Annotated in this window: 75 protein-coding genes and 2 tRNA genes (1 of these 77 running past the window's edge); 55 read left to right on the top strand and 22 right to left on the bottom strand. The window is 56.9% G+C overall.

Annotated features, from left to right (window positions below):
* Positions 1-119 precede the first annotated feature (119 nt).
* Positions 120-192: transfer RNA gene (locus IT444_05110), tRNA-Asn, on the bottom strand.
* 41 nt (positions 193-233) lie between these two features.
* On the opposite strand from IT444_05110, the gene IT444_05105 reads away from it, so the two are divergent.
* A complete protein-coding gene (locus IT444_05105; protein MCC7192144.1) occupies positions 234-488 on the top strand; it encodes a hypothetical protein in 255 nt (84 codons plus the stop codon).
* Here the strand turns inward: IT444_05105 and IT444_05100 are convergent.
* The gene (locus IT444_05100) at positions 477-1,241 is read right to left on the bottom strand and encodes a uracil-DNA glycosylase (GenBank protein ID MCC7192143.1); all 765 of its coding nucleotides are present in this window, start codon (positions 1,239-1,241) and stop codon (positions 477-479) included. The two genes, IT444_05105 and IT444_05100, sit on opposite strands and share 12 nt — an antisense overlap.
* A gap of 250 nt (positions 1,242-1,491) precedes the next feature.
* Between IT444_05100 and IT444_05095 the strand changes: the two genes are divergently transcribed.
* Positions 1,492-2,097: a hypothetical protein gene (locus IT444_05095; protein ID MCC7192142.1), complete on the top strand. Its 606-nt coding sequence runs from the start codon at positions 1,492-1,494 to the stop codon at positions 2,095-2,097.
* 29 nt (positions 2,098-2,126) lie between these two features.
* On the opposite strand, the gene IT444_05090 is transcribed toward IT444_05095, so the two are convergent.
* Positions 2,127-2,528, bottom strand: coding sequence for a hypothetical protein (locus IT444_05090; protein MCC7192141.1), 402 nt, complete (start codon positions 2,526-2,528; stop codon positions 2,127-2,129).
* Positions 2,529-2,647: 119 nt separating this feature from the next.
* Positions 2,648-3,340, bottom strand: coding sequence for a hypothetical protein (locus IT444_05085; protein ID MCC7192140.1), 693 nt, complete (start codon positions 3,338-3,340; stop codon positions 2,648-2,650).
* Between the two features lie 132 nt (positions 3,341-3,472).
* Here IT444_05085 and IT444_05080 point away from each other — a divergent pair, with 132 nt between their 5' ends.
* A complete protein-coding gene (locus tag IT444_05080) occupies positions 3,473-4,549 on the top strand; it encodes a Gfo/Idh/MocA family oxidoreductase (protein ID MCC7192139.1) in 1,077 nt (358 codons plus the stop codon).
* A gap of 47 nt (positions 4,550-4,596) precedes the next feature.
* Here the strand turns inward: IT444_05080 and IT444_05075 are convergent, their stop codons facing one another.
* Complete coding sequence (locus tag IT444_05075) at positions 4,597-5,178, bottom strand: phospholipase D family protein (GenBank protein MCC7192138.1); 582 nt, start codon at positions 5,176-5,178, stop codon at positions 4,597-4,599.
* 92 nt (positions 5,179-5,270) lie between these two features.
* Positions 5,271-6,398: a Gfo/Idh/MocA family oxidoreductase gene (locus IT444_05070; GenBank protein ID MCC7192137.1), complete on the bottom strand. Its 1,128-nt coding sequence runs from the start codon at positions 6,396-6,398 to the stop codon at positions 5,271-5,273.
* Positions 6,399-6,699: 301 nt separating this feature from the next.
* Here IT444_05070 and IT444_05065 point away from each other — a divergent pair, with 301 nt between their 5' ends.
* The 14 genes from IT444_05065 (at position 6,700) to fliE (ending at position 21,316) form a co-directional block, all read left to right on the top strand.
* Positions 6,700-7,659 carry a PEP-CTERM sorting domain-containing protein gene (locus tag IT444_05065; protein ID MCC7192136.1) on the top strand — a complete coding sequence of 320 codons (960 nt, stop codon included), beginning with the start codon at positions 6,700-6,702 and terminating at the stop codon, positions 7,657-7,659.
* Positions 7,660-7,682: 23 nt separating this feature from the next.
* Positions 7,683-8,519 carry a methyltransferase domain-containing protein gene (locus IT444_05060; GenBank protein MCC7192135.1) on the top strand — a complete coding sequence of 279 codons (837 nt, stop codon included), beginning with the start codon at positions 7,683-7,685 and terminating at the stop codon, positions 8,517-8,519.
* A 64-nt stretch (positions 8,520-8,583) separates the two neighbouring features.
* Entirely contained in the window at positions 8,584-9,399 is an 816-nt protein-coding gene (locus IT444_05055) for a prepilin-type N-terminal cleavage/methylation domain-containing protein (protein ID MCC7192134.1), read from the top strand.
* Between the two features lie 6 nt (positions 9,400-9,405).
* The gene (locus tag IT444_05050; protein MCC7192133.1) at positions 9,406-9,819 is read left to right on the top strand and encodes a hypothetical protein; all 414 of its coding nucleotides are present in this window, start codon (positions 9,406-9,408) and stop codon (positions 9,817-9,819) included.
* Positions 9,820-9,977: 158 nt separating this feature from the next.
* Entirely contained in the window at positions 9,978-11,168 is a 1,191-nt protein-coding gene (locus tag IT444_05045; GenBank protein ID MCC7192132.1) for an aspartate/tyrosine/aromatic aminotransferase, read from the top strand.
* Positions 11,169-11,367: 199 nt separating this feature from the next.
* Entirely contained in the window at positions 11,368-12,378 is a 1,011-nt protein-coding gene (gene prfB / locus IT444_05040) for a peptide chain release factor 2 (GenBank protein MCC7192131.1), read from the top strand.
* A gap of 274 nt (positions 12,379-12,652) precedes the next feature.
* On the top strand, positions 12,653-13,618 hold the full coding sequence (locus IT444_05035) for an alkaline phosphatase family protein (protein ID MCC7192130.1): 966 nt from the start codon (positions 12,653-12,655) through the stop codon (positions 13,616-13,618).
* Between the two features lie 359 nt (positions 13,619-13,977).
* A complete protein-coding gene (locus tag IT444_05030; protein ID MCC7192129.1) occupies positions 13,978-16,575 on the top strand; it encodes a tetratricopeptide repeat protein in 2,598 nt (865 codons plus the stop codon).
* Positions 16,576-16,746: 171 nt separating this feature from the next.
* On the top strand, positions 16,747-17,262 hold the full coding sequence (locus tag IT444_05025; protein ID MCC7192128.1) for a hypothetical protein: 516 nt from the start codon (positions 16,747-16,749) through the stop codon (positions 17,260-17,262).
* 90 nt (positions 17,263-17,352) lie between these two features.
* Positions 17,353-18,408, top strand: a complete 1,056-nt coding sequence (locus tag IT444_05020) for a hypothetical protein (protein MCC7192127.1) — start codon at positions 17,353-17,355, stop codon at positions 18,406-18,408.
* Positions 18,405-19,838, top strand: a complete 1,434-nt coding sequence (locus IT444_05015; protein ID MCC7192126.1) for a sigma-54-dependent Fis family transcriptional regulator — start codon at positions 18,405-18,407, stop codon at positions 19,836-19,838. Before IT444_05020 ends, IT444_05015 begins: the two co-directional genes overlap by 4 nt.
* A 294-nt stretch (positions 19,839-20,132) precedes the next feature.
* Positions 20,133-20,552, top strand: coding sequence for a flagellar basal body rod protein FlgB (flgB, locus tag IT444_05010; GenBank protein ID MCC7192125.1), 420 nt, complete (start codon positions 20,133-20,135; stop codon positions 20,550-20,552).
* A 21-nt stretch (positions 20,553-20,573) separates the two neighbouring features.
* On the top strand, positions 20,574-20,978 hold the full coding sequence (gene flgC, locus IT444_05005) for a flagellar basal body rod protein FlgC (protein MCC7192124.1): 405 nt from the start codon (positions 20,574-20,576) through the stop codon (positions 20,976-20,978).
* 14 nt (positions 20,979-20,992) lie between these two features.
* Complete coding sequence (gene fliE / locus IT444_05000) at positions 20,993-21,316, top strand: flagellar hook-basal body complex protein FliE (GenBank protein MCC7192123.1); 324 nt, start codon at positions 20,993-20,995, stop codon at positions 21,314-21,316.
* A gap of 30 nt (positions 21,317-21,346) precedes the next feature.
* Here the strand turns inward: fliE and IT444_04995 are convergent, their stop codons facing one another.
* The gene (locus IT444_04995; protein ID MCC7192122.1) at positions 21,347-21,550 is read right to left on the bottom strand and encodes a hypothetical protein; all 204 of its coding nucleotides are present in this window, start codon (positions 21,548-21,550) and stop codon (positions 21,347-21,349) included.
* Here IT444_04995 and IT444_04990 point away from each other — a divergent pair.
* From IT444_04990 to argS, 24 genes are all read left to right on the top strand, one after another.
* Positions 21,534-23,192, top strand: a complete 1,659-nt coding sequence (locus IT444_04990; GenBank protein MCC7192121.1) for a hypothetical protein — start codon at positions 21,534-21,536, stop codon at positions 23,190-23,192. The genes IT444_04995 and IT444_04990 overlap by 17 nt on opposite strands.
* 100 nt (positions 23,193-23,292) lie before the next feature.
* On the top strand, positions 23,293-24,330 hold the full coding sequence (gene fliG / locus IT444_04985) for a flagellar motor switch protein FliG (protein MCC7192120.1): 1,038 nt from the start codon (positions 23,293-23,295) through the stop codon (positions 24,328-24,330).
* A gap of 60 nt (positions 24,331-24,390) precedes the next feature.
* On the top strand, positions 24,391-25,104 hold the full coding sequence (locus tag IT444_04980) for a hypothetical protein (GenBank protein ID MCC7192119.1): 714 nt from the start codon (positions 24,391-24,393) through the stop codon (positions 25,102-25,104).
* 30 nt (positions 25,105-25,134) lie between these two features.
* Positions 25,135-26,517 carry a FliI/YscN family ATPase gene (locus IT444_04975; GenBank protein ID MCC7192118.1) on the top strand — a complete coding sequence of 461 codons (1,383 nt, stop codon included), beginning with the start codon at positions 25,135-25,137 and terminating at the stop codon, positions 26,515-26,517.
* Positions 26,518-26,561: 44 nt separating this feature from the next.
* Positions 26,562-27,014 carry a flagellar export protein FliJ gene (gene fliJ / locus IT444_04970; GenBank protein MCC7192117.1) on the top strand — a complete coding sequence of 151 codons (453 nt, stop codon included), beginning with the start codon at positions 26,562-26,564 and terminating at the stop codon, positions 27,012-27,014.
* A gap of 59 nt (positions 27,015-27,073) precedes the next feature.
* On the top strand, positions 27,074-27,793 hold the full coding sequence (locus IT444_04965; protein MCC7192116.1) for a hypothetical protein: 720 nt from the start codon (positions 27,074-27,076) through the stop codon (positions 27,791-27,793).
* Complete coding sequence (locus IT444_04960; GenBank protein ID MCC7192115.1) at positions 27,790-29,232, top strand: flagellar hook-length control protein FliK; 1,443 nt, start codon at positions 27,790-27,792, stop codon at positions 29,230-29,232. The genes IT444_04965 and IT444_04960 overlap by 4 nt, the downstream gene beginning before the upstream one ends.
* Positions 29,233-29,254: 22 nt before the next feature.
* Positions 29,255-29,704 (top strand): hypothetical protein, encoded by a 450-nt coding sequence (locus IT444_04955; GenBank protein ID MCC7192114.1) that lies wholly within the window; start codon positions 29,255-29,257, stop codon positions 29,702-29,704.
* A gap of 12 nt (positions 29,705-29,716) precedes the next feature.
* Positions 29,717-30,001, top strand: coding sequence for a hypothetical protein (locus tag IT444_04950; protein MCC7192113.1), 285 nt, complete (start codon positions 29,717-29,719; stop codon positions 29,999-30,001).
* A gap of 55 nt (positions 30,002-30,056) precedes the next feature.
* Positions 30,057-31,775: a flagellar hook-basal body complex protein gene (locus IT444_04945; GenBank protein ID MCC7192112.1), complete on the top strand. Its 1,719-nt coding sequence runs from the start codon at positions 30,057-30,059 to the stop codon at positions 31,773-31,775.
* A gap of 168 nt (positions 31,776-31,943) precedes the next feature.
* On the top strand, positions 31,944-32,483 hold the full coding sequence (locus IT444_04940) for a hypothetical protein (GenBank protein ID MCC7192111.1): 540 nt from the start codon (positions 31,944-31,946) through the stop codon (positions 32,481-32,483).
* 69 nt (positions 32,484-32,552) lie between these two features.
* Positions 32,553-33,047 carry a flagellar motor switch protein FliN gene (gene fliN / locus IT444_04935; GenBank protein ID MCC7192110.1) on the top strand — a complete coding sequence of 165 codons (495 nt, stop codon included), beginning with the start codon at positions 32,553-32,555 and terminating at the stop codon, positions 33,045-33,047.
* Positions 33,048-33,180: 133 nt separating this feature from the next.
* Positions 33,181-34,023 carry a FliO/MopB family protein gene (locus IT444_04930; GenBank protein ID MCC7192109.1) on the top strand — a complete coding sequence of 281 codons (843 nt, stop codon included), beginning with the start codon at positions 33,181-33,183 and terminating at the stop codon, positions 34,021-34,023.
* Positions 34,024-34,052: 29 nt separating this feature from the next.
* On the top strand, positions 34,053-34,898 hold the full coding sequence (fliP, locus tag IT444_04925; protein ID MCC7192108.1) for a flagellar type III secretion system pore protein FliP: 846 nt from the start codon (positions 34,053-34,055) through the stop codon (positions 34,896-34,898).
* Positions 34,899-34,923: 25 nt separating this feature from the next.
* A complete protein-coding gene (gene fliQ, locus IT444_04920; protein MCC7192107.1) occupies positions 34,924-35,178 on the top strand; it encodes a flagellar biosynthesis protein FliQ in 255 nt (84 codons plus the stop codon).
* A gap of 9 nt (positions 35,179-35,187) precedes the next feature.
* Positions 35,188-36,111, top strand: a complete 924-nt coding sequence (locus IT444_04915) for a flagellar biosynthetic protein FliR (GenBank protein ID MCC7192106.1) — start codon at positions 35,188-35,190, stop codon at positions 36,109-36,111.
* Between the two features lie 53 nt (positions 36,112-36,164).
* Positions 36,165-37,232, top strand: coding sequence for a flagellar biosynthesis protein FlhB (gene flhB / locus IT444_04910; GenBank protein MCC7192105.1), 1,068 nt, complete (start codon positions 36,165-36,167; stop codon positions 37,230-37,232).
* 117 nt (positions 37,233-37,349) lie between these two features.
* The gene (gene flhA / locus IT444_04905; GenBank protein ID MCC7192104.1) at positions 37,350-39,539 is read left to right on the top strand and encodes a flagellar biosynthesis protein FlhA; all 2,190 of its coding nucleotides are present in this window, start codon (positions 37,350-37,352) and stop codon (positions 39,537-39,539) included.
* Positions 39,536-40,843, top strand: coding sequence for a flagellar biosynthesis protein FlhF (gene flhF / locus IT444_04900; protein ID MCC7192103.1), 1,308 nt, complete (start codon positions 39,536-39,538; stop codon positions 40,841-40,843). Before flhA ends, flhF begins: the two co-directional genes overlap by 4 nt.
* A gap of 3 nt (positions 40,844-40,846) precedes the next feature.
* The gene (locus IT444_04895; GenBank protein MCC7192102.1) at positions 40,847-41,698 is read left to right on the top strand and encodes a MinD/ParA family protein; all 852 of its coding nucleotides are present in this window, start codon (positions 40,847-40,849) and stop codon (positions 41,696-41,698) included.
* A gap of 338 nt (positions 41,699-42,036) precedes the next feature.
* Entirely contained in the window at positions 42,037-42,300 is a 264-nt protein-coding gene (locus IT444_04890) for a hypothetical protein (GenBank protein MCC7192101.1), read from the top strand.
* A gap of 113 nt (positions 42,301-42,413) precedes the next feature.
* Positions 42,414-43,235 (top strand): FliA/WhiG family RNA polymerase sigma factor, encoded by an 822-nt coding sequence (locus IT444_04885; protein MCC7192100.1) that lies wholly within the window; start codon positions 42,414-42,416, stop codon positions 43,233-43,235.
* Between the two features lie 158 nt (positions 43,236-43,393).
* Complete coding sequence (locus IT444_04880; protein MCC7192099.1) at positions 43,394-44,203, top strand: FliA/WhiG family RNA polymerase sigma factor; 810 nt, start codon at positions 43,394-43,396, stop codon at positions 44,201-44,203.
* Positions 44,204-44,315: 112 nt separating this feature from the next.
* A complete protein-coding gene (gene argS, locus IT444_04875; protein ID MCC7192098.1) occupies positions 44,316-46,109 on the top strand; it encodes an arginine--tRNA ligase in 1,794 nt (597 codons plus the stop codon).
* Here the strand turns inward: argS and IT444_04870 are convergent, their stop codons facing one another.
* On the bottom strand, positions 46,110-47,714 hold the full coding sequence (locus IT444_04870) for a glycosyltransferase (GenBank protein ID MCC7192097.1): 1,605 nt from the start codon (positions 47,712-47,714) through the stop codon (positions 46,110-46,112).
* Between the two features lie 357 nt (positions 47,715-48,071).
* Here IT444_04870 and IT444_04865 point away from each other — a divergent pair, with 357 nt between their 5' ends.
* From IT444_04865 to IT444_04835, 7 genes are all read left to right on the top strand, one after another.
* On the top strand, positions 48,072-49,463 hold the full coding sequence (locus tag IT444_04865) for a TolB family protein (GenBank protein ID MCC7192096.1): 1,392 nt from the start codon (positions 48,072-48,074) through the stop codon (positions 49,461-49,463).
* Positions 49,464-49,543: 80 nt separating this feature from the next.
* Positions 49,544-50,302, top strand: a complete 759-nt coding sequence (locus IT444_04860) for a hypothetical protein (GenBank protein ID MCC7192095.1) — start codon at positions 49,544-49,546, stop codon at positions 50,300-50,302.
* A 55-nt stretch (positions 50,303-50,357) separates the two neighbouring features.
* Positions 50,358-50,633 (top strand): hypothetical protein, encoded by a 276-nt coding sequence (locus IT444_04855; protein ID MCC7192094.1) that lies wholly within the window; start codon positions 50,358-50,360, stop codon positions 50,631-50,633.
* Positions 50,634-50,689: 56 nt separating this feature from the next.
* A complete protein-coding gene (locus tag IT444_04850; GenBank protein ID MCC7192093.1) occupies positions 50,690-51,709 on the top strand; it encodes a tyrosine recombinase XerC in 1,020 nt (339 codons plus the stop codon).
* A 212-nt stretch (positions 51,710-51,921) separates the two neighbouring features.
* Positions 51,922-53,691: an apolipoprotein N-acyltransferase gene (gene lnt / locus IT444_04845; protein ID MCC7192092.1), complete on the top strand. Its 1,770-nt coding sequence runs from the start codon at positions 51,922-51,924 to the stop codon at positions 53,689-53,691.
* A gap of 81 nt (positions 53,692-53,772) precedes the next feature.
* The gene (locus IT444_04840) at positions 53,773-54,765 is read left to right on the top strand and encodes a HEAT repeat domain-containing protein (GenBank protein ID MCC7192091.1); all 993 of its coding nucleotides are present in this window, start codon (positions 53,773-53,775) and stop codon (positions 54,763-54,765) included.
* 75 nt (positions 54,766-54,840) lie between these two features.
* Positions 54,841-55,653 carry a hypothetical protein gene (locus tag IT444_04835; protein MCC7192090.1) on the top strand — a complete coding sequence of 271 codons (813 nt, stop codon included), beginning with the start codon at positions 54,841-54,843 and terminating at the stop codon, positions 55,651-55,653.
* Between the two features lie 51 nt (positions 55,654-55,704).
* Here IT444_04835 and IT444_04830 read toward each other — a convergent pair whose 3' ends face one another.
* From IT444_04830 to IT444_04805, 6 genes are all read right to left on the bottom strand, one after another.
* The gene (locus tag IT444_04830; GenBank protein MCC7192089.1) at positions 55,705-56,400 is read right to left on the bottom strand and encodes an LON peptidase substrate-binding domain-containing protein; all 696 of its coding nucleotides are present in this window, start codon (positions 56,398-56,400) and stop codon (positions 55,705-55,707) included.
* Positions 56,401-56,530: 130 nt separating this feature from the next.
* Positions 56,531-57,526, bottom strand: a complete 996-nt coding sequence (locus IT444_04825) for a hypothetical protein (protein MCC7192088.1) — start codon at positions 57,524-57,526, stop codon at positions 56,531-56,533.
* 413 nt (positions 57,527-57,939) lie between these two features.
* Positions 57,940-58,779: a sugar phosphate isomerase/epimerase gene (locus tag IT444_04820; protein MCC7192087.1), complete on the bottom strand. Its 840-nt coding sequence runs from the start codon at positions 58,777-58,779 to the stop codon at positions 57,940-57,942.
* A 70-nt stretch (positions 58,780-58,849) separates the two neighbouring features.
* Positions 58,850-60,751: a glucosamine-6-phosphate deaminase gene (nagB, locus tag IT444_04815; protein ID MCC7192086.1), complete on the bottom strand. Its 1,902-nt coding sequence runs from the start codon at positions 60,749-60,751 to the stop codon at positions 58,850-58,852.
* A gap of 247 nt (positions 60,752-60,998) precedes the next feature.
* Entirely contained in the window at positions 60,999-62,078 is a 1,080-nt protein-coding gene (gene rfaD / locus IT444_04810) for an ADP-glyceromanno-heptose 6-epimerase (GenBank protein MCC7192085.1), read from the bottom strand.
* 182 nt (positions 62,079-62,260) lie between these two features.
* Positions 62,261-63,154: a LysM peptidoglycan-binding domain-containing protein gene (locus IT444_04805; protein MCC7192084.1), complete on the bottom strand. Its 894-nt coding sequence runs from the start codon at positions 63,152-63,154 to the stop codon at positions 62,261-62,263.
* Between the two features lie 215 nt (positions 63,155-63,369).
* Here IT444_04805 and IT444_04800 point away from each other — a divergent pair, with 215 nt between their 5' ends.
* Positions 63,370-64,248: a uracil-DNA glycosylase gene (locus IT444_04800; protein ID MCC7192083.1), complete on the top strand. Its 879-nt coding sequence runs from the start codon at positions 63,370-63,372 to the stop codon at positions 64,246-64,248.
* A 39-nt stretch (positions 64,249-64,287) separates the two neighbouring features.
* Here IT444_04800 and IT444_04795 read toward each other — a convergent pair whose 3' ends face one another.
* The gene (locus IT444_04795; GenBank protein ID MCC7192082.1) at positions 64,288-65,034 is read right to left on the bottom strand and encodes a hypothetical protein; all 747 of its coding nucleotides are present in this window, start codon (positions 65,032-65,034) and stop codon (positions 64,288-64,290) included.
* Between the two features lie 512 nt (positions 65,035-65,546).
* Here IT444_04795 and fliD point away from each other — a divergent pair.
* The 3 genes from fliD (at position 65,547) to trpS (ending at position 70,079) form a co-directional block, all read left to right on the top strand.
* The gene (gene fliD / locus IT444_04790) at positions 65,547-68,291 is read left to right on the top strand and encodes a flagellar filament capping protein FliD (GenBank protein ID MCC7192081.1); all 2,745 of its coding nucleotides are present in this window, start codon (positions 65,547-65,549) and stop codon (positions 68,289-68,291) included.
* A gap of 151 nt (positions 68,292-68,442) precedes the next feature.
* The gene (fliS, locus tag IT444_04785) at positions 68,443-68,898 is read left to right on the top strand and encodes a flagellar export chaperone FliS (protein MCC7192080.1); all 456 of its coding nucleotides are present in this window, start codon (positions 68,443-68,445) and stop codon (positions 68,896-68,898) included.
* A gap of 116 nt (positions 68,899-69,014) precedes the next feature.
* Positions 69,015-70,079, top strand: a complete 1,065-nt coding sequence (gene trpS, locus IT444_04780) for a tryptophan--tRNA ligase (protein ID MCC7192079.1) — start codon at positions 69,015-69,017, stop codon at positions 70,077-70,079.
* Positions 70,080-70,132: 53 nt separating this feature from the next.
* Here the strand turns inward: trpS and IT444_04775 are convergent, their stop codons facing one another.
* From IT444_04775 to IT444_04765, 3 genes are all read right to left on the bottom strand, one after another.
* Positions 70,133-70,786: a phosphoribosylanthranilate isomerase gene (locus IT444_04775; protein MCC7192078.1), complete on the bottom strand. Its 654-nt coding sequence runs from the start codon at positions 70,784-70,786 to the stop codon at positions 70,133-70,135.
* 68 nt (positions 70,787-70,854) lie between these two features.
* Positions 70,855-73,161, bottom strand: a complete 2,307-nt coding sequence (locus IT444_04770; protein MCC7192077.1) for a UvrD-helicase domain-containing protein — start codon at positions 73,159-73,161, stop codon at positions 70,855-70,857.
* A gap of 57 nt (positions 73,162-73,218) precedes the next feature.
* The gene (locus IT444_04765) at positions 73,219-74,625 is read right to left on the bottom strand and encodes an amidohydrolase family protein (GenBank protein MCC7192076.1); all 1,407 of its coding nucleotides are present in this window, start codon (positions 74,623-74,625) and stop codon (positions 73,219-73,221) included.
* A 296-nt stretch (positions 74,626-74,921) separates the two neighbouring features.
* Between IT444_04765 and IT444_04760 the strand changes: the two genes are divergently transcribed.
* Positions 74,922-77,105, top strand: a complete 2,184-nt coding sequence (locus tag IT444_04760) for a glycoside hydrolase family 127 protein (GenBank protein MCC7192075.1) — start codon at positions 74,922-74,924, stop codon at positions 77,103-77,105.
* Between the two features lie 7 nt (positions 77,106-77,112).
* Here IT444_04760 and IT444_04755 read toward each other — a convergent pair whose 3' ends face one another.
* The gene (locus IT444_04755) at positions 77,113-77,979 is read right to left on the bottom strand and encodes a class I SAM-dependent methyltransferase (GenBank protein ID MCC7192074.1); all 867 of its coding nucleotides are present in this window, start codon (positions 77,977-77,979) and stop codon (positions 77,113-77,115) included.
* Between the two features lie 214 nt (positions 77,980-78,193).
* On the opposite strand from IT444_04755, the gene IT444_04750 reads away from it, so the two are divergent.
* Complete coding sequence (locus IT444_04750; GenBank protein MCC7192073.1) at positions 78,194-79,162, top strand: fatty acid desaturase; 969 nt, start codon at positions 78,194-78,196, stop codon at positions 79,160-79,162.
* A gap of 72 nt (positions 79,163-79,234) precedes the next feature.
* On the opposite strand, the gene IT444_04745 is transcribed toward IT444_04750, so the two are convergent.
* Positions 79,235-79,309, bottom strand: a tRNA-Pro gene (locus tag IT444_04745).
* 200 nt (positions 79,310-79,509) lie between these two features.
* Here IT444_04745 and IT444_04740 point away from each other — a divergent pair.
* Complete coding sequence (locus IT444_04740; protein ID MCC7192072.1) at positions 79,510-81,645, top strand: hypothetical protein; 2,136 nt, start codon at positions 79,510-79,512, stop codon at positions 81,643-81,645.
* Positions 81,646-81,783: 138 nt separating this feature from the next.
* Here IT444_04740 and IT444_04735 read toward each other — a convergent pair whose 3' ends face one another.
* Both IT444_04735 and IT444_04730 read right to left on the bottom strand, forming a co-directional pair.
* Entirely contained in the window at positions 81,784-83,457 is a 1,674-nt protein-coding gene (locus IT444_04735) for a DUF11 domain-containing protein (GenBank protein MCC7192071.1), read from the bottom strand.
* A 299-nt stretch (positions 83,458-83,756) separates the two neighbouring features.
* Positions 83,757-84,916 carry the 3' portion of a hypothetical protein gene (locus IT444_04730; protein MCC7192070.1) on the bottom strand. The gene runs 31 nt beyond the window's last position, so only the last 1,160 of its 1,191 coding nucleotides appear in the window; the start codon falls outside the window, past its right edge; its stop codon occupies positions 83,757-83,759.

Here is an 84,916-nt window from a genome sequence, read left to right as displayed (position 1 = left end):
TCGCAAACCGGCCCGGTCGTATCTTCCACCCACCGCGAAGCCCGGGGTTAACAGCAAACCCGCTGCGATGGTGACGCGAAAAACCGTAAGCCGTTCATTGCAACGAAATACGGCCTGAACTCCCCGAGTTGGACTTGAACCAACAACCTGCCGGTTAACAGCCGGCCGCTCTACCGATTGAGCTATCGGGGATCGCGAGTCATTAAGAATAACCATCTTCTCGCTACGATCAAGTGTCACTCCATGTTCATATCGTCCATCAGGCCTACACGCTCAATTCGCCACGCGACCGCTGGCAATTCCGCACGAATGGTCATCACGAATTGACAATCCGCAACAGTCGTGTTGGAAACATGTCCGTGCCGCTTATTCGCATTCATACAGTCACATTCATAGTCGTCACTATTCCTTCACAGCCGCGAGTCGGTCCGAGGTTTCTCGAAATGTCCACGATCACACGACGCCTCATCAACGCATCACGGGTCTGACTGGTTCGCTGCTGTGTCGGCTTGTGTCACCTCATTACGGTCGATGATGCTTCGTGCGGTTTCAAACACCGCTTTGAGCATGGCCGGGGTGAGCCTTCCGGTGAAGGTGTTTTGCTGGCTGGGGTGGTAGCTGCACAAAATCACGGGCGGCTTGATGATGCCATCATTCGTGCGGACAGCGTTGAACTCGTGCAGCACTCCGTGGCCGAAGCGATAGGCGGACTTCCTCGTGATCCAGCCACGGCGGAAGTAGTAGGCTAGCACCGCATCGAATCCGATCTTGCCCAGACACAGCACCACGCGAACATTCGAGAGCAGCGTGAAAGTCTGATCGAGAAAAGTTGCACAGTTGGCGATCTCGCGCGGCGTGGGTCGGTTCGCAGGCGGAGCGCAGTGAGCGGTCGCGGTGATCAGCGCATCGGTGAGCCGGAGGTTGTCGCCGACATGACGCGAGGTGGGTTGGTTGGCGAAACCTGTCTGGAACATCGCCCGATAGAGGAAGTCGCCGGAGCGATCACCGGTGAACATGCGGCCGGTGCGGTTGGCTCCGTGGGCCGCCGGCGCCAAACCGATGATGAGCAGTCGGGCGGCCGGGTCGCCGAAGTTGGGCACGGGCTTACCGAAATAGGTCTGGTCGCGGAATGCGGCACGTTTAACCGTAGCCATCTTGCGGCAATGTTTGATAAGCCGCGGGCACCGCTCGCAGGAGACGATTTTTTCGTTGAGCAAATCAAATTTGGACTTTTTCGCCACTGAATCAAATCCTTGCACTCATTTTCTCGTGTGAGCAAATGCCTTGAAATCAAGGCCTGCGCGGGCATCGGGCCGCTCGATCGTGCTCCGTCCGATAGTCGCTTTCGCCCTCACAGGCGGCAAACTTGCGCCAGTCTCCCGCGCGGTTCCGGTAAAAACCTCAATGCGTGGATTTCGCCTTGTTCGCTGTTGCGATTCGGCCGATGTCACCTTGACGGCCATTCCGCGCGAATAGCCCAGGGATCATTTTATGCGCCTGCTGATCGACAGCCTCATCGCCCTGATTCTGGTGGCGATCCTCGGCGCGGTGCTCGTTCACTACCGTGACGAGCAGGCGAAGATTCTGCGTCGGCAACTGGTTCATCAGGCACTCTCGGAAATGCAGGAGCAGGCAATCGTTCAGGGCGCGCTGGGTGAAGTGGAGACAAACGAAGCGAAGTTTCCGCTGGATGTGCTGGAGCAATGGTTCGACAACGGCGTGCCGCGAAATGTCTTCACGCTGCCGGGCTGTCCCTGGCTCGACATCGCGCCGCCTGAAGACCACAGCGACCAGCCGCCTGATCCGGTGATCCATCAGCCGACACAGGCTGGGTTCTGGTACAACCCGAATCGCGGGATTTTTCGTGCGCGGGTGGCGGCGCAGTTCACCGAGCAGGCGACGCTCGATCTTTACAATCAGCTCAACAGCACTTCGCTTCGCGTGATGCCCCGGCCGAGTGAGCCGTACCCGACGACCCACCTGGCGGGCATGAGTCTGCGCAAAGCCGCAGAAGATCAGGCCGCCGCCGCCAAAGCGCAGGCAGACGCCCAGCCGCGACAGACGTTGCTCGATCACGACCCTGTTCCATTGCCGTGATCGAAACGCGAACGGTGAACGTGAACGGATTACGGATTGGTTTCTCCGAGCCTCACGCCGACACCGAATGCTTCATCAAAGCTGTAGCAGTCGGTGAAATCGCGGATGGAATCGTCTTGCGTCTTGTTCATCAGGCCGGCATCAATCATGGCGAAAACGATGTTGCCGAAGTCTTCGCATCGGGTGATGCGCCATCGGCGGAGAACGGTCAGGGCCAGCATGCCGTACTGCTCGATCGCGTAATCACGGATGCCCGCGCACAGAGCCTGTCCGGTGACATGACGATTGGCTTCAGGGTTACCGGGGTCGATATCGCCATGCACCCGTTTGACGGTGTATTCGAGGGCACGCTGGACGAAATAAAAGGCGTCAGCGGGATACTTCGTGGTGCGAACGACATCGAGCAGGGCGTTCGTGCAACTATCGCTCATGGGTTCAGCAGACTCCACACTCAGGACTGCACACCATTATAGATCGGCGATTTTCCCATAAACGGCTGAGCGGCTGCGGCTTTTCGCGTCGCACCCCATCGACGATCCAGCTGGTGCGATCAGAACCCGCCGTGACGCATGGATTCCAGCGATGAGGGGAAAGGATAGCGTGCATAGACGGAGGTCGGCGCTGCCTCCCACATTGACGGGGCGGGATACACATCGCCTTGATATCCCGCGTCGTGCATGGTTCGCAGCACGGTTTCGAGGCTCGGTTCCTTGCCGTCGGGACCGCGCAGTGCATTGGAGCGGGCACCGAGGAAACTGACCGACGCGGACGGCTGGCGTTCGACCTTGGTGCTGATCATCTGTGTGACGATTTCGATGGCGGAGGAAAGCGAATCGAGCGTTAGATATTCCTGCCCGGCCGGTCGCAGGACCGCCAGCACTTCGACCGTGTCCATGTCATATTTGAGGACGCGGGCCTTGCTGCCCTGGCTGAACACTTTCGCGTGCGCGGTGATCGACTTTTCATCCCACTGACTGGTCGGCAGCAGGGTGGCGAGCTGCGTGATGATGCCACGCTTGTTGTCGCTGTCATTGACCGCGCAGACGAGCGTGCGGTAACGGCCGGCGAGGAGGTCTTCGAGCAGATGCTGACCCCACATGAGTCGAATACGCGGTGAGCGGTCGGGTGTTTTCGACGGGCGGGCATCAGGCAGGAGGATGATGCGCTCGTTGAAGTTGAGATCCTCCATGAGCTTGTCGCCCTCACCGTCGTAGATGGCTGGCCGTTTATGATTAGGTGGCATGATCAAACCCTTCGCAGATGCGGGAGCAAGTATATACTGCCGCCGCTCGGTATAGGGTGCGGTTTGACGCACCGTGATGGTTTTTTCGATCCAAGAAGCGAGTGTGCCGCAGCACACCTGAGAGTCTCCATTATGCAACATCGTATTGCGATCATCGGAGTCGGTGCGATTGCCGGCATGCACGCCCGTGCCATCGCGGACATTCCCAACGCCAAACTTGTCGCCGGCTCATGCCGCAGTCAGGAGAAAGGGCAAAAGTTCGCCCAGCAGTACGGCTGCGCCTGGTACGGTTCATTCGAACAGATGCTCGACCGGGAAAAACCGAGCGTGGTGACGATCTGCACGCCGTCCGGTGCGCATCTGGAGCCGACGTTGGCGGCGGCGTCGCGCGGGATTCATGTGCTTTCGGAAAAACCGCTGGAAATCAACAAGGCGCGAGTCGATGAGATGATCGCCGGCGCGCAGAAGCACGGCGTCCTGCTGGGAGGCATTTTCCCGCAGCGATATAACCCGGTGGTCAAAGCTGTTCAGGAAGCCGCCGTGGCGAAAAGGTTCGGTCAACTCGCCGTCGTCAACACCTATGTCCCGTGGTGGCGTGATGATGCCTATTACGCGCCGTCCCGATGGCAGGGCAAACTCGCACTCGATGGCGGCGGGGCATTGATGAATCAGTCCATCCACGGCATCGACGCGATTCAGTGGATCGCCGGCTCGACCATGCCGGACCTCGGCACGGCCAATCCCGTGGAGCAGGTTTTCGCCTTCACCGCCAAGCGCGGCCACGACCCGAATTTGATCGAAGTGGAAGACACGGCTGTGGTGGTGATGAAGTTCCGCAACGGAGCCTTGGGCCAGGTTCTCGGCGCAACCTCGATGTATCCCGGCTCGCTCAAGCGTCTCCAGATCGCCGGCCGGGACGGCACCGCGGAGATTCTTGAAGACGAGTTGATCACGTTCAAGTTTCGTCAGGAGCAAACGGAAGACGCGGCGATACGCGAAAAATTCGCCGCCAAGACAAAATCCGGCGGCGGGGCGTCTGATCCGATGGCTATCGACTACTCCGGCCACACCCGGAACATCCGCGATTTTCTCGAAGCGGTGGAAAAATCACGCACTCCGAGTATTGATGGCCGCGAGGGGCGCAAGGCAGTGGCGATCATCGAGGCGATTTACGAGTCGGCACGGACCGGCAAAACGATCCAAGTCTGAACGCGCCCGTGCTCCACGATGTGCGGTGGACCGTTACGCAGCGGGGATTACAACTTTGGCTCTTCGAGCGGTACGGGGCAGATGTTGCGTCGCTGACATTTCGTGCAGCGTCGGCCTTCCCAGAGCGCGTTGAACTGAGCCATCACCGCGTCGATCAGCTCGCCGGATCGCGTCCAGACGCCGATCTCGAAATTGCGTCGGTTTTCACTCTTGGCACCCAGTCCGGCCCCGGTGAGATTGGCACTACCCAGATACATGCGCTGACAGTCCACGATGACCGTCTTGGCGTGGAGTCGCGGGCAGCGGCGGATGGTCAGGCCGCTGGGCAGTTGGGCGCGCAGCTCGCGCAATGCCGGACCGCTGGGCACGCCGCTGTGCAGGAGACGAATTTCCACGCCGCGCTGCGTGAGTTGGCGCAATACCTCAACGATCGAGATAGCTCTGCGCCCATCGGTGGGGACGAGCATGGCTTTGAAGTCGGCGGTGGCGATGTCGAGGCTGACACGCGCTTCGAGAATGCCTTCCCGCACGACGCGTGTGAAGTGATGAGCGTCCGTCACAAGCTCCACCTCTCCATGAGGAGCGGCGGCGGGCAGCGAAACAGCGGTTGTTCGGCGGCGAGAGCGCACGGAGATTTATCGACCAGCACCTTCCGACAGGTGCAGCTTGTTTCGTCTCGGTGATCACTCTTTCCGAGATCGCTCAACCGCTCCATGCACAATCACAAGCCCGGCGGCAGTGTGTTGCATTTCCGGCTCGTCTTGACGAGGTCGCGCAGCAGACGGTCAAACGCAGCATGATCCAGCGGCAGGTCCACCGGCTGGTGCGTCAGTCCGGAGAGGATGATGGCGTTGCTCAGCTCCACGGATGCCAACCCCTCATCACCTCTTGCGATCAGCGGCTTGCCGTCGAGGATCGACTCCACGAAGTTTTTCCAGATCGTCAGATGCTGGCCGCCGGCGGGAGGTTCGATCGTGATCTTGCTGCATGACGGTGCGCCCCACGCTCCGGGTGAGGATCGCGAATACTCCGCGATGGAATCGTCGGTAAGCGTCAGCTCGATGGTCTTGTCGTTGACACAGTTCAATCGTCCGCGATCGCCGGTAATCTCGAAGAAATTGGTCCCCGGAAATTCGCCGGTGGAAGTGATGAACGCGCCGGTCGCGCCGCTCTCATATTCAAACGCTGCCTGCACGTCGTCTTCGACTTCGATGTTGTGATATTTCCCCAGCCAGACGCGGGCGGTCACTCGTTTGGGCAGGCCGGCGATCCAGCAGAGCAGGTCGAGGTTGTGCGGACATTGGTTGGTGAGCACGCCGCCGCCTTCGCCGGCCCAGGTAGCGCGCCAGGAGTTCGAGTCGTAATACGCCTGCTTGCGGAACCAGTTGGTAATGGTCCAGTGGATGCGATGAAGTTTGCCGAGCTGACCGGTATGGACGATCTGGTGGACTTTCTGCCAGAGCGGGACGCTCCGCATCTGGAACATCGCACCGTAGCGCAGGTGCGTCCGTTGTGCGCTGATGGCGTTGACACGCGCCGCAGCACTGGCGTTGACCGCCACCGGCTTTTCCGTCAGCACGTGCAGATCGCGCTCCAGCGCTGCAGCGGCGTAGTACGGATGAAAATAGTGGGGCGTGCCGATGAAGATCGCATCACACACGCTGGCCTTGATGAGGTCCATGCCATCGGTGAAGCCCTGCACGCTGAACTTGTCCACGACTTTTTTGAGGTTGGCGGGGAAACTGTCGCTGGCGGCAACGAAGCGGAGTCGGGGAATCTCCTTGAACCCTTCCATGTGCGCCTGTGCCATAACCCCGCAACCGATGACTCCGACCCTGACTTCCTGCATGTCTAAAGGCTCCTTTGCGAGGCGACAGTGTAACCGCGCAACAGCGACGGTCATGACGCCCTCCGTTTGACGGCACATCCGCCCGTCAATCTATGACAATTCAGGAAAACATGGACACTTATTCGCAGAAGGGGTGTTACCTCGTGGCGTTTGACAGCTAGAATACGCTTTGTATACTCATAGTTGAAATTGAGTCTCAGGCGCATAATTTTCGGACGTTCCGGTAATTTTGCGTGTAAAAACAAGATATTTTGGTCGGGATATCTTGTTTTAAGCCTTCGACCACAAGGAACGGGGAAATATGCGACGTCACCCTCTCGCCGTTGGATTAGTGCTGGCCTTGGGTCTTAATGCCTTGCCCGCATCTGCGGCGGTTTTAGATTTTCAGTTGCTCAGTTGGGGAGATGCTGCCGCCACTGTCGAGTTACCTTCCGCAGCAGGTCGTAAACCTGTGGCACCCGCACCGACAACTGGCGACTGGCTGGTTTTCACTGATGACGATCAAACACTTCCCGCGGCCAACAACCCCGCTGGCGCGCTGAGCCACAACCTGGCCGACCTCTCCGGCATGGCTGGGGCGGCGGGATTCAACATGGCGCCGTCACTGACTGGCTCGCTCACGCTGCAACTCGATCCTGATGGCGGCGATGCGTGGCAGGTCGCGGTGACGAACCTGACTTACCAGGGAACCGCCAACGCTTCGATCAGTATGAATCAGTATCTGGTCACCGCAGGAGATCCCGCCACTCAATCTCCCGGCTACAACGTGGACGGCGTGGGCAATGACGGCACATGGAGCGGCAGCGATGCGGATCACTGGGCGATTCAATACGACCTGGATTTTTATTTCGACGCCAGCATTTCTCCGAGCGCCATCGACGTGACTTTCAACGACAAGACTCAGGCTGGTTACCTCATTCCTGCATCAGAGTTGACAGCTCAGGGTCTGGCTGGAATTCCCTCGCTGGGGTTTGCCGGCGACCTCGGTCAATACCTGCTCGATCAAGTCGTGCCGCGTCTTCCGGCTGGAACCACATACCTGCTGGTCACCCAGATGACCAAAGTGCATCCCGACTACGCCGCAATGGGCATGCCCATTAACACAGGCGGGTTGGTCGGCAATCTGACGGTGGCCTACTCGATGCAGGCGATCCCGGAACCGGCCACGGTTGCGATTCTCTCCTCTGGCTTGTTGGTTCTGAGCAGGCGGCGCCGCGCTAACCGGAACCGGATCGTCAAAGGCGACCGCTGTACCGCTTAACTCCATACGAAGGTAGGAATGACATGGAACAGGCAACAGAGTCATTGAACGTCATGCCGGGCCAGGGTATCGACCCCGCCAAGATGCCCGGACACTGGCTGCTGGCAAATCTGGGCAAGCGGGTGTTGCGTCCGGGTGGTCTGAAGCTGACGCGGCGGCTGCTGAACGAGCTGCGCATCTCGGCGGGGGACCGGGTCGTGGAGTTTGCTCCGGGGATGGGCGCGACCGCTCGCATGGCACTTCGACAGAACCCCGACAGTTACACCGCTGTTGAGCGCGATCAGGCTGCGGCTGAACGGATTCGTCACTGGCTGGGCGATCACCCGACCCGTCGAGTGATCACAGGTCTGGCGCAGGAGACCGGTCTGCCCGCAGCCGAGGCGACGGTGGTTTACGGCGAGGCCATGCTCACCATGCAGACCGACACGCGCAAGCAGGCGGTGATTCGGGAAGCCTACCGGTTGCTGCAACCCGGCGGGAGGTACGGCATCCACGAGCTTTGTCTGGTTCCGGATGATCTTTCCGACGCACTGGCTCAGGAAATCTGCCGCGCGATGACGCAGACGATCCACCACCACGCCCAGCCTCTGACGATCAAGCGGTGGCGTGAGCTGTTTGAGGCGGAGGGTTTCAAGGTGCTGCATTGCTCGACAGTGCCGATGTCTTTGCTCGAACCGGTTCGTGTCTTCCGGGACGAGGGCGTCTGCGGCGCGATGCGATTCCTCGGTCGTCTCTGCAGTCAGCCGCAGGCGCGGCAACGGGTCTGCGAAATGCGCCGGGTGTTTCGCCAGTACCGCCGTCATCTAGCGGGAATCTGCATCGTCGCTCACAAGGCGGTTGATGCGCCTCCGCGGTCCTGAATGTTTCCGCGTGACGGTTAACGAGTGCAGCACGTTGCGGGTCTCAGTCATGAGAGGATGTTCAATGACCGGCAGAGCGGTCACATCTACCAGAGGATTCACGCTGATCGAACTGCTCGTGGTGGTTTCGATCATGGCGATCCTCATGGGCGTACTCCTGCCCTCGATGGGTCAGGCGCGTGGTGTGGCGCGTCGGGTTTACGACCAGAACAATCTGCGGCAGATCACCACCGGCGTCTTTGCTTACGCGGCTGATGCCGCCAACGCGGTGCCGCTGGCCGCACCACAGGAGTTGGGCGGGCCGCAAGGTCGCGTGTCTGAGTCCGATCCCTGGCTGCCGGCGCGGATGTTCGGCGGGAGCCTGCCCGCCGATGAGCGTCCTTTGAATGCCTACCTGAGCACGCACGAAACTTTCCGCTCGCCCTGTGATCGCGGTGAACCGTTGTGGTGGTTCGACACAGCCGATTACCAGGCGACCGCCACCGCCTACGAGCTATACGGCAGCAGTTATTTTTACGCATCGGGCTACAACCGCATGGGAGGTGTGGTCGCGCCTATGGGGATAGCCAAGCTGGTGGGGTTGGAAGTTTCGTTCGGCGACTTCGCCGCTGACCCGCTTGAACTGGGGCGGGTTCTGACGCTGAACTATTACCGTCTGACCTCGAAGAAAGTAGTCATCGGGTCCATCCCCATCCATCGCACGATGAGCGGCGTGGTGGCGCCCAGTCCACGGGCGCAGTGGTACAAACCTGATCCGCTGCACCTCTGGGCGAACACAGCATTCCTCGACGGGCATGTGTCATTCGTCGAGGTCTTTCCGTACAACCCCGATTACGCCAGCGTCAACACGACTCCTGACGAGGCGAACCCCTACTACTGACCCACCATGAAATCGTGTCGCTCCATCATCGGTTCGTGGCTCGCAGGCATTGTCATCCTCGTAGCTGTGGGAGTCTGGTGTTATCGCATCTTCGGCGGGCCGTCATTCGATGCCGCTGCGCTAAAGGACACGCGGGGAATTGAGGCGGTTGCCCTCGACTGCCAGCGAGTATCGCGTGGCTATCGCGTCTGGTGCCGTGTCTCCAATGACCGGGACCAGCCGGTAGCTTCGGTGGTGCTCAAGGCCAGTGTGTTCGACGACCGGGGGCAGGTCCGTGCTGCCAACCCGCTGGTGAACGTGCAGAACCTCGGCCCAGGTCAGCAGCGTGAACTGATGGTGCTCGTCCCGACGCCGACCATCGTCACCGGAGCCAACGCGCAAATCGAGGTCTCGCTGGTCAGCGGACTGAGTGGGTCATGACACGCCGCTGCCGAATCTGATCGGCGGTGCGATGAAGGACTCGATCATTACCGTGAGCTGATGCCGTCCGGGCACGAGACGATTTACGGTCTGACCGGCCAGCATTGGAAGAGCCGATCTGTTAACTTACACGGCTCGCCGCTTTTGGAATACCAGCCATGTTTGAATCCATTGACATCGCTCCGCCTGACTCGATCCTCGGCATCACCGATGCCTTCAACAAGGACACCAATCCTCGCAAGATCAATCTGAGCGTGGGCATCTACAAAGACGCGCAGGGCAAGACGCCGATCCTGGAATCCGTCAAGGAAGCGGAGCGGCGAATCCTCGCCAATGAAACCAACAAGAACTACAAACCCATCGAGGGTGATCCGACCTACGACGCGCTGGTGCAGGAACTGCTGTTCGGCCGCGACCACGAATTGATCCGCGCTAAACGGGTGGCGACCGCCCACACGCCCGGCGGCACGGGTGGTCTGCGCGTGGCGGGCGATTACCTGAAAAAGAAACACGCCGGCGCGACCGTCTGGGTCAGCGACCCGACGTGGGCGAATCACGAGGCGATTTTCCGGGCAGCCGGCCTGAATGTGAAGACGTATCCGTACTTCGATGCTGCAAGCAACGGGCTGGCGTTGGACAAGATGCTCGCCGCCCTGCGTGCCGCACCGGCGGGAGATGTCGTTCTGCTCCACGGCTGCTGTCATAACCCGACCGGCGTCGATCCTGCACCGGCTCAGTGGGCGCAGATTGCGGGCGTCCTGCGCGAGGCGAAGCTGCTGCCGCTGGTGGACTTCGCCTATCAGGGCTTCGGCACGGGATTGCGTGAAGACGCAGCTGGACTGCTGGAGCTTATCGGGAAGAATTCCGAGTTGCTCATCTGTTCGAGTTTTTCGAAAAACTTCGGCCTCTACAACGAGCGAGTCGGCGCGCTGACCGTCGTGGCAGGCAGTCAGTCCGCTGCCGAAGCGGTGCTCAGTCACGTCAAGACCTGCATCCGCGCGAATTACTCCAACCCGCCGGCGCACGGCTCGTCGATCGTCGCAACCGTGCTGAGCGATCCGAAACTGCGGCAGCAGTGGGAGGCCGAGCTGGCTGCGATGCGCGACCGGATCAACGGCATGCGCAGGTTTTATGTCGAGACGCTGACGAAAAAAGGTTTTCGTGGCGACGTGAGCTTCATCACGCGACAGAAGGGCATGTTCAGCTTTTCCGGCTTGAACAAAGAGCAGGTCGAACGCCTCAAAAAAGAGCACGCCATCTACATCGTCGGATCCGGTCGGATCAATGTCGCAGGCATGACCGAGGCGAACATGGACCCGCTCTGCACAGCGATCCTGGCGGTCTCCTGAGGAGCGGGCAAGCCTGCCGTGAGTGATTCATCCTCACCGCGCGCCACGGCGGGGCCGCGAGCCGCTATGATCTGACCCATGGAAACCCGTTCTCTCCAACACGAAAACATTCCCGGCATCCTCGGGGAACTTGAGGCGCGGATCGTAAACATCCGCGACTCTCTTTAACTACGACACAAAGCTTGCCCGCCTCAAAGAGCTGGAAACCCAGATGGGGTCAGCCGACTTCTGGAACAACCAGGAGAAGGCCAACAAGGTCGTCAGCGAGCTGAAGACCTTGCGCAACTTGCTCACGCCGGTGACGAAGGTGAGCGGCCAGATCGAGGATGCGCGTCTGCTCTGGCAGATGGCCGAAGACGCCGACGACCAGTCCAGCCGTGTCGAGGTCGATGGACAGCTTGGCAATCTTCAGTCTGAACTTGACCGGCTGGAAACGGCCTCTCTGCTTTCGGGCAAGTACGACGACCGCAATTGCTATCTCTCCATCTACGCGCGTGAAGGCGGGACGGAAGCAATGGACTGGTGCCAGATGCTTTTCCGCATGTACGTCAACTACTGCGAAAGCATGGGCTGGGATGTGAGCGAGGTGGATAAGACCGTCGGTGAAGAGGCGGGCCTCAAGGACGTGACGCTTTACATCAAAGCACCAATGGCTTTCGGGTTTCTCTCGGCGGAGCGCGGCACGCACCGGCTGGCGCGGGTCAGCCCGTTCAACGCCCAGGGAAAGCGGCAGACCAGCTTTGCGACGGTGGATGTCGTCCCTGAATTTGAAGACAGCGGCGATTATGAGATACCGGAAAACGAACTGGAGATCACACCCTTCGTCCGCGCCAGCGGGCCGGGCGGCCAGAACGTCAACAAAGTCGCCACCGCCATCCGCGTCATCCATAAGCCCACGGGCCTGACCGTGGTCTGCTCGGTCGAGCGAAAGCAGGAGCAGAACAAAAAGCGAGCGCTGGGCATTTTGCGCGGGCGTCTGGAACTGATGGCCGAGGAGAAGAAGCAGCAGGAGATCAAAGCCGCCGCCGGCGGTTCGCTGGAGATGGGCTGGGGATCGCAGATTCGCAGCTACGTTTTTTACGACAACCGCGTGAAGGATCACCGTACGAATTACGAAGAGCCTAACCCGCAGAACGTGATGAACGGCCGCCTGCAGGGTTTCATCGACGCCGAGCTGCGCCGCCGCGCCAAGGAACGCGGAATAAAATAAATAATTATTTGACTTTTCATCTGTCCGTGCCTAAAATGGTCATAAGACCCGCGTGGATTCGGCTGCGCCGCAGGGGCCGCCGCAACCGCACGGGTGGTGTCAATCCGCGGCAAAGCCGCCGCGGCGCAGTTGCCGCAGATTCCGTGGTCGCGGTGTGTTGCGGTTGCCGCTTTTCCCGTTGGCTGGCCGTAAGGCACCCAAGGGCCTGCATCAGCCGTAAGTCGTCCGCTCCGAGACCTCTGTTGGGATCTATTTCGTTTACCGGAGAAGCATCGTGAGCCGAAACCTCATCACCTCCGTTGTTCTGTTCGTATGGTTAGCTGTTTTTCCAGTGGTTTACGGGGAAACACCCGCCACCCAGCCGGCAGTAGAGATTTCCGAAAGGCGTGTTCTGATCTTCAGCGTTGACGGGTTGCGGCCCGATGTTATGCTCCGCGCCAAGGCACCCTCGCTGCGCAGCCTGATGGCTGACGGTGTATTTTCCTGCTGGGCGCAGACCACCGATGTCGCCATCACGCTCCCCTCGCACGCGAGCATGCTCACCGGCATGTCGCCGGCCAAACACGGCATCAGTTGGAACGATGCACAGCCCACACCCGCCTATCCCAAGGTTAACACGTTATTCGACATCGCCCACGAACGCGGCCTGTCCACCGGTATGGCGGCAGGTAAAACCAAGTTTGAAACATTCGCCTGTCCCGGCTCGATTGACTTCGCAGCTTATGCGCCTCGTGAGACACACAACGGCCAGATGTCGAGCACCATCTGGACCGATCAAACGGTTGCCGACCGCGCGATCGAGATCATCCGTGCCCACCAACCGCGGGTCATGTTCATCCACTTGCCCGACGTGGATACCGCTGGTCACACCAAAGGCTGGGGTTCGATCGCCCAGCTTGAAGCCATCGAAACTGCGGACAGCCAGATCGGACGAGTGCTTGCGACGCTCGACGAGCTTAAGCTCTCCGCGCAGACGCTGGTGATCGTCAGTGCGGACCACGGCGGATCGAGCACTTCACACGGCAGGGACGATCTCCGCTCGCACTTCATCCCCTGGATCGCACGCGGGCCGGGGGTGATCAAAAATCACGATCTCACGCTCGACCACGATCTGCGTGTGCATACGGAGGACACCTTCGCCGTCGCCTGTGATTTTCTGGGATTGGATCTGCCCGCTGATATCGACGGCAAACCGATCCCGCAGATTTACGGTCGGCAGCCGACGACAGCGCCTAAGTAGCGGCGTTGATCCGCTCGCCGCAGGTACGCCTTCTACGGGTTTCGAGGACACGACTTTGTTATTCATCTCTGATTTTGTTGAGGCAGATACTTTTGCTGAATCGTCCGGGACTGGTAAATGGAGCCTTTATCTAAACCTCTCTCCGCTACTTTCCCGATAACAACTCAGTTATCGGCCCCGCGATGCTTGTGCGCGCCGGGCGAAGCGGATGCGTGATTTCGCCGACTTTGTAGATACGAAATCGTCGTGTTCATCATCAGCTTGTCCCGAACGATTCAGGGGCTGTCGCTGGCTTGGCTGGCGGTTGATCACGACAGGTGATCGGGAGTTGGAAAGTTCTGACTGATCGCAGGGAATACATGGCAGAAGCCTCAACCAATACCGCGACCGTGGAAGCCGAAGCACCTGCCTCTGCTCCGCTGCCATCGCGTCAGCCGGGCTGGTCACAGCTCTGGCAGATGCCTGCATTGGTACTGGGCCTGCTCGTGTTCGGGGTCTGGCTTTACCTGACGGTTAATGCGCCTAAGCCGAAAAATGATTTCACCGGCGGTCTGGACTCGATCTCGCAATATCTCAAGGCCAACAATTTCGATGCGGCGCGGGAGTCGATCAACCGCGTCCTGCCCCACATCGATCAGGCCACCGTGCTGGAGCAGGCCCGGCTCAAGCAGCTCTGGGGTGACATGATTTTCCTGGAGCAGCGTTACACCGGCACAAGCGCGCCGGAAAATCATCGGAAGATCGTCGAGCTTTACACCGAGGCACGCGAGGGGCATCAGCCGTTTGATACGACGCATCTCCAGTGGTGGGCTGACACGCTGGTTTCGCTGGGGCAGGATGAGAAAGCGCTGAAGATGCTGGAAGAGCTCAAGGATGAGCCGCCGGAGACGCGCTACAAAGTCGTCCGTGACATGATCGAGCGCAAGAGTCGCCAGCCAGGCATGACGCCTCAGACACTGGCGCCGTTGATCGCGCGGTTTCAGGACGAGGTACGCAAGGCGGATAAGACGCAACGCCGGGCACAGGACATCTGGCTCACCGGGCTTCAGGCCCGCATGGCGCTCGATGGTGATGAACCCGAAAAAGCGGTCGATGGTCTGCTCCGTCGCGTGGCGCAGCTCACCGAAGGCGGCGACAAGGATTTAGGACCGCTTTACGTGCTGTTGGCTAAGGGATATCAACGCACGGATGTGTCCAAGGCCCGGCCCTGGTACACCAAGGCAAGGGAAAAAGTCGATCCCTCCGATCCTCTGGGCGCGGAGATTCTCGTGGGACTCGGCCAGCTTGATCTGGCGGAGACCAACGACGTGCGGACCGCGCTGGACAATTTCAATAACGCCCTGGCGGAAAGCACCAGCAACAGCAGCGTGTTTTTTGATGCGACACTCGGCCGAGGGGACTGTGAAGCGAGATTGGGGCAGACCGGCGACTCGATTGATTCATTCAAGAAAGCGGTCAAGTTTGTCCTCAACCAGCCCGCGCTGGAAGTCAACAGGCAAAAACAGCTCGATGACACGCTGCACACACACTATGACGCAGCGATGGAGCGCGGGGATTACGATCAGGCTTTGGATTTTCTGAACACCCTCTCGCCGCTCTATCAACGTCAGCGTGAGCTGCCTTCCAAGCTGCTGCTGGAGATGGCGACCACCTACGACAAGCTCTCGGATCAGGATCGTATCGCCTGGGGCGGCCCTGAGCCGACGCCCGCGATTCCTCCCATGACGCAGCCCGCACCGTCGATCAAAGATCAGGCGAATCTCGCACTCAGCGGCGAGGAAGACGAGGCTGATGCGGAACCGGAATCCGAACCATCCGCTGCAGTGACCAACGGGCCGAAAGTCTCCCCTCGAAAGCTGGCGGCGCAGCAGATGGTGCTGCACTTATCCAAAGCAGCGGAGTATTACATTCGTCACGCCCACATGGTGTCAGTCTCGGATGAAGCGGCTTATAGCTCGAGTCTGTGGCGGGCGGCGGAGTGCTACGACCGGGCACAGATGTGGAAAAACGCGATCGACGTTTACGCGGAGTTTGTGAAAAACCGTGTCGGCGATCCGAAGCAACTGGCTGCGCTGTTGCAACTGGGGTTGGCATACGAAGCTGACGGGCAATATCAGCCCGCCATCGAGTGTTTCAAACAGGTCATTGATACCCAACCGCAGAGTCCTGAGGCGTACGCCTCATTGGTGCCGCTGGCGCGGTGCTATGTCTCGATGGATGATTTCAGCAGTGCCAAGCGTGTGCTGAACTTCGTCGTACAGGGCCATCCGACCATCACACCTGAGAGCGTCGTTTACCGCGACGCATTGATCGAGCTGGGCAAGCTGCACTACCGGCTGGGCGAGTACCGCGAGGCGATCGAGCGGCTGGCGCTGGCGGCGGATCGTTACAAGGATGCGCCGAGCATCGGCCTGATCCGGTTCCGACTGGCCGACGCCTATCGTCGATCAATCGAGGATATCGACAAAGATCTGCGCGAGCCGATGCCGCAGTCGAAAAAGCTGGAGCTTCAGCGCGAGCGGACGCGCCGGCTGGAGGAGGCGCAGAAGCTGTTCACGCAGGTGGTGGCTGAGTTTGAATTGCGTGACGAATCGACGCTGTCACCTGTGGAGGCATTGAGTTTTCGTAACGCCTATTTTTACCGTGCGGACTGTGCGTACGACCTGCGGCAGTTCAAGCAGGCGATCGACCTGTACGAAGTCGCAGCCAAGCGATGGGAGGCTCATCCCGCCTCGCTGGTGGCTCTGGTGCAGATTGTCAATTCATACTGTGAGATGAACATGGTGCAGGAGGCGAAGGTCGCCAACCTGCGTGCCCGCGCGATGTTGAAGCGCATCCCGGAGGAAGCCTTCAACGATCCGAGCCTGCCCATGAGTCGCCAGCACTGGGCGGACTGGCTTGAGTGGACCAGCAAGCTGGATCTCTTCAATAACAAAACCGCCAGTGCCGGCCCGTGAGACCGTCTCCACAGTGTGTCAACTGGGAACACGGTTCATCTCCAACATCATTCCAAACTATTGAACTTATCGGCCTTTAGCCGATAGCTACCGATGCCCGTGGCGGCGCAAGGATGTGCGCCGACGGGGCACGCTTGGATGTTGAGCGGCCACGCATCGAAAGGGTCATGGATGACCAATGCAACTTCGACAAACTCAGAAGCGGTCGGCGATATTCCATCACTCATCGCACTGCTCGAACAACAGCGAAAGCTTTATCAGCAGCTCCGCACGCTCAGCGACCAGCAGGGGCCGCTCGTGGCCGAGGCTCAGGCTGAACCGCTGCTTGGCCTGTTGGCGCAACGACAGAGATTGATTGACGATCTGAGCGGGGTTAACTCGCTGCTTGAGCCCTTCCGGCAAAGATGGGATGCGCTTTGGAGCACGCTCGCCGACGCCCAGCGGTCACGGATCGGAGCACTGGTCAAAGAGGTTCAGTCGCTGCTGGCGGGAATCATCCAGCAGGATGAGCGCGATCGTCAGGCGTTGTTAACCGCCCGTAACCGGGTGGCAACGGAATTGCAGAACACCACCCGTGTGGATCGCGCGGTGAACGCATACCGTGCTGCCCCCAAAGCCGGCGCAGCTGCGGCGGGTACGCCGGGCATCGCGACGGGAAATAACCGCTTTACGAATCAGAACGGATGAAACAGGAGCGAGTCAGCAAAAAGACGGAGTTCAAAGGTACGGGCTTTGGAGTTTGCGGGTGGCTTCACCCGGCGGATCAGTGATACACGAATGGCAACGCAGGCAAATCAACTCGATGCGACTCTCACCGGCGATCAGCGTCTGAACGATCTGGCGCAGATGATCGCAGCATATAACGAGGTGACGGAAAACCTGCAGCGCAGCCACGAGGCTCTGCGTGCCCAGGTGGTCCGGTTGCAGGCTCAGCTCGCCAGTGCCGACGCACAACTCCAGCGATCCAAACGGTTGGCGGCCCTGGGTGAAATGGCAGCGGGCATCGCGCATGAAGTGCGTAATCCGCTCGGAGCCATCGGCCTGTACGCAGCGATGATCCTTCAGGACATCGCTCCCCTGGCACAGATCGCGACGCCTCTGACCGATGCGACGGATCATGCGAGGAAAATCGCCGACGCAGTGCGCGGCCTTGATGCGATTGTGAATGACGTGTTGAGCTTTGCCCGCGATATTTCCCCGCGTCGGGTCACGCTGCCTGCCGAGGTTACTTTCGACCGTGCGGTGCTGGCACATCGGGCGGCCATCGACGCGCAGCGAGTCAAGGTTGTCACCCTTGGCGGTGAGCTGGAAATCGAAGTCGATGCGGACTTGATCCAACAGGCACTGCTGAACCTGATCCGTAATGCGGTGGACGCGATGGCGGACAAGGCCCGGACAGGCCAGCCGCGTGTGCTCACACTCGAAGCGCGGCAGGATATCCGCACCGGCCGCTCGATCCTGAGCGTCCGTGACACCGGGCCAGGCATCTCCGCGGATCACATCGACCGGATTTTCAATCCGTTCTTCACCACCCGCAGCACGGGCACCGGGCTGGGATTGGCGATTGTTCATCGCATCATCGACGCGCACGGCGGATCGATTGCGGTGAGCAACGATGACGGCGCGGTGTTTGAGATTTCCCTGCCGTCCTCTTGTAAAAGCCTGATGACAACAGGCGATCAACCCTGTGAGCAGAACAAGCGGAAGGCCAGCCGCCCGGAGGTTCCCCGGAAGGATGTGGCATCGCAATTACTGATATCCACACCTGAAGACGTCGGCATGCGAGGCAAACGTGCCGTCAGAAGGAGTGGCAAGACCGGAGTGTCCGCATGACGAAAGTATTGGTCGTCGATGATAAGCAGATGATGCGCGACAGCGTCGGCGCGACGCTGCAGCGAGCCGGTTACACCGTGGTCGCAGCCAGTGACGGCTCCGCAGCTTTGTCGATGGTTGCACGGCACAGGCCGTCGGCGGTCATCACCGATCTCAAGATGCCCGAAATGGATGGCCTCGAACTGCTGGCGCGGCTGCGCCAGGCTGACGACCACTTGCCCGTCGTGCTCATGACCGCTTACGGATCAGTGGATTCTGCGGTCAAGGCGATGAAAGAAGGCGCGTTCGACTTCATCCAGAAACCTTTCGAGGGCGATCAACTCGTCGTCGTCATTCGTCGCGCGGTCGAACATCGACGGCTGCTGGCGGAAAACGCAGCTCTCAAGACAAATGCGAAGGTTTACGACAATTCTCCCGTTCTCGTCGGCCGCTCTCCCGCGATGCGCATGGTGGCGCAGCAGATTCAGCAGATCGCCCAGTCGCACGGCACGGTCCTCATCAGTGGTGAATCAGGCACGGGCAAGGAAGTGGTCGCCCGCACGATCCACGCGCACAGTCCTCGCCGCGAGCGGATCATGATGTGTCTCAACTGTGCTGCTTTGTCGAGCAGTTTGCTGGAAAGCGAACTGTTCGGCCACGAAAAAGGCGCGTTCACCGGCGCCGATCAGCTCCGCAAGGGCCGCTTCGAGCTTGCCGATGCGGGCACGCTGCTGCTGGATGAAATCAGCGAGATCAGCCCGCAATTACAGGCGAAACTGCTGCGTGTGCTCCAGGAGAGGCAGTTCGAGCGCGTCGGATCGAGCCTGACCATGCAGGTGGATGTGCGGGTGATCGCGACGACCAACCGTGATCTGACACAAAGTGTGCGTGACGGGGAGTTTCGACAGGATCTTTATTACAGATTGAATGTGCTGCCTATCTCGCTGCCGCCGCTGCGTGAGCGCATCGAGGATATCCCGCTGTTGGGCGAGCATTTTTTGACGCAGGTCTCGGTGCGTGAAGGGCGCGAGCCTAAGCGGTTTGACGCTGAGGCGATTGAGTTGATGAAAAAGTACCCTTGGCCGGGCAATGTGCGTGAGTTGCAGAATATCTGCGAGCGTGCTGCGGTACTGACGCGGGGGCAGATCATCACTGCCGGGACAATGCAGCCGTGGCTGATCGCACCTGCTCCGGTGATTCATGTCGCCCCGATCGGCGTCGGGTCGCTTCCGGTGCCGAGAAATGGAGCTTCCGCTGCGGGCAGCAGCGCATCAACGCTCGCCGGCAGCAAACGGCTCGATGACATCGAACGTGAACAGATCATTCGGACACTCGGACAATTCAACGGCAACCGCCAGCGCACAGCCGAGACGCTGGGCATCGGTGTACGGACGCTTGGCCTGAAGCTCAAAAAATGGAAGGAGATGAACCTTGTCGCGCAGACGATTTGAATGCGCCGGCCACGGATCTCCGCTCTCCATGCGCAGATATCCGCGGGCTTTGATGGTCGCCGAACTTGAAAGTGTGGCGTTAGGTGGGAAGCGCAATTCTCGCGCTGCCAGGGTCATGGCGGCGCAAAATTTGCGCGGTTGGAACCTTCCGCTGTCCGATGAACCTTTCGACGGTCAGACGCTGGCTGCGCAGGGTGGCGTGGCATCGTCCTTGTTTATGGTTGGATCGTCAGGCGGTGCCCGTCGCGCCGTCGTTGCGGTTGAACTTGTGGAGTGTTCGCGATGATTTCCGGCATGTTTAACAGTGGATCGCTGCCGGTCCTGGAAAGGCTCGTGCAATTCACGGGTCAGCGCCAGCGTCTGCTGGCCGACAACATTGCCAACCTCTCGACGCCGTATTTCAAGCCGCGAGATATCGACCCTCGGCAGTTTCAGGCGGCACTTCGCAGGGCCGTCGAAAGCCGTCGCGCCTCGTCGGCAGCGGATGGCCGGCTGGATTTCCATGACACGGACGAGGTGAAGTTCCGCCCCGACACGCTGGAACTTCGCCCCCGACCCGTCAACGCGGGCATCCTCTATCACGATCAAAACAACCGCGACCTCGAACGCACGATGCAGGCTCTCGCGGAGAATACTCTCACGCATAACGCGGGCATCGAGTTGATGCGCAGCGAATTTGAAACGATGAAAATCGCAATCAGGGAAAGAGTGTAAATAGACACACAGGGTTGATGAATGTTTGGGCTACTTGATATTTCGACCTCCGGCCTGGTGGCGCAGCGGACGCGGATGGAATCCATCGCCGCCAACATCGCCAACAAAAGCTCGCTGTATGACGCGCAGGGCAACTACGCGCCGTACCGTCGTCGCGTGCCCATTCTGGCGGCGGGTGATCCGGCGACCGGGTCGAAAGAGGGCGTGCACATTGCGAAGATCGACTTTGACCAGTCGGCTTTCAATCGCAAATACGAACCCGGCCATCCCAACGCGGATCGAGACGGCTACGTGATGTATCCGAATGTGAGTCCTGAGATTGAGATGATTAACGCGCTGGAGGCCAGCCGGGCTTATGAAGCCAACATCATGGCGGCCGAGGCGACCAAGAACATGATGCAGACGAGCCTGCGACTGCTCGCCTGAGACAGAGTTGAACCATGAGTGATCCATTGGGACTAATCGGCAGCGCGGGTACCACCGGAATACGTCCGGCGATCGCGCCTAGAACGGGCGGTGCAGGCGGTGCCGATGCCGCGGATGGAGCGAGTTTCAAGGACGTGCTCATGAAAAACATTGAGCAGGTCAACAAGCTTCAACAGGATGCGGAGAAAGCCATCGAAGACCTCGCCACCGGCCAGCGCAACGATCTCGACGGAGTTCTGATCGCCAAGCAGAAGGCCGACATGGCGTTTCAACTGCTCGTGCAGGTGAGAAACAAGATGGTGGATGCGTTCGAGGAAATTAAGCAGATGCGGGTTTGAGCGGCGGAGCCGCTCGATAGACAGCCTCGGTCAGGTCTGCAGCGTCGCGGAGAAGTCGTGGTTCACGGCATTTCCCGTCGCAAAAAGATCGCGACTGCGGCGTAAAGAAAGGCGGGTCGGCGGGATGAGCTTGATGGCTGGCGGGATTTTCTGATTCCCACCGGCTGCGGGCTTGTGACTGCCGACGACTTTCTTCAAGGCACGGAGGCCGACGACGATGGAGTTTTTCCGCAAGGCCTGGGCAACGATTCAGTTGCAGCTCAACAAGCTGCCGGCCACTTCCAAGTGGCTGGTGGGCGCGCTGCTGATCATTCTCCTGATGGCCGGCTTTCTAATCCTGCAATATGCCGCAACGAGCGAAACGGTGCCGATCATGCCCGCAACCAGCGATCGTGCGCCGGCAGTGCTCGCCCGGCTCAAGACGGCGGGAATCAACGCCCAGAGCAAAGCCGGTCAGATTTACGTAAGCGAGGATAAGCGCGACGAGGCCTATGCCGTACTCGCCGAGGGCGATCTCCTCTCGGACAACCTTTCCGGTGTCTTCGATGACCTGATAAAAAACCAGACGCCCTGGACCACCAACGCCCAGAATCAGCAGGCGTTTCTTCTGGCCAAGCGGGCGTGGCTCAGCAAGGTCATCAGCAAAATCGCCGGCGTTCGCTCCGCGGATGTCATCATCGACATCCCCCGAAACGACGGCTTTGGCGCGTCCCATGTTCGACCCAGCGCATCAGTCAACGTCGTCATGCGTGGCAACAATACCGTCTCCCGACGATTGACCGAATCAATCGCCGGCCTCGTCAGCGGGGCCGTCTCGGAGATGAAGCCGGAAGACGTCGTCGTCATTGACGCCAATCAAGGCAGACAATACACGGTCAAGAAAGGTTCGAGCGGACTGTCCGAGGACATCATCGAGCAGTATCAGGCCCTGGAGCAGTACCACCGCGAGAAGATCGCCGAGGTGTTGCGCTACATCCCCGGTGTGATCGTGGCGGTCAACGTGCGCACCGACACCGTGGTGGATCGCATCGTTTCGGAAACCAAATATTCTCCCGAACCGCTCCGCAAAACGGTCGAGGAGGAAATCAGGTCGCGTGATTCGTCAAGCGGCGGTGAGGCGGGGGTCAAACCCAATGGCGGCATGTCCATTGACGGCGGCGGCGCGAGCGGTAACAGCAGCGAAACCACACGCACGGAAACGGAATACGCCGACACGAAAGTCACCAAGCAGGAAAATACGAAATACGCCGGACAGGGAACCAAGCAGATCAGCGTAACCGTCAACGTGCCGGAGTCGTATTTTGTCGGCCTGGCGAAACAGGCCCGCGATCCAGCCCAGAAGGAAGCGGAAATCACTCGCGCGGAGATTGAGAAAAAACGTGACGAATATCTCCCGCAGATCGAAGCACAGGTCAAGCCGCTGATCGCCGCCGAGTCGGAAGGCGTCGTGGCGGTGTCGATGATTCCCGACTTGCGGATGGTGATAGGGCCTGGCGGTACGAGTTCGCCTGATGGCGGCACGGGTGCGGTGGGCATCTTCTCGTCGCTGAGTGACTATGGCAGCGTGATCAAGCCCGTCGGACTGACGCTGCTGGCGGTGGCGAGTCTTGGCTTGATGTTCGGCATGGTCAAGAAGGCGACGCAGCAGACGCCGATGCCTTCGATTCAGGAACTCGCCGGCATTCCGCCTTCGTTGTCGGTGGAAGAGGATCTTGTGGGTGAAGCCGACGCAACCGACGCGACGATGGCCGGCGTCGAGCTTAATGAAGAAGAAATCCGCACCCGCCGCATCGCCGAGCAGATCGGTGAAATGGTCAAGAGCAATCCAACCGAAGCGGCAGGCTTGTTCAACCGCTGGATACGAAAGGAAGGATGACCGTGAATCGTCCCGGAGAAATCGTGCTTTGAGGATCGCAGCCCCGATGGGTGCCCATCGCGGCCAATCACCAGTGGGTAAACGGTAATTTTCAACTGCCATGGCTGAAACCAACGTCAATCTCGAAGCAGCCACGACCGACCTTTCGACGATCCGCAAAGCGGCTGTTCTATTGCTGGCGATCGATCAGGAGGCGGCCTCGCTGATTCTCAAGCAGCTTGAGCCGAAGGCCATCGAAGAAGTCACTCGCGAGCTGGCGGGACTGGGTGATGTGTCGCAGGCGACGCGAGACAAGGTGATCGTCGAGTTTTATGAGCTGGCCCTGGCGCAGACGTGGGCCAGCGAAGGCGGACTGGAATACGCCAAGAATCTGCTCAGCCAGAGCCTCGATCCCAAAGAGGCTGACCGCATACTCCAGCAAATCAGCCAGCAGGTGCGCAAGACGCCGTTTGCGTTTTTGCAGAAGGCGGAAGCGCAGAACCTGTTGACGTTCATTCAGGATGAGCACCCGCAGACGATCGCACTGATCGTATCGCATCTGCCTTTCCATAAGGCGTCTGAAATCCTCGGCGGTCTGCCCGGTCCCAAACAGATCGAAGTCATCAAGCGCGTGGCGAACATGGAGCAGACCAACCCCGAAGTCATCGCGGAGGTGGAGCGCGGACTCGAAGCACGGCTTTCCAACATGCTCACGCAGAGCTACGAAAAAATCGGCGGCGTGGACACGGTCGCGGAAATGCTCAACCTCGTGGACCGCACGACGGAGAAGGGCATCATGGAGGGCCTCGAAGCAGAGGATCCCGATCTGGTCGAGCAGATTCGTCGCCTGATGTTCGTCTTCGAGGACATCCTTCTGGTCAATGACAAGGGCATCCAGGCGGTGCTCAAGGAAGTGGACAACAACGAGCTGGCGATGGCGCTCAAGACCGCCAGCAACGAGTTGAAGGACAAGATTTTCAAGAACATGTCGGAGCGTGCAGCGCAGCTCATCAAGGAGGACATGGAGTTCATGGGGCCGGTGCGTGTTTCGGATGTCGAGGCGGCTCAGCAGCGCGTGGTGGACGTGGTACGCCGTCTGGAGGATGCAGGCGAAATCATCATCAGCGGTCGCGGCGGTGCCGGCGAAATGGTGGTGTGATTTTTTTTGGAGATTCTGAACGTCCCGCCGGTCACCGTAGCGGGAACTGACCTTTGACGCATGGCACTGATTAAATCACATAACACGACCGCGCTGCTCAAGGAGGCCATCGTGCTCGACCTTGGCGATCTGGGGCAGCAGGCGGCGAAGCTCCAGGCTGCGGCGGAAGCCAAGGCGCGGCAGGTGATCGCCCAGGCGCAGGCCGAAGCCACGCGGATGATCGAGGACGCCAAGAACAAAGGTTTTGAGGAGGGCAGGACGCACGGGTTGGAAGCCGGTCGGCAGGAGGGGCAGAAGCAGGGCCACGCCGAAGCAGTCAAGGCGACGGCCGCCCGGTTGACGCATCTGGAGCAGACTCTGGCTTCAGTGATCCAACAGTGGGAAACACACCGCGCGGAACTGGAGCGTGACGGTCCGCAGCGCGTACTCGATTTCGCTCTCAAGCTGACGGAAAAGATCGTCCATCGTGTGATCGAGGTGGACCGCACCGTGGTCGTTGATCAGGTCGCCAGCGCGTTGTCACACGTGCTGCAGCAATCGGAGGTGACGGTCAGGATCGCGCCTGATGACCGAACCGCGATCACGGAAGCGATGCCGCAACTGGTGGGAGAGTTTGGCCATCTCAAACACATCAAAGTGGCGGATGACCAGAGCATTTCTTCCGGCGGCTGCGTGGTGACTTATGGGCAGGGTCAGATCGACGCGACGATCACGACGCAACTTCGCCGCATTTCGGAACTGATGCTGCCCAGCGAAACCAAAGCAGCTGAATGAGGGTGTGAGCCGAAACGGTTCGAGTGAAACATGACGCTGTTGAGCGAACAGATTTCGATGATCGAATCCATGGCCCCTGCGGAGCTTCGCGGCACCGTGGTTGAGGTGCGCGGTCTGGCACTGCGCATTGCCGACCTGCCCGTACCCATCGGCGCGATGGTACGTGTGGAGACGGCTCGCGGGCTGGGCAAGCCGATTTTCGGAGAGGTGCTGGGTTTCGATCAGAATCAGACCATCGTGATGCCGTTTGGTACGACCGGCGGTGTGCGCCGTGGTGATCGCGCGATCGCCCAGCAGTACCACCAGCTTGTTCGTGTCGGCCGATCACTGCTGGGTCGTGTGCTTGACGGGCTTGGACGGCCCATCGACGGCAAGGGGCCGTTGGTTGACACCGTGCAGCGGCCGTTGCATCCGGCACCGGTCGATCCGCTGGATCGTCCGTGCATTGATGCTCCGCTGGCGACCGGCGTACGCGCGATTGACGCAGCGTTGAGCGTCGGGCTGGGGCAACGATTAGGCGTGTTCGCCGCTCCGGGTGTCGGAAAAAGTACGCTGCTGGGCACGATGGCGAGGCACACGTCGGCGGATGTCAGCGTGGTCGCGTTGATCGGCGAACGCGGCCGTGAGGTCCGGGACTTCATCGAACATCAGCTTGGTGAGGAAGGCTTAGCGCGGAGCGTCGTCGTTTGTGCGACCAGCGACGAGCCGGCTCTGGTGCGCATCCGTGCGGCACAGGCAGCCAACTCAATCGCGGAATACTTCCGCGATCAGGGGCTGAACGTGCTGATGATCATGGACTCGATCACACGTTTTTGTCAGGCACAGCGGCAGGTGGGGTTGGCCGCAGGAGAGCCGCCGGCGACGAAGGGATACCCGCCCAGTGTTTTTTCGACTTTGCCGATCCTGCTGGAGCGATCCGGTCGGACGACCAGAGGTTCGATCACCGGTTTCTACGCGGTGCTGGTGGATGGCGACGACATGAACGATCCGGTTGCCGACGCGGCACGCGGCATCCTCGACGGCCACGTCGTGCTCAGCCGTGCGTTGGCGGCCAAGGGACACTGGCCGGCAATCGACATTCTTGAATCCATCAGCCGGGTGGTGGATGAAGTAACCGACGCCGAACAGCAGGCGGCAAGGCGTGAGATGATCAAACTCATCGCAGCCTACCGGCAGGTCGAGGATCTGGTGAACATCGGTGCTTACGCTGCGGGGAGCAATCCCGATTTTGATCTGGCGATCGCCTGCAAGCCGGCCATCGACCAGCTCCTGCAACAAGGCCGCAAGGAAGTGATCGGGCAGGCGGATTTCGCCCGTACCCGTGGTCAGCTTCTGGCCCTGATGCAGCAGGTTCAGGTTGCTAAACGTCAACTGTTGAAGAACGCGCCGGGCCGGACGCCCGTGCGCAAGTGACCCGTGTCCTTGGTGTTCACGGATGAACTCGAAAGGACTCAATCATGGCCCGATTCCGTTTCAAACTTGAGCCGGTGCTTCGCTATCGACGCTTGCTGGAGGATGAAGCGCAGCGTGAACTGGCCAAGACGATGCGTCGCCGCATGATTCTCCAAGACCAGTTAAAGCAGATGCAGGAGACGATCACTTCGTCGAAGCAGCAGTTGGGTCAGGGGCTTATCGGACGGGTCGATCTCGACAGCATCGCGCAATTTGCGCGCTATTCCAGTCAGACCACGCAGCGGGCCCGCCAGATCATCAATTCGCTCGTTACCGCAGAAAAACAGATCGAAATCGCCCGTGAGAAGCTTCTCAAGGCCACACGGGACCGCAAGGCACTGGAATTGCTGGAGGAACGGCATCGTCAGACGTGGCGTGCAGTGATGGAGCGCAAAGACGCAGCCGCGACCGACGAAATGGCTGTGCAGGCGTATGCACGGCAGGTGATGTTCGGCTGAGCCCGGGTGAAGTTTCCCGCCAAGGCAGCGGTGCGTCACACGGCAGGCCCGGAGTTTGAATGAAAACGCTCTGGAAAGCCTTCGTCGTCTTACTTTTGATGCACGCCCTGGCATTGGGTGGTGTGGTGATCTGGCTCAAGTCCAGCGGCAGGCTGGACCGCCATCGAATCACCCAGGTACGCAACATCTTCAGTAAGCCGATCGCGCAGGAACAGGCTGAGCTGGCCGCTGAACAGATCGAGGAGCAGGAAAGCCAGCGGAAGGCCCGTGAAGCGGCGCGGTTGGCGTCGATAGCGGACAACGGCGCGGTGACGATTGCTCAACGGCTTGAGTCCGGCCGCGAGGCGGATGAAATCGCCATGCAGCGTGTCGATCGGCTTCATCGTGATATCGCCAGCCTGCAACAACAGCTCGTCCTGGCCAAGGATTTACTTGCGAAGCAGAAATCGCAGCTTGAAGCGGAGCGCAAGGCGTTTGATGAAAGTCGTGCCCGGCTGATGAAGCTCCAGGATGACGCTGACTTTCAGCAGGCGGTCCAGATGTATGAACAACTCCCCGCCAAGCAGGCGAAGGAAATGTTCCAGCAGTTGATCAAAGAGGGGAAAAAGAATCAGGTCATTGACTACCTGGCTTCGATGAACCTGCGCAAGGCGTCGGCTGTGCTCAAGGCGTTCAAGACGGATGAGGAGACCGTCGTGGCGACCGATCTGGTGCAGTCGTTACGCGAACGCGGCATCGAACCGCCTGTCGAGATCAACACCCCGCAGAGCTCCACATGAAGTTAGCGGAAATATCACTGCCGGCAGGCCCGCCTGTGCCGCCTGCCGCGAATCGCGCCGCGCTGAAGGTGAGCTTCGAGGATCACCTCGACGCTGCCGAGGCGATGGATGCTACCCGGCCAGTCTCGAACATCAGCGACACGAAGCCGCCGATTAAAAATCCACGCTCGGAAACTCTGGATAAAAAGCCTCAAGCAGCAGTATGCAGACAACAGCCTGACGAAAAATCTCTCGACGCAGAAGCGGAATCACAGGTTGAGGAGGTCTCGGACAAAACCGTGGAGAAAGCGGTAGTAGCGGACTCTGCGGACTCGGAAGATCAGACAGAGGATGGCCCGGAGGTCAAAGCTGAGAGCGATGACGCGACTGATGAGCAGACGAAAACGGATGATCCGTTGAAAACGGTCGCCATCGAAGCCGCCGCTGCCGCAGCCAGCCGACTGGTGTCGAATGTTGAGCCGGTAGCCGCTGCCGCGAATGCTCAAGCGGAAGTAAAAAACACATCGAGCGTGACCGATGCCGCCGTTCAAGCTAACGCGGCAGCAGATGTTGCATCGGAGCGGGCTTCCGCTGCAGCAGATAAATCAACTGAAAGCAGCAAAGTTTCCGCTGTGAGCGTTTCGAGTCCGACTGCAATCAAACCGCAGGTCAGCAAGGTCTCGCATCAGGAGCCGGCAAATCATCAAGCGAAGGGTGACGCCATCGTTCCTGCAACCGTTGCCGAGGGCGAGGCGAGCGGTAGTGATGGCAGTTCCAAAGAGGCGGCTGCGAAGGATGAAAATGCGGCAGAGACGAAAGCTCTTCCGAAGGTGACGGAGCCGAAGTCGGAGGTCGCAGCGAATAAACCAGTTGAGATCGAAGCCCAGACGACTGTGAAGTCATCAGAACCGCTGCCGTTACCCAGCGCAGGAACTGCCGCTCGTTCGGCGGGTCATGCGCATGAAGCGTCGCGGATGGTGGAGTTATCGCCCCTGCCGACCCCTGAAAGCGAGCCGGATGGGAATGTGGCGCGGGTGGCACGTGGGTTGCAGAGTGCTATTGCCCAGCGGGGCGGTTCGGTGACGCTGCGTCTCCAGCCGCCGGAGCTGGGTCTGGTGCGGGTAGAGCTGGCGGTCACCAACGGTACCGCGAGCGTTCGCTTCCAGGCCGACGCCGAATCCGTGCGGACGCTGCTGTCTCACCAGATGGCAAGTCTGCGTCACGCCTTGGAACGGCATGGTCTGTCCGTGGAACGGATGGATGTGCAGCAGATGCCCGTTGCGGCATCGGCGGGCCGAATGGACGACGGCACGCAGGGTAACGGAGCTGATAACGGCCGGAGCCGCGGTCAGTTTTTCACGCAGCAGCAATCGTCGGGCGGAGGATCCGCTCGGTCCCAACAACACGCCAGCGAGCAGCCGGAGAGCTTCGCGCAGGCCCTGGTCAACACCGTCGCCTGATTGAAGGCGAAAGGAGGCCGCGATGGCAACCAGCGCGATTGGCTCCACGAGCAGCTCCACGCCCAACGTGGGAGCATTTGGAAATCTCAAGACCGACGACTTTCTCAAGGTCATGATGAGCGAGTTGAGCCATCAGGATCCCTTCCAGCCGCAGGATTCGTCGAAGTTACTCGAGCAGATGTCGAGCCTGCGCAACATCGAAAGCCAGCTCTCGCTCCAGAAGAGCATCGAGAGTCTGGTGCTGAATAATCAAATCTCGTCAGCGGGCACGATGATCGGCAAAGTGGTATCCGGTCTCAACGACCAGAACCAGACGGTCTCAGGACTGGTGACTTCGGTTCGCGTGGCCAGCGGCAAGGTTGTGCTGGAACTCGACAGCGGCGACCGCCTGCTGATGGATCGTGTTACGCAGCTAGCCAAGATGGAACCCAATAGTGCCAGCGCGCCGCTGGCGGCAAACACCGCTGCGTAAAGGATGACGCACGTGGGTACCAGCGTGGATTTATTGAGGATGCTTGAGCCGACCGTTCGGCCGACCGGCCAAGCGCCGTCACGAACAGCCGAAACTCTCCCGCTGGAAGCGCGGAGCTTCGAGTCACTGCTGGAGGAAGCACGGTCCGCAGCGGAACCGGAGCCGACCTCGGAAGTACAGGCGACAGATCAAACCAAAGCAACCAAATCCAACCCGCTGGCTGCCCTGGGTGGGTTGGATCGGATCGAAAACGAATCATTGCTGCGAATGGTTGACGGAATCACAAAAGGGAACTGACCGGCTCGCTCGACGCGGGCATCCAACGAAAGTCAGCTAAAGAAAGGAAGTTTGTATGGGTCTTACAACTGCTCTCTACACCGGCCTGAGCGGAGTGAACGCTAACTCACACCTCATCAATATCACCGGTAATAACATCGCCAACGTCAATACGACGGCGTACAAGGCAAGCCGGGCGGACTTTCAGACGGAAATCTCCAATACCCTCACTCGTGGATCGGGGCCGTCGGCGACACAAGGCGGCACCAACTCGATTCAGATCGGCCTCGGCTCACGACCCAGCTCGATCACTCGTAATTACACCGGCGGCTCGATCCAGCCCACTGGCGTCGCCACCGAGCTGGCGATCGAGGGTGACGGCTTTTTCGAGGTGAAGAACAACGGTGAGATTCGTTTCACGCGATCAGGAGCATTCAAGCTCGATCGTGACTTCAACCTCGTCAACGGTCAGGGTGCCAGAGTGCAGGGCTACGGCATCGACACTGATTACAACATCATCTCCGGTACGCGCGGCGACATGCGCATTCCCCTGGGTAACCTCAGCCTCACTCAGATGACATCGTGGGTGAACTTCTCAGGAAACCTTAATTCGTCAGGTCCTGTTGCCGCCAATGGCAGCGTGATTACCAGCAATGTTTTTTATTCCGACGCAGCCGGCACGATTCCTGCGGTGGCGACCGATTCGCTGACGAGTCTTTACAAGGCTGGCAGCGGTACGCCGGTGTTTGCGGCAGGCGACGTGATTACGGTTTCCGGTGCGATCAAAGGCACCGCCACACTGCCTCCCAAGACCTTTGAAGTCGGCGCAACCAACACCACCAACAGTGACGCCAACGGCACGGATCTTCAGTCCTTCATGGATTTCATCGGGGGTTCGCTGGGCATTGACACATCGGTGCCTCTGACGACGGCTGGTGTGACAGCGGTGGGTGGGGCGATTCGCGTAGAAGGAAATACTGGCGAGGTGAATGACCTTAAGTTGGATGGAGTCAACATCATCGTTAATGCAGCTTCAACGCCATCGTTACCCGTTTCGTTCACCAAGAGTCAGGATGCCGATGGTGAGTCGGTGCGAACAACGTTCGTTGCGTATGACAGCCTTGGCACCCCGATGACGCTGGACCTGAGTGTTGTGCTAGAGTCGCGAAGCAACGCCGGCACGGTCTGGCGTTTTTATGCACAGAGTGCTAATGACTCCGACGTTTCCAGAGCAGTCGGAACGGGAACCATGTCATTCAACAACACCGGCGTCATTACCGGATCGTCGGGAAATGTGATTTCCATCGATCGTGACAACACCGGTGCGGTTACGCCGCAGCAGATCACACTCAACCTTGAAAATTCAACGGGTAACATCTCCGCGCAGACCGACGCCAACAGCAATATCGCCGCCATCAGTCAAGATGGAACCGCCCGTGGAGTGTTGACCGATTTTTCGGTCGCATCCGATGGAACTGTCATCGGCATCTTTTCCAACAGCCAGACACGGCATCTGGGCCAGGTGGTACTGGCGAACTTTTCCAACCCGACCGGTCTGATGGAAGTCGGCAGCAACCTCTATGCGAGTACTGCCGCCAGTGGTAATGCCCAGGTGGGTATGGCAGGTGAAAACGGCACTGGGTCGCTCATCGGCGGGGCCCTCGAAGGCTCCAACGTGGACCTTTCACAGGAATTCATCAACCTGATCACAGCCACCACCGGTTTTAGTGCCAACTCCCGCGTGCTTACGACCAGCGATCGACTCATCCAGGAACTGCTGTCAACGATCCGATAAGCTCCTCGATTTGGCTCAGGGATCGTATTGACGGTTCAAGGAGCTGGTTTACCAACTTCATCAAAGTCTCAAGCCGTTCAGACCGATAAAGAGACGGAAGGGCCATTCCCTGCCCGGTGCGAGTCGCACTCTGGGGGGTGAACCTGTCCTGGGAGTTGTTGGTACGCCATGGCCGAGCAAGCCCCTGCCCCCGCATCCGCTGCCGAACCCGCGCCTAAGAAGGGCGGGCTTCCCATGAAGACGATCATGGTCGTCGGCGTTGCGCTGGTGATCGAGGCGGTGGCGATCTGTGGTGCGTTCATGTTCGCAGGGAAGCCGGCCGCGGTGAAGGCGAACGACCTGGCGCACGACGAAGCGGCCAAGGGCGAGGAGCCGGTAGAAAAGCAGATCATCGAAGAAAAGTTTCAGAACAACCGCAGCGGCAAGACATACCTTTACGACACCGACATCTGGATCGTTATCAAGGCCAAGGACGAAGCGAAGGTGGATGAGATGCTCGAAAAGATGTCGGCACAGATCGCCGCCGACACCGCGACTATCTTCCGCCGCGCTGAGCCGGCCCAACTCCTTGAACCGACGCTGGCGACTCTCCAGCGGCAGATCAAGGCGGCACTGGACGAGCGGATCGGCATGGACCCTGAGGGTAAGTCGATGGTTCAGCAGGTGCTGATGAAAAAATACACGCAGTACCGTGCGGATGCGTATTGAGTGACACCCCGGAATCGGGGACGAATCTGAGCCGTGATGGATCGCGGCGGATCGGCAGCAAGGACGGATATGGCCGAAACCGAAAAACCAAAACCCGCCGCATCTTCTCAGGACGCCGTCGCACCGACGGAGACCGAGCGTCTGGTGCGGGACGCTCTATCCTCCGCTCAGGCTGCGGTGGATGAAGCTCAGAAGGAAATTAACTCCGCATCGCCTCTGGAGATGCCGGATTTTTCTCCCATAGCAGCGGGCGGGTCACACGGCATCGAACTGCTCAGCGATGTCGATCTTCACGTGACCATCGAACTGGGGCGGACTCAGATGCTCGTCGAGGATGTGCTTAAACTTGGCGAAGGCAGCGTGGTCGAGCTTGATAAGCTCGCAGGCGATCCGGTGGATATTTATGTGAACAAGCGACTGGTGGCGCGGGGCGAAGTGCTCGTGCTCAATGATAATTTCTGCATCCGTGTCAGTGAGATCGTCGCAAATCTGGAGGAGCAGGCTCATGAGGCTGCTCAACAGGAAGCGCAAGAGGATGCAGACGCATCGGGGGCGAAGAAGTAGCGAAGCGTGGCCGGCTGAGCCGGTCGAGTAGAGATGGGTGAAGGGAAACCTTTGCCGTACTGTTCTCCGGAGGATCGGAGAACCGGAAAGAAGTCGCGGCGGAGCCGCGGCGGGATCGAGCCAGGGAAGGCGTATGTTCAGGCGGCTTTTGCTCGCGCTGTTTTTGGCGACGTTACCGGTCCTGCCCGTCGGGGCGGAAACGGTGGTCGTGCAGCCTAACCGTCCCGTCGAAGTACCCTCCGATTCCACACCTCCTGCGGCAGGGACGAACGGTCCCATCCAATCCGCTGCGACATCTAAAGCGGTCACGGACGATGGCCGGCTCGAAAAGCTTGCTCGTGAGCTTTCCAGCAAGCCCGCTCCATCCGCCATGGAATCGACGGTCGCCCAGCCGAAAACCGCACCTGCGGAAGCAGCAATCCCCGCCAATGAAAAAAAAGCTCTTGGTGCTGCTCGTGATGATGCAACATCGGGAACGGTCACTCGTGACGACGGCGGCTCATCGTGGGTGATGACCACGCTGACCGCGCTTGGCGTCGTCGTCGGCCTCATCCTCGTCCTTCGCGGAATAGTCGCCAAGGTCACAGGTCGCGCGCCCGCTTCAGCGCACAGCCCCGTGATCGAGGTGTTATCTCGCACAAGTGTCGCTCCGAAAAATCACGTGCTACTGCTGCGTCTGGGGCAGCGGATTCTTGTCGTCGGCGACTCTGCTGCCGGTCTGGCGACGCTGGCGGATATCAGTGATCCCGAAGAAGTCGCGAGTCTGCTCCAGACGATCAGTGCCTCAAAGTCAGGCAGTGCGAGCCAGGGGTTTGCCGACACGCTTGATGACTTCGATGGCCGTTACGACGAACAGGATCAGCCCATTCGAGAAGGCCGCGATTCCGGCGAACACCGGATGGACCGTGCGCGTGACGGGCTGTCGAGTCTCACCGCTCGTATCCGTGCGATGGCGTCGGGAAGGGAGGGAACGTGAACCTCTCCCTGACCACATGGTGTGCGGTACTGGTCGTAGCCGGATTATTAGCCGCACCCGTATGGGCGCAGTCGTCGGTTGAACCCGCGCCGAACCATTTCGATCCAACGAATCCGATTTCCATTCTGGATCATGCCGGCCGTGCTCTGCCTCTCGACGGCATCGCCACTCCGACAGGAGCGGTCCCCGATGGAAACAAGCCAGCGAACGGCGGACTGTCTGCGTCACTCTCGATCCTCATTCTGCTTACCGTGCTCTCGATCGCACCGGCCTTGCTGGTCATGTGTACGAGTTTCACACGGATTGTCGTCGTACTCTCACTGCTCAGGCAGGCGATCGGCACGCAATCACTCCCGCCGGGACAGGTCATCATCGGTCTGTCCGTTTTTATGACGTTGCTGGTGATGGCGCCGACGTTCGAGCGTGTCAACCGCGAGGCCATCATTCCGCTCCAGGCCAACCGGATCGACCAGCTCACCGCGTGGAGCAACGCCAAACAACCGCTGCGTGATTTCATGTTTGACCAGATTGAACATTCGGGGAACTGGTCGGACCTCTACATGATCTTGAATTACCGCAAGATCGACACTTCCGACCCGTCGAAGCTCACGCGAGCGGATGTGGACATGCTTTCATTGATTCCTGCGTTCATCCTAAGCGAGCTGAAGGTTGCGTTCCTCATTGGTTTTCGACTCTACCTGCCGTTTCTGATTATCGACATGGTGGTGTCGAGTGTGCTCATCAGCATGGGCATGCTCATGCTGCCTCCGGTGCTGGTGAGCCTGCCATTCAAGCTGCTGATGTTTGTGCTGGTGGACGGCTGGGCGCTCGTTGCGGGGAACCTGCTGAACAGCTTTGTGACCGGCGGAAGCTAGCAAGCAGAAATCAAGGACCAGAAAAATGAATTTCGATCAAGCCACCGACATCGTTCGTGAATCTCTGACTCTGATGCTGCTGCTTTCGGCTCCGATTCTTGCGGCTGCGCTGGTAATCGGGCTGGCGATCAGTGTGATGCAGGCGGTGACGCAGATCCAGGAGCAGACGCTCAGCTTCGTACCCAAGATCATCGGCATGGGGATTGTCGCGATCCTCATCACGCCATGGGTCGCCAGCTCGCTCATGGAGTTTTCTCGAAGGATGTTCGGAGGACACTGATTTGGCTCAATGGACGAAGACCACTGGCTGCACGATGGCGAAACGTCGCGAGACTGGTCGCGGCGCGATCGACTGCCGCCGGGGATCGAGAGTCGGCTGCAGAATGTCCTGTGCGGGAGCGATCCGGTGCCCATAGACCTCAAAAGCCTCCTGCCGCATCTTCCCGTCTGGGCACTGGTGTTATTCCGGTTGTCGGGGGTTTTCTTTTTTTCACCGATGATCGGCAGCCGGATGATTCCGGCGAAGGTCAAGATTCTGCTGGCACTGGGTCTGAGTTTCTGTATTTATCCGATGCTGCTGACGCCGGGAAGTCAGGCATCGCGCATGATGAATCACATGATCGCCGATGGCCTGAGCATGCCGGGGATCATCGGAGCGGTGGCCAGTGAATTGCTCATCGGACTGGCGATCGGTTTCGGCGCGACCCTGCCGCTGATGGGTATGCAACTGGCAGGACTCATCACCGATCAACAGTTGGGGTTTGGTATCGGCGGAATCTACAACCCGGACATGGCGGAGGAATCAGGCGTCGTCGGTCAGATTTATTTCCAATTGGCACTGGTCGTTTTCATCATTGCCGGAGGGCATCGCGTCATTCTCGGCACGCTGGTCGGCACGTTCGATCACATCCCATTGGGCGGCTTTTATGCCGACACAGACTTTCTCCGCCTGATGACGGGCATGCTCACTTCGTCGTTTGACCTTGCTCTGCGGATCTCTGCACCGCTGCTCTGTCTCGTGTTTCTTGAAACGATCGCGATGGGGTTTCTCGCCCGTACCGTGCCGCAACTCAACATCATGAGCATCGGTTTTGCTCTGCGGATTTTGATTGGCTCACTGGTTCTCATCGCAGCGATGTCGAGCAAGATGGGTGTATTTGTGGATGTCATGCAGCGGAATCTGCACCAACTGAATGTGTTTTTCACCCGGTAGGCGGCTGCGAACCTTGATTACTCAACGCGGCGGGTATGACCCGCTGGATATAAATGGCTGAAGATCAGGAAAAAACAGAAGCTCCGACACCCCGCCGCCGACTCGAAGCTCGTCAGGAGGGCAATGTCGTCCGCAGTCAGGATTTAACAGCCGCAGCCATGCTGCTGGCAGCCATCATTCTGCTGCATTACTACGGTCTGCGGGTCTTTGCCGGCATGAAATTGACCATGGAGGTCATGCTCGGTTCAACCAGCGCCTCAAACCCGACACGTGTGGATGATCTGGGATCGCTGGCGACATTCGCTACCAGTGCGACTCTTCGCGCGGTCACACCACTGATGCTCTGTATCGCCGCGGTGGGCCTGCTGGCGACAGTGCTTCAGGTCGGCTTCATCGTGACAACCAAGCCGCTGGAGCCGAGTCTCGCCAAGTTATCCCCGTTGAAAGGGCTGAAAAATATTTTCGACATGCGGGCGGGTTTTCGGCTGGTCATGAGCCTGCTGAAAATCGGCATCGTCGGCGCGGTGGCGGTGGCGATTGTGATTCAGGACATGCCCGCGATTCTGATGCTCGCCGAACTGGACGCGATGCCCATGTTTGGTGCGGCATGTGCCCTGGTTTACGCCTTGGCGCTGAAACTGGCCGCCATCCTGTTGATCCTGGCACTGATCGACTGGGCATTTCAGAAGTGGCGTTATGAGCAGGATCTGCGCATGAGCAAGCAGGAGATCAAAGAAGAGATGAAGCGGATGGAAGGTGATCCGCTGATTAAGCAACGCCGTGCCCGTGTTGCCCGGCAGTTGGCCATGCAGCGCATTGGACAGGCGGTGCCCAAGGCCGATGTGATCGTCACCAACCCGACCCATTTTGCGGTGGCACTCAAGTACGACGCCAAATCAATGAAGGCTCCGAAGGTGGTCGCCAAGGGAGCGGATTTTCTGGCGATGCGCATCCGCCAACTGGCGATCGCGCATGGTGTGCCGATGGTCGAACGCAAACAGCTCGCGCAGGATCTCTACAAGAGTGTGGAGGTTGGCCGGGAAGTTCCTCCGCAGCTTTACAACGCTGTGGCGGAAATACTCGCCTACGTCTATCGCCTTAGCGGTCGCAAATCGGCTTAATTCAAGTGAAACAGCATGAGCCACAGATGAACACAGACAGACGCGTATCGACAGAGAAACCCGGACGGATCAATCAGATGAATCAGCAAGCTAAGGATCAATGAAACCGGATTGAGAATGGCCAAAGCCGCCGCCACGCCTGTATTTGCCGTACCACCCTGGGTAAACCAGGTCAGCCGATACCGCGCGCTGATTGTGCCGCTGGCGTTTATCGGATTGATGGCGGTTATTGTGGTTCCCTTGCCGCCGATGATCATGGACTTGCTCATCGCGGCCAATATCGCGCTGGCAGCGATCATTCTCCTGACAACAATCTTCGTCGAGAGTCCGCTGGATTTTTCCGTGTTCCCCTCGCTCCTGCTGGGTGTGACACTATTTCGGCTCGTGCTCAATATTGCGACCACTCGGCTCATCCTTCAGGCCAATGCGTCCAGCCCCGAAGAGGCGATGAGCGTCGCGGGGCACGTTGTCGAAGCATTTGCGGAGTTTGTCACCGGCGGATCGCTGGTCGTCGGTGTGATTCTCTTCATCATTCTGATCATCGTGCAGTTCGTCGTCATCACCAAGGGTGCCACCCGCATTTCAGAAGTCGCGGCACGGTTTACGTTGGACGCAATGCCCGGCAAGCAGATGGCGATTGATGCCGACCTGAACGCAGGCATCATCAATGAGACGCAGGCCAAGGAACGCCGCGAAAAAATCGCGCAGGAGGCAGATTTCTACGGTGCGATGGACGGCTCGGCGAAGTTCGTCCGCGGTGACGCCATCGCGGGCATCATCATCACGCTGGTGAATGTCGTCGGCGGTTTTGGCGTTGGTATGTTTGAGAAGGGATGGGGTTGGCGCGAGTCGATGAACGTGTTTACCCGCCTCACCATTGGCGATGGACTGGTCACGCAGCTCCCCGCGTTTGTCATCTCGATCGCCGCCGGTTTGATCGTCACCCGCACAAGCAGCCGTAGCGATCTTGGCTCCGAAATAGGCGGCCAACTGATGCGCAAGTCGCTGCCGCTCTACATCACCTCTGGATTTCTGGCGGCACTGGCGTTGACCGTCCTGCCTGCCGCGCCGCTCCTGATTCTGGCTGGTGGTTTGGCATTCGCGGGATATACCGTCAGCGGCGCAGACAAGCGCAAAGCCGCTCAAGCCGCTCAAGATGCGACCGCCAAGGCTGTGCCGGCACCTCCACCCATTGAGCAGATGCTCACGGTGGACACGATGGAATTGGAAGTCGGCTACGCGCTGGTGCGACTGGTGGATTCAACGCAGGGCGGTGATCTGCTGGACCGCATCACCATGATTCGTCGTCAACTGGCCGGCGAACTGGGCCTCGTCATGCCGCCGGTGCGCATCCGCGACAACATGCAGCTTCAACCGCACGATTACCACATCAAGATTCGTGGTAACAGCGTCGCCAGCGGGCAGGTATTCCCCGGTCAGTTCCTCGCGATGGATTCAGGTCTTGCCACCGAGCCGCTCGAAGGCACCCCGACACGCGAGCCGGCGTTTGGATTACAGGCGGCGTGGATCGATGCCGGCCAGAAGCAGCGGGCGGAGTCGCTTAACTACACCGTCGTGGACGCGACGAGCGTGCTGGCGACCCACTTGACCGAAGTCGTCAAGAACCACGCCTTCGAATTGCTCACACGCGAGGAAACCAACAACCTGCTCTCCCAGTTGAAGACTAAGGCTGCAAAACTGCACGACGAAGTTTTCGCTGGTGATACGCCGGTGCTCAAACCCGGCGAGTTGCAGAAAGTATTGCAGAACCTCCTCCGAGAGCGCGTGCCGATCCGCGACCTGGAGACCATTGTCGAAACGCTCGGCGACTGGGCGACACGAACCAAAGATCTCGATGTGCTCACCGAGTATGTGCGCAACGGCCTGCGGCGGACGATCTGCAATCAGTACGTAACGATGGTCAAAGCCGATACGGTTGAGGATACGCCTCCGATACCGAAGCTCCATTGCGTGAGCCTTGATCCCGCGATGGAGGATCAGATCGCCGGGTACATCGATCGCGGCGCAGAAGGGACGACGATGACGATGCCGCCTGCAATTGCGACTCGTATCGTCTCCGCGATTGTGCGTGAGCTGCAACGGTTGATTCAAGCCGGCCATCCGCCGGTGGTGCTTGCGTCACCGCAGGTGCGCGGACAGGTGCGTCGTCTGCTTGAGCCGCATTTACCCGGTGCCGCGGTGCTGGGTTACAACGAAGTCAGCAAGGGGGTTGAGGTCGAATCGCTCGGCCTTGTCCAGGCGGATGCGCCACGAAGTACCAACGAGTTACAAGGGGCTGTCAGGTGAACTTGAAAACATTTCAGGCTGGTTCGATGGCCGAAGTGTTGGCTCTGGTGAAGAAACACCTGGGCCCGCATGCGGTAATTCTGCACACGCGGAAATACAAACGCGGCGGCATCCTGGGCATCGGTGCCCGGCAGGTGGTTGAAGTGACCGCTGCCGATCGGATGGAAGTTAAACCGCGTTCGGCAACCCGCGGAGCCACACCACCAGCACCGAAAAGACGGGAGATCGAACCATCAGCCGGTGATTTAATCCGCAAGACCTATCACGCAGCACAGGCAGAACTTCAGCGACGCCAACCGTTACGGACAGATACCGCGACAGTTGCAGTAGCCGCAGCACCGAGTTTCGCCAATGCGGCACCCGCCCCGGTGCCCTCTGCGGTCGTCAAATTGGCCCCTACCAGCGACCTGACCCACGAGATGCGTGTTGTGCAGCGCATGGTTGGCCGAATGGTCAGCCAACAGCGAATTCGTGAAAACAAAAGCGGTGAACGCTCGGATCTTCCCGAAAAATTATTCGATCAATACCTGACGCTTTTGCGGCAGGAGGTCGCGGAAGAACTGGCTGAGGAAGTCGTGGGTAAGGTTCAGGCGTCGCTTTCGTCATCGCAGATGGATGATGCGGGGGCTGTGCGACAGGCGGTGCTCGGAGCGGTAGCGGGATTTATCCCGACCGATGACGATACGGTAAAAGTTCAGAAGTCCACCGATGGCAGGCCGCGCACGATCGCGCTGATCGGACCGACCGGCGTGGGCAAGACAACCACCATCGCCAAGCTCGCTGCGACTTTCAAGCTTCGTCAGAAGCTGCGCGTGGAGTTGATCACTCTCGATACCTACCGAATCGCAGCGGTCGAGCAGTTACGCACCTACGCAAACATCATCGGCGTACCGCTTCATGTCGTGGTCAACGCTGACGAGATGCGACAAGTCATGCAGAAATGCCGTAGCGCTGATGTGGTGCTCATCGACACAGCCGGCCGCAGCCAGCGTGATGACCCTCGGCTTGAACAACTCCGCACCTTTATCGAGGCGGCAGATCCCCATGAAGTCCACTTGGTGTTATCATCGACCGGAGCGCTGTCCGTGCTGATGGATGCGGTTGAGCGGTTCTCCGCGATCCGCACGGATCGGATAATTTTCACGAAACTTGACGAGGCGGTCAGCTTCGGGGTGCTGCTGAACGTCGCGAGGAAGGTAAACAAACGGCTGAGCTATGTGACCACGGGGCAGGAAGTTCCTCATCAGATCGAGCCTGGACGGGCTGATCGGCTGGCGGAACTGGTCCTCGGGGGAGGGGTCTGAAACATGATCCTTGATCAGGCTCAGGCGTTACGCAGGTGGGTGATGGACTCGGCCAAGCGCCGCGCCAGGATTGTCGCTGTCACCAGCGGCAAGGGGGGCGTGGGTAAAAGCAATATCGCCGTCAATCTCGCAATTCGACTGACGCAGATGGGGCGAAAAATCGTCGTCATCGACGCCGACTTGGGCACTGCCAACACCGATGTGCTATGCAATATCACTCCGCATGGCACGCTGGCACACGTGGTGGCGGGTCGGATGACGCTTGCTGACACGATGGTTGAAGCTCCCGGTGGTTTCAACCTGATTCCCGGTGCTTCGGGACTGGCGCAGATGGCATCCTTATCCGACTTTGAACGGGCCAAGCTGGTCCAGCAGTTCGAGGAATTACAAAGCGATGCGGACATGATCATCGTGGACACCGGCGCGGGTGTTAGTCCGAATGTCCTGACTTTCGCCGTCGCTGCCGATCAATTGCTGGTGGTCACGACACCGGAGCCGACATCGATTACCGACGCCTATGCGGTTATCAAAACCGTCGTGCGTCAGCGGCCTGATCCTGATGTCCGCGTGCTGGTGAACATGGTCAGAGACACGGTGGAGGGGCGAGCGGTTTACGACCGTATCGGTGCGGTATGCAAGCGATTTCTCGATCTTTCCCCGAAATATGCTGGCCACATTGTGCATGACTCACGGGTAGCTCAGGCCGTGCGCCGTCGCTGGCCGTTTGTGCTTGATAATCCCACCAGCGAGGCGAGTGTCTGCATCGGCCAACTTGCGCATCGTATGGATCGTCACGCCTCGGAGCCGCGAGGCGAGGGGTTACTGCAGCGGATGGCGATGTGGATGGCAGGGTGAGATAGACAGGCACGGTAGATTGTCTTGTTTTCACACTGTGCTGTCCGGCTGGACTCCTGGCTTCGCGTTGATAACGTCCGTCGGATGATTCGAACATTGTCGGAAAATCGGGGTGGTCCGGTTCGACGGATGAAGTGCTGTATCGAACGTCGTTCGCAGATGGGTGTGTGTCAGCTATACACGGTGTGCAGAAAATTTTGCACAATCTTTGCACAACAGAAAATTTTCACTTCACAAATCATCAGCGTGTCGGTAATCTAGGCAGGTGTCAGGTATCGGCTGACTGAAAAGGGAATGATCTGGAATGAGCAACGGAGTGCTCACCTATCCCAGCCAAAGTGATCGCAACCTGTTTTGCGCTCGTCGCGTTTGCCGCGGCGCTCGCGGTTGGTGTCGCCGCGGATAATTCCGTCGGCACAATCATCCAGCGCGCATTAATTGCGATGGCGGTGGCGTGGCTAGTCGGCCGAGTGATTGGGGGTATCGCTATGCGAGTCGTACACGAGCACGTAGAGAGATACAAACGCGAGCACCCGATTCCTGACGATCTTCCGGAGGAGGACGCCAGCGGAATCGAAACGCACCGGGAGCAACCCGGCTAGCACTTCGATCAGGCCAGGACAGCCTGAATATCCGCGGCAGCACATCCAACATCATCTTCGCACGGACGCCTTTCGCAGATTCGTTTCAACTGATGCCGGTCAAGGAGTAGACCATGGCTAAAGTTAGATCCCGACACATCGAGGTCCCGACACCTCCAGATGACAGGCCCATCGCCGAGACCTGGGCTGAGTACCGCAAGACCGCTTCTGAAGACCTTCGCAATCGTCTGCTTGTCAACTACCTTCCGCTGGTGCGCTACAACGCTGAGCGCATCCATACCAAACTTCCCGCTGAGGTCGATGTCGAAGATCTCATGCAGGCGGGAATCTTTGGATTAGTGGACGCCATTGATGCGTTCGATATGGAACGCGGCGTCAAGTTCGAAACCTACTGTGCCCCGCGCATCCGCGGCGCCATCCTCGATGAGTTGCGCTCGATGGACTGGGTGCCGCGTCTCGTGCGATCGCGCTCGAGCCAGGTGGACAGTGCCCGTAAAAAGCTTGAGATGGAACTAGGGCGAGCGCCGACCGACGACGAACTGACCCGAAAAATGGGCGTGTCGAAGGACGAGTACTCGAAGATCAAAAAGGACGCCGGTGCCGTCGGTGTCGTTTCGCTGTCACGCAAGTGGTTTGAGACCGACTCGAACAAAGACGTGCGCGAAATCGACGTGATCGAGGACGCCAGGCAGGTCGATCCTTTCGCAGCTGTTCAAAAACGCGATCTCAAAGAACTCATCACGCAGGGTCTAAACCGTGCGGAGCGGCTCATCGTCATCCTCTACTACTACGAGGAGATGACGATGAAGGAGATCGGCGTGACGCTCGACTTATCTGAAAGTCGCGTCAGTCAGATGCATAGCTCCATCCTCGCGAGGCTTAAAGCCAAGCTCCAGCACCGCAGCAAAGAGCTTGAGGAAAATTCCGGGGAGTAAACCGACCATTCGGCCGGTCAGCATCACTGTCTCTTCAATATTTTCATTCAATTGATCGATGGTTTCAGGCGCATCTTCTCCACCCGTGCCGGACATTCCGAACGCGGGGCAAAATCTGGTTTCGGCGAACAATCTCGCCATCCAACAGGGAGACTCTCATGACCGCAATCGCTCGTCCGCAAGTTGTTTTGATGCCGGGACTGAAAACAGACGAACTCTGGACTCGCTATCGAAAGACACGCGATCCCAAAATCCATAACCAGCTTCTTGTCGCCTATCTCTACCTCACGCAGCAGGCTGCGGCGCGAATTCACCGCAAACTGCCCCGCGAGGTGGACGTGGATGACCTCTCGCAACAGGCGACGTTTGGACTGTCGAACGCCATCTCATCATTCATACCTGAGATGGGGGTGAAGTTTGCCACGTTTGCGATGCACCGCATCAATGGTGCGATCTACGACTATCTCCGCTCGTTGAACTGGGCGCCCCGTCTCACGGATGAACGCTTCAAGGCGGTCGAGGCAGCTCGCACTGAGCTGCGGCAGGAACTCGGCCGCGAAGCAACCGACGAGGAACTGGCTAAGCGTCTTAAACTCTCCCGCGTGATGTTCAACCGGGTTCGCAAGGACGCCCAGCTGGTGCGTATGACCAGCCTCAACGCTCCCGTGCGCAACGAAGCGGAGCGTGAAGCGACACCCGGCGACATCATCGTGGATGAACGCCAGAAAAACCCGATGAATCTCGCGCAGCAGCGTGACCTCAAAGCATTGATGACCAAGGGACTGACCCGTTCTGAACGATTGATCATCATCCTCTATTACTACGAGGAGATGACGATGAAAGAGATCGGTCAGACCCTGGAGCTTTCCGAAAGCCGCGTGAGTCAAATGCACAGTTCAATTCTGCAACGCCTCAAAGCGCGATTCCAGCACCGCGCCAAGGCTTTGGAAGAAGAACTCGTCGCCTGAAAGATTTTCAGTTATGACCAAACAATAAAACAGGGCGGCTTGGGTCGCCCTGTTTTTATTTCTGGTTCGTCAGCTTGACGGATGCGCTACAGGCGATGACCATGCCCCGTCCATGCCCGACGTACTGACCATCCTGACACAGCGTTGTTCCGACGCGCTTCGTAGAGCATTCGGCGAGGCGCATGCCCATATCGATCCGCTCATCCGCGCATCGGCCAATCCATCCGGCAAGCAATTTGGCGATTATCAGGTCAATCTCGCCATGAGCCTCGCCAAAGTGATCGGACAAAAGCCGCGCGATGTCGCGGAAAAGATCGTCACAGCATTTGATTGGCAAGGTGTTTGCGAGGAAGCCCCGACGATTGCTGGACCTGGGTTTATCAATCTGCGTCTTGCTCGGCCTCTGCTTGAAGCGCAACTGGCTGACATGGCGGGGGACGAACGGCTGGGCGTGCCGACAGCGACCCACGCGGAAACCGTTGTCGTGGATTATTCCGGGCCGAATGTCGCCAAGGAGATGCACATCGGTCACTTCCGCGCGACAGTCATCGGTGACGCTCTGGCGCGAGTGCTTGAGTTCCAGGGGCATCAGGTTATCCGACAGAATCACCTGGGAGACTGGGGTACGCAGTTCGGCATGCTCATCGAGCATCTCGTTGAAGTGGAAAGTTCAACAGGCAAGGCGTTGGATAAGCTTCCGATTGCTGATCTGAATGAACTTTATCGAGCTGCAAAAAAGCGGTTTGACGAGGACGCAGGTTTCGCTGACCGCGCGCGCAAACGTGTTGTCGCCCTGCAAGCGGGTGATGAAAAGACGTTACGGCTTTGGCGTTATCTCATCGACGAATCGAAACGCCATTTCAACGCGGCGTATCAGCGGTTGGGTATCAAGCTCACCGATGCAGATGTACGGGCGGAGAGTTTTTATAACCCGTTGCTGCCCGATGTAGCTGACGAACTGGAATCGTCAAAGCTCGCGGTCCACAGTGACGGTGCGCTTTGTGTTTTTCCGCCGGGATATCAGGCTGAGGATGGCCGGCCTGTGCCGGTGATGGTACGCAAGAGTGACGGCGGCTACGGATATGACGCGACGGACTTGGCTGCGCTGCGTTTCCGTATCCGAAAACTTGGGGCGACGCGCATCGTTTACGTGACGGACTCACGACAAAAACAACATTTCGCAATGGTATTCGCCGTAGCGAAAATGGCTGGCTGGCTCGATGACACGCATCGCGCAGAACATGTCGCGTTTGGCACGATTCTGGGTGAGGACGGGAAGCCGTTTAAGAGCCGCAGCGGTGATACGGTGAAGCTCGCTGACCTGCTTGATGAAGCTCGTGTAAGGGCGATCGCGGTTATCGCGCGGAAAAATTCAGACACCACCGAGGCACAGCGGGAAACGATTGCTTCCGCCATCGGCATCGGAGCGATCAAATACGCAGACCTTTCCAGCGACCGCATCAAGGACTACGTCTTTAACTGGGATCGGATGCTCAGTTTTGACGGCAATACAGCCCCATACCTGATCAATGCGTATGTGCGGATCAAGTCGATATTCCGTAAGGCGGGTACTCAAACAGGCAGCGGAGGAGAAGGATTGCCCCAACGTGTTGAGGCAGTTCCCACATTGATTGTCGCCGATTCAGCGGAACGCGCCCTTGCCCTGAAACTCCTGCAGTACGCCAGTGTGATCGAAAGCGTTGCGCAGAGTCTCGAACCGCATCGGCTCTGCACCTTTCTCTACGAATTGGCTTCTCTTTTTCACCAGTTCTACGAAAAGTGTCCCGTCCTCACCGCGCCTGACGCTGCGACACGGGACGCCCGGTTAGCGTTGTGCAACCTTGTTGCAAGTACGCTCAAGCATGGACTTGATTTACTGGGTATCCAAGTGATCGAGCAAATGTGATTACTTGAGATCCACCTGAGGTATCAAGGCGCGTGCAGCACGCCAGGACACCCACTGGCTCCACAAACTCGACAGGCCGACGTAGAGATATCCCGCTGCGAAAAGCAGCAAGAAGGGGAGGCTGATGACCGGATGGGCAACTTCCAAGGCGAGACGGGCGCAGACGAGCATGTAGATGCCGAAGGCGATTTCCAACATGCTCATCCAGAGTTTGATGGAAGGAGTGGGGATGACGGATTTGCGTCGTTGAGCCGCGATGACTCCAGGTGTTGTCGTGTTGTATTTGGGAGTGCGGATAAAAGGGGAGTCATGGCCGATCAACGCCTCGACGCATCCACGGGCGTTGTTAAGGGCGATACCGATGCCGATGCTCATAAGCAGCGGAAGCTGAGCGATGGTTTCAAGTGCGCTGCGTTCCTGTGCGCGTTGAGAGGCGACATAAAAGACCGTCGCCGAGGCCGTCCCCATGGCGAAGAGGCTCATTCCCCAGATCAGTCCGCCGAGAGAGCCTTCCTCGAACGGCTGCATGTTGACGTAAAAAGCAGGCAGGAACAGCAACGCCATGAGTGTGATGTAGAGATACACCATGGGGCTGGTCAGGTGGAAAAACGCCTCAATTTTGACGCGAAGCGGTGCGTTGGATTTCAGGAGTTGAGGCAGAAGTTTTTTGGCGGTCTGAATGGAACCCTTCGTCCAACGGTGTTGCTGACTCTTGAAGGCGTTGATTTCCGGGGGAAGCTCAGCAGGGCAGGCGACATCTGATAAATAGACGAATTTCCAGCCCTTTAACTGGGCCCGATAAGAAAGATCGACATCCTCAGTCAGTGTGTCATGCTGCCACCCGCCTGCGGTTTCAATCGCCTCACGCCGCCAGATTCCTGCAGTTCCGTTGAAGTTGATCCAGCGGTTGGATCGGTTTCTGGCTGCGTGTTCAATCAGAAAGTGTCCGTCAAGAAAAATCGCCTGACTGCGTGTCAGCAGCGAGTCGTCACGGTTGAGGTGACCCCATCGCGCCTGCGCCATGCCGACCTGCGGATCAGTGAAATAATGAATGGACCGCAGGAGAAAGTCAGCATCGGGCACGAAGTCAGCATCAAAGATGGCGATGAACTTTCCCTGGACCTGAGGCATCGCTTCTTCGAGTGCGCCCGCTTTATAGCCGGTTCGCTTCAGGCGGTGCAGGTATTGGATGTTGATTCCACGGGAGGCCCAGTACTCCACGCGCTGCCGGGCGATTTGCGATGACTCGTCAGTCGAATCGTCGAGTACCTGGATTTGCAGCTTCTCACGGGGATAGTCGAGTGCGACAGCAGCGTCGATGACACGCTGCGCGACGTAGGATTCGTTAAACATCGGGAGCTGGACGGTGACTACGGGCAGGTCCGTGAACCGCTGCTGTGGACGGGGAATGTTGTGCCTGCTCCGGTAATAAAGCCATACCAGCCAGTAGCGATGGACGCCATAGAGTGCCACCAGCCCCAGCACGAGGATATAGGCGACGGTAAGAGGCCAGCGGATCTGGGGTTCAGCCAGAGTAGCCGGGTCAAACCAGTGCGCGGAACCTCCGTCGCTTACACCCAACACACAAGAGATCGCTAGGTTCACACCAGGCCCCAAATGAAATATCCCGAAACCGACGTCGAATACGTCGGCGTCATGCGTTTATATAGTGACGGAAATCGATCCGCATTTCCAGTTAAGCCCGCGCGAGGTGTGTTTAGACACGTGATTTTGGAGGTTCGAGGTTGGTGTACCAAACCAGCCTCAGTCACTCGCAACCGCTCCACGCTGCTTGAGATGAAAAACCTTTTGCCGTAGGGGTCTGACCTAAAGGACATCGTGGTAGTCGTCCGATAAACGGATGTGGTCGCTGGTGGGTGCAGAAGCACCCCTCGCACCGCCCGATGACTCGGACGCGGCAGGAACGAATCACTCGCTCCGCCGCGAATAAGGGATGCGGCCATGATGAGGCGACAATTCATTCGAGCCCTCGTCCTTACCGGGACCATCGCGGGAGCGACAGCCTGTACACAGCAGTACAACGGCGCGATCGGTTTTGGCAGCGAATACGAAAATGAAGCTCCCAAACTGACCGCATCACCCGCAGCGAGTACCACAGTCGCCCATCGCACCAAGCCAGTCGAGCAAACCTCCGTCGCCTCTGCAGTTCCACAACCACGCATTACCGGGAATCCACAATTTGATACGCCTGCCGCCGCTCCCGGTTCCAATCTTTCTAGTGCGGATGAGGCCACTGCACACTTTGCGGCTGCAGACGCCAGCCGCCCAACCCGTCCCCTGAGCCTGTTTGGCCAGATTGATGGCGGCGAAACCGGCAAGAGCAGCCCGCTTGATAGCCCCGACAATATCCGCCGTGTGACCTTTGCCACCGAGGGGGCGGACTTTGACCCCTTCGTTGATCGCACGGGAAAATGGCTCGTTTATGCCTCGACCCAGCATCGAAAGACATCCGACCTTTACATCAAAAAAGTGGATGGCACAGCCGTTACCCAACTGACTAACGATCAGGGTAATGATGTAATGCCGGTCTTCAGCCCGGATGGTAAGACGATAGCGTTTGCCTCTGATCGATCTGGTAACTGGGATATCTATGTGATGAGTGCGGCCGGCGGCCAGCCGACGCAGATCACCAATGATGCTACGGATGATATTCACCCCAGCTTCTCACCTGACGGCAGGCAACTCGTTTATTGCAGCCACGGGACGCAATCCGGTCAGTGGGAGCTTGTTGTTGTGGATGTCGCCAATCCTGCGACGAAGCGATTCATCGGATACGGCCTGCTGCCCAGTTGGTCACCGACAGAAAATAAGATTGCCTTCCAGCGAGCGAGAGAACGCGGGACTCGATGGTTCAGCATTTGGACGATCGATTATGAGAACGGTGAGGGTGTGCGCCCGACGGAAATTGCAGCCAGTTCCAACGCGGCTGTGATCACGCCCAGTTGGAGTCCGGACGGTAATCATCTGGTGTTCTGTACCGTCCTGGACCCTGCGGCGGATGAGCAGGCTCGGCCGGGTAAGTCCGATATTTGGATCGTCGCGGTTGACGGTACCGGCCGGATCAATCTGACACATTCAGAGTTCAACAATCTCCAGCCGGTCTGGGCCAATGACGGGTCGATTTACTTCATCTCAAATCGATCGAAGAACTCGACCGACAACGTGTACGCGATTCGTCCCGACCGCGCGCTGCGCTTGGCGCGGACAGCATCAGAGTCACAGCCGAGAGCGGAAGCACCGATCAAAGTGGAACGCAACACGCCAGTGACAACGACCGCAGCGGTGCCGACTCCCGGCGCGACAGCAGAAGCCCCGACTGAACGCGAACCTTAAAAAAGTGGCCGAAATTAGGCCATGTGTCTGATGACATCTGGTGAGCGGAGCTCACCACCAACATAAACCGGCAGGATGCCATGACAAGTAAACAGGTCATGCTGACCTTGGCGGTGATTTACCTGACCGCCTGTGCTGCGCTGCCGCGACGCGGTGCGGATCCACTTGTTGCTCCCTATGGGGAGCGACGGGTATGGGCTGTAGCACCCTTGCGCAATGAGAGCGGAAGTCTCAGCGTGGACACCGCTGCTCTTGCTGACCATCTGGCGCGACACTTGGAGAACGCCGAGAATCTTGACGTGCTTCCAGTCAATCGCGTGTTGGCGGCGATGGATGCAATGCGGATGGCGGAAATTATCACGCCCGCCGATGCTCTCAAAGTCCTGAATGTGCTCCAGTGTGATGGGTTGATTGTAGGTACGGTGACTTCGTACGACCCATACGACCCGCCGAAACTGGGGATGGCCATTGAGCTATTCACAAGCCAGCGATTTGAGGAAAGACACATCACCGATGTGCGAGCGATTTCGAGTGCGGCTACGGATACAGGCCCTCTGCCGGCTATTCGACAGAAACAGCCGGTGACGGTCATCAGTGCGTACTTCGATGCAGCCGACCCGGATGTGCGTCGAAAAATTGCACGTTACGCCACGGATCGACGGGTAACCCGTGACCCGGATTTCGTCTTTCAGAAGAATGAAGAGCAGCCGGAGCGGATGTACCGCATCAGCATGGACCTGTACAGCGAGTTTGTCAGCTATGTGATGAGCTGGCGGCTGTTGCACGCGGAGACGATCCGCCTTGCGCCGCCGCCGACAACTGCACCCGCCACCCGCTAAGGCCGTCGATCGTTTCGACGACCCGCGGAGAATGCGGGCCGACGAGCGAAGAACGGTGGAAGAACCGACGCAAAACCCGCATTGGCCTGAAGACGCACCGGCGATTGAAGGCGGACCGGCTCAGGCGTATCGCGAGGTGGTGCTTGAAAAGCACGGCCAGCGGTACGTGTTTCGTTACGCGCTGGGCCAGGAGCAGCAGCTTCTAGCGAATCTCACGGAGATGGCGCGTGATCCCGCTAGCCCCATCGGTTGGTTCGACGCTGCGGTTGTCAGTCATCAGATGGGAGTATCGCTCGGAACCCAGTTAAGCCGATTACGAAAGGCCCGGTAATTCGTTTTGGATGCAACTCGTGTCTTTATGGCACGAAGAAAGGTAAGGAAACCGTCATGTCATCAAGTCCCTCCCTGGTCGAACAATTTGTGAATTATCTACGCTTTGAGCGGCACTTCAGCCAGTACACGGCACGCTGCTATGGCGCGGACCTTCGCCAATATGTGGAGCATCTCAGCGGTGCCGCAGCAAACGGCAACGCGGAATCCACCAACACCTCGCCGCGTGTCGAAGGCAATGGTGATGCTGCCCAGCAGGTCTCGATTCCCATTGATCCGGAAGTCGAACAGAAGATTATCGCAGCAGACCCGATTTCGATTCGTGGTTTTCTCGCTTATCTCGACACGTTCGGATATAGCCCTGCCACCACGGCGCGAAAAATCGCGACGCTGCGCAGTTTCTACAAATGGCTGCTTCGCAAGGGGTTAGTGACGGCAAATCCCATGCTTCTGATCCGTACTCCCAAGCAGGCCAAGCGACTTCCCAAGGCAATCACGGTTGAGCAGATCGATAAGTTGCTCTCGATGCCTGACAACCGTGAGACGCTCGGCGCTCGTGATCGCGCGATTCTTGAGACGCTCTATTCCACAGGCGTGCGTGTCAGCGAGCTGGTGGACCTCAATCGCAATGATCTCAACATGGTCGAGCAGACGATCCATGTGCGGGGTAAAGGCAAGAAGGAACGTGTTGTTCCGCTGGGAAGTCATGCCCTTGCTGCGGTGCGTCATTACATGACCCTGCTTGAACCGGACCCGCAGTTCGCCGCAGTGCGAGAGCGATCGATGACTGACCCTGCTGTTCCGCTGTTTGTGAACAAAAACAGCGGGCGTCTGTCGAGTCGATCCGTCCGTCGCAAACTTGATAAATACCTGATCGCCGCAGGGCTCGATCCGTCGATCAGCCCGCACACGCTGCGGCATAGTTTTGCAACACACCTGTTAGACAACGGCGCGGATCTGCGCAGCGTTCAGGAACTGCTTGGGCATCAGAGCTTGTCAACGACACAGATTTATACGCACCTGACTTCGATGCGCTTGCGCACTGCGTACGACCAGGCGCACCCGCGGGCGGTGTGAACTTTCCGTCGAGGTGTGCGTATCAACTATCGGCCGAACCCTCCGAAATCACGGCGGTTCACCAGCTAGAAGCCCGGATGATGCGCGTGTTACCGATCGCGGTCATTCGGGCTTTACGTTTAAGCAGGGGAAGGTCGGTACGATGCTTTGCCTGTTCATCAGAGATAGGGAATTAAAGCTTTCTTATCTCGGCTAATAAACTCATCGAAACCATGAGCCAAACCGTTCCGACTCAGGTGAGTCCTGTCCGCGAAATCCGCGGGATTGTTTCTCACTTCCTCTATCTACTGGTCTCTGCCGTTCTCCTGGCTCTTGCGTTTCCCCGTCCCGGTATCTGGTACCTAGCTCACATCGCACTGGTGCCGATGTTTGTCCTGGCACTTAGATCAACCTCCGTACGGCGCTTGCTCTGGACCGGTTTTACAGTTGGATGGCTGTGGTGGCTCGTCATGATTCGCTGGATGATCCCCGTCACTACCGGCGGCTGGATCGCACTGGCTGGATACATGGCTATTTACATGCCGCTTGCCCTTATGCTGGTCCGCCTGCTTGAGCGCAAGGTACGACTTCCGATGACTTTCGCGCTGCCGCTGGTGTGGGTGAGCCTTGAGTACGTCCGCTGTCATGGGCTTGAGGGTGGGTTTGCATGGTTTGCTTTGGGACACAGTCAGGGGCCTGTTGGTCCATTCGCCTGGTCGATTCCGATTTGTCAGATTGCGGACCTCTTTGGTCAACATGGAGTAAGTTTTCTGGTTGCGATGAGTAATGGCCTGTTGGTTGATCTTGTTACGCGCCCGCTGTTTTCACGACACGCAAAAAAAAATCGACTGGCTCCGATTACAGCCGTTGCGGTCGCATCATGGCTCATTGCATTTCTGGGAGCCTGGATTTACGGACTAACCAGCATGGAGGCAAGCCATGCGTACTTCAAGCGGGCAACCGTGCGTCTCACCGCCAGCGTCGTACAAACGAATATTCCTCAAGACAACAAAGATCACGGCACGGACCAGCAGCGCAGGAACGATTGGGAACGGTTGCTCGAACTGACAGAGTTAGCTGCGAATGATTCATCCGTAGTGACCGGCAACCAAATCACCAGCAGACGACCATCACTGATCGTTTGGCCCGAAACCATGGTTCCGTTGGCGGTCAATCCTGAAGCGGTTGTGTATCAGAAGCCTGCCGAATCGAGCCACACCGCGATCTCCGCGTCTACCAGAGCATTGCATGTAGCTTTGTTGGTTGGCAGCAGTGCGCTTCTTGATTGGCGACCTTACACAGTCGATGGTGTCGAGTATGTCGAGCCGACGAGGAAATACAACTCAGCTTTTCTCTACCAGGCTGACGGAGTTCAGGATGCAAAAAGGTACGACAAAATCCATCGGGTACCATTCGGCGAATATATTCCGTGGACAGACGGCCGGCCTGCGCTGAAAAAAATGTTTCTCAAGTTCCTGAGTCCCTATGGGGATTTCGACTACACCATTGCCTCCGGTCGTTCACGCACGGTCTTTGAATTGCCGAGCGATGCCGCGGACAGCAAGGAACGGATTCGCTTTGCTACGCCGATCTGCTTTGAGGATGCGATGCCCCATCTTTGCCGGGAGATGATCTACAACGAACAGGGAGGAAAACGAGCGGACGTATTGATTAACCTGACAAACGATGGATGGTTTGCGGGATCTGATCAGCCGCTGCAACATCTTCAGATCGCAGCGTTTCGTTGCATCGAAAACCGTGTGTGCATGGCACGCAGCGTCAATACGGGTATCAGTGCGTTCATCGACACGAGTGGCCATATCACAGGCGTTGTGGAGCGGGATGGACGGTTTGAAAATATCGATGGATTTAAGAGCGGCGAACTCTGGGCTGATCCGCGTGTAACCCTGTTTGGTCGCATCGGGCACACCCCGATCCATGTGATGATGGCAGTCACCGCTATTCTTGTCATTTACTGCCTGCTTCCCCGCAAGAGGGCATAATGGATCAGGCTTGATGAATGATTTGTGCAGTGCGATGAAGAAATCACTCTGTAAGGTTCCTCGATCAGGAAGAAAGAAGCCATGATTAAGCGTCTGCTCATGCTGTTCATTGCGTCAGTGGCTTTCGGTTGTCAGACAACCCAATCCACATCAGAACCAGCTCCTGCCAGCGGTAGCTCCGCCACGCAACCATCATTGCGAGAACTGCACGACAAGGCTGTGGAACAGGTGCTTGCATCGTCGCAGAGCAGCGACCCGTTTTTACGGGCTAACGCCATCGAAGCAGCGCAGAATCTTCCCGATCGCGTTGTACCGCTCGTGCAGCTTGGCCTTAATGACCCGCACGGCGTCCCGCGTTTTGCGGCACTTGTAACCGTTGGAAAGCTGCGTCTTCGTTCATTGGCTTTGGATTTGTCACGCTTTGATAACGATCCGTCGCCATCCATTCGTGCAGCCGCGCTTTATGCCCGTCGCGCCAATGGACAGAAGGTGGACTTCAATCCGATGCGTGATTTTCTCGTGGCGCAGGAACCTGAAGTGCGCGGCAATGCTGCGATGTTATTGGGAATTCTCGGAGACAAAAGTGCGGTGCCGTTAATCAAGGAGCTTTCCAAAGTTCCGATGCCTCGCGCCAGTCCAACCAAGGCAGCGATCGTGCGCATCCAGCAGGCGGAGGCGCTGGTCCGATTGGGTGATGATGCATCCCTTGCGCCGCTCCGCGCGGGGGTTTACTCGCAGTTTGATGAGGTTCGCGTACTTTCAACGCAATTGATTGGTCGAGTCAATGACAAGGCGATGCAATGGGCAATGCTGAATTTACTGAAGGATCCACCGATTGAGCTCCAACTCGCTGCGGCGGAGGCTTTAGCGCGGTTTGGACATAACAACGGCCTCGACGTAGCGCTCACCGCTGCATCATCCGAATTGCCCACTGCACGAGGTCAGGCGGCGTTGACGCTGGGACTGTTTAACGATCCTCGTGCGACGTCAGCTTTGGCAAATCTGCTCAACGATCCCGAAGAGGGGGTACGGGTGGCGGCAGCGGCTGCGATTCTCGGCGGTAAGAAACGATAAAGAAATCTCAATCCCGACTCACGGATACGAAATAAATCATATATGCTGGTGTCCCTTCCATCAGGGAGTGATGCAATGACCACCTCTGCGTCCACTGATCCGATCCCCATGACTGATGAGCAAAAGTTTCTGTTTGATATGAAAGGCTGGTTATTGCTGCCAGCCGTACTCAAAGAGAACGAACTACCCGTTCTGCGTGAGCATGTCCGCTTGCTCCGCGAAAATCCACAATCACTTCCCGCGCATGAGCGGTTTTCATTGGCGGGACCGTCGAACTACCTTCTTGACCATCCTGCGATCGTCGGCATTCTCAATACGATTCTGAATACCTCCGATGTCGGACCGGCGTATGGCTTTCGGTGTGACGGCAGTTACCCGCAATATCGCCCAACAGGAAGCCCTGGACTTAAGCCTCACGGCGGCGGGCCCAGCGTCTCACCTATCTTTGGCTATCGGTGCAAAAACCAAAACATTTACTCCGGATTAACGCGAGTGGTCTGGGAGCTTAACGAGGTTGAGCGTGGCAAAGGCGGTACGCTCTTGATGTCGGGCAGTCACAAAGCAAACTTCAACGTACCGCAGGAGCATCTTGTTCAGGAGTCGTGGCTTTACGAAACTTATTCCTGCCCGCCGGGATCCGTACTTTTCTTCACCGAAAATCTCTGTCACGCAGGTGATACTTGGCGGATGCCGCACCATCGCGCAGCCGTTTTTAACAGCTACATCCATTCAGGTTCTCAGTTTCATAAGCTAAATCTGCCTGCCGAGGTCATCGAACGGATGCCGCCGAAGCGGCAATCGCTGTTTCGCGGAACATGGCAGGCGGACTTTACAACAGAACCGGCGATTCTCAATGAATCGTTTAGTCGTGAGAATCGTTCGTGGTGATGCGGTGCGCTATGAGTAGATGGGATTCGCGGCTATCCGACATGGGCCTATTCAGTTCAGGTTCACGCCATCTGGACAATCCTTGGGGCGAAAGTTCTGTGCCAATTTCAAAGTGTGTCGTGTCTGTCTGAGTAGTTTTTCCAACCACTCGGCACGTGCGAGGACGTCCGGCTCCGCTAGCAGCGAGTAGCGTTGCTCGGTGCTTTCACACATGGTCATGGTAGCCAAGTCAATCAAAGCTGATGTCGGAATTTCAGAAGTCAACCAGTTGTGAATCGCGTTGACACTGGTCAATTCTTTGAGCAGGGGGTCGGCCAGCAATGCTTCAAGCGACTCACGCTGATCGACCAGATCGATTTCCAGGAGCGGTGGTCGTCGTTCCGTTGGCTCGATCAAAGCCTGACGATAGAGCGTATCGGCCTCAATTTCCTTTGTGATTCGCGCCCGGCAGACTCCCTGGAGAAGGATGTTGTATTTACCACCCGTCAGCGATTCGTGACGGATGATATATCCCAGACAGATATGCTCGCGCAGAGTGGGCGAGCCGTCATACAGGGACTTCCAGTCCTTATTGTCGAAAGAAGCCATCGCGATCAAGCCGCGCGAGTCTAGTGCATCTTTGACCATCTGACGATAGCGAGGTTCAAAGATATGCAGTGGTATCGTGGCGTGCGGCAGCAGCACGCATTGCGGCAACGGAAAGAGCGGGACCGGCACCGAAAAATCAATCGTAAGCGTCTCTGCCATGGCGCGAAATCATAGGCAGGGTACTGTTGAGGAAATAAGAAAATTTCCATCAAAGGATGGTGACGGTTCCAAGCGAGCTGACTTATAAGCGGACGGTTGCAGGCCGCCTATTCGTGACCTTTGTATCGCGTTACAACTGAAAATCAGAATCAGTTTCCACGTCGTTCTTACGTGTTTTACCCGGCTTCTGGCTGACTTTGAGTACGGGTGGCTCCATTGCGACCGTATGGCCGGCGGGTACGGATCGCGTGACAAATACTCCGCCGTTGATCGTTGCACCGGCTCCGATGATCGTCTCACCGCCAAGAATGGTGGCGTTGGCATAAATCGTCACATCATCTTCGATGGTGGGGTGTCGCTTGCGGCCGCGCCATGATTGGCCGCCCTTGGTTGAGAGGGCACCGAGGGTCACGCTCTGGTAAATCTTGACGCGGTTTCCAATGTGCGTTGTTTCACCAATGACGACACCCGTACCGTGATCGATGAAGAATGACTCGCCAATCGTGGCGCCGGGGTGAATGTCGATGCCGGTCTCGTTGTGCGCGTATTCGCTCATGATGCGCGGCAACAGCGGCACCTTGAGCTTGTAAAATTCATGCGCAACGCGATGGATGAAAATTGCATCGAGACCGGGATAGCAGAAAATAATCTCGTCCGTGCTTTCTGCCGCAGGGTCTCCGTCAAATCCAGCTTTGACGTCCAGTGCCAGCAGTCGCCGCAATTCCGGGATGCGCTCGAGAAACTCCTGTGTGATGCGGTCAGCTTCCTGATCGCACGCCTCGCCTTCGTCACCTTTCCCCTGGCTTCGTTGTTGGCTTTCCCGATACCGCAATGACTGGCGGACCTGCTCGTATAGCCCTTCACGGATTTTCTCAACGAGGTCGCCGACGTGGTAATGAATCGTTTCCGGCTTGAGCTTCTGGTCCTCAAACAAGCCGGGAAAAAATAACTGCCGCAGCAATTCGATTACGTGGATCGTCCTGACCCTGTTGGGGAGGAAAGTGGAGTTGAAGTGAGTGATTCGCTTCTGCGACTCGTAGCTTTCAACGATGCGCGTTACCAGCAGGCTGGAACGCAGCTCCTTGCCTGAGCGTGCGGATTTGTCGAGTTTATCTTTCGGAGACATACGGAAATGTTACGGCATTTCCAGCCTGTTTGTGACAAGACATGGAGAATAGTCGAGAAAGGACGGCGCACAAAACAAAAACGGCCCGCCTGAGCGGACCGCTTTGAAGATTCGATTGTCTCCCGTCCACCTGGGTCGTCCGATGGTTTTACTCGAACCCCAATTGCACGTGGGTGCGTCGCCAGGCTATCCCGATCTTCCACTCGTGGGTGGCTTGATCTTCGCGCCCAGACCGGCTCCCTTGGGGTTCTGAAAGGTTCGAGCAAAAAATCTGACATCGTTGCGCGAACCCCGCAGGCGGAAGCAATCTTCACTTGTTCTTCGATACTAACACCGAGTTTCGCCAGAGCAACTCATAGTCGCATCAAATTTTGAAAACAAAAAAGTAAAGAACGCTTTATGTTGTCCGTTCGTTACATGAATTGTGATACGTGTGCGATCGCCTTCCGTACGTCACCTACGCGATCCTGTCCCGCTTCACGCTCGATAACCAGGTGACCTTGGAAATCACCTTCAGAGAGCACCTGAATAAATGATTTCCAATCGACCTGTCCTTCTCCGATTGGCACCTCGGTTCCCCATGTACCGGGAGTCTTTGTACGCACTGCGTCTTTGATGTGTACCTGTTTCACACGAGGCATGAGTTTTTTCAATGATGCGATGGGGTCGCCTTTGTCGTAGAGAATCATGTTTGCCGGATCAAAATTTACACCCGTGTTGCTGGCACCGTTTTGATCTAATGCTTGAAGGAATTGCCACAGGGTGTCAGCGGTCTCTTGGCCGGTCTCAAAGAGCATCGTGATGCCGTGCTGGCCAAGGTGCTTTGCGACCTGTGAGATACGATCGACGAGCTTATTGAAGTTTGGATCTTTTTTGTCGTCAGGTAGAAACCCGGAGTGTGTGCTGATGAGCTTGAGGCCCATAGCCGCAGCAACTTTCGTATTATCCTGAACAGCCTTCCAGTTAGCTTCCCAATGTTTGTCGGGAATGAATCCGCCAGTCAGACGAATTGTCTCAAGCGTCGAGTAGTCTTCTCCCGTGGTTCCGAACATTCCAGAAATAATCTCGATGCCTTCTTTTCGCAGATCGCTCTGAACATTGCCCCATACCGCGGGGTCGGCGTATGCAAGAGCAAGGTGCATCTGAATCTTATTCAGGCCGATTTCCTTGACACGTGCGGCCAGTTCCGCGGGAGTTTTAGCGTGAGTAGCCCAGGAAACGAGGGCAAACTGTGATGGTTTCTGCGGTGTCATTTTGATATCCATTGAAGTCGCTGATAAAAGCCGATGGCACACCGAGTATGGTTAGCTGCTGGTTAACGGATCAGCCTTTCCACTTGACAAAGCCCTCGATCGCCTCGTACTCCGCGAGGCCGAGTTTGTCATAAAGCTTCGCGGTTTTCCTGTTTCGATCCTCCGCCCGCTGCCAGAACTCACGGCTATCGCTGCCGGGGAAAAGAGCGCGGTCCTTTTGCGATTCGTGTTTGAAGATTGCGATGCGTTTACGCATCACTTCGATCGGCGAAAGCGGTACCGCCATCTCGATCTCATGGACGCCCCACTCCTGCCATGCACCGCGGTAGAGCCATAGATCGCAGGTCTTGCGCCAATCGGCGGTTTTCAATCGATCCATGGCTGCGAAAATCGCAGCAAGGCAGACCCGGTGTGTGCCGTGCGGATCGGAAAGATCACCTGCTGCATAGATCTGGTGCGGTTTGATTTCCTGAAGCAGGTCAACAATCAACTGAATATCACCCTCGCCGATTGGTTTCTTACGCACACGGCCGGTTTCATAAAACGGCATGTCCAGGAAGTGGACTCCACGATCAGGTATGCCGCAGTAGCGACAGGCCGCACGAGCTTCGCCGCGACGGATCAGACCTTTGATCTTCTGGACTTCTTCGCTGTCCACTTGTCCGGGTTTTTTGTTGCGAAGGAATTCTTCAATGTGCGCCTCGATCTGCGATGCCTTACGCTCGGCGATGCCGAACATCTGATTAAACTCTGCCGCGAAGTCAGCGAAGCGCAGGGCCGCCGCATCGAATACCGCGATATTTCCACTGGTCTGGTAGGCGACATGAACCTCGTGTCCCTGATCCACCAGTCGGATGAGTGTGCCACCCATTGAGATTACGTCGTCGTCGGGATGTGGGGAGAAAATGACGACACGCTTGGGGAAAATGTCATCTCCCTCGCGGCGGCGATCCCCCGGCCTCTGCACCTTGGGAGGTTTACCGCCAGGCCAGCCTGTGATTGTGTCCTGTTGGGCACGGAAGACTTCGATATTGATGTCGTAAGCAAGACCATGCTTGGCCAGCAAATCCTGCAATCCTGCCTCGTTGTAGTCCTCGTCGGTCAATTTGAGGATTGGTTTTTCATGCTCAAGAGCGAGCCAGGTAACCGCTTTGCGGATCGTCGGACGATCCCAGTCGATCGGGCCTAACAGCCAGGGGCTTTTGAACCTTGTAAGCTCCGCAGCTGCTGCTCGATCGAGAATGATCTGGGCGTTGGGGTGCTCCTGTAGGAAGCTGGCGGCGATGGTGCTGGTGATCTCTCCCTCGATAGCTTGAGCGACCACCGGAGCTTTGTGTTCACCGTATGCCATCAGCAGAATGCGCTTGGCGCGGAGAATCGTGCCGACGCCCATCGTAATGGCGCGACGAGGGACATTTTCTTCGCCGAAGAAATCGCTGGCTGCGTCGAGTCGCGTCACCTTATCAAGTGTGATGAGGCGTGTTCGTGAATTACGGCCTGAACCCGGCTCGTTGAAGCCAACGTGTCCAGTCCGACCAATACCAAGGATTTGCAGGTCGATCCCGCCGGCATCGTCAATCGCTTTTTCATACGCCTGACACTGTGCGAATACCTCTTCCACCGGCACCGTACCGTCAGGAATGTGCACCTGTTTACGCGGGATATCGATATGGTCAAAAAGGTGTTCATTCATGAACCGAACATAGCTCTGAAGCTCGTTCGGTTGCATTGGAAAATACTCGTCAAGATTGAACGTAATGACGTTCTTAAAGGAGAGCTTCTCCTGTTTATGGAGCCGGACCAACTCGTTATAGACGTTGACAGGGGTTGACCCGGTCGCCAGTCCGAGGATAGCTTTTTGCTTTTTCTTGGCGCGGTCACGAATGAGTTTGGCGATCTCACCTGCAACGGCGATGCTGGCAGCCTTCGAGTCGTCGAAGACCTGTGCGGGTATTTTTTCGTACTGGGTCATGGCTGCGTCATCAGAACGAATCATTACAGACCTCCGTGGGCATTAACGGCCCGGTATGCTAGAGAAAATAGGGGCGGAGTCCAAGGTTCATGGGCCTGAGAAGGCAATAAATCGCGTGCGCGACCTGAAAACAGTACCCCACAAGCCAAGGCAGTTCCGGATCGAACTTACCAGAACTCCCAAGCATGATCTAAAGGCATTGTCTGGATCACAGGAGAAGTTCGTGGAAGTCGAAGGATCTTAGGTGTCAGTTACGCTTTTCTTCACGTTCTTCTTTGCGCCGAGGCTCCGCGTTGCCGCGATTTTCTTCATCTGTGGATGCTTTTGCCGTGACGTTTTTCTGTGGGGCGTTGGCGTCCGCGCAGGCCTTGAGGAATCGCGTGTATTCGATGATGGCGGACTTGGTGTCGTATTGCGGTGACCACTTCAGGCCGGCTTTGGTCTGTGACAGATCCGCACAGGTGTAGTCCTGATAAAACTTATAGGGATTGTCGAGGTACTCCGTGTCAAACCGAGTTCCCAGCGACTCATTCAGGCAGGCAATGATCTGGTTGAAGGTTGTCGCCTTACCTGTTCCGACGTTGTAGATACCGCTGCGTGCGCGATCATCCGCCGCCGCAATAGTCGCATTAACGACATCCTTGACGTAAACATGGTCACGGGCCTGCTCTCCATCGCGGAAGATGCGCGGCCGCTGACCGGCGAGCATCTGCTGGGCAAGCTGATAGATCATGCTCGACATGTGTTTCTTGTTTTCTTCACCCGGACCGAAGACGTTGAAGTAACGCAGGCCGACGATATGAGCCTCTGGATTTTCAGCCAATGCGGATCGGTGGAGATTTTCCATGATCCACTTGGAAAAACCATAGACATTGGCAGGCTGGCCTGCGTCCTGAAGCTCGAACGGGCGACGCTGTTGCGTGGCACCATTGGCGCGTGTCCCGTAAGTCGCAGCACTGGACGCCCAGACAAGCTTAACCCCCATCTCGATGGCGATATTGAGCAAGACCTCGAATGGCTCAACATTCTCCGCGATCATCCGTTGCTGATCGGTCACGGTGGTGTCCGTGATCGATGCTTCGTGGAAGATCACTTCGGGGTTGTAGTCCTCGACAATGCCAAACATGTCGAGCTCTAGCAATGATCGGGCGATGACTTCACCTCGGAAGCTCCATCCTTGTTCGCCTTCACTAGCGAGATTGGAGAAACTGCCGACGCGAAAGTCGTCGATCACGAGAATCAAAGCATCGGGATGCTCATCCTGAAGTTGGCGGACGAGGTTGGAGCCGACAAAGCCAGCCCCGCCAGTGACGAGAATACGATCCATGAGGCAGAGTATAGCGGGAGCGAGTAGTCACCTGCACGCTTGGACGGGGATTGGGCGCGAATCACCTACCGATACCCGTTCCAGTTTGATTCAAACCGATTCCCCAGGAAGCTTCGGTACACAGCTGAACGGCGACTTCGGCTTCGTATTTTTGACGTATAAACTGATGCCGAGGAGTTCGACTATCGGCTTGATTTAGCGGGAATAGTCAGCTTCACCCCGTCCGGTAGGCGGTCGGGATTGCGAAGGACGTCACGGTTGGCGTTATAGATTTTCTTCCACTGGCCGCGATCGCCGTAGTATTGGTAGGCCAGCGTGGAAAGTGTCTCGCCGAATTTAACTTTGTGAGTGATGCCCGTTGGCTTGACGGTGGTGACAGCACTATCGGTTGCGCGAGCGGCGACACGGCGGGGAGGCTCGACGGAGGCGTCAGATACAGCACTGGTCGCACTTGGAAGTTTGATGACCTGGCCGATCTTGAGCTTAGTAGGCTCGACGAATGGATTGGCTTTACCGATATCGCGCCAACGGCTGGCGGAACCCAGATGTTTCGCTGCGATAGATTGGAACGTGTCGCCCGCCTTAATCGTGTAAGTAGAACTTGCGGTGGAAGCGGCCGTATCTTCAGTATCGTTGGAGAAAAGATCCACAGAGCGTTCGGGGATCTGTGTATCCACGGGTCGTAGATCAGTTCCACTGGTACGAAGGTCGGTACCAACAGTATTTTCAGCCGGTCGAGTAGTGGGGGGGAACGCATCGACAGCTTCGGCACTGGGACGGGTCGTTGGCGTTTCACCGAGTACGAGTTGACTGGTGGTGCCATCGGTAGGCGGGGCGGACTGAGTTCGCATCCTTGCAGCGATGTCGTCGGTCGAAGGGGGCAGGCTCACGGTCGTGTTGCTGTTATCAGTTGCGGGAGGCAGGCTGGGGACCGCGCTGTCATTGGAGGTGATCGTGGTGACTTCAGGGGTTTCCGCAGGGGCTCGCTGAGGCTTCTCGATTTTTAGGTAGTAGGCAAAAATGACTACCAGCAAAATCACCGCAGTGACGATCGCGATCTTATAGCCGCTCTTCATAATCCGTTCCTTGGAGTAAAACCAGTGTAGAAAAGTTCGTACACCCCTGCCATGTTATCGGTCGCTTTGGGGGAAAATCTTCATCTTCGTTGGAAGAATCAACGGTTTATCGGTCTGAACCCGCTAAGGGAAATAAAGTTATCCAGCAGAATCGGTACCCCGGAGTGGTGTCATACGGTTGGTTAATTGATCCGGCTGGATTTATCCTTTGACATATGGATGCCAAACGGCGAAAGCGTATTCTTCGACAGCACCTGTTGACGGATCATCTGATGGGGGTACGGACGGTACCAATTGGAACGCGCAGCAATACCCTCACGGAAGGTCTCTCACAACCGAATGACGTCCCCAATTCTCCCTCGACGCACTCTGCGGGATTAAAGACCTCGACTCCACGATCTTCTGCATCATCCAACCAAGTCGTCACACCAATTCAGGCGTCACCGGAAGTACCATTGCAGCCGGGGCTGTACAAACAACTCGACTCTGCGACAAAGATTCGTATTCTCACAGAGCTTCGACAAACCGAGGTGGAAGGGTGTACCAAGTGCATACTCTGCGAAAGACGGACACAGACGGTGTTCGGCGAGGGTGATCCTGATGCCAAGCTGATGTTTATCGGCGAAGGGCCGGGTGAGACAGAGGATAAGACGGGGCGTCCATTTGTCGGCCGCGCGGGAGAATTGCTCGACAAGATGATTGTGGCAATGGGTTACAAGCGGGAGGATGTTTACATTGCGAATGTGGTCAAATGCCGTCCGCCGGGGAATCGCGCGCCAACGCCTGTGGAGGTGGAGGCTTGCTGGGGTTACCTCAAACGTCAATTGATGACCATCCAGCCGCGTGCGATCGTCACCCTTGGCGGTCCAGCCGCAAAACTTATTCTCAGCACTGATCGCAACATCTCCTCGATTCGCGGGCAGTGGGATACGTTTCGAGGGCTGTCGCCGGAAGGGCCTTACATCCCGGTCATGCCCACGTTTCATCCAGCCTATGTATTGAGAAATTACAACGAAGAAACACGTCGCAAGGTGTGGTCGGATCTCAAACGGGTCAAGTCATTTCTTGACAGTGACGCCGCGACACCGTCATGATCCCGGCGAGAATGGCAAACCACAGGAATTCAGCAGAATTCAAGGGGCTTTCAGTACCTGTAGTTGACGCCGTGAGTTAATGCCGAGCTTACGATAAATATTTTTGACGTGAACGTGAACGGTATGGGGTGAACGGTGGATTGACTGTGCAATTTGCCGTTCGGTTGCGGGGGTGAAGAGGTACTGCAGGATGTGTCGCTCCGTGCGACTGAGGCGGGTGATCATTTCATCGGTGCCGAGATGTGGCGGAGACGTGCCGCCGTTTTGCGCGATGGCTTGCTGAGTCAATCGTAACTGGCAGTTGTAGCCGTTGCGGATCGTGCGAGTGATGGCCGGCTTGATCTGTTCCAGCAGTTGCATCTCATCCGGCGAAAATGCGGCACTATTCCCACAACGCAGATACGCGAACATCGCCCAAGTGTGATCATTTAGCGGGAAGGTGAGGCAGAAACAGTCAACAATCTTGCATCGCGTGTCAGTCAGTCCCAGGTATCGCTCTCCATTGAGTGAGGAGTCTTCCAGCCATTTCTGGGGGCGAAATGTGCTGTTGGTTAATTGAGCCTGCCGCGAGAACTCAAATACCGAATCCGGTTTGCGAGGCCACTCTTGAAGGGTTTGTTCCACACTGGGTGACAGCCCAAGTCGTCGTGCATCCACATAGGCGCAGTCAGCTTCACCCGAATCAAAAACTCTGGCGGCGCACACATCGCAGGAAACGGTAAGCGATGTTACACCTACTGCTGCGACGACCGAATTAAAAATCGGCGAGTCCAATCGTGAATACACGTTTAGATTGTTTGGAATCACTTGTTATGCACCTTGGGTAAGCAATGGGAACATTGCAAGCAGAGCACCCGCTTCACGACAAAAAAGTGAAATATACCCAACAATGTCCACTAATCATTATGCGCTGGTTATCTTAGAATCGTGCAGTATTTTTCCACAGTTAGATACGTTTAACTGCTGTAATCACGTCCAACTCAGCATAGGTACGTCAGTTAACGTAATAATCTAAATCGTGTGCGTCCAATTCGTGCAAATCGTACATCCATAATTCGATCGCATGCGGTCATGTAGCGAAAGCACGTCTAGAGAAGTGATGCCGAAAAGCTAGCTACGCAGGAATTGTACATATTCAAGCGCCAAGACGGAATATCTGTGACTGACGAAGTGATTTTACGTATGTAAAGCTGCCGGTTATGAGCCTCAAGTGCCCCTTGCGCAAGGGACGATAAGAAGTTAGCTCCATGAGAGGCTGTCTGAGGAGGCGGTTCCGTCATGGTAGGCAGGATATTGCTATGGGTACGATTTCTAGCTCTGTCGGCCTCATCAGCGGTATCAATACCGCGGACTTGATCGATAAGTTGATCGCGATTGAGGCACGGCCAAAGGCGATTATTGAGCAGAGAAACTCGGTTCTTAACGCACAGACTGTCGCTTATCAGGAAATCAACGCCAAACTTTTAGCCCTGAAACTCGATTCGGCTGGATTTGTCGCTTCGTCCACGTTCAAATCGACGTCCACCTCATCCTCGAATGAGTCAGTTATCAAGGCATCGAGCGGATCATCAGCCACGCCGGGAACCTATAGCTTTTCGGTAAACCGGCTGGTCAGTACGCAACAGGTCATCACTCGCGGCTATGCAGACTCTGACAGTACCGCCATCGGTGCAGGCACGCTGACCTTTGAGTTTGGTAACGGGCGACTCGACAGCGACACAGCACTTTCAACGCTCAACGGCGGTGCCGGTGTGACGCGCGGCAAGATTCGTATCACTGATCGTTCCGGTGCATCGGCGGTCGTTGATCTCTCACGTGCGTTGACGATTAACGATGTGCTTAATGAAATCAACAACACATCGGGAATCAATGTTACGGCCAGCATTAACGATGACGGCCTTCAGATCGTGGATAACACCGGGGCGGTCACGACCAGCCTCGCCGTCGCCAATGTTGGAACGAACAATACCGCTACCAGCCTCGGACTGAATGTCGCCTCAGTGGGTACGACGTTAACCGGCACACAGATCAACCGAATCGGTTCATCCACCTTGCTAGCCACGTTGAACGACGGCAATGGTGTGCGAAATAAAGGCGCATTATCTGATTTCGAAATCACACGACGCGATGGGACAACATTTTCCGTAAGTCTCAATGGTGCAACGACGCTCGGCCAGGTGATCGACAAAATCAATACCGGGTCGGGTGGTAATGTCACCGCGAGCATCAATGCTGCCGGTACGGGTCTTCAACTCGTGGATGGTACCTCAGGCGGCGCGACGTTTGGTGTGACAGCTCTCAACGGATCCGGTGCTGCTGATGACTTGGGGCTTACCGCGGCTTCCGTAGGGGACACGATCACGACTCGGCGGCTTGTTTCAACACTTAATTCACGCCTCATCGGCAACCTGAAGGGCGGCGCTGGCGCAAATCTTGGCACCATCAATATCACTAACCGCGCGGGTGTCTCATTTGCCGTCGATCTTTCTACGGCGACAAGTGTCCAGCAGGCGATCGACCTGATTAACTCTGCCGGCGCAGCCAACAGCATTTCGGCATCCCTCAATCAGGCGAGTAACGGCATCCAGCTCACCGACAGCACGGGGGCGACAGCCTCGAACCTGATCGTGGCCGACACGACAGGAACAGGAGCTGCGGATCTGGGTCTTGCGCAGAGTGTCGCGGCTGCTACCCTTAATTCAGGAAATCTACAGTTTCGTTACATCACTGAAGCAACTCGCCGTGACAATCTGAACGGTGGCGGGGGAGTGGCCAAGGGTAAGTTCACCATTACCGATTCCAACGGCCTGTCATCTGAGGTCGATCTTTCACAGGGCAATGAGGCGACCGTAGGAGACATCATTGCGGAAATCAACAGCAAAGGCCTCGCCATAACAGCGCGGATCAATGACAACGGCGACGGCATCCTGCTGGAGGATACCGGCAGTGGTGCGTCGGCAATCAAGGTTGAAGAAGCCGGTTCGACCACCGCCCGCGATCTGGGGCTGCTTGGTGAAGCTGCATCTGCTGGAGCGGATCTTGATGGCAGCTTTGAAAAGACGGTCACTATCACAGCCAGTGACACGCTTTCGGATGTCATGGAGAAGATCAACGAACTGGGCTTGCCGGTGCAGGCTTCGATCCTGAATGACGGCTCGCCGGCCGATCCCTACCGCCTCAGTTTCCTGAGCACGCGCTCCGGCAAAGCTGGCGCATTTGTCTTTGATGATGGTGGGACTGGACTGGGCGGCAGCACACTTGTTGAGGCTCGTGATGCGGTCGTCTTTTTCGGTGCCTCTGATCCTGCCAAGGCCATCGCGATCACTTCCACAACAAACACGCTGACATCTGTGATCCCCGGCGCGACCGTGAATCTGCTTTCCGCCAGCAGTTCGCCGGTATCTGTCAGCATCAGCCGTGACGATTCCGCGATCACCAAGGCGATCCAAAAATTCGTTACTGACTTTAATGGCGTGATTACCACGCTCGACAAGTACGACCGCTATGACACAGCTACTAAGCAGCGTGGTCTGTTGTTGGGTGATCCGACCATCGCTCGAGTACGTTCGTCGCTGTTTCGCCTGATCAATAACCGTAATGAGGATCTGAGCACGCAGTACAAGTCGCTCGCACAGATCGGTCTGACCGTTGGGACGGGGGCAACGCTCAAGTTCGATGAGTCAAAGTTTACCGCTGCCCTATCCGCGGACCGAAATGCGGTCGAGCAGCTCTTTACCTACAAGACCACCACGACTAATTCGAATGGTGAAACGGTCACCGCAACTGCCGGTGTCGGCGTGCGGATCGACGAACTGCTTAAGAGCCTGACAGATACTGATGGCGCGGTTCAGGGTCAGATTGACAACGTAGGCAGATTACTCGAACTCAATAAACAACAAATAGAGCGCATCGATCTGAAGCTTGCCGCCAAACGCGAACTGCTCCAGAACCAATTTAATGCAATGGAAAAAGCCCTGGCGTCGCTACAGGCGCAGGGTTCCTCACTGACCAATTTTGCCAGTCAGGTGGCGTCACAGAAGTAGTACCCGTTAATCGATGGCATCCATCCGAAGCCGGATGATCAGGTTGTTGGACAGCTCGTGCCTGATGCCTAACGAAACCATTGACAATTACCGATAAAAGAAAGTCGAATCGGCCGCCACGTATGCGGCTATCTAGGCGGGTTATTTGCTTATGACTGCTAAGCCGGCCAATCCCTATCTCAAGACCAAGATCATGACCGCCAGTCCGGAAGAGCTGCGGTTGATGCTTTATGAGGGAGCCATCAAGTTCAGCGTGCAGAGTCGTGACGCGCTGGCCAGAGACGACCGTGAGACCAGCTATCACTCGCTCATGCGGGCGCAGAAGATCGTTCTCGAACTTTCGACCAGCCTGAATCATCAAGTCGCACCGGAGCTCTGTGAAAAGCTCAGCGCGTTATATACCTACATCTATCGCCTGCTCGTCGATGCCAACCTTCAACATAAAAGCGCACCGATCGACGAAGCGATCCAGCTTCTCGAGTTTGAGAAGCAGACCTGGCAGATGCTGATGAAAAAAATTGCTACGGAAGGCAAACCCAGTGCTGCGGCCGCAGATGTAACCCACGTACAGCAAACTGCGATCAGCAGTCTCGTTGTCAATGGGTGATAGCGCGCATTCTGCCGATTCCCAGTCCTGCCACCTCGTCACGAACGCACTCAAATATCCAGGTCTTGATCGATGATGATCGGCAAGCGGCGATTATTGCCGTACACTGTGCCGCCATGTCCACCGTTAAATCGAAACCTCGCATCCTCACCGGCGATACGCCGACGGGACGGCTGCATCTGGGCCACTATGTCGGTTCAATCGAAAATCGTCTTGCGATGCAGGACAGCTTCGATTGTTTCTTTATCATCGCTAACGTCCATGCTCTGACGACCCGTGCGGAAGAACCCGCCGCTGTCAGCGAGGATGTCAGACAGATTGTCATTGACTATCTTGCGACTGGCATCGATCCCGCGAAGTCCACCATCTTTCTTCAGAGTGAAGTCCCCGCCATCGCGGAGCTTACCTGGTACTTCGCCATGCTGCTGGGTTTTGGTCGGCTCATGCGCAATCCCACCGTCAAAGATGAAATCGTTGTCAAAAATCTTGGTGACAATTATTCCTTCGGTTTCCTCATGTACCCGGTCGGTCAGGTAGCGGATATCCTCGCCTTCCGACCTAAATACGTGCCCGTTGGTGAAGATCAGGTTCCTCATATCGAGATGTGCCGCGAACTTGCTCGGCGGTTTAACGTCGCTTACTGCGGCGTTGATCCCAAAGGCGGTGATGATGCACACGCCCAGGCGGTCTTTCCCGTACCTGAGGTGAAAGTCGGCAGAATTGCCCGACTCATCGGCACCGATGGAAAAAATAAAATGAGCAAGTCGCTGGGTAATGCCATCCTTCTCTCTGACGATACGAAAACCGTTCAGAAAAAGTGCAACAAGATTTTTACCGGCCGGATGAACCCTACCGATCCGGGTGACGTGTCCGACAAGAACCCGCTGTGGCAGTACCACGATGCTTTCAATCCGAATAAAGAAGAAGTCGTAGAACTCAAGGCGAAGTATGCGGAAGGAAAAATTGGCGATGGCGATTGCAAAAAACGATTAGCGGAGGTGCTCAACACTTTTCTGGAGCCTATTCGTCAACGCCGTGCAGCTCTTGAGGCCGATCCGTTTCGCGTGACTAAAGTACTCGAGGAGGGAACCGCCCGTGCGAATGCCGTCGCGGAGGAAACCCTGTGGATGGCCAAGCGAGCGATGAAATATGACTTTTTCCCGCGAAGACTTTCAATATGATGCTGAAAAGCGATCTGAGCCTGAAACAGTGGAGTAAAGTAAGACGGCTGCTTTCAGGCGGAATCCGCCTTACGGATCGCATCGCAGAAATCGCGGATCAGATGGACATCCTTGACGCCGCGTGATGATTCGACGCCGCTTGAAACATCCACGCCGTAGGGGTTGAGCAAGCGAACGACTTTCGACACGTTGACGGGTGTGAGGCCGCCGGCGATGACGAGTCGGAGACGCGCAGGCGGAGGAGTGCGTTTCAGATCACGGGCAAGGTCTTCCCATGAAAACGCTTCTCCGCTGCCGCCATTGAGCAAGCCTCGCGGAGGACTGTCGATGAGAATGGTACGAACGCCAGCATCGAGCCAAGGTGATAATTCGCTGATAAGTCCTTCGCGGTAGTGCAATGCCTTGAATACACGCAGCGGGGCGAGAGCTGCCGCGAAGTCAACGGTTTCCCGGCCGTGAAGCTGGACAGTTCGGATGTCCGTCGTCTCGCATGTCCTGCGAATCTCGTCGGTCGAGGCATCTACAAAGAGCGCAACAGGCTCAATATTTCCCGGCAATGCTTTAACGATTTCCCTGGCTGCTTCGGCGGTGACTTGGCGTGGTGAGCCGTTGGCAAATACCAAGCCGATCGCATGGGCTCCTGCTTCCGCTGCCTCCATTGCGATCTGTGGAGTCCGAATACCGCAGATTTTGACCCACGTTGCCATGATGAATGGAATTGTAGGTGAACTGGATGAAGCAACATGACTTGAGCAGTTAGCTCACGTCTGGATGATCAAACGCGCTGAAGATTTGCGTATTGGAGGATCAAGGTTTTAACTCCAGACGTATTGAACGCGATCTGTGCCCTCGTCTGCGTGCCGTAAGCATTAACCGTTAACACGCGACCGAGCCCAAACTGCGGGTGACGGACCAACGTTCCCGGCGGGTATTCAGCCGTTTCCTGCTGAGCGCTTTGACGCAGCCGGGAAATACCGGGGAATCGATCTTCACCCGCGGTCCATGAGTCTTGATTGGAAACGTCTTCCGTCTTGATGTTGCCACTGGGAAACTCGTTGAGAAATCGGCTTGGAATCGTTGGCGTGGTCTGGCCGAAAATCGTGCGGAACCGCGCGTGTGTAATGAGCAGCATCCTTTGTGCTCGTGTGATGCCGACGAAACAAAGGCGGCGTTCTTCCTCCATCTCAGTAGGGCTGGCATGCGACCGGACATGTGGGAGCAGGCCGTCCTCTACTCCGATGAGTGCGACGAGAGGGAACTCCAGACCTTTGGCTGCGTGCAAGGTCATGAGTGTGACCGCACCTTTCTCCGGGTTCACATCATCCACATCACTTACGAGGCTGATTTGCTCAAGATACGCTCCAAGCCGCTCCGCCAGGCTGGGTAGATCGCCATCGACCGCAGCAAGATCCACTTCGAACTGTTGGGCCGAACTGACAAGCTCGCCGAGGTTCGCTAGTCGTTCTCCATCCGGATCGGTCTTGTCATCACGGTAATATTGATGCAGTCCTGAATCCGTCAATACACGCTCGACCAGTGCACGGAGTGAGATTTCGATATCAGCCTTGTTTGTGCCAATGTTTTGTTCAGGGGAACGATCCGGGATACCGGGGGATGTTTCCAATCCCGCGATGTGCCGCCATGTTTCGATCATGTTCGTGAATTTCTGCACGGCCGCCACAGCACGCGGAGCAAGGTTGGTTACGGAAGCTACACGGCAGATTGTTTCATAGAGTGACCAGCCATTGACCACCGCAAATGCTTGCAAACCTTTGATCGTTGCTTCACTGATTCCACGAGCAGGCGTATTGAGGATGCGGGCTAGATTTGTCTCATCCGACGGATTGGCTATGACGCGGAGATAGGCAACGGCATCTTTGATTTCTTTTCGTTCATAAAACGCTGTGCCTCGGGCGATCTGGTATGGAATACCTGATGCACGCAGAGCGTCCTCGACGACACGGCTGAGCGAGTTGGTTCTGTAAAAAACAGCCATCCCACCCCAGGGCAGCTTCTTTTCATCGTGCCACTCCCGCATCTGGCTGACGATCCACTCCGCTTCCTTACGTTCGTCGTAGCAGGTTACGACGCTCACCGCTTCGCCGGCCTCGTTCTCCGTCCAGAGAGATTTGTGCTTGCGCTGTTTGTTGTTCCGGATCAATGCGTCGGCCACCGCGAGGATATTTTTAGTTGAGCGGTAGTTCTGTTCGAGTCTGACCACTTTCGCTTCTGGGTAGTGGCTTTCAAATTCGAGAATATTGCGGATGTTCGCGCCGCGCCATCCATAAATGGATTGATCGGGGTCACCGGTTGCACAGACGTTGCGATGCTCGCTGCCAAGAGCATGGGCGATGATGAATTGAGCGTGGTTCGTGTCCTGGTACTCGTCGATGAGCAGGTAAGTGAATCGTTGCCGCAACTCCGCAAGGGCGTTCGGGTGATTCCGCATCAAGTCCGCTGTTTTCATCAGCAGGTCGTCAAAATCCAGAGCCTTATTTCGAGCAAGGATCTGCTGATACTTTGAGTAGATTTTCGCAACACTCTTGGAATAAAAATCATTCGCATTGGATGCGTATGCAGCAGCGTCGATCAATTCGTTTTTGGCCGAGCTGATCGTGCTGAGTACCTTGCCAGGCGGGAAATTATTGACGTTGATTTGCAGTGCCTCGAGCGCGGTTTTGATTGCGCGGGTCTGATCGGCAGTGTCATAAATGGAAAACCCCGGCGGCAGGTCGAGCTTTGATGCGTACTGTCGGATGATCCTCGCGCAGAGACTGTGAAAGGTGCAGACGGAAATCGCTCGTGCTTGTCGTTCGCTGACGAGCTTAGCTACACGGTCTCGCATTTCACCGGCGGCTTTATTGGTGAACGTGATAGCCAGAATATTCCACGGAGGAATACCGACACGCAGCACCAGATGAGCAATGCGCCTCGTGATAACGCGAGTCTTACCAGAACCTGCGCCAGCCAGTACCAGCAATGGCCCATTAACGTGCGTGACCGCTTCGCGCTGCGGCTCGGTCAGATCAGCCAACAACGGATCGGTTTGGGTATCAACAGGAGTGATGGGGTCTTCCGGCATCCGTGCCTCAGTCTAACAAGACAGAGCGTGACATTTTGATCGTGACGGAGCAGCTATTTATGGATTCACGTTGGAAACCTGCCCAGCGGAAGTAAGCATCGATTCCTCTTCCCGCAGGCCGATGTCATCGTATTTCATTGCATAAAATTCCAGGGGGTTGTCCAACAAAATCGCCCGCGCGGTTTTTTTGGCGACATCCAAACCGAAATAACCTCTCTCGATTTTTTCGAGCAGGACAGCGCCTAATTCACTGCGCAGGTGGCGAACCGTGCCGAGCATCGACTCCGCGGAGCCGCAATCTGTGCCGGTAAGAATTTTATTTTTCGGCAACATGTCGATGCACTGGCTCAGGATCTGTCGGCCGAGATCAGCGGAGAGCATCGGGGTCCAGCAGAGATTGAAGTAACACGTGCGGTAACTGCGGGCCATAATCATTCCTCCGCCGTGATGTGGCCAACCGCTGTGGCACAGATCCACGTTGAGGCCGCGCACGCGCGGATTTTTGAACAGATTGTGCATATTTTCCGGATCGCCCCAGTGAGTCGGCCAGGAATAGCCGCAGTGAACGATCAACGGTAATCCTCGATCCCGAGCCATTTCCAGCATGTGCCAGCACAGATTGTCCTGTAACCGCTGAAACTCTCCGGGGGTCAATCTAGGTGGAGCAGGATTATCAGGGTGTTTTGCAAAGAGTGATGCTGCTTCCGTATCAGTTACCTCGCTGTCAAAAAAAAGCGTTCGATGATAGTTGATGAGCAGTTTTACGCTCGCTCCGCCGCGCGATTTGAAAAGATCCAAAACCCTACCCATGAAGTCGAGATATTCCGCATGAGTTTTCGGTTCGCAGTTGAGTAATTCCTTGCTCCGTTCTCGTCCGGGCTTGCCTGATGCGAATCCGGAGAACAAGTAACCGTCAAGGATTAGACTCGGCAGGAGAAACGCCTTTTGCTGCTGTCGCTCATCGGGTGGCAGAGTGTCCCAGTGATCAGTGACGTAGGGAAGGGTTGCCATCTGGTTTTGGCGAATAACATTTGCTCGCCGAATTGCCATGCGGTACCACTCGCGCTCGCCGTACTCCTGGTACGCCGCAACTATTTGTTCGTTGAGGTGATGCCAGTTGGCTTCCGTGATGTCCTCTTCCTTGAAGGGAAACAGCTCGCGGATTCCTTCACGCAACACCTTCCACGTGGTCAGAGCACGATACTGGTCGAGTACGGGTAACAAACCCTCGAAATAGGTTGGTGCAGACTCCAGCGTCCAGCTGCCGTTTTTCTGAGGAGGTATCGGCACATCCGCACAACTACCAGCGAGGTAGGAGAGATAATCATTCATAATCAGCGCGGGCAGGCTCTTTCCCTGTTTGTCATCCAAGGGTGTGCCTGTGTCGAACCCTGCTGCGTGACTATGTGTGTCAAAAAACGGAATTTGCTCGATGTAATCGCGCAATTCGCTGGCGGTGCTCATGCGTGTCTCCGGAAAGGGGTCGCCTCCCATTCAGAGGTAGAACGGGGCGGCGCCTGTTGCATCCAAGCCATCATTGTAGGTCAATCATCCGCGATGATAACAGTCGAATTAATCAAGGCCTCACATTGTTGAGATAGGATGCGGCAGAGCAGGGAAAGTATCCGCGATGCGCGATTATGACTGCACATCGGGTACTCCAGCGTAGAAACCTGCTAAAGCGGGCTTGATTGTCCAACGCGATCAAACGTCCTAGCTTGTTGTTACATCTGGAACGAGAAATATCCATGAGCAATGCGATGAATGAAGCAACTATTCTGCCGTTTCGCGTGGTGTCGAATTATGTCTGCGGCATCTGTCAGCAGGTCGAAGGAGCGAGCCGCTATGACAAACATCCCGTACGCATAAGTGTGCCCGTTCAGCGCAGCGTGTGGAAGGCTGAGCAGGCGATGGAAGTCGCTGACGAGCATGGCCGGGTAATACCCGCGATGGTCAAACCCTTTCTCAAATGGTCGGACGGATCGGTGCGATCATACGAAGTATGGTTGCCATTGAATCTCGCACGAAAAGCGGAAAAGAGCTTTACTTTACGCCGCGCGACAGGAGTAAAACCCGATGTCCTACCTGTTGCATCATTAGACGTTCCAACGCGGTTTAATGTTTCAGTGCTTCTTCAGGATGGTTCACGCATATCGCAGCAGGTGGAGTTTCCACTTCCTGAACACACTTCCGATTTTTGGGTTGACCAGGCTGAGCAGGAATTCACGATTGCTCAACCTGACAATCAACCCGCGTTTTACGGTGCGATCACTCGACGGTTGTGGAGTTGGTATGCGGGCGGCGATTTTGCTATTCGTCTGATTAACCATTTGCCTGGCGAAAATACGCCGGTGCGTGCAGTGAGGTTGGAGCTAGAGCTTCCCGTTAAACCCACACGGCATCTGATTCGGCAAACTTGCATCATGGTCGATCATCCGAGGTTGATTGAATCGTCAAACCCCTTGACGGTGGTCGCCGACGCCGGAGGCGTGCGAGTAACTGATCCAGCGCAGCTTCATGAGAACGCGGCTGACTATCCGGTTTACGAGGTTGAAGGATTGACTACGGTTTCAAACTGGATAGCTGCAGGAGACGGTGAAGCGACTTGGTTGTTGGTGATGCCTGAAGCAGCGCAACGGTTTCCCAAGGCCTGGCGATTTGAAGGTTCACGGGTCGTCATTGATTTGCATCCTCCGGATGCGTCGCCACTCGACTGGCAACGCGGGATGGCACTTTTCCAGCGATTCCAACTGGTGAAGTTGCCTGCCGGCGCGACCGCAGCGGAATGCGAAGACGTGGGCTGGAGCTGGCTACGTAAACCAATTGTCAAAGTCGATGCGGATCAATATCGTGCCGGTGGCTGGCGTATTCCATTCCGCTTTGAGCCAGCGAGATTTCCACGTACTGAAATTCAATACCGCCAGACATATGGCTTCAGTTGGCGGCGGGGTACATTCGACTGGGGTGACGATTCGTTTGACGGACTGTCGGCACGTCTGGCTTCATTGCAGCCGGACCAGCGATGGAGGACCGTCATGCGAAACAACGAATACGATTTCATCGCCAGCAGCGCCAAGGAGTTTGCCCGTACCGGACAGCAGGCTGTTTTTGAAAAGTGCAGGCAGGCTGCCGAACACCTGATGCATACAGATTTTGTCGCGGTTTCAGACGATCCGTGGCGGGAGGGCGGAGTGCCAGCCCACTGCATCATGCACACTCGCGGGGCTGCATATCCAAGCCATATGTGGATCGAAGGGCTTTCACTTTACTACCAACTCACGGGCGAACCCTATGCACTGCAGGTCGCTCGCAGGATTGGTGACTTTTTCCTTAAGTATCTGGATCAGCGTTGGGAGGTACTCAATGGTACCGCGAGGGAAGGCGGCTGGGCACTAATTGCGATTACTGTCATCTACGACCTGACTGGTAATCCACGATACCTGCGCGGGCTTGAGAAATTAGTAGATTTTTACCTCACTCATTCGCCGACAAGTTTTTACCCCTACGACGCGGTATTCACCATTGGTGTGGCGTTGATCGGACTGGATCGGGCGCGTCATTTCCACCGCGATAACGAAGTAAAAAATTTCATGTTGAATGTGATAGACTGGTGTATTGATCATCGCCGAACGCCTGACGGGTTGTTCGATTATCACTTCGATTCTGAAGTCGAAGGTGTGTATTACGTTCAATCCAAATTGCCCGATGCAATCAATACCTGCTACCTGCTCAGTGGAGACGAAAAATATCTTCGAGTCGCCTGGCGTCAATATCAGGCTGCCCAACATGTCCCCTTGACGGTGCAGGAGTGGGGACGTTACGAATCAGGATATGCAGCAGCGGCACATTTGAGCTGGATGGGTTGCCTTGCTTCATTTGCTGCAAAAGGTTGGCTCGACACGATGCAATACAGCGAGCCGTGGCGGGCATCGGCAGTAAAGTGAATGTGCCTTAAACAGCCAGTGAAAACTGGCAAACATCCAGGTGCCCGCTGCGGAAGTACCGCGCGCAGCCGAGAAGGTATTTCATATACCGATCGAAAACCTCCTGCGATGTTGTAGCGATAGCGCGGTCACGCTCCCGCTCAAGATTGGCCGCCCAGCAGTCCAGTGTTCGGGCGTAATGCAGCCGGAGCGATTGCACTAGCTCAACCTTAAAGCCTGCTGCCTGGGCGAACTGCTCGGCAACTTTTCTCTGCGTGAGCTGCCCGCCGGGGAATATTTCTTTCTGGATGAACTTTGCGAAAAGTATGTGCTCATGCGTAGCCAGTGTTTCGCCGGGTTGAAGGGTTCTCTCATCGCCCAGCAGAATTGTGTGAAGCATCATGCGGGCATCTGGCGTCCTGGCCATGATCTGTCGGCAACGGGTGAAGAACGCAGCGAATCGTTCTCTGCGGAAATGTTCGAATGCCCCGATGCTGATGATCCGATCCGCGGAGTCGTCAAACTCCTCCCAACCCTGAAGCCGGAACTGCACACGATCTGCCAGACCATGCATGCGGGCACGATCGGTTGCCTTCGACTGCTGGTTTTTCGAGAGTGTCAGGCCGATAGCCTTGACACCGAATCGCTGTGCCGCCCGCATGGCAGTCGATCCCCAGCCGCATCCGATATCCAACAGAGTCAATCCCGGTTTCAGATCGCACTTCCCCAGTGAAAGATCAACCTTGGCAGCTTGGGCTTCCTCGAGTGACATACCGTCACGCTCGAAATAGGCACAGCTATAGGTCATCGACGGATCAAGAAACAGTGAGTAGAAATCGTCGGAAAGGTCGTAATGAGCCTGAACATTTTCGTAAAAGGGGCGAGTTGTGGGCATCACGGAATCCTTGGATTACTGAAGTATCGCCGGAATCGCCGAAAATTGTTGGAACAGTGTGAAAATTTCGGATCCTCTGCGAAAACGAGGCCGTGTGTGCGAGCATGATCGATACATATTGTCTATGATTCACTTAATGAATCGAATTGCCGCGGAGCGCTTATAGCGAGGCTTCGTCGCTGGCTGGATCAGCATGACACAAGCCGTCAATTCCATGCCGGTTCTCACGGAAGCGGAACCTGACTCGATAGGGGGGAATATCGCGCCGCCGGTTACTCATGCGTGGAAGCCGGTTCGTCTGCAACGTCCCGTCAAGTCCATTCCTAACCGTCTTGTCTGGCACTACGTCATTCCTATCACGCTGATGCACGTGCTGGCACTGGCTGCAGTCATTCCGTTTTTCTGGAGTTGGACCGGCTTCTGGGTGATGTTCGTCGGCCTGTGGGTGTACGGCAGTTTCGGTATCAATCTCTGCTATCACCGACTATTGGCGCATCGTGCATTCAAATGCCCTCGCTGGGTGGAACGAACATTGGTTTTCATTGCGCTGTGCTGTCTGGAGGATGCCCCCGGGCGATGGGTGGCCACGCATCGTCTTCATCACAAGGTTTCCGACGAACAGGAAGACCCGCACAGTCCGTTCGTAAGCTTCTGGTGGAGCCACGTAGGCTGGTTGATGGTTGAGAACCGGGGCTTGCACAATGTTTCTTCGTACGAGCGCTATGCACGAGATATTCTGCGTGATCCGTTCTACCTTAAACTCGAGCGTCGCCTGCTGCCTATCTGGATTTATCTCACTCACGCGCTGGCGCATGTCGTAGTGGGTTACGTGATTGGCTGGGCGATGGATGGTCATGCTGCTGGAGTACAGCTTGGTCTGAGCCTGCTCGTCTGGGGCGTGTTTGTGCGTACCGTCATGGTGTGGCACATCACTTGGTCAGTCAATTCACTGACGCACCTTTTTGGATACCGCTCCCATGAGACAGGCGAGGGCAGCAGGAACAACTGGTTCGTAGCCTTAATTTCTAACGGCGAAGGCTGGCACAACAATCATCACCATCAGCCCGCCAGTGCATGCAATCGCAACCGCTGGTGGGAGTACGACGGGGTGTACATGATTGTGCTGGTGCTGGAAAAGCTAGGATTGGCGTGGAACGTGGTCAGACCTAAACAGGGTAAGTGATCTTTATTTGCCTCTGGTCTTCGATCCTGTCTTTGTAATACTTTTCCGCTGCAACAGACGATTCAATTTTAATCGGGGTGGAGAGATTTGAACTCTCGACCTCCTGACCCCCAGTCAGGCGCGCTAACCAAGCTGCGCTACACCCCGCGAGGACTCGCAAAGTGTCAACTTTATCCGCGAATCGGTGAGCGATCAAACAGCGGGCTACCTGTGCAAGAAACAGGACGAACGAGGTTTTCGGACGCTAAACGACAACGGGTGAAGGCTGTCTCATGCCGATAGTCTTTCCATGACGCACCATTAGACCTTGAAATATCCGGCGGGGCCGGGCTGGAGACGGACACGGCTTGGGACGTGGAGCGCGGCAAAACGACGAAGCACATCTGGCAGGTTACCGACGTGCTGATCTGGCGCGACTTCCGGGTGATGCAGATCATCATCTCGACCACGAAGTCATCTTCGGCACACGCTGGACCATTCTGCCTATCTCACTTTTTCTTTGCGTCTTTCAATCCGTTCTCTGGATTGCCGCGAGTAATCTCCGCTATGCAGGTCTGGCGGGAACGCTCATCCCGGTACTGGGGTTTCCGCTGTTGGTGATCGCAGTGCTTGGGGTGAATCCCATCCTTCGCTTTGTTCATCGTCATTGGGGCGGGCCCAGACCGCTGGGGCGGGCGGAATTAACCGTTCTGTTCGTCTCAATGCTCATTACCGCGGGAATATCCACATATGGCCTTGTCGAACAACTCGTCCCGCTGATTGCAGCTCCTTTCAACCCCGATTGGAATACACCGCAGCGAGGGTGGAACCAGCAACTCATTCCTTCCCTGAATCGTCATCTATACATCACTGATCCGAGCGTTATTGCGCAATTCCGTGAAGGTATCGGCCCGGCGCCGAATCCGACCGACAGCGTGTGGGTACATGCTGCGTTTTATCTTCATGTCATCGTTCATATTCCGTGGCTTGAGTGGCTCAAACCGATTGCCTGGTGGATGCTTTACATTGTTCCGTCCTATCTGCTTTTTTACAGCTTGACGTATGTCGTTCTGCCGTTCTGGTCGCGCCGCGAGAAAATTACATTCCCACTCGCCAAACTTCCCGAAAGCCTGCTTCCCGACCACGATACGGACCGTGTACTTCCGCCGATTTTCCGAACCCACGCCTTCTGGATCGGCTTTGCAATCACGTTTGTCATTACCGCATGGAACGCATCGGTGCAGGCGTACTGGCTGGGGCCGGGCGTAGGTCAGATTCTCACGGGTATGAGTGCGTGGCGGCTCGACCCCATTCTTCAGGGCACATTTCTCGAAGGGATGTCGCACTCTATCGCGGTCTTTTTCATTTTCACAGCCGTGGGGCTGGCGTTTCTATTGCCTGCGGAGATGAGTTTCTCCATCTGGTTTTATTACCTCTTGGGGCGGTTGATGATTTTGATTGCGACCTGGCTTGGGTATGGACGCACGGCTGCGGACTTTCCAAGCAATTTTCTCTGGGATACCAATTTTGTCTCCGCCCAAGGGGGTGGCGGAATGATGATGTTCTCCGCAATCAGTCTGTATCGTTGCGTGCGACGTTATCACGAGTTGGCAATCCGTCGGCCGTTCAGGGAGCGATTTTTGTTAACGCTGCCGGTAATCGGCCTGTTTTTCAGCATCACCGTTCTGACCTTTTGGTTCCGGTGGAATCACCTTCCTCTGGGATGGTCACTGATTTTCGTGCTTGTGCTGACGCTGCTGACGTTGGGATTGATGCGGATCGTGGCTGAGGGTGGTATCTACTGGTTCCAGACCCACACCGGCTTTTTTCACATTTACAAAATGACTGGGCTGGGCAAGCTGCTCAGCGGCGCAACCCTCGCACCGATCCTGCCGATCTACAGCCTGTTTTTCTTTGACCCCAAAGCCTTCATCGCGCCGAGCATGCTCAACGGTGCCAAGATGTGTGAAGACGCCGGTGCCAATCGCATCCGGTACCACGTCACGGTCATCTCCAGCGTCGTTGCCAGTGTGATTGCAGGTCTCTTTTTCGCGCTGGTACTTGCGTATAGCCGTGGCGCTGACCGCATGCATTATTGGTTTTACGGCATCATGCCACGCGATCAAATCCTTGAGACTGCGATGAATGTCATCCGCCAGCCGCCGACGATGAATGTCGTCAACACGACCTGGTTGGGAGCGGGAGGACTGTGGGTGGCACTATCTCTTTACCTGCGTCAGACCGTTTTCTGGTTTCCGCATCCGATTGGCTACATCATGTTGATCAATCCGTTGATGGACCAGCTCTGGTTGAGCTTTTTTATCGCATGGATGCTCAAGCGGTTAGTAATCCGCTACGGCGGGAAAGCTACTTTTGACCATGCGAGGCTTGTCGCTATTGGTGTCATTACAGGCGAATTGATGGCCATTGCCATCTGGAGCGGCATTGCTCTGGTCAGTGGTGTACCGATCGGCAACATCGATCTGAACCGGTACGGGCCTTGAGCCGCGGCAACATGCGTAGTCGTGAGTATGCGTGACGGCCCCGTTCGGGAATAAAAAACGGCACGGCGCTTTCGCGCCGTGCCGTTCTGTATTTTTCAGACATCTGAAGATGCGCGACTCGTAGAGTCGCACCGCTTCTTACTCGTAGAAGTTCGTCGCTTCGGTCTCTTCCACGTCACGGCTGAGCTGATCGCTCTTCATCGTGGTCTTGAAGCGAACGTCGCCAGCCTTGATGGCCTTAACCACAACATTGAACGTGGCCTTCTCGCGAGGCGCGAGCTTCGGAATGGCGGCAAAGGTGATGGTCTTGCCCGCCACGGTGCCCTTGGTCGGGCCATCGGACGAGACATACTCCATCGAGTCTTCCAGCGAGCTGGTGATCACGATGTTGGTGCCGTCAGCCGAACCCTGGTTGGTCACGGTGATGGTGTAGGTCGTGGTGCCGCCGACCTTCACCGGGTCAGTGTCAACCACTTCGAGCAGAATCGCCGGGATACCCACGATCTCGGTCTCGGCCGAGGCAGTGACAGCCTGGGCGCAGGTCGCCGAAGCCGTAGCGGTGTCCTTGATCGTTCCCATGGCGTTGCCGGTACGAGAAACGGTGACCGTCTTGGACTGACCGGCTTCGAGTGTACCGAGGCTCCAGGTAACGCCGGTAGCGTCAATCCTGCCGCCGTCAGACGCGGCACTGGCGGTGCCATTGCCGGTGTCCTTGATGGTCAGGTTCTTCGCGGGAGCGTCGCCGGTGTTCTTGACCGTGATCGTGTACTGCACGGCACGACCGATGAACTCCTTCTTGGCTCCGGTCTTGGTGATGGTGAGGACCGGCTCGGTGACGGTGGTAGTCGCCGAGGCATCGGCGGTCAGGCCGTTGTCACCAGTGGCCTTGGCGTTGTTGGTGAACTTGCCACGCTTGGTGGGACGGAGGGTGGCGGTATACTCACGGGTCTGACCCGCAGCCACATCACCGACGTTGATCACCACTTCACCCGAACGATCACCGGCTACGAGTCCGTCAGGAAGCGTATCGACGATCTTCACGTTGCGGGCGGTACCCGTACCGGTGTTTGTCACCGCGAGCTTGACCGGAATGTTCTCGCAGAGCAGAACGTTTTCCGGCGCGGTCTTGGTGAGCTTCAGAGCCGGCGAGACGACGTTGACCGCCAGGCAGGCCGACAGGTTGTAAGTCACCGAGATGCAGTTCTCGAGCGTGCCCTGAGCAGCGGCGGAACCAGTGACCGTGATGGTCTTGGTTTCGTGTGGGGCGAGTTTGTCGAAGGTCCATCCGTCACGACCGCCCATTTCCGGGGTGGCCTTGCTGACCTTGAAGCCTGCGGGCATCTGCTCGACAACCCGGACTTCCGAAAGAGTCATGTTGGTCAGGTTCGTCACGCGGATCGTGTAATCGAACTCCTGGCCTGCGACGACCTGTGAAGGAGCGCACTTCTCGACCCAGAGGGCGGAAGTTTCGCGGTTACCAGTCGGGTACGCGAGGGTAGCGCAGTTGACGCTGGGACGCGGCGCGGGAGCCGGCTCAGCCTTGCGCTCTACCTTCTTGGGTGCTGGAGGCGGAGGAGCCTCTGCCTCGGTGGGCCGTTGGACCATCGTGCCCGCTCGACCATGCGAAGAATCCGCAGCAGGACCGCTGGCTTTCGGTGAGGCAGGTGCCTCGGTCGGGCGGCGGACCATCGTCTCGGCCGCACCGTCGTCGGCGGTACCTCCCTTATCCCACGTTTCACATCCTGTCAGCGCCATCCCTGCCGTGAGCAGGCATGCCGCTGTACCGACTGACAACCACTTTTTCCAATTCATTTGAGACCCCTTAATAGAAACATTCCCCTGAAGAGAGTGACGCCCCCTTCAAAAAATCAGGGAACAGACGAATCCCGGCGTCACGCGACGCCGCGGTAAGATTACCAGATCAGCAAGACTGGGTAGTCCCCGAAATGTTCCGACGGATACGCATGCCGGGTTATCCGGCCATACCCGACATTTTCCCTGGATCCCCATCTCGTTATCCTCGTTGAAGCCCACATCCCCCGGCTCTGAGTATTTAGCCGCTTCCGTTACCTTCTGGGTTCATCATAGCAACCAATTTGATGTTCTGCGCGCTATTTGGTTGAACTGACCGATCCGGGGGCGAATGGCCGTGGTCGTTCTAAAGGTTTTACGGTCTCTTTCGAAGCGGTATTCGCAGGTGCTGGTTGATTGCCAAAGCAGTATTTACTGATAGTTACATTCGTTGTGCCGGGATCTGAGTGACCGTAATACTCACCATAGTAATAGAAAGTTTCTTCCGCCTTTTTTTCGAACCATTCTCGACTGCGCGGTTGCTTGGTGATCGGATTGGCATAGACAGCGAGGATCGTTGTCGCGTTACGCTCAAGTCGTCGCGAAATAGGCCCCCGCATACCTGCTTCATAGATGCAGGGGTTGAGTGCTTCATTGAAGTGGTCGGACACAAACCACTGAAAAAAGTTCGAAGATTCCGTCATCTGCGTATTGAGCTGCCATAGATCCCCGTTTTTTACGACCATAGGCGGTCGCACCACACCTTTGAGCCGCTCTGGTTCTGTCAGATTTCGGTAAAACTTGAAACCTACGAAGTTGGCAGCAAGGTCCGCATTGGAATAAACGCCGGTTGCGAATGATCCGATTGCACCGCGTTCGGAAATTGGGCCGTTTACGAAGGCGTTAAGCGTAGATTTTTCTGCTTCTTCAGGCGACAAACCGTTGGTGATTGCGGATAGATACTGCTTGTAGTAGATGTGCCCCAAGTCGTGAAAGTGAGAAATTTTATCCACTCCCATGTACGTGCCGTAGAGTTTGACGGTTGAAGACTGGAAAAGAAGCACCGCTTTGCGTGGGTCGATGGGTAGATGCGTATCGGAATAGATCCATTGGCGGGTTTTGTAAGCCAGTAATTTGCCAGGAAAATTTGCCTGATTCCGTTTGGCGTGCAGGACCCCCTCAAGGTCCATCATGTCGAAGAACCCGGGCTTGTACTGATTACGGATTTCGTCCGCCAGCATGCCGGGTGACTGGAGACGTGCCAGCGTCTCCTTGCGGATGACGGGATCCTTCGTTTTTAGAGCGGTTGTAATCTTCCGGTTAACTTCATCCACCGCATTTTTGATTACCCGGTAGTGAACAACGGAGAAATAATGGCCCAAGTCCACAAACTCTTTATCCGCAGGGAGAGTGAACTGGTCGGTTTCATTGGCACGCAATGGATTTGCGATGATTAAAACAGCGAACAGTAGAACACCCG

The sequence above is a fragment of the Phycisphaeraceae bacterium genome (assembly GCA_020851465.1).
In the GTDB taxonomy this organism is placed as follows: domain Bacteria; phylum Planctomycetota; class Phycisphaerae; order Phycisphaerales; family Phycisphaeraceae; genus JADZCR01.
This window is presented reverse-complemented; position numbering and strand designations above follow the sequence as displayed.

Coding starts and splice junctions, on each gene's coding strand:
- IT444_05070 (MCC7192137.1), bottom strand. CDS start 6,398: ATGCAGGAAGTCAGGGTCGGAGTCATCGGTTGCGGGGTTATGGCACAG.
- trpS (MCC7192079.1), top strand. CDS start 69,015: ATGTCCACCGTTAAATCGAAACCTCGCATCCTCACCGGCGATACGCCG.
- IT444_04915 (MCC7192106.1), top strand. CDS start 35,188: ATGGACGAAGACCACTGGCTGCACGATGGCGAAACGTCGCGAGACTGG.
- IT444_04895 (MCC7192102.1), top strand. CDS start 40,847: ATGATCCTTGATCAGGCTCAGGCGTTACGCAGGTGGGTGATGGACTCG.
- fliJ (MCC7192117.1), top strand. CDS start 26,562: ATGGCCCGATTCCGTTTCAAACTTGAGCCGGTGCTTCGCTATCGACGC.
- argS (MCC7192098.1), top strand. CDS start 44,316: ATGCCCGACGTACTGACCATCCTGACACAGCGTTGTTCCGACGCGCTT.
- fliG (MCC7192120.1), top strand. CDS start 23,293: ATGGCTGAAACCAACGTCAATCTCGAAGCAGCCACGACCGACCTTTCG.
- IT444_04945 (MCC7192112.1), top strand. CDS start 30,057: ATGGGTCTTACAACTGCTCTCTACACCGGCCTGAGCGGAGTGAACGCT.
- flgC (MCC7192124.1), top strand. CDS start 20,574: ATGTTTGGGCTACTTGATATTTCGACCTCCGGCCTGGTGGCGCAGCGG.
- IT444_04755 (MCC7192074.1), bottom strand. CDS start 77,979: ATGCCCACAACTCGCCCCTTTTACGAAAATGTTCAGGCTCATTACGAC.
- IT444_04990 (MCC7192121.1), top strand. CDS start 21,534: ATGGAGTTTTTCCGCAAGGCCTGGGCAACGATTCAGTTGCAGCTCAAC.
- fliD (MCC7192081.1), top strand. CDS start 65,547: ATGGGTACGATTTCTAGCTCTGTCGGCCTCATCAGCGGTATCAATACC.
- lnt (MCC7192092.1), top strand. CDS start 51,922: ATGAGCCAAACCGTTCCGACTCAGGTGAGTCCTGTCCGCGAAATCCGC.
- fliN (MCC7192110.1), top strand. CDS start 32,553: ATGGCCGAAACCGAAAAACCAAAACCCGCCGCATCTTCTCAGGACGCC.
- IT444_05045 (MCC7192132.1), top strand. CDS start 9,978: ATGTTTGAATCCATTGACATCGCTCCGCCTGACTCGATCCTCGGCATC.
- fliE (MCC7192123.1), top strand. CDS start 20,993: ATGAGTGATCCATTGGGACTAATCGGCAGCGCGGGTACCACCGGAATA.
- IT444_05090 (MCC7192141.1), bottom strand. CDS start 2,528: ATGAGCGATAGTTGCACGAACGCCCTGCTCGATGTCGTTCGCACCACG.
- IT444_05020 (MCC7192127.1), top strand. CDS start 17,353: ATGGCAACGCAGGCAAATCAACTCGATGCGACTCTCACCGGCGATCAG.
- IT444_04830 (MCC7192089.1), bottom strand. CDS start 56,400: ATGGCAGAGACGCTTACGATTGATTTTTCGGTGCCGGTCCCGCTCTTT.
- IT444_05095 (MCC7192142.1), top strand. CDS start 1,492: ATGCGCCTGCTGATCGACAGCCTCATCGCCCTGATTCTGGTGGCGATC.
- IT444_04840 (MCC7192091.1), top strand. CDS start 53,773: ATGATTAAGCGTCTGCTCATGCTGTTCATTGCGTCAGTGGCTTTCGGT.
- IT444_04735 (MCC7192071.1), bottom strand. CDS start 83,457: ATGAATTGGAAAAAGTGGTTGTCAGTCGGTACAGCGGCATGCCTGCTC.
- IT444_04850 (MCC7192093.1), top strand. CDS start 50,690: ATGTCATCAAGTCCCTCCCTGGTCGAACAATTTGTGAATTATCTACGC.
- IT444_04750 (MCC7192073.1), top strand. CDS start 78,194: ATGCCGGTTCTCACGGAAGCGGAACCTGACTCGATAGGGGGGAATATC.
- IT444_04965 (MCC7192116.1), top strand. CDS start 27,074: ATGAAAACGCTCTGGAAAGCCTTCGTCGTCTTACTTTTGATGCACGCC.
- IT444_04885 (MCC7192100.1), top strand. CDS start 42,414: ATGGCTAAAGTTAGATCCCGACACATCGAGGTCCCGACACCTCCAGAT.
- IT444_04930 (MCC7192109.1), top strand. CDS start 33,181: ATGTTCAGGCGGCTTTTGCTCGCGCTGTTTTTGGCGACGTTACCGGTC.
- IT444_05065 (MCC7192136.1), top strand. CDS start 6,700: ATGCGACGTCACCCTCTCGCCGTTGGATTAGTGCTGGCCTTGGGTCTT.
- IT444_04980 (MCC7192119.1), top strand. CDS start 24,391: ATGGCACTGATTAAATCACATAACACGACCGCGCTGCTCAAGGAGGCC.
- IT444_04955 (MCC7192114.1), top strand. CDS start 29,255: ATGGCAACCAGCGCGATTGGCTCCACGAGCAGCTCCACGCCCAACGTG.
- flgB (MCC7192125.1), top strand. CDS start 20,133: ATGTTTAACAGTGGATCGCTGCCGGTCCTGGAAAGGCTCGTGCAATTC.
- IT444_04775 (MCC7192078.1), bottom strand. CDS start 70,786: ATGGCAACGTGGGTCAAAATCTGCGGTATTCGGACTCCACAGATCGCA.
- IT444_05025 (MCC7192128.1), top strand. CDS start 16,747: ATGACCAATGCAACTTCGACAAACTCAGAAGCGGTCGGCGATATTCCA.
- IT444_04765 (MCC7192076.1), bottom strand. CDS start 74,625: ATGAGCACCGCCAGCGAATTGCGCGATTACATCGAGCAAATTCCGTTT.
- rfaD (MCC7192085.1), bottom strand. CDS start 62,078: ATGGATCGTATTCTCGTCACTGGCGGGGCTGGCTTTGTCGGCTCCAAC.
- IT444_04805 (MCC7192084.1), bottom strand. CDS start 63,154: ATGAAGAGCGGCTATAAGATCGCGATCGTCACTGCGGTGATTTTGCTG.
- nagB (MCC7192086.1), bottom strand. CDS start 60,751: ATGACCCAGTACGAAAAAATACCCGCACAGGTCTTCGACGACTCGAAG.
- IT444_04800 (MCC7192083.1), top strand. CDS start 63,370: ATGGATGCCAAACGGCGAAAGCGTATTCTTCGACAGCACCTGTTGACG.
- IT444_05030 (MCC7192129.1), top strand. CDS start 13,978: ATGGCAGAAGCCTCAACCAATACCGCGACCGTGGAAGCCGAAGCACCT.
- IT444_04865 (MCC7192096.1), top strand. CDS start 48,072: ATGATGAGGCGACAATTCATTCGAGCCCTCGTCCTTACCGGGACCATC.
- IT444_05060 (MCC7192135.1), top strand. CDS start 7,683: ATGGAACAGGCAACAGAGTCATTGAACGTCATGCCGGGCCAGGGTATC.
- IT444_04860 (MCC7192095.1), top strand. CDS start 49,544: ATGACAAGTAAACAGGTCATGCTGACCTTGGCGGTGATTTACCTGACC.
- IT444_04835 (MCC7192090.1), top strand. CDS start 54,841: ATGACCACCTCTGCGTCCACTGATCCGATCCCCATGACTGATGAGCAA.
- IT444_05055 (MCC7192134.1), top strand. CDS start 8,584: ATGACCGGCAGAGCGGTCACATCTACCAGAGGATTCACGCTGATCGAA.
- IT444_05015 (MCC7192126.1), top strand. CDS start 18,405: ATGACGAAAGTATTGGTCGTCGATGATAAGCAGATGATGCGCGACAGC.
- IT444_05050 (MCC7192133.1), top strand. CDS start 9,406: ATGAAATCGTGTCGCTCCATCATCGGTTCGTGGCTCGCAGGCATTGTC.
- IT444_04940 (MCC7192111.1), top strand. CDS start 31,944: ATGGCCGAGCAAGCCCCTGCCCCCGCATCCGCTGCCGAACCCGCGCCT.
- IT444_05085 (MCC7192140.1), bottom strand. CDS start 3,340: ATGCCACCTAATCATAAACGGCCAGCCATCTACGACGGTGAGGGCGAC.
- IT444_04760 (MCC7192075.1), top strand. CDS start 74,922: ATGAATGAAGCAACTATTCTGCCGTTTCGCGTGGTGTCGAATTATGTC.
- IT444_04880 (MCC7192099.1), top strand. CDS start 43,394: ATGACCGCAATCGCTCGTCCGCAAGTTGTTTTGATGCCGGGACTGAAA.
- IT444_04820 (MCC7192087.1), bottom strand. CDS start 58,779: ATGACACCGCAGAAACCATCACAGTTTGCCCTCGTTTCCTGGGCTACT.
- IT444_04975 (MCC7192118.1), top strand. CDS start 25,135: ATGACGCTGTTGAGCGAACAGATTTCGATGATCGAATCCATGGCCCCT.
- IT444_04825 (MCC7192088.1), bottom strand. CDS start 57,526: ATGTCTCCGAAAGATAAACTCGACAAATCCGCACGCTCAGGCAAGGAG.
- IT444_05080 (MCC7192139.1), top strand. CDS start 3,473: ATGCAACATCGTATTGCGATCATCGGAGTCGGTGCGATTGCCGGCATG.
- fliQ (MCC7192107.1), top strand. CDS start 34,924: ATGAATTTCGATCAAGCCACCGACATCGTTCGTGAATCTCTGACTCTG.
- flhB (MCC7192105.1), top strand. CDS start 36,165: ATGGCTGAAGATCAGGAAAAAACAGAAGCTCCGACACCCCGCCGCCGA.
- fliS (MCC7192080.1), top strand. CDS start 68,443: ATGACTGCTAAGCCGGCCAATCCCTATCTCAAGACCAAGATCATGACC.
- IT444_04770 (MCC7192077.1), bottom strand. CDS start 73,161: ATGCCGGAAGACCCCATCACTCCTGTTGATACCCAAACCGATCCGTTG.
- flhA (MCC7192104.1), top strand. CDS start 37,350: ATGGCCAAAGCCGCCGCCACGCCTGTATTTGCCGTACCACCCTGGGTA.
- IT444_04960 (MCC7192115.1), top strand. CDS start 27,790: ATGAAGTTAGCGGAAATATCACTGCCGGCAGGCCCGCCTGTGCCGCCT.